This is a genomic window from Methanoculleus taiwanensis (assembly GCF_004102725.1).
Classification (GTDB): Archaea; Halobacteriota; Methanomicrobia; order Methanomicrobiales; family Methanoculleaceae; genus Methanoculleus_A; species Methanoculleus_A taiwanensis.
This window is the reverse complement of the sequence record NZ_LHQS01000002.1, coordinates 763356-876156: the sequence shown is the minus strand read 5'-3', so window position 1 is coordinate 876156 and position 112801 is coordinate 763356. Positions and strand designations below refer to the sequence as shown.

Annotated in this window: 112 protein-coding genes, 2 tRNA genes and 1 pseudogene (1 of these 115 running past the window's edge); 60 read left to right on the top strand and 55 right to left on the bottom strand. The window is 61.5% G+C overall.

Annotation, left to right across the window (positions count from 1 at the left end; all coding sequences use genetic code 11):
• Positions 1-116: 116 nt before the first annotated feature.
• From ABH15_RS09095 to ABH15_RS09065, 7 genes are all read left to right on the top strand, one after another.
• Positions 117-380: a hypothetical protein gene (locus ABH15_RS09095; RefSeq protein WP_128694024.1), complete on the top strand. Its 264-nt coding sequence runs from the start codon at positions 117-119 to the stop codon at positions 378-380.
• Positions 377-4150, top strand: coding sequence for a magnesium chelatase subunit H (gene bchH / locus ABH15_RS09090; RefSeq protein ID WP_128694023.1), 3774 nt, complete (start codon positions 377-379; stop codon positions 4148-4150). The genes ABH15_RS09095 and bchH overlap by 4 nt, the downstream gene beginning before the upstream one ends.
• 139 nt (positions 4151-4289) lie before the next feature.
• Entirely contained in the window at positions 4290-4775 is a 486-nt protein-coding gene (locus ABH15_RS09085; RefSeq protein ID WP_128694022.1) for a hypothetical protein, read from the top strand.
• Complete coding sequence (locus tag ABH15_RS09080) at positions 4772-5977, top strand: ABC transporter substrate-binding protein (protein WP_128694021.1); 1206 nt, start codon at positions 4772-4774, stop codon at positions 5975-5977. Before ABH15_RS09085 ends, ABH15_RS09080 begins: the two co-directional genes overlap by 4 nt.
• A 9-nt stretch (positions 5978-5986) precedes the next feature.
• Positions 5987-7042, top strand: a complete 1056-nt coding sequence (locus tag ABH15_RS09075; protein WP_128694020.1) for a FecCD family ABC transporter permease — start codon at positions 5987-5989, stop codon at positions 7040-7042.
• On the top strand, positions 7039-7821 hold the full coding sequence (locus tag ABH15_RS09070) for an ABC transporter ATP-binding protein (protein WP_241648060.1): 783 nt from the start codon (positions 7039-7041) through the stop codon (positions 7819-7821). Before ABH15_RS09075 ends, ABH15_RS09070 begins: the two co-directional genes overlap by 4 nt.
• Before the next feature lie 70 nt (positions 7822-7891).
• On the top strand, positions 7892-8620 hold the full coding sequence (locus tag ABH15_RS09065) for a class I SAM-dependent methyltransferase (protein ID WP_164913693.1): 729 nt from the start codon (positions 7892-7894) through the stop codon (positions 8618-8620).
• 143 nt (positions 8621-8763) lie between these two features.
• Here ABH15_RS09065 and ABH15_RS09060 read toward each other — a convergent pair whose 3' ends face one another.
• Together ABH15_RS09060 and ABH15_RS09055 are read right to left on the bottom strand one after the other, a co-directional pair.
• Positions 8764-9609: an ABC transporter permease gene (locus ABH15_RS09060; protein ID WP_338323528.1), complete on the bottom strand. Its 846-nt coding sequence runs from the start codon at positions 9607-9609 to the stop codon at positions 8764-8766.
• The gene (locus ABH15_RS09055; protein ID WP_338323533.1) at positions 9606-10592 is read right to left on the bottom strand and encodes an ATP-binding cassette domain-containing protein; all 987 of its coding nucleotides are present in this window, start codon (positions 10590-10592) and stop codon (positions 9606-9608) included. Before ABH15_RS09055 ends, ABH15_RS09060 begins: the two co-directional genes overlap by 4 nt.
• 290 nt (positions 10593-10882) lie before the next feature.
• Between ABH15_RS09055 and ABH15_RS09050 the strand changes: the two genes are divergently transcribed.
• Positions 10883-12922, top strand: a complete 2040-nt coding sequence (locus ABH15_RS09050) for a magnesium chelatase subunit D family protein (RefSeq protein WP_128694017.1) — start codon at positions 10883-10885, stop codon at positions 12920-12922.
• Between the two features lie 120 nt (positions 12923-13042).
• Here the strand turns inward: ABH15_RS09050 and ABH15_RS09045 are convergent, their stop codons facing one another.
• Positions 13043-14002, bottom strand: coding sequence for a nucleoside recognition protein (locus ABH15_RS09045; RefSeq protein WP_128694016.1), 960 nt, complete (start codon positions 14000-14002; stop codon positions 13043-13045).
• A 255-nt stretch (positions 14003-14257) separates the two neighbouring features.
• Here ABH15_RS09045 and ABH15_RS09040 point away from each other — a divergent pair, with 255 nt between their 5' ends.
• The 4 genes from ABH15_RS09040 to ABH15_RS13645 all read left to right on the top strand — a co-directional run bounded on the left by ABH15_RS09040 (position 14258) and on the right by ABH15_RS13645 (position 17551).
• On the top strand, positions 14258-15190 hold the full coding sequence (locus ABH15_RS09040; protein ID WP_206633430.1) for a class I SAM-dependent methyltransferase: 933 nt from the start codon (positions 14258-14260) through the stop codon (positions 15188-15190).
• 102 nt (positions 15191-15292) lie between these two features.
• Positions 15293-16744 (top strand): MFS transporter, encoded by a 1452-nt coding sequence (locus ABH15_RS09035; protein WP_128694015.1) that lies wholly within the window; start codon positions 15293-15295, stop codon positions 16742-16744.
• Positions 16745-17035: 291 nt separating this feature from the next.
• Positions 17036-17173 (top strand): hypothetical protein, encoded by a 138-nt coding sequence (locus tag ABH15_RS13650; protein WP_164913692.1) that lies wholly within the window; start codon positions 17036-17038, stop codon positions 17171-17173.
• Positions 17174-17302: 129 nt separating this feature from the next.
• Positions 17303-17551 carry a hypothetical protein gene (locus tag ABH15_RS13645; protein ID WP_164913691.1) on the top strand — a complete coding sequence of 83 codons (249 nt, stop codon included), beginning with the start codon at positions 17303-17305 and terminating at the stop codon, positions 17549-17551.
• 61 nt (positions 17552-17612) lie between these two features.
• Here the strand turns inward: ABH15_RS13645 and ABH15_RS09025 are convergent, their stop codons facing one another.
• Entirely contained in the window at positions 17613-18599 is a 987-nt protein-coding gene (locus ABH15_RS09025; protein WP_128694014.1) for an alpha/beta hydrolase family protein, read from the bottom strand.
• Positions 18600-18723: 124 nt separating this feature from the next.
• Between ABH15_RS09025 and ABH15_RS14075 the strand changes: the two genes are divergently transcribed.
• Entirely contained in the window at positions 18724-18858 is a 135-nt protein-coding gene (locus ABH15_RS14075) for a hypothetical protein (RefSeq protein WP_277749827.1), read from the top strand.
• Between the two features lie 237 nt (positions 18859-19095).
• Here ABH15_RS14075 and ABH15_RS09020 read toward each other — a convergent pair whose 3' ends face one another.
• Positions 19096-19527: a flavodoxin family protein gene (locus tag ABH15_RS09020; RefSeq protein WP_128694013.1), complete on the bottom strand. Its 432-nt coding sequence runs from the start codon at positions 19525-19527 to the stop codon at positions 19096-19098.
• Between the two features lie 14 nt (positions 19528-19541).
• Here ABH15_RS09020 and ABH15_RS09015 point away from each other — a divergent pair, with 14 nt between their 5' ends.
• Complete coding sequence (locus ABH15_RS09015) at positions 19542-19826, top strand: hypothetical protein (protein WP_128694012.1); 285 nt, start codon at positions 19542-19544, stop codon at positions 19824-19826.
• A 119-nt stretch (positions 19827-19945) separates the two neighbouring features.
• Here ABH15_RS09015 and ABH15_RS09010 read toward each other — a convergent pair whose 3' ends face one another.
• Positions 19946-20830, bottom strand: a complete 885-nt coding sequence (locus ABH15_RS09010) for a bile acid:sodium symporter family protein (protein ID WP_128694011.1) — start codon at positions 20828-20830, stop codon at positions 19946-19948.
• A 360-nt stretch (positions 20831-21190) separates the two neighbouring features.
• Here ABH15_RS09010 and ABH15_RS09005 point away from each other — a divergent pair, with 360 nt between their 5' ends.
• Positions 21191-22732 carry a hypothetical protein gene (locus ABH15_RS09005; protein ID WP_128694010.1) on the top strand — a complete coding sequence of 514 codons (1542 nt, stop codon included), beginning with the start codon at positions 21191-21193 and terminating at the stop codon, positions 22730-22732.
• A 142-nt stretch (positions 22733-22874) separates the two neighbouring features.
• Here the strand turns inward: ABH15_RS09005 and ABH15_RS09000 are convergent, their stop codons facing one another.
• The 3 genes and pseudogenes from ABH15_RS09000 to ABH15_RS08990 form a co-directional block, all read right to left on the bottom strand.
• Positions 22875-23627: a class I SAM-dependent methyltransferase gene (locus ABH15_RS09000; protein WP_128694009.1), complete on the bottom strand. Its 753-nt coding sequence runs from the start codon at positions 23625-23627 to the stop codon at positions 22875-22877.
• A gap of 129 nt (positions 23628-23756) precedes the next feature.
• Positions 23757-24174: pseudogene (locus tag ABH15_RS08995) on the bottom strand (transposase); the annotation flags it as partial.
• Between the two features lie 56 nt (positions 24175-24230).
• A complete protein-coding gene (locus ABH15_RS08990; RefSeq protein WP_128694007.1) occupies positions 24231-24737 on the bottom strand; it encodes a hypothetical protein in 507 nt (168 codons plus the stop codon).
• A gap of 1138 nt (positions 24738-25875) precedes the next feature.
• Here ABH15_RS08990 and ABH15_RS08985 point away from each other — a divergent pair.
• Complete coding sequence (locus tag ABH15_RS08985) at positions 25876-27246, top strand: ATP-binding protein (RefSeq protein WP_128694006.1); 1371 nt, start codon at positions 25876-25878, stop codon at positions 27244-27246.
• A 488-nt stretch (positions 27247-27734) separates the two neighbouring features.
• Here ABH15_RS08985 and ABH15_RS08980 read toward each other — a convergent pair.
• From ABH15_RS08980 to cfbA, 6 genes are all read right to left on the bottom strand, one after another.
• Positions 27735-27807, bottom strand: a tRNA-Glu gene (locus ABH15_RS08980).
• Positions 27808-27880: 73 nt separating this feature from the next.
• On the bottom strand, positions 27881-28747 hold the full coding sequence (ilvE, locus tag ABH15_RS08975) for a branched-chain-amino-acid transaminase (RefSeq protein WP_128694005.1): 867 nt from the start codon (positions 28745-28747) through the stop codon (positions 27881-27883).
• 86 nt (positions 28748-28833) lie between these two features.
• Positions 28834-30207, bottom strand: a complete 1374-nt coding sequence (cfbB, locus tag ABH15_RS08970; RefSeq protein ID WP_128694004.1) for a Ni-sirohydrochlorin a,c-diamide synthase — start codon at positions 30205-30207, stop codon at positions 28834-28836.
• A complete protein-coding gene (gene cfbD, locus ABH15_RS08965; RefSeq protein ID WP_128694003.1) occupies positions 30204-31268 on the bottom strand; it encodes a Ni-sirohydrochlorin a,c-diamide reductive cyclase catalytic subunit in 1065 nt (354 codons plus the stop codon). Before cfbD ends, cfbB begins: the two co-directional genes overlap by 4 nt.
• Before the next feature lie 6 nt (positions 31269-31274).
• Positions 31275-32456, bottom strand: coding sequence for a coenzyme F430 synthase (cfbE, locus tag ABH15_RS08960; RefSeq protein WP_128694002.1), 1182 nt, complete (start codon positions 32454-32456; stop codon positions 31275-31277).
• A gap of 7 nt (positions 32457-32463) precedes the next feature.
• Complete coding sequence (gene cfbA / locus ABH15_RS08955; protein WP_128694001.1) at positions 32464-32865, bottom strand: sirohydrochlorin nickelochelatase; 402 nt, start codon at positions 32863-32865, stop codon at positions 32464-32466.
• Positions 32866-33105: 240 nt separating this feature from the next.
• On the opposite strand from cfbA, the gene ABH15_RS08950 reads away from it, so the two are divergent.
• The 9 genes from ABH15_RS08950 to ABH15_RS08910 all read left to right on the top strand — a co-directional run bounded on the left by ABH15_RS08950 (position 33106) and on the right by ABH15_RS08910 (position 40190).
• The gene (locus tag ABH15_RS08950; protein ID WP_128694000.1) at positions 33106-34242 is read left to right on the top strand and encodes a methanogenesis marker 9 domain-containing protein; all 1137 of its coding nucleotides are present in this window, start codon (positions 33106-33108) and stop codon (positions 34240-34242) included.
• Entirely contained in the window at positions 34214-35035 is an 822-nt protein-coding gene (locus ABH15_RS08945; RefSeq protein ID WP_128693999.1) for a triphosphoribosyl-dephospho-CoA synthase, read from the top strand. The genes ABH15_RS08950 and ABH15_RS08945 overlap by 29 nt, the downstream gene beginning before the upstream one ends.
• On the top strand, positions 35023-35592 hold the full coding sequence (locus ABH15_RS08940; protein ID WP_128693998.1) for a DUF447 domain-containing protein: 570 nt from the start codon (positions 35023-35025) through the stop codon (positions 35590-35592). The genes ABH15_RS08945 and ABH15_RS08940 overlap by 13 nt, the downstream gene beginning before the upstream one ends.
• Positions 35593-35715: 123 nt before the next feature.
• A complete protein-coding gene (locus ABH15_RS08935) occupies positions 35716-36162 on the top strand; it encodes a fasciclin domain-containing protein (protein ID WP_128694342.1) in 447 nt (148 codons plus the stop codon).
• A 179-nt stretch (positions 36163-36341) separates the two neighbouring features.
• On the top strand, positions 36342-36770 hold the full coding sequence (locus tag ABH15_RS08930) for a fasciclin domain-containing protein (RefSeq protein WP_128693997.1): 429 nt from the start codon (positions 36342-36344) through the stop codon (positions 36768-36770).
• Between the two features lie 183 nt (positions 36771-36953).
• On the top strand, positions 36954-37382 hold the full coding sequence (locus tag ABH15_RS08925) for a fasciclin domain-containing protein (protein WP_128693996.1): 429 nt from the start codon (positions 36954-36956) through the stop codon (positions 37380-37382).
• A gap of 241 nt (positions 37383-37623) precedes the next feature.
• A complete protein-coding gene (locus ABH15_RS08920; protein WP_164913690.1) occupies positions 37624-39186 on the top strand; it encodes a PAS domain-containing protein in 1563 nt (520 codons plus the stop codon).
• A 79-nt stretch (positions 39187-39265) separates the two neighbouring features.
• Positions 39266-39697 (top strand): fasciclin domain-containing protein, encoded by a 432-nt coding sequence (locus ABH15_RS08915; RefSeq protein ID WP_128693994.1) that lies wholly within the window; start codon positions 39266-39268, stop codon positions 39695-39697.
• Between the two features lie 67 nt (positions 39698-39764).
• A complete protein-coding gene (locus ABH15_RS08910) occupies positions 39765-40190 on the top strand; it encodes a fasciclin domain-containing protein (RefSeq protein WP_128693993.1) in 426 nt (141 codons plus the stop codon).
• Here ABH15_RS08910 and uvsE read toward each other — a convergent pair whose 3' ends face one another.
• On the bottom strand, positions 40191-41225 hold the full coding sequence (gene uvsE, locus ABH15_RS08905) for a UV DNA damage repair endonuclease UvsE (protein WP_241648058.1): 1035 nt from the start codon (positions 41223-41225) through the stop codon (positions 40191-40193).
• 276 nt (positions 41226-41501) lie between these two features.
• Here uvsE and ABH15_RS08900 point away from each other — a divergent pair, with 276 nt between their 5' ends.
• Genes ABH15_RS08900 through ABH15_RS08890 form a run of 3 tightly spaced genes read left to right on the top strand, consistent with a single transcriptional unit; the run spans position 41502 to position 43887 of the window.
• Positions 41502-42806, top strand: a complete 1305-nt coding sequence (locus tag ABH15_RS08900) for a glycosyltransferase (protein WP_128693992.1) — start codon at positions 41502-41504, stop codon at positions 42804-42806.
• 17 nt (positions 42807-42823) lie between these two features.
• Entirely contained in the window at positions 42824-43003 is a 180-nt protein-coding gene (locus tag ABH15_RS08895; RefSeq protein ID WP_128693991.1) for a hypothetical protein, read from the top strand.
• Positions 43000-43887, top strand: a complete 888-nt coding sequence (locus tag ABH15_RS08890; RefSeq protein ID WP_128693990.1) for an A/G-specific adenine glycosylase — start codon at positions 43000-43002, stop codon at positions 43885-43887. The genes ABH15_RS08895 and ABH15_RS08890 overlap by 4 nt, the downstream gene beginning before the upstream one ends.
• A gap of 6 nt (positions 43888-43893) precedes the next feature.
• Here ABH15_RS08890 and ABH15_RS08885 read toward each other — a convergent pair whose 3' ends face one another.
• From ABH15_RS08885 to ABH15_RS13640, 4 genes are all read right to left on the bottom strand, one after another.
• A complete protein-coding gene (locus ABH15_RS08885; RefSeq protein WP_128693989.1) occupies positions 43894-44583 on the bottom strand; it encodes a flavodoxin family protein in 690 nt (229 codons plus the stop codon).
• A 26-nt stretch (positions 44584-44609) separates the two neighbouring features.
• Complete coding sequence (locus ABH15_RS08880) at positions 44610-45713, bottom strand: geranylgeranyl reductase family protein (RefSeq protein WP_164913689.1); 1104 nt, start codon at positions 45711-45713, stop codon at positions 44610-44612.
• Positions 45714-46225: 512 nt separating this feature from the next.
• Positions 46226-46930 (bottom strand): DUF5591 domain-containing protein, encoded by a 705-nt coding sequence (locus ABH15_RS08875; protein WP_128693987.1) that lies wholly within the window; start codon positions 46928-46930, stop codon positions 46226-46228.
• Between the two features lie 133 nt (positions 46931-47063).
• Entirely contained in the window at positions 47064-47240 is a 177-nt protein-coding gene (locus ABH15_RS13640; RefSeq protein ID WP_164913688.1) for a hypothetical protein, read from the bottom strand.
• Between the two features lie 400 nt (positions 47241-47640).
• Between ABH15_RS13640 and ABH15_RS08870 the strand changes: the two genes are divergently transcribed.
• From ABH15_RS08870 to ABH15_RS08860, 3 genes are all read left to right on the top strand, one after another.
• Positions 47641-48606, top strand: coding sequence for a phosphotransferase family protein (locus ABH15_RS08870; protein WP_164913687.1), 966 nt, complete (start codon positions 47641-47643; stop codon positions 48604-48606).
• Between the two features lie 369 nt (positions 48607-48975).
• Entirely contained in the window at positions 48976-52800 is a 3825-nt protein-coding gene (locus ABH15_RS08865; protein ID WP_128693985.1) for a right-handed parallel beta-helix repeat-containing protein, read from the top strand.
• Positions 52801-52843: 43 nt separating this feature from the next.
• Positions 52844-53977 (top strand): hypothetical protein, encoded by a 1134-nt coding sequence (locus ABH15_RS08860; RefSeq protein ID WP_128693984.1) that lies wholly within the window; start codon positions 52844-52846, stop codon positions 53975-53977.
• A gap of 179 nt (positions 53978-54156) precedes the next feature.
• Here the strand turns inward: ABH15_RS08860 and ABH15_RS08855 are convergent, their stop codons facing one another.
• The 3 genes from ABH15_RS08855 to ABH15_RS08845 all read right to left on the bottom strand — a co-directional run bounded on the left by ABH15_RS08855 (position 54157) and on the right by ABH15_RS08845 (position 56100).
• A complete protein-coding gene (locus ABH15_RS08855) occupies positions 54157-54663 on the bottom strand; it encodes a hypothetical protein (protein WP_128693983.1) in 507 nt (168 codons plus the stop codon).
• Positions 54664-54803: 140 nt separating this feature from the next.
• Positions 54804-55658: a hypothetical protein gene (locus tag ABH15_RS08850; RefSeq protein ID WP_128693982.1), complete on the bottom strand. Its 855-nt coding sequence runs from the start codon at positions 55656-55658 to the stop codon at positions 54804-54806.
• Positions 55659-55815: 157 nt separating this feature from the next.
• Entirely contained in the window at positions 55816-56100 is a 285-nt protein-coding gene (locus ABH15_RS08845; protein ID WP_128693981.1) for a hypothetical protein, read from the bottom strand.
• 20 nt (positions 56101-56120) lie between these two features.
• Between ABH15_RS08845 and hycI the strand changes: the two genes are divergently transcribed.
• Positions 56121-56573, top strand: coding sequence for a hydrogenase maturation peptidase HycI (gene hycI, locus ABH15_RS08840; protein ID WP_128693980.1), 453 nt, complete (start codon positions 56121-56123; stop codon positions 56571-56573).
• On the opposite strand, the gene ABH15_RS08835 is transcribed toward hycI, so the two are convergent.
• From ABH15_RS08835 to ABH15_RS08770, 14 genes are read right to left on the bottom strand one after another with little or no spacing between them, the layout of a single operon-like run.
• Positions 56560-56964, bottom strand: a complete 405-nt coding sequence (locus ABH15_RS08835) for a 4Fe-4S dicluster domain-containing protein (protein ID WP_128693979.1) — start codon at positions 56962-56964, stop codon at positions 56560-56562. The two genes, hycI and ABH15_RS08835, sit on opposite strands and share 14 nt — an antisense overlap.
• A gap of 6 nt (positions 56965-56970) precedes the next feature.
• Positions 56971-57978, bottom strand: a complete 1008-nt coding sequence (locus tag ABH15_RS08830; RefSeq protein ID WP_128693978.1) for a respiratory chain complex I subunit 1 family protein — start codon at positions 57976-57978, stop codon at positions 56971-56973.
• Complete coding sequence (locus ABH15_RS08825; protein WP_128693977.1) at positions 57975-59210, bottom strand: hydrogenase large subunit; 1236 nt, start codon at positions 59208-59210, stop codon at positions 57975-57977. Before ABH15_RS08825 ends, ABH15_RS08830 begins: the two co-directional genes overlap by 4 nt.
• Entirely contained in the window at positions 59203-59832 is a 630-nt protein-coding gene (locus ABH15_RS08820) for an NADH-quinone oxidoreductase subunit C (RefSeq protein ID WP_128693976.1), read from the bottom strand. Before ABH15_RS08820 ends, ABH15_RS08825 begins: the two co-directional genes overlap by 8 nt.
• The gene (locus ABH15_RS08815) at positions 59829-60263 is read right to left on the bottom strand and encodes an NADH-quinone oxidoreductase subunit B family protein (protein WP_174719422.1); all 435 of its coding nucleotides are present in this window, start codon (positions 60261-60263) and stop codon (positions 59829-59831) included. Before ABH15_RS08815 ends, ABH15_RS08820 begins: the two co-directional genes overlap by 4 nt.
• Complete coding sequence (locus ABH15_RS08810) at positions 60263-60610, bottom strand: hydrogenase (protein WP_174719421.1); 348 nt, start codon at positions 60608-60610, stop codon at positions 60263-60265. Before ABH15_RS08810 ends, ABH15_RS08815 begins: the two co-directional genes overlap by 1 nt.
• 1 nt (position 60611) lies before the next feature.
• Entirely contained in the window at positions 60612-62186 is a 1575-nt protein-coding gene (locus tag ABH15_RS08805) for a proton-conducting transporter transmembrane domain-containing protein (protein WP_128693975.1), read from the bottom strand.
• Positions 62183-62527, bottom strand: coding sequence for a sodium:proton antiporter (locus tag ABH15_RS08800; protein ID WP_128693974.1), 345 nt, complete (start codon positions 62525-62527; stop codon positions 62183-62185). Before ABH15_RS08800 ends, ABH15_RS08805 begins: the two co-directional genes overlap by 4 nt.
• Position 62528: 1 nt before the next feature.
• The gene (locus tag ABH15_RS08795) at positions 62529-62987 is read right to left on the bottom strand and encodes an MnhB domain-containing protein (protein ID WP_241648057.1); all 459 of its coding nucleotides are present in this window, start codon (positions 62985-62987) and stop codon (positions 62529-62531) included.
• Entirely contained in the window at positions 62980-63264 is a 285-nt protein-coding gene (mbhE, locus tag ABH15_RS08790; RefSeq protein ID WP_128693972.1) for a hydrogen gas-evolving membrane-bound hydrogenase subunit E, read from the bottom strand. Before mbhE ends, ABH15_RS08795 begins: the two co-directional genes overlap by 8 nt.
• The gene (locus ABH15_RS08785) at positions 63261-63515 is read right to left on the bottom strand and encodes a hydrogenase subunit MbhD domain-containing protein (RefSeq protein WP_128693971.1); all 255 of its coding nucleotides are present in this window, start codon (positions 63513-63515) and stop codon (positions 63261-63263) included. The genes mbhE and ABH15_RS08785 overlap by 4 nt, the downstream gene beginning before the upstream one ends.
• Complete coding sequence (mnhG, locus tag ABH15_RS08780; protein WP_128693970.1) at positions 63512-63868, bottom strand: monovalent cation/H(+) antiporter subunit G; 357 nt, start codon at positions 63866-63868, stop codon at positions 63512-63514. The genes ABH15_RS08785 and mnhG overlap by 4 nt, the downstream gene beginning before the upstream one ends.
• 2 nt (positions 63869-63870) lie before the next feature.
• Positions 63871-64128: a cation:proton antiporter gene (locus ABH15_RS08775; protein WP_128693969.1), complete on the bottom strand. Its 258-nt coding sequence runs from the start codon at positions 64126-64128 to the stop codon at positions 63871-63873.
• Entirely contained in the window at positions 64125-64652 is a 528-nt protein-coding gene (locus ABH15_RS08770) for a Na+/H+ antiporter subunit E (protein ID WP_128693968.1), read from the bottom strand. The genes ABH15_RS08775 and ABH15_RS08770 overlap by 4 nt, the downstream gene beginning before the upstream one ends.
• A 252-nt stretch (positions 64653-64904) precedes the next feature.
• Between ABH15_RS08770 and ABH15_RS08765 the strand changes: the two genes are divergently transcribed.
• Positions 64905-65279: a hypothetical protein gene (locus ABH15_RS08765; protein ID WP_128693967.1), complete on the top strand. Its 375-nt coding sequence runs from the start codon at positions 64905-64907 to the stop codon at positions 65277-65279.
• Between the two features lie 159 nt (positions 65280-65438).
• Here the strand turns inward: ABH15_RS08765 and ABH15_RS08760 are convergent, their stop codons facing one another.
• Positions 65439-65894, bottom strand: coding sequence for an EVE domain-containing protein (locus tag ABH15_RS08760; RefSeq protein ID WP_128693966.1), 456 nt, complete (start codon positions 65892-65894; stop codon positions 65439-65441).
• A 308-nt stretch (positions 65895-66202) separates the two neighbouring features.
• On the opposite strand from ABH15_RS08760, the gene ABH15_RS08755 reads away from it, so the two are divergent.
• From ABH15_RS08755 to ABH15_RS08725, 7 genes are all read left to right on the top strand, one after another.
• The gene (locus tag ABH15_RS08755) at positions 66203-68317 is read left to right on the top strand and encodes a type I restriction-modification system subunit M (RefSeq protein ID WP_128693965.1); all 2115 of its coding nucleotides are present in this window, start codon (positions 66203-66205) and stop codon (positions 68315-68317) included.
• On the top strand, positions 68314-69336 hold the full coding sequence (locus ABH15_RS08750; protein ID WP_128693964.1) for a PDDEXK nuclease domain-containing protein: 1023 nt from the start codon (positions 68314-68316) through the stop codon (positions 69334-69336). Before ABH15_RS08755 ends, ABH15_RS08750 begins: the two co-directional genes overlap by 4 nt.
• A gap of 133 nt (positions 69337-69469) precedes the next feature.
• The gene (locus ABH15_RS08745; RefSeq protein ID WP_128693963.1) at positions 69470-70600 is read left to right on the top strand and encodes a restriction endonuclease subunit S; all 1131 of its coding nucleotides are present in this window, start codon (positions 69470-69472) and stop codon (positions 70598-70600) included.
• Entirely contained in the window at positions 70597-71370 is a 774-nt protein-coding gene (locus ABH15_RS08740; RefSeq protein ID WP_128693962.1) for an HNH endonuclease, read from the top strand. The genes ABH15_RS08745 and ABH15_RS08740 overlap by 4 nt, the downstream gene beginning before the upstream one ends.
• Positions 71367-71594 (top strand): ABC-three component system middle component 6, encoded by a 228-nt coding sequence (locus tag ABH15_RS14105; RefSeq protein WP_128693961.1) that lies wholly within the window; start codon positions 71367-71369, stop codon positions 71592-71594. Before ABH15_RS08740 ends, ABH15_RS14105 begins: the two co-directional genes overlap by 4 nt.
• Entirely contained in the window at positions 71591-73354 is a 1764-nt protein-coding gene (locus tag ABH15_RS08730) for an ABC-three component system protein (RefSeq protein WP_128693960.1), read from the top strand. The genes ABH15_RS14105 and ABH15_RS08730 overlap by 4 nt, the downstream gene beginning before the upstream one ends.
• The gene (locus ABH15_RS08725) at positions 73351-76617 is read left to right on the top strand and encodes a type I restriction endonuclease subunit R (protein ID WP_128693959.1); all 3267 of its coding nucleotides are present in this window, start codon (positions 73351-73353) and stop codon (positions 76615-76617) included. Before ABH15_RS08730 ends, ABH15_RS08725 begins: the two co-directional genes overlap by 4 nt.
• Positions 76618-77181: 564 nt before the next feature.
• Here ABH15_RS08725 and ABH15_RS13635 read toward each other — a convergent pair.
• Together ABH15_RS13635 and ABH15_RS08720 are read right to left on the bottom strand one after the other, a co-directional pair.
• Complete coding sequence (locus ABH15_RS13635; RefSeq protein ID WP_164913686.1) at positions 77182-77355, bottom strand: hypothetical protein; 174 nt, start codon at positions 77353-77355, stop codon at positions 77182-77184.
• A 75-nt stretch (positions 77356-77430) separates the two neighbouring features.
• Complete coding sequence (locus ABH15_RS08720) at positions 77431-80043, bottom strand: DEAD/DEAH box helicase family protein (protein ID WP_128693958.1); 2613 nt, start codon at positions 80041-80043, stop codon at positions 77431-77433.
• Positions 80044-80090: 47 nt separating this feature from the next.
• Here ABH15_RS08720 and ABH15_RS08715 point away from each other — a divergent pair, with 47 nt between their 5' ends.
• On the top strand, positions 80091-80324 hold the full coding sequence (locus ABH15_RS08715; RefSeq protein WP_128693957.1) for a hypothetical protein: 234 nt from the start codon (positions 80091-80093) through the stop codon (positions 80322-80324).
• Between the two features lie 133 nt (positions 80325-80457).
• Here the strand turns inward: ABH15_RS08715 and ABH15_RS08710 are convergent, their stop codons facing one another.
• The 4 genes from ABH15_RS08710 to ABH15_RS08695 all read right to left on the bottom strand — a co-directional run bounded on the left by ABH15_RS08710 (position 80458) and on the right by ABH15_RS08695 (position 84251).
• A complete protein-coding gene (locus ABH15_RS08710) occupies positions 80458-81207 on the bottom strand; it encodes an ABC transporter permease (RefSeq protein WP_128693956.1) in 750 nt (249 codons plus the stop codon).
• A complete protein-coding gene (locus ABH15_RS08705; RefSeq protein WP_128693955.1) occupies positions 81204-82142 on the bottom strand; it encodes an ABC transporter ATP-binding protein in 939 nt (312 codons plus the stop codon). The genes ABH15_RS08710 and ABH15_RS08705 overlap by 4 nt, the downstream gene beginning before the upstream one ends.
• 26 nt (positions 82143-82168) lie before the next feature.
• A complete protein-coding gene (locus ABH15_RS08700) occupies positions 82169-82585 on the bottom strand; it encodes a hypothetical protein (protein ID WP_241648056.1) in 417 nt (138 codons plus the stop codon).
• Positions 82586-82808: 223 nt separating this feature from the next.
• Positions 82809-84251: a PKD domain-containing protein gene (locus ABH15_RS08695; RefSeq protein ID WP_128693953.1), complete on the bottom strand. Its 1443-nt coding sequence runs from the start codon at positions 84249-84251 to the stop codon at positions 82809-82811.
• Positions 84252-84716: 465 nt separating this feature from the next.
• Between ABH15_RS08695 and ABH15_RS08690 the strand changes: the two genes are divergently transcribed.
• Positions 84717-86126, top strand: coding sequence for a phosphoadenosine phosphosulfate reductase domain-containing protein (locus tag ABH15_RS08690; protein ID WP_128693952.1), 1410 nt, complete (start codon positions 84717-84719; stop codon positions 86124-86126).
• A complete protein-coding gene (gene hisH, locus ABH15_RS08685) occupies positions 86104-86709 on the top strand; it encodes an imidazole glycerol phosphate synthase subunit HisH (RefSeq protein ID WP_128693951.1) in 606 nt (201 codons plus the stop codon). Before ABH15_RS08690 ends, hisH begins: the two co-directional genes overlap by 23 nt.
• 32 nt (positions 86710-86741) lie before the next feature.
• Here the strand turns inward: hisH and ABH15_RS08680 are convergent, their stop codons facing one another.
• Entirely contained in the window at positions 86742-88391 is a 1650-nt protein-coding gene (locus tag ABH15_RS08680; protein ID WP_128694338.1) for an acyl-CoA synthetase, read from the bottom strand.
• 439 nt (positions 88392-88830) lie between these two features.
• Between ABH15_RS08680 and ABH15_RS08675 the strand changes: the two genes are divergently transcribed.
• Complete coding sequence (locus ABH15_RS08675) at positions 88831-90135, top strand: PEGA domain-containing protein (RefSeq protein WP_128693950.1); 1305 nt, start codon at positions 88831-88833, stop codon at positions 90133-90135.
• Positions 90136-90436: 301 nt separating this feature from the next.
• On the opposite strand, the gene ABH15_RS08670 is transcribed toward ABH15_RS08675, so the two are convergent.
• From ABH15_RS08670 to ABH15_RS08655, 4 genes are all read right to left on the bottom strand, one after another.
• A complete protein-coding gene (locus ABH15_RS08670; RefSeq protein ID WP_128693949.1) occupies positions 90437-91078 on the bottom strand; it encodes an ArsR/SmtB family transcription factor in 642 nt (213 codons plus the stop codon).
• The gene (gene alaS, locus ABH15_RS08665) at positions 91071-93812 is read right to left on the bottom strand and encodes an alanine--tRNA ligase (RefSeq protein ID WP_128693948.1); all 2742 of its coding nucleotides are present in this window, start codon (positions 93810-93812) and stop codon (positions 91071-91073) included. The genes ABH15_RS08670 and alaS overlap by 8 nt, the downstream gene beginning before the upstream one ends.
• A gap of 62 nt (positions 93813-93874) precedes the next feature.
• The gene (locus ABH15_RS08660) at positions 93875-94192 is read right to left on the bottom strand and encodes an SWIM zinc finger family protein (RefSeq protein ID WP_128694337.1); all 318 of its coding nucleotides are present in this window, start codon (positions 94190-94192) and stop codon (positions 93875-93877) included.
• Positions 94192-94899, bottom strand: coding sequence for a Nif3-like dinuclear metal center hexameric protein (locus ABH15_RS08655; RefSeq protein ID WP_128693947.1), 708 nt, complete (start codon positions 94897-94899; stop codon positions 94192-94194). Before ABH15_RS08655 ends, ABH15_RS08660 begins: the two co-directional genes overlap by 1 nt.
• Positions 94900-94990: 91 nt before the next feature.
• Here ABH15_RS08655 and ABH15_RS08650 point away from each other — a divergent pair, with 91 nt between their 5' ends.
• The 3 genes from ABH15_RS08650 to ABH15_RS08640 are packed head-to-tail and all read left to right on the top strand — an operon-like array spanning position 94991 to position 97607.
• A complete protein-coding gene (locus ABH15_RS08650) occupies positions 94991-96499 on the top strand; it encodes a homocysteine biosynthesis protein (protein WP_128693946.1) in 1509 nt (502 codons plus the stop codon).
• Positions 96496-96894 (top strand): 4Fe-4S dicluster domain-containing protein, encoded by a 399-nt coding sequence (locus ABH15_RS08645; protein ID WP_128693945.1) that lies wholly within the window; start codon positions 96496-96498, stop codon positions 96892-96894. Before ABH15_RS08650 ends, ABH15_RS08645 begins: the two co-directional genes overlap by 4 nt.
• Positions 96891-97607: a UPF0280 family protein gene (locus ABH15_RS08640; RefSeq protein WP_128693944.1), complete on the top strand. Its 717-nt coding sequence runs from the start codon at positions 96891-96893 to the stop codon at positions 97605-97607. The genes ABH15_RS08645 and ABH15_RS08640 overlap by 4 nt, the downstream gene beginning before the upstream one ends.
• A gap of 3 nt (positions 97608-97610) precedes the next feature.
• On the opposite strand, the gene ABH15_RS08635 is transcribed toward ABH15_RS08640, so the two are convergent.
• Entirely contained in the window at positions 97611-98006 is a 396-nt protein-coding gene (locus ABH15_RS08635) for a hypothetical protein (protein WP_128693943.1), read from the bottom strand.
• A gap of 106 nt (positions 98007-98112) precedes the next feature.
• Here ABH15_RS08635 and ABH15_RS08630 point away from each other — a divergent pair, with 106 nt between their 5' ends.
• Genes ABH15_RS08630 through ABH15_RS08610 form a run of 5 tightly spaced genes read left to right on the top strand, consistent with a single transcriptional unit; the run spans position 98113 to position 100985 of the window.
• Positions 98113-98391 carry a MarR family transcriptional regulator gene (locus ABH15_RS08630; RefSeq protein WP_128693942.1) on the top strand — a complete coding sequence of 93 codons (279 nt, stop codon included), beginning with the start codon at positions 98113-98115 and terminating at the stop codon, positions 98389-98391.
• A complete protein-coding gene (locus ABH15_RS08625) occupies positions 98391-98915 on the top strand; it encodes a tRNA (cytidine(56)-2'-O)-methyltransferase (protein ID WP_128693941.1) in 525 nt (174 codons plus the stop codon). Before ABH15_RS08630 ends, ABH15_RS08625 begins: the two co-directional genes overlap by 1 nt.
• Before the next feature lie 4 nt (positions 98916-98919).
• Positions 98920-100005, top strand: coding sequence for an ATP-grasp domain-containing protein (locus ABH15_RS08620; protein WP_338323527.1), 1086 nt, complete (start codon positions 98920-98922; stop codon positions 100003-100005).
• On the top strand, positions 99998-100519 hold the full coding sequence (gene tfe, locus ABH15_RS08615; RefSeq protein WP_128693940.1) for a transcription factor E: 522 nt from the start codon (positions 99998-100000) through the stop codon (positions 100517-100519). The genes ABH15_RS08620 and tfe overlap by 8 nt, the downstream gene beginning before the upstream one ends.
• Positions 100512-100985 carry an HDIG domain-containing metalloprotein gene (locus tag ABH15_RS08610; protein ID WP_128693939.1) on the top strand — a complete coding sequence of 158 codons (474 nt, stop codon included), beginning with the start codon at positions 100512-100514 and terminating at the stop codon, positions 100983-100985. Before tfe ends, ABH15_RS08610 begins: the two co-directional genes overlap by 8 nt.
• Here the strand turns inward: ABH15_RS08610 and ABH15_RS08605 are convergent.
• Positions 100978-101478, bottom strand: coding sequence for a regulator of amino acid metabolism, contains ACT domain protein (locus ABH15_RS08605; protein WP_128693938.1), 501 nt, complete (start codon positions 101476-101478; stop codon positions 100978-100980). The two genes, ABH15_RS08610 and ABH15_RS08605, sit on opposite strands and share 8 nt — an antisense overlap.
• A gap of 217 nt (positions 101479-101695) precedes the next feature.
• Here ABH15_RS08605 and ABH15_RS08600 point away from each other — a divergent pair.
• Positions 101696-101780: transfer RNA gene (locus ABH15_RS08600), tRNA-Leu, on the top strand.
• Positions 101781-101975: 195 nt separating this feature from the next.
• Here the strand turns inward: ABH15_RS08600 and ABH15_RS08595 are convergent.
• Positions 101976-102518 carry a putative zinc-binding protein gene (locus tag ABH15_RS08595; protein WP_128693937.1) on the bottom strand — a complete coding sequence of 181 codons (543 nt, stop codon included), beginning with the start codon at positions 102516-102518 and terminating at the stop codon, positions 101976-101978.
• A 150-nt stretch (positions 102519-102668) separates the two neighbouring features.
• Between ABH15_RS08595 and ABH15_RS08590 the strand changes: the two genes are divergently transcribed.
• On the top strand, positions 102669-103040 hold the full coding sequence (locus ABH15_RS08590) for an ArsR/SmtB family transcription factor (RefSeq protein ID WP_128693936.1): 372 nt from the start codon (positions 102669-102671) through the stop codon (positions 103038-103040).
• 60 nt (positions 103041-103100) lie between these two features.
• On the opposite strand, the gene ABH15_RS08585 is transcribed toward ABH15_RS08590, so the two are convergent.
• Both ABH15_RS08585 and ABH15_RS08580 read right to left on the bottom strand, forming a co-directional pair.
• Positions 103101-107189 (bottom strand): HEAT repeat domain-containing protein, encoded by a 4089-nt coding sequence (locus ABH15_RS08585; protein WP_164913685.1) that lies wholly within the window; start codon positions 107187-107189, stop codon positions 103101-103103.
• 260 nt (positions 107190-107449) lie between these two features.
• Complete coding sequence (locus ABH15_RS08580; protein ID WP_128693934.1) at positions 107450-108061, bottom strand: helix-turn-helix domain-containing protein; 612 nt, start codon at positions 108059-108061, stop codon at positions 107450-107452.
• A gap of 334 nt (positions 108062-108395) precedes the next feature.
• On the opposite strand from ABH15_RS08580, the gene ABH15_RS08575 reads away from it, so the two are divergent.
• From ABH15_RS08575 to ABH15_RS08555, 6 genes are all read left to right on the top strand, one after another.
• Positions 108396-108899, top strand: a complete 504-nt coding sequence (locus tag ABH15_RS08575; RefSeq protein WP_128693933.1) for a hypothetical protein — start codon at positions 108396-108398, stop codon at positions 108897-108899.
• The gene (locus ABH15_RS08570; RefSeq protein ID WP_128693932.1) at positions 108896-109906 is read left to right on the top strand and encodes a hypothetical protein; all 1011 of its coding nucleotides are present in this window, start codon (positions 108896-108898) and stop codon (positions 109904-109906) included. Before ABH15_RS08575 ends, ABH15_RS08570 begins: the two co-directional genes overlap by 4 nt.
• Before the next feature lie 17 nt (positions 109907-109923).
• Positions 109924-110604 carry an HAD family hydrolase gene (locus ABH15_RS08565; RefSeq protein ID WP_241648054.1) on the top strand — a complete coding sequence of 227 codons (681 nt, stop codon included), beginning with the start codon at positions 109924-109926 and terminating at the stop codon, positions 110602-110604.
• A 93-nt stretch (positions 110605-110697) separates the two neighbouring features.
• Positions 110698-110856, top strand: a complete 159-nt coding sequence (locus tag ABH15_RS13630) for a hypothetical protein (protein ID WP_164913684.1) — start codon at positions 110698-110700, stop codon at positions 110854-110856.
• Between the two features lie 7 nt (positions 110857-110863).
• On the top strand, positions 110864-111622 hold the full coding sequence (locus tag ABH15_RS08560) for a heparan-alpha-glucosaminide N-acetyltransferase (protein WP_128693930.1): 759 nt from the start codon (positions 110864-110866) through the stop codon (positions 111620-111622).
• A gap of 54 nt (positions 111623-111676) precedes the next feature.
• Positions 111677-112555 (top strand): EamA family transporter, encoded by an 879-nt coding sequence (locus tag ABH15_RS08555; RefSeq protein WP_128693929.1) that lies wholly within the window; start codon positions 111677-111679, stop codon positions 112553-112555.
• On the opposite strand, the gene ABH15_RS08550 is transcribed toward ABH15_RS08555, so the two are convergent.
• Positions 112552-112801 carry the 3' end of an RNA-guided endonuclease InsQ/TnpB family protein gene (locus tag ABH15_RS08550; protein ID WP_128693928.1) on the bottom strand. Its footprint extends 944 nt past the window's final position, so the window shows 250 of its 1194 coding nt (coding positions 945-1194); the start codon falls outside the window, past its right edge — the gene reads right to left on this strand; it ends in the stop codon at positions 112552-112554. The genes ABH15_RS08555 and ABH15_RS08550 overlap by 4 nt on opposite strands.

Below are 112801 nucleotides of genomic sequence, written 5' to 3'. Positions count from 1 at the left end.
GGCAAAGAAACGAAAACCGAGCAGAAGGTAAAAAACATTTTTTCAGGCACCGGTTCCGTGAAACGGCAGCCGGTTGCGACCTGTTCAATGATTTCCAGAAGGAGTGAGATTGCAAAATGAGGGATCTTTCATTTTCCAGCCTGAAAGACGTCTTTTCAGAGAAGGAGAGGTGTTTTGAATTCGAAACAGTCCTGATAGAACCAGAGAGCGCCACAACCGCGATATACCGGGCAACGATTACAGCCGAATCCCGTTTCCGGGAATATACGGGAGGCAAATCTGATACTCTCCGGATCTTTCCGTGTACTACGGGGATGGACGACATGATAAGAGCGTACCTCAAGCTCGAAGGGGATATCAAAGAGGGATTGCGACCATGAAACTCGCCTGCATCTCCACCGTTCCATCCCCGGCGGTCGTCGAGGCGATTGACTGCCTGAACCGGGACTTCGATCTCGGTATCGTGATGACCATGGTCTACCCCCACCAGATCGAAAAAGAGGAGGTCGATGAGGAGGCCCTCACGGAGGCTCTCCGGGCTGCGGAGATCGTCCTGATCGATATCCGGGGTGCGGGGAGGGCGAGCGAACTCGCCTACGCCGCCCTGCGGGACGGCGCCAATATCGTCCTCAGCATGATGGGGCCGTTCCACCGGCTCTTCGAGGTGACCCGGCTCGGGAGCTTCGCCGGGAAAGGAAGAGAGGCGGCGGAAGGATGGCCGCGAAGAGCAGACGGCGATGCCGGTGCTCCGAAAGACCGGATCGAGGTCGCCCGCGATGCAATCGCAGCCTCCGGGACGGATGCACGGGAGCGGCTCCACGAGGATACGGAGAACTATCTCAAGACAATCCGCTACTGGCGCTACGGAGGGCGCGACAACTACTATAACCTCATCCTCTTCCTCCTCAAGCGCTACCTCGGCTACACCGCCCTGCCCGATGCGGCGGAACCGGTCGAATGCCCGGAGTACGGGATCGTCCACCCCGATCTCGGGCATTTTGCGGATCTCGACGAGTACTTCGCCGCCGCAGGCTGCAGAGACGGGCGGCCCGGCATCGGTGTTATGATCAACAGCGGTATGCACCTCGACCAGAACATCCCGCAGATTCGGGCGTTCTTCGAGGCGTTCCCGGAGATGAACGTGATCCCGGTGCATTCGGCTCCGGAACATAACCTCCGCGCCATCGAAGAGTTCTTCTTCCGGGACGGAGCGCCGTGCGTGGATGCGGTCATCAACCTCAAGTGGTTCAGGCTCAACGGCGGACCCCTGGGCGGCGACCCGGCCCAGACGACCAGGCTGCTCAGGAGGCTGAACGTGCCGGTCTTTGCACCGGTCTCCCTGTTCTCCCAGGACGTGGAGGACTGGGAGCGGGAGACCGCCGGAATATCGCCGGTGATGACGATCATGGCGGTGATCTGGCCGGAACTCGACGGATGCATCGAGCCCATTCCCTGCTGCGGGCTGCAGACGGTGACCGTAAACGGCGTCGAGGCGAAGGAGGTGCTGCCGATCCCGGACCGGCTCGACCGGATCTGCGCCAGGGTCGGGAACTGGATCCGGCTCAAGCACCTTGCCAATGCCGAGAAAAAGGTCGCCGTGATGATCTACGGCTACCCGCCCGGCGAGGGGAACCTCGGCCGCGCCTCGTACCTCGACGTCTTCGTGAGCGTGCGCAGGATGCTCGAGGCATTTGCCGGACAGGGCTACACCGTCGAGCTGCCGGACCGGCCGCTCCACGAGATCTTCGAGGAGAAGGAGATCGTCAACTCGGGAACGTGGTTCTCGCCGGAACATACCCTGGACGCCTGCTCCTCGCTCGATGCCGCGGAGTACGGGGCGCACTTCAGATCGCTCGACCCTGACGTGCAGCAGGACGTGATCGAGTGCTGGGGGCCGCCGCCCGGCGAAGTGATGACCCTCGGGCATCGCTTCCTGGTACCCGGAGTAAACTTCGGGAATATCTTCGTTGGGATACAACCGGCGCGACCGCCGCTCGACGAGAGCGACGTTGCAAAGGCTGCCCACGACAAGACGAAACCGCCGCACCACCAGTATATCGCCTACTACTACTGGCTCGAGCACGTCTTCGGCGCCCACGTCGTCTACCATGTCGGCACGCACGGTCTTGCGGAGTTCACGAAGGGCAAAGAGATCGGGATGAGCAGAAAGTGCTTCCCGGACATCCTCATCGGGAATATGCCTCATCTCTACATCTACTCGGTCGTGAACACCTCCGAGTCGACGATCGCCAAACGCCGCCTCTACGGCACGATAATCAGTTACAACTCGCCCCCCTTCTCGACCTCGGATCTCTACGAGCGCTACGTCGACCTGGAGACGCTCATCGACGAACACGAGGAGGCGGTGAGCAAGGCTCAGGATCTGCGGGCGGAGCGCGTCCGGGAGAAGATCTTCGGGCTCGCCCGCGAGCTGCACTTCTCGGGCGGCAGCATTCATGAGATCCACGAAGAGGTCTACGAGATGAAGCGGAGCATCATCCCGATGGGGCTGCATACTCTCGGCGAGGTCTACTCAAACGAGGCCGTCAAGCGCTACGTGGAGTTCATCCTCCGCTACGACCGCGACGGCAGCTCCTCGATCAACCGGATCCTTGCGGAGGCCGAAGGCCTGGACTACGACGCCGCGATCAGAGATAAGGGGGCGTATGCACGGGTTCTCGACGGGATCGACCAAAAGTGCCACGCGATCGTCGGCGCCCTCATCGACCGGTCGGACGAGGCCGCCCTTCTGGAGAGCGGCCTTTGTGGGCATGCGGCCGACCGGCTCCGTGCGACGCTCGCCTTCGGGCTCGAACTTGCACGGGATTACGCGGATAACGGGCTCGAGCTCGAAAACTGCCTGCGGGGGATGAAGACCGAGTTCATCGAACCGCGGCTCGGCGGCGACGTCATCAGAAAGCCCGAGGTGCTCCCGACCGGCCTCAACATCAACCAGTTCGACCCGACGAAGATCCCGACACAGGTCGCGTGCGAACGGGGTGCGGAGATCGCGGAGAACACCCTGGCAAAGTTCCGGGAGCAGGGCGAAGCATACCCCGAGAGCATCGGGATCGTCCTCTGGGGATTCGAAACGACGAACTCCGGCGGCGAGACGATCGGGCAGATTCTCCGCTACCTCGGGGTCAGGGTCGTCCGCAGGCAGGGATCCTGGAGCCCGGAGCTTGAGGTGATCCCGCTCGAAGACCTCGGGCGTCCCCGCATCGACTGCCATCTCTCCATCTGCGGGTTCTTCCGGGATATGTTCCCGAACATCACGCAGCTGTTGAACCAGGCGTTCGCGCTCGTCTCCGAACTTCCGGAGCCGCCGGAGATGAACTCCGTCCGCAAGCACTCGCTCGAGAATCTTGAGGCGCTCAGGCAGGAGATCGTCGAGGGGCTGACGGACGAGAAACACGCAAAGAAACTTGCGTACGGGAGGATCTACGGGCCGCGGGCAGGGGAATACGGTACGCGAACGCTCGCACTGCTCGAGGACGCGGTATGGAAGGAGGAGAAGGACCTTGCCGAGGTCTACATGGAGTCGATGAGCCACCTCTACACCGACAACGTTCACGGCGTGAAGACGAAAGGCATGTACCAGAAGAGCATCGGGCGGGTGGAGCTCGTCTCGCAGGTGCGCGACCGGCACGACCGGGAGATCGTCGACCTCGACCACTATTTCGAATATTTCGGCGGGCTTTCGAAGGCGGTCGAAACCGTCACCGGGAAGAAACCGGCGATGATGATCTCCGACACCACCAAAGAGGTGATCAAGACCGAGGATGTCGCCGACGTCATCGCCCGCGGCACCAGGACGCGCCTCCTCAACCCGAAGTGGATCGACGCCATGCTCGAGCACGACTACCACGGCGCCCAGCAGATCGAGGAGCGGGTCTACAACACCCTCGGGCTCGCGGCGACGACGAACGCCGTCGACAACTGGATCTGGTCCTCGATCGCCGAGCGGTTCGTCTTCGACGAGGAGCTGCTCGAACGGCTCAAGGAGAACAATAAATACGCCACTGCAGGCGTCATGGAGCGGCTCTTTGAGGCCGAGAGCAGGGGCTACTGGGACGCGACCGAGGAAGAGATGGAAAAGCTCCGATGTGCGTATCTGGAACTCGAAGGGGATATCGAAGAAGGGCTGTGACCGGTGCAGCCGTTCTCCCGGGAGATGCTGATTACGTGTGAGGAGTATTTTCACACCAAGTAAAATAACTAATTCTTTTTTCTAGTTTTGATATTACAAAAAGGAAGATTTTTATTATCAAATCATACATTTTCATACCATGAACATACCTGCAGCCCTTATTGCACTGGCTGTCTGCTGCATGCTCGCTGTTCCTGCGCTCGGTGCGCAAGGAGACGTGGTGCGCAGCGTCTCGACCGAAACGCCCTCCGTAGGGGACACCGTCGAGGTGACAATCACCGTTCCTCCGGGATCGATCATGGGGATCGTAGAGACGATCCCGGGCGGGTTTGCCTTCGCCGGGACAACCCTGCCGGAAGGACGATACCGGGTATCAGGCCAGCAGATCATCCTTTCCGCTATCGACGACACGGAGATTGTCTACACGCTCAGTGCCGGTCAGAACGGAAACTGCGTGATTTCCGGAGTCTGGGAGGATTTTGGCACAGGGGAAACGGGTGAGATAGCAGAGACGTCCCTCACCGCTACGGGCACCGGCTCTGCAGCCGCGCACGAAGCACCCGGATTCGGCATCGCAGTTGCGGCAGGTGCACTGCTGCTCGCCGGCAGGAGGTGTCTGCGATGAAAGCCACCGGATACGCCGCCGCCCTCGCGATCCTCCTGGCCCTTCTGATCGCGCCGGCCGCCGCTACGGCGGTTCCCACGACGCCACAGGAGATCCATGACGTCGCCGGGGACGTCCTCGCGGAGGAGATCATCTCCTTTATGGATGCGGAGTACTGCGGCGGCCGGGGCGACCACTTCAGCCGCGCTGATCTTGCAGACGCGAGCCACAACTTCCCCGAGTATCCCCGCCGGATCACGGATACCACCGGGAAGGAGATCACCATCGTCAGGCCGCTGAACCGGATCGTCGCCTACAACAGCCACTGGGTAACCCCGCTCCATCAGGAAGACAAGGTGATCGGGGTCGCCAACTCGGGTGTCAGAGCGGCGGTGATCAACCCCTACGCCCTCGAGAAGATCGACATCGGGGGCGGCGGCCCGAATTTCCCCGACATTGAAAAGATCTACGAATGCAATCCCGACGCTATCATCACCTACGTCACCCTCGGCCCGGGTGACGACTTCTTCGTCGATAAGATGCCTTCCTCGGTCACGGTCGTCAGGATGGACTACCTCGAGCCCTCCTACCTTCGGGACGAGATCCTGAAGATCGGGTATCTCCTCGACTGCCAGGAGCAGGCTGCCGAGTACGTCGCCTGGCACGACCGCTACGTCGACGATATCAAGCAGCGGGCGGCGGCGATCCCCGAAGACGAGCGGCTGAAGGTCTTCATCGATGTCGGTGCTTCCGGCGGGGCGGACCGGCGGACCGCCTCGGAAGGGCAGTACATGCATGCCCACTGCACCGACGCCGGCGGGGTCAATGTAGCCGCCGATACCGTCGCGGCAAAGACCGGCGTCGTCAACACCGAGTGGATAGCGCAGCAGAACCCGGACGCGATCCTCGGACTGTGCTATGCAGGCGGTTACGAAACCGACGACCCGACAGCGCTTGCCGATCACCATAGCGACATCACCGGTCAGCAGATCCTCACCTTCACCCCGGCGGCGAAGAACAACCAGGTGTATATTGTCTCATACCGCTACGCCTACGGTCTCCAGTACCCGGCGGCTCTTGCGACGATCGCGAAGTGGTTCTATCCTGACCGGTTCGCAGACCTCGATCCGGAGGCGATCAACCAGGAGTATATCGACCGGTTCCACGGCGTCGACTACGACGTCGCCGAGCATGGCGTCTTCACATATCCGGACACGAGGTGACGTTCGACAATGCATGAGACCGAACTTGCACGGCTTCGGACGCACTACACCGGATACATCAGGAGGAAATGGATCCTTGTCGGCTCCTGCCTCATTCTCCTCCTCGCTCTTGCAGGCATAGCAGCAAATATCGGCTCGTACGATCTCTCGGTGGTCGAAGTCTACTCGATCATCGCGAGAGGTCTTTTTTCAGAGCCCACCACGGCAGAAGAGTGCGCTATCATGGTCAACCGCCTCCCGCGAATTGTCTTTGCCATGATTGCCGGGTTCGGTCTCGCGGTCGCCGGAACCGTCATGCAGGCGATTCTCCGCAATCCCCTGGCAAGCCCCTTCACCCTGGGGATCGCCTCCGCTGCCGGATTCGGCGCTTCACTCGCGATCATTCTCGGGGCAGGGATCGGGGCGGGCATATACCTGGTCATCGGGAACGCCTTCCTCTTTACGCTCCTTGCTTCGGCTGCCGTCTTCGGGCTCGCCTCAATACGGGGGCTGTCGCCCGGTTCGGTGATTATGGCCGGGATCGCGATCAGCTATCTCTTCTCGGCGGTGACCTCCTTCATCCAGTACTTCAGCGATGCCGACAATCTCCAACAGGTGGTATTCTGGATGCTCGGCAGTCTCGATAAGGCGAACTGGGACATTATCACCGCGACGAGCGTCATCCTGCTGATCACACTGCCCTACCTGTTCTGGAAAGCGATCGACATGAACGTCATGGGTGCGGGGGACGAGAGCGCCAAAAGCATGGGAGTGAATGTAAAACGCGTCAGGCTCACGAGCCTCGGCCTGACCTCGCTCATCACTGCCGGGATCATCTGTTTCACCGGAACGATCGGGTTCATCGGGCTCGTCGCACCCCACATAACCCGGATGCTGGTGGGCGGGGATCACCGCTTCCTCCTACCGGCATCGGGCCTGCTCGGTGCACTCCTGCTCCTGGCGGCGGATACGGCTGCGAGAACCGTACTGCCGGGACAGGTCCTGCCCGTCGGGGTGATGACCGCATTCTTCGGAGTGCCGTTCTTCCTCTACCTCTTCGTCCGCAGGGGGAGTGGCGATTGGTGAAGATTTCCATACGGGATATGAGCTTCTCGTACCGGAGTACCTCCGTCCTGCAGAATCTCTCCCTTGAGGTAGGTGAGGGGTCGATCCTCGGCCTGGTCGGTCCGAACGGTTCGGGGAAGACCACACTCATCAAGTGCATCGATCAGATCCTCAGACCCAGGGGAAGCATCCTCATCGGCGATCACGAGGTTTCACGCATGGAGGCCGGGGAGATTGCACGGGTCATCGGCTATGTCCCGCAGAGCTCGCCTCCGATGCCCTCGTTCACGGTCTTTGACATGGTGCTGATGGGGCGGCGGTCGCGTATGGGCTGGCGCGTGGGAGATGAGGATATCGACCGCGTGGCTGCCGTGATGGAGCAGCTGAAGATCGACGGGCTTGCGATGCGGAACTTCAACGAGCTCTCGGGCGGGCAGAAGCAGAAGATCCTGATCGCACGGGCGCTTGCACAGGATCCAAATGTGCTTCTCCTGGACGAACCGACGAGCAGCCTCGACCTCCGGCACCAGCTCGAGGCGATGGAGTGCATCCGGTCGCTCGTGGACACGACCGGGATCACCGTCGTGATCTCGATCCACGACCTGAATCTCGCCGCCCGGTACTGCGACACCCTGGCCATGCTGAAAGGAGGGATCGTCTCTGCCGCAGGTCCCCCCGGACACCTGATCACCCCGGAAAATATCCGGGCGGTCTACGGCGTCGAGGCTCGCATCATCGACAACGACGGTACCGGCCCGATCGTCGTCCCCATCCGGGCTGCAGATGCCGGAGAACCGTGAACGAAGGGCCGAAAATCCCCAAAACAGTATGGTGATACGATTGTCCGATACACAACCTCATAGACGCGGAATGCACAGGTACCGGAACGGTTCGACGCTGAAAGAAGAACTTGCCCGGGCCATGAAACGGCTGGAGAGCACGGGTGTCGTCTACCCGGAGGGGTATTGCGAAGCGATCCTCGAGAAGTATACGCCCGAGCGTGTTCCGTACCCGTATATCGTCCTGCACGTCGGAGACCCCCGGATTGTCAGGCACTTTTACTACCCCGAGGCGATGAAACAGACCGGCCGTCTCCTCGACTACGGATGCGGCACGGGAGATGCCGTCAGGCAGCTTCTGCGGGCCGGGTATCCGCGGGAGAAGGTAACGGGATTTGACGTCGACGGCAAAAGCATCGACCTCGGCATGGACCTCTACGCCGACCGAAACGAGAGCGCCGATCTCTTCCGGGTATCACCCACGTTCCCGTTCGAACCCGGCTCGTTCGACATCATCTACTCGGGAAGCGTCTTTCACGTGATCGACGACGAGAGCGAGTTCCGGGAATACCTGCAGAACGCCTTCGACGGCCTGCGGGCCGGGGGGACATTCTTCGGCTCGACGCTGGGTCTCCGGGATTCGGCGTCCGCACGGCCCGCCGAAGGACCTCCGCGGCTGATGAAACGGCACGAACTGATAGACTCGATGACGGAGATCGGGTTTTCGGAGCTGACGGTGCGTGAAGGCGACCGGTCCCGCATGCACGGTGCGGCGCCCGGCTTTTGCATCTTCGAATTTTTGGCGAAGAAGAACGGATGACTTCAGGATAACCAAAGTATTGGATCAAACCTCTCTTTTTTCTTCAGTTTCCGAGATTGCGATAGTGGACATCGCTCCTTTCATGCGGTCGGTTTCCACCTGGAAAAGGAAAAAAACTGCTTTAGTATACCCTGGAACACGCCTCACGTCAGCGACACACGCTTTACCGAGTGCCAGGCGAGCGCAAAGGTGACGAGGGTGAAGAGGCAGAGGGCGCCGAACGCGAAGAGGATGTCCGCCTGCGTGTAGCAGTACTCCCGTCCGAACGCGTAGAACTCGTTACCGATGGCGAACGAGCGTATGCCGGTGACCAGGTAGGTGAGCGGATTGACCACGGCGATGGCCTTGAGGACGAGCGGGAAGTTATCCACCGGGTAGAGGGCGTTCGAGGTGAAGAAGAGCGGCATCGAGAGCATCGTGATGATGCCCTGCATCCCCTCGTGGCTCTCCTGTTTGAGGGCGATCGCCGAGGAGAGAAAGAGAAATCCGAGGGAGAAGACACCAACGAAGATGAGGATGCCCGCAACCGATACCGCGATGCCGACGAGGGTCTTTCCCGGGAAGAAACCGACGCCGATGGCGAGGCCGAAGACCATGATTATCACGGACTGGATGCAGGCCTTGACAACCCCGGAGAGGCCGATCCCTGCGAGCAGGTGGCTTCTCGGCATCGGACTTGCGAGCATCTCCCGCATCAGCCCGAAGGTCTTGTCAAAGAGCAGGCTCATCCCGCCGGAGAGGCTCGTGAACATCGAGGTCATTGCAATCACCCCCGCCGCCATGAACGTGAGGTAGCCGATCGCCGTCACCCCGTCGGGGGCGGGAGCGAACGAGCCGAACCGGTTGAAGTTGCTCGACATGGCAATCCCGAAGAACGCCATCCAGATCGCCGGCTGGAGGAGCGACGAGAAGAGGAGCGTCCTGAAGCGGCCGAACCGGATCATGTCGCGCCAGAAGACCGTCGCAAACTCCCACGAGATAGCGTTCATCGTCTCCTCCTCTGGTGCGGATGAACCTTATCGGTGCTCTCTTCCCGGATCGCCCGCCCGGTGTAGTGGATGAAAACATCGTCCATGGTGGGTTTTTTGAGATTAATCCCGGCAAGAGAGATCCCGTTTCGCGAGATGAGATCGATAACGTTCGGGAGACACCGGGTTCCATCCTCGTTCGTGACGGCGGTAACCCCTTCTCCTGCAGCCCGTATGGAATGGACGCTCCCGATCGTGCCGAGGAGAGCAGCGGTTTGATCGTTATCGTCGGTATCCAGCCAGACAATATCGTTCCCGAGTGACTTCTTCAGTTCTTCGGGTGTTCCCTCGACGACAATCCTGCCGTGATCGATGATACCGATGCGGTCGCTGAGGTGGTCTGCTTCATCCATGTAGTGCGTGGTCAGAAAGATCGTCGTCCCCTCCTCGTTCACCCGCCGGATGTAATCCCAGATCCGCCTTCGGGTCTGCGGGTCGAGACCGATAGTGGGTTCATCGAGAAACAGAACCCTGGGGCGTGTCATGAGCCCCCTGGCGATCTCGAGCCTCCGGCGCATTCCCCCGGAGAGGTACTTCGTCCGGATGTCGCTCTTCTCGGTCAGTTCGACCACTGCCATCAGTTCCTCAATGCGTGCCGCACGCTCATTCCGGGGGATGGAATAGAGGCGTCCGTGAAATTCAAGCGATTCCCATACGGTCAGGTCCCGGTCAAGCACCTCATTCTGAAAGACGATGCCTATCGAACGCCTGACGGCCGGCTGATCGCGGGAGACATCGTAACCCGCAACCCTGACTGCTCCCTTCTGAAGGGGGAGCAGGGTGGTGAGCACGTTGATTGTGGTGCTTTTCCCTGCGCCATTCGGCCCGAGAAGGGAGAAGATCTCACCATCCCGGACAGAGAAGGTTATGGTATCAACTGCTGTCAGGCTGCCGAAACGATGAGAGAATCCTCCTACTTCGATGATATCAGGAATATCGACCACCAACGTAATACTAATTCTTAAAATTGTCAATTATATGATTATTTCCATTTAATTTTCTGCTCAATACGTAACACGGAGTCGGAATACAAGTGGCACAAAAATAGGGATAAAACGTCAATTGCATACCAAAATATAGTTATTATCCAGGCAGGCCTTCCAGATTACAGTACCATTGAGCGAAAAAACGACCTGGATAAATTCCATACCTAATGCTAATTTGAAATATTAAAATCATTATTTGTAACACTAAATATGAAATGTTTATTACTATGAAAAAAGAGTGTTGTAGAATGAGTTCCCAGGTACAACGCATAACGCTCCCATTCACATCAATCATCGGACAGGACGAGATGAAAAAAGCCCTCCTTCTCAACGCCATCAACCCGAGGATCGGCGGCGTGCTCATCCGTGGCGAAAAGGGAACCGCCAAATCGACCGGCGTTCGGGCGCTTGCGGAACTGCTCCCCGAGATCGATATGGTCAAAGGATGCCCGTTCAACTGCAACCCGTTCAACATTCGCGAAGTGTGCGACCTCTGCGCCGAAGCCGCGGCACGCGGCGAAGGGTTCGAAGTCGTCCGGCGGCGCGTCCGGGTCGTCGACCTCCCGCTCGGCGTTACCGAGGACCGGGTGGTAGGTACCATCGACATAGAGCGGGCGATCAAAGAAGGGATCAAGGCGATAGAACCGGGCATCCTGGCACAGGTAAACCGGAGCATCCTGTACATCGACGAGATTAACCTTCTGGACGATCACGTCGCCGACGTCCTCCTCGATGCTGCTGCAATGGGCGTCAACGTCGTGGAGCGGGAAGGCATCTCACTATCCCATCCGTCGCGCTTCATCCTCATCGGCACCATGAACCCGGAGGAAGGGGAGATCCGACCCCAGCTCCTCGACCGCTTCGGGCTGCAGGTGCATGTGGAAGGGATCGAGGATATCGAGCAGCGGCTGGCTATCGTAAAGGCGGCAGAGGCGTTCGAGGCGGATCCCGAAGGTTTCCGGGCCTCGTGCGAGGCCGACCTGGCCGCACTGCGCGGGCGGATCCTCGAGGCAAAGGCCATCCTGCCGAGGGTTACCATCAGCGACGACCTCATTCGCCTGATCGCCGACACCTGCATCCAGATGGGCGTCCGAACCCACCGGGCAGAGATCACCATCGTCAGGACGGCAAAGACCATCGCCGCGTTCCAGAACCGAACCGAAGTGACGATGGACGATATCCGCGAAGCGATGGAACTTGCACTCCCGCACAGGATGCGAAGAAAACCCTTCGAAGAGCCCAAAATTGATCGGGATCAGCTGAACAACGCCCTGGAGAACGCGGAGTCAAAAAAAAACGATCAGAGTGAGAACAGCAGGGAGCCACGAGAACAGCCCGCTTCCAGACCGGAGATAGGAGAGGAGCAGGATGACCGGCAGGGCGAGCCCCCGCCACCGGCGGGCGGTTCTCCACCGGAATCTTTGTACGGCGTCGGTGACCCGATCGACGCCAACCGCATCGATCGCTCCAGAAGGCGGGATACGGTACGCCGCCGATCGATCTCGGGCAGACGGGTCGAGACCCTGTCGGCCAGAAATGCAGGTACGTATATATCCTCGCGATTTCCGACGGGAAATGGGGATATCGCGCTCGACGCGACGCTCCGGGCGGCCGCTCCGCACCAGCGGACGCGGGATCGGCAGGGGAAAGCGATTGCTGTCCATGACCAGGACATCCGGGAACGCGTCCGGATAGGGAAGGTCTCGACCGCATGCGTCTTCGTCGTCGATGCCAGCGGCTCAATGGGAGCGATGAAGCGGATGGAATCAGCGAAAGGAGCCGTGCTGTCGCTGCTGCTCGATTCGTACCAGAAGCGGGATAGGATCGGCCTCGTGGCGTTCCGCGGCACCGAAGCGAGCGTGCTCCTCCCGCTCTGTTCGAGCGTGGATCTGGCGCTCAGCCACCTCGAGGAGATGCCGACCGGCGGGAAGACGCCGCTCTCCCTGGGTCTTGCGAAGGGACTGGAAACACTCCTCCACGAGCGGCGGAAGAACGGCGAGGTCGTCCCGATGCTGGTGATCATCTCGGACGGCAGAGCGAACGTCTCGGCAAACGGGAGTGTTCGGGACGAGATTATCGGGATAGCAGAGGAGATCCGGACACAGGGCATCCATACCATTGTCATTGATACGGAGGATGTGAAGCGTTCCGCCGTACGGATGCACCTCGGCTACTGCAGGGAGATTGCAGAGCATTCGGCCGGGAGGTACTACCCGATACGGGATCTCTCGCCGGAGACCCTCTCGGAGATTGCACGGAGTGAGCGGGATTCGCTCCCGGTCTTCTGATCTACGGGCGTTGTCGCGTGACCGTGCGATATTTTTCGATGTCTTGGTGAGGAAATATCACTTTTCCACCCTAAAAGGCCATTTACAGGGGTTGTTTGACCGGAGCAGCAGAGAAGGCGCTCAACCCCAGCCAAGGCCGTACGCCAGCACGACGACCAACACCACCATAATGCCGTTCCGAAGCGCCGTCGAGATCAGCATGATCGCCGTGCCGGTTCGCATCCCGAAGATCGCCGCATAGGATGACCCGAACCAGCGGATGCTCCGGGTCACGCTGGTGAGAATGTTGCCGACGAGCAGGGTCAGCACAATCTGCTGCCAGGTCATGTCCCCTGCAGCGAGCAGGGCGGACGCGACGCTCGCACCCGCAACGAAACTCCCGAACTGAGCGGCGATGATGGCGAAACCTTCCGGAGGAACCGGGAAGAACCCGCCTGCACCCTCCAGCATCTCGGCGAGCCGGTCGAATGTTCCTGCGTTGATGAGGAACGCGACGATGACGATGGTGGGAACGGTGACTTTGAGCAGGCGTGTCAGGGTTTTCCAGGAAGAAGCACCTGCCTCACGCAGCGCGTCACGGAGCGTACCAGCGGCCGGCGCCTCCATGGAACGGAGCGGAGCAGGGGGAGGAGGTGTGAGAATGACCCGGCCGGCAACCATGACGACCACCGTCTTTGCAAGCCCCACCAGCATCAGCAGGCCGAAATAGATGAGGCCCGGGATCCCGAGGAGCGGGATGTAGACCGGGAGGAGGTAGCGCCAGTGCATGACGACCGTCGGAAACGAGTTCATGATGGCCGCAATGACCAGCTCGCGCCGGGTGATGATCTCCTTCGCATGGTAGTCCACCAGCATGGCGTTGGCGGCAGGAGGCGAGACGAAGGCCATGAGGAAACTGGTGCCGCACTCCTCACGGAGGCAGGCGAATGCGGTGAGCGGGCGGGAGATGGCTGCAATCCTCCCGGCGACCTTCAGGGCGACGAGCAGTTCGGCGAGAAAGACGCCGATGACCATCATCGGAACCATCTCGCCGAGCAGGCCGGCCGCAAGCGTCACCGTCTGAACGATACTGTCGTACATGACCCCTCAAAACCCTGCCGTGCGGCGATATGATAAGCATGAACCTGACAGTTATTCAATACTTTGTTTTGACAACATTGATCATATTAAGTGTGACATATACCATAGTATTGTAACACTCTGCTGCCGGGACGCGGTGCGTTCCGTGCCTGCCCGGCCTCTCTGCGGGGCCGGCGGCAACGACGGCATTTACTGCACCTATCCCGTCGATGCAGGCGGGTTCGCATCCTACTCCGGGATGTTCGTCAGGAGATCATGACATCGCGGATCGGCCGGGGCACAAAGATGCAGGTGACAATGCACGCAGAGCAGGTTCATGAAAAAGGGAAGATATCCATGGAAGCTCACGCAATTGACTGGAACGACGTATGGAAAGAACAGCGGAGACGGCACCACGAGGCGAACAGGAACTCCACGGACGCACATTTCTGGGACACGAAAGATGCGGCACGCAGATTCTACAGAATGGCGCAGGAGAACAACGGAGAGCGGATCCAAAAAACGCTCCACGATCTCCCCTTAACGCCCTCGTCGCGTGTGCTCGATGTCGGGGCGGGGCCGGGGGCTCTTGCCATTCCCATCGCCAGGCAGGTCAGCCACGTCACGGCCGTCGAACCCTCGGAAGGGATGTGGTCGGTGCTCGAGGAGAAGATCGAAGAGGAGCGGATCGACAACATCAACGTTGTCCGGAAACGGTGGGAAGACGTCAGCGTGGCGGAGGATCTCAGTCCGCCGTACGATATCGTCTTTGCGTCGTACTCCCTGGATCTGCCCGATATCAGGACCGCCGTCAGAAACCTCGACGAGGCATCCTCCCGGTACGTATACATCTACTGGTTTGCCGGGGAGACGTCGTGGGACGCGATGTCACGCGAACTCTGGCCTCTCCTCCACGGCTCGTCGTTCGTTCCCTCCCCGAAATGCGACATCCTCTACAACGTACTGTACTCGATGGGCATCCATCCGAACATGGAGGTCTTCCCCTTCCGGCACATCAACCGGTTCGCAGACCTTGCCGAGGCGGTCGATCACTTCGCCCCGCGGTACTTTGCCGAGACGGCCGGGCAGAAAGAGATACTCCGGGAGTACCTGAGCCGCTATGCCGAACCTGACGGGGATACCACCATCGTACCCGGCCACTCGACCCGGGTGAAGGTGTGGTGGGAAAAAGCGGATTCACCCGCATAACCCACTTCTATTCGCCGGGTGATTTCAGCCGCCCGAGCGATCCGACGATCCGGTTTACCTCCTCCGATACATACATATCCAGCGTCAGATTCATTCTGACCTATGGAACAGCGCCGCTCGTTTCATTGGGACGTCCTCCTCATCGTCGGCCTGGTTGTATTCATCCTGGTCATCGACACCACCACCATAGAAGTCTCCATCAGCGCCCTTGTGAATGACCTGAACACCGACGCTTCAGGCATCCAGACCATCATCACCATCTATACCCTGGTGAAGGCTGCCTTCATGTTGATCGGGGCAAAGCTCCAGGACTTCATCGGGAGGAAGAGGACGTTCATGGCAGGTGCAGCGATGTATGGCGTCGGGGCTTTCACGGCTGCAATCAGCCAGAACGCAGCCATGTTCCTCGCAGGCTGGTCGATACTTGAAGGGATCGGTACGGTGCTGATGCTCCCGGCGACGGTAACGTTCATTACCGGGACCTACGAGGGGAAAGAACGGGCATTTGCCTTCGGTGTCTGGGGCGGGATCGCCGCGGTGGGCAGTATGGTCGGCCTTATTTTCGGCGGATATCTGACCACCTTCTACACCTGGCGGTGGGTTTTTGTCCTCGAGCTTGGAGTCCTGCTCATCATCTTTGCTCTCCATCGTATGCTGAAGGAGACCCGCCCGACAGCATCCTGGAAGAGCTTTGATCTTGGTGGAGCGCTCCTCTCGGTTCTCGGCCTCATTGCCCTGGTTTTTGGGCTCCTCATGATCAAAGAGCCGGCAGAATGGGCGATCGTTCCCTTCTTCATCACCGGAGGGATTATCCTTCTTTTCGGGTTTTACTTCTGGGAAAGGCGGCAGATCAGGAAGGCAAAAGGTATCCTGGTAGATGTGACTATCGTTCCTGAACGTTCCTTTTTGGCCGGGAATGTTGTCGCCATAGGCCAGAAACTGATTACTGCCGGTTTTCTCTTCATCTTACCCTTGTTCTACGAGATGGTCACGGGTGCAAGCGCGTACGAAACCGGCGTCGCCATTCTGCCTATGTCTCTTGCGATCTTCGTGTTCTCCATCCTCGGCGCCCGGTTCGCATCGTGGTTCGAACCAAAATACGTTCTCCTCGGTGGAATTGCCCTCACCGGAGCAGGACTGGCAGGTCTCAGGGATGTCTTTTCCCTCACCACCACCGCCCATGACATCATCCCCGGAAGTCTTCTGTTTGGGATTGGGCTTGGCATCGTCCTTTCCCAGGTGACCAACCTCACCCTCTCCTCGATCCGGAGCGAGCGCCAGACCGATGCGTCAGGTATCTATAACACCACCAGGCAGCTGGGCAGCTCCCTAGGGACGGCAATTATCGGGATCGTCCTCATCCTTGGTTTCGCCCAGGGGCTGCTTGCCGGTCGATCATCGCCCCTCCCTCCCGACCGGGCTCAGTGGTCAAGCCTGATCAACGATGCAGCGGTCAACCAGGGGATGGAATGGGCGTTCGTGGCGATGATCCTGGTAGTCATCGGCATGTTTATTGCAGCCCTGTTCATCCGGAAGACGGGGAAGATTGTTTGAAACATTCGGAAGCGATGCATTTGAGAGCAACGATAGTATGGAGACCTTCGTTGCCGAGGTCGCCGCCGGGATGAAGTTTCCGCACGATGCACCCCGGAGGGCACTCGGATTTCAGGTCATCGGAACGGGCAACCACATCGCACCTGCCCGCAGCCAAATTGTAAAACAGCAGTTGCATAGGTCGGTTTTTCGTGTATTCAAAGATTTTTCAGGCTGGTACGACGATACAAGGACATTTATAAGAAGAAAAAAGATAGATAGAACCAGCCAAAGGCGGAGCGAGGTACCTGTATGCCAACGAGTAAGAAACAATTGGAGAAGCTGAATAAAGTGAAGAAGGCCAAGGCAGAAGAACTCTCGCAGCAGGCGGCCGCGGGTAGCCAGGCCGCCAAGAAGAAGCTCAAGAAGCTCGAGAAAAAGATCAAGTGAACCGCCTGGAATTTCCAACTATTTTTATCTCGCCTTCGCTTTGCGGCCGTTCTCCTCCCACTGCAGGTACGCCGCCCAGTCCTCGAGCACCCCGGGAACGCGCTCCGGCGCCGGCGGGACGGCGACTGCGTGCTCGATATACGCATCCCGCCCGATGAAGGGCTGGATCCGGCGGATGCACCCCGGCTCCCGGCGAGCAGGATCCGGTGCCGGATTCCTGCAAGCGGTGTCTCTTCGCACCAGGTGCACGGCCTGCTTCAAGCACGTGCAGACGACCCGGACAAACAGACCGGGATCTGCGAAGAGGCCGTCGCGAACCTCGCGTGGGAGGGAAGCCTGATGAGGAAAGAGCAGCGTTCCGGTGCGCGACAGCGGTGAGAGCGGGTCGGAAGCTTCCGGTCCCGGCCGACGGCACCGTTCGAAAAGCCGGATCTGCAGCTCACTGCCGGGCCTGTCCGGTAAGCCAGTCCACGATCACGCCGAAAGCCTCCGGGTCAAGCCTGCGCCCTTCGCTGTTGTAGCGTGCTCCGACGTCGGCGGCGACGAGCGCATCCCGCGGTTTCTCCTCATGCTTCAGCACATGGTCCGCATCGGACGGGTATGCAAACGTGACGTTGCCGCCCCGGGCAGCCGCATGCTCCAGTGCGCCGCCGTCTGCCTGCCAGTCGGCCTGGATATCCTTCTTCCCGATAACGACGAGGACGGGTTCCACCACCTTCGCGAGGAGGGCGGCCGGGTCGCTCGACCAGAGCTCCCGCGAGAACGGCAGGTTGACGGGACTCGTCAGACTGAGCAGGAGAACCCTCATCCCTTCCGGGAGAGACGGATCGGGTGTCACCGGCTCGCCGGCCATGAAAGCGGCGATGGCGGCATCATACTCGTTCATCAGGAGATCGCCGCCTTCCAGGTTCGCTGTCTGGGCAAGGAGCTGGCTGCGGGCAACCTGCCCGATGGAACGGCCGGGGGCGCCGGTGAGCACGAGGCCTGCGAATCGCCGGTCCGTCGCCTGCAGCTGGTAGTGCAGGGCGTGGATGGCTCCTTCGCTGCTGGTCAGCACGAACAGCCGGGCGGGATCCAGATCGCCGTCGGAGCAGAGGATGTCGACGGCACCTCTCAGTTCGTCGAGATGGCTCTGCATGCTGATCCTGCCCACGAGCCGGGGGACGTTCTCCTGTGCATGCGGTCCGGCTGCCCGCTTGTCGTAGCGTAGCGTCATGAACCCTTCCCGGGTGAGCCCCTCGGCCAGCAGGCGGCCGCTGCAGTTGGTGCCGGACAGCAGGGGGGAGCACCAGTCCCGGTCGGTCGGTCCGCTCCCGGCGACGAAGACGATTCCCGGGTGAGGACCCGTGCCCAGAGGCCGGGTCAGGGTGCCCCGGACAGCGATCCCGTCCACGTCCCACGCGACCTCCTCGGATGTGAGCGTCATGATGCACTCCTGGTGCAGGAAGGGTATTAAAAGCTACGAGCGAGGAGCAGGACATTACAGAGATACGTTCTCCGGCCTGCATGGAGAGAGAAAGGTACCTCCATGCAACAACAGTGCGACGCCGATGACCACCGTCATCGGCACCATCTCACCGGGCAGACCGGCCGGGTTCGGGGCAGCGCTGCTCCTTGCCATGGCGGTCGGAGAGATCCTGCTGCTCGCGCTTTCGTTCCAGAGCGGGTTTATCGGCGGCCGATGAACGGGCGAATACTGCCACCCGACATGTGCGGGCACGAGGGATGGGATACCTCTCCGTCATTCTCGCCCGGGACCCGGCGGGCTCTCTGCCGGTTCGAGTTTGAGGGGTTTCACCGTCTCGGAGTCAGGCACGTGCCGGCCAGGTCCCGCCGAAAGCCTCGTGGCCTCGAAAAGGCTCCCGGGTGGGAGCTCCGGCTCGGGAACCAGACGGCAGGGAACGGTTCTGCCCGGTATCGGATCACACGACGGTGACGCTCTCCAGACCGGCCATCTCCCTGGCGAACGTCCTGGCGGCGTCGATGTCGGCAGGATTCGGGTGGCCGCGGCTGAAGAACAGGGCCATCTGCCCTTTGCAGAAATACCTCCCGATGACCTCGGCACCTTTTCCCTTCACGGCCGCCTCCATGCCTTTTACCTCGTTGCCCGCGCCGCCCCCGGACGTCCCGAAGAGGGCGACCCGTCGGCCTCGCAGGTCGTTGGCCTCGATGAACTTTACCATAGCTTCGCCGGGTTTTCCGCCGTAACAGCCCGAGCCGAGGAACAGGACGCCGTCGCCCGGGCCGAGGGAAGCGGCCTTAACGTCCACCGCCGTTACGCCGAGCTCCCCCGCGATCGCATCCGCCACTTTTTTGGTGTTGCCACCTCTCGAGTCGTAGAGTACCTGGTGCATGGTGTATCCCCATAATGGTTAACGGTAAAAATCCTTGCCATCCTGAATATGTCGGATATGGAATGGAAGAAGATGGGTTTTTCGAAAGGGATGCACAATTCCATGAAGCAGGAGACGGAACCGGCGAGGCCATGCATTTGCCCTTGCATTGGGGAGCGGATACCGTTGGAAATGGAACTCACATAGTGTCCCATTATGGCATCGTTTTAAAGTGGCATCACAAGCGGCATAGGGGGCCATTTTCTGAGATAGTTATAACCCTGAAAAGCTGTGCGGGGGGCACATTCGAACCACCGTGACCATGTCAACGACCATAGGCGGGGGTGTTTTTGGAGATATACCCCGCATAGCTTCTCAATGAACCCGCCACGTCTCTTTCGAACGACCGGATAACCATCGAAACGAGGGCAGATATCCCTCATGTCGCTGACTTCACGCTCTTCTCAGCTCCTGGTGCACTGCGCCTGCCAAATTCCCCGGCAATGAACAACAAGATGATAAATCCTATCACTGCCACGTCCATAACCTCTATCAAGACTTCTGGATTGGTGGCAAAATTGCTGGAGGCAACCGCAAACGCGGCGGCTAAATTGCGTTGACCCGTTCCGAGTGCAAGAACCTTTTTATTGCCCTTATCTGTCCCGCCCAGTAGATATCCTATGATAGCGGCGCCAACAATCAGGAGGACGGCCACCAGAATTCCACCGGTTCCAAGAACTCCATAGGTTACATCGGAATAACCCACAAAATATCCGATGAACATTGCCACCAGAGACAGGTTGGCAGCCATGGTCATCAGATGGATGAGGCCCTTGGCCACTTCTTCATACCTGGCTCGAATGAAAAGGGCAATCGCGAGCGGAATGAGCATCAATACGATAAGGCTCCTGGCGGTCTCCCAGGGATTAACCTGCACGCCAGTCAATACAAATGGCAGAACTATGGGCAGATAGGCGATAGTTACCACCATCAAGAGGACCATCAGCCCGGCGGTGAACGCCATGTCGCCTTTGGCCACCTGTACCAGTTTAGGCAGGAACGGCGCCCCTGCAGCGAAACCCGCCAGAATCAGGCCGATCTTCAGTCCCTCAGAGAGCGGGATGAACTCCACGATCACTAATGCCAGGATAGGCACGAGAACGAAGTTTGCTACAAGGGACATGATGATCAGCTTTCTGTTCTTCAGCGGGGTCACGATCTGGGGAATGGTCAGGCTAAAACCCATGCCAAGCATGCTGGTAATGACAAATATCAACACGCCCAGCGTGCCTATGGCAATAAACAAAGGATCAAATTGCGTCATACATGCTCAGCTCTTGCCCGGGAACACCTCATTGAGCCTGTATGCATACTCATGATCGATCTGCCCCTCTTGGAAAACCATGCTCTCTGCATCATCAGTTTCAACCTCTGCTCGACTGAGGATACCCCCTGGTGTGATGTGATATTCCTATTGCTATTTGAACGTTTCACGTCAGGCGGTACCATGGCCGGGAGAAGTACGAGGGGGCCGGCATACGAACATGACGGCCGCCTTCGGCGCTGCCTGGCCGGAGGACACCCTCGTGAACGATGCATCCGGCCGGAAAGGCGTATTCTCCATGCCCGGGATCCTTTCTCAAAACCGGGGTGCTCAAATACCGGAACAGGGCAATGCCCTTGTATGACTCTGAAAACCGCCGCGGCGCTCGTCATCGCACTCCTGCTGGCCGTCCCGCTCGCGTCGGCCGGGAACCTCACCATCACCCAGCCATCGGCGAACGAGACCGTCTTCGCCGAGATGCGGGACTTCTACGTCTACGGCGTCTTTCCAGCACCGCTCGAGCGGCCCGGAAACATCCGCATCACCGTCCTGGACGCCGACGGCATCGCCGTCCGCACGGTTGCAAGCACCGTTAACGAGAGCGGCATAACGCCGGCAGCATCGGTCGATATGACGCTCGTCCCGTCAAAGTGGGGAGCAATTCTTGCCCCCGACGCGATCACCGAGCCGGGAGGGATCGGGAACGGCAGCAACAAACTGCTGGTGACCGGCACCTACTACCTTGCCCTGGTGCAGGGCGGCGCGACGAAGGATATGGGGAGTTACACCGACTTGAGCGGCGGAGCGCTCTCTCCGATCACCCGGGACCTGACCGCCGGCACCTACACCGTTGTCGTCGAAGGGCTGGACGGCGACCTTGCCGGGGAGCGGGTGGAGAAGCAGGTTACGTTCGGGAGGACGCATGCGTCGCTCGGCCTCTTCAGGCCGGAGGCGAACAGGCAGAACGTGATTGCCTGGGCGCTTTGCAAGAACCCGTCGCTGCGCACCTACCTCGACTGGTTCCCGGGATACTTCCGGGAGGGGGAGGCAGGCTACGAGATCCCGGAGCGGTGGCAGACGAACAACGCCATCGAGGTCGCAAACGATCTTCCCGGGGCGCTGATCGATACGCTTCCCGCCGCAGAGAACGACTATCTCGTCTACAACGTGGGCAACACCAGCACGACCCGGCAGGTCGAGCTCGCCGCGATCCTCCGGTGCGGCCTCGTCGACGTCGACGGCACGACGTTCACGCACTACGACGTCGGCGAACCGTCGCTGGCCTGGACAGACCGGGTGACCGGCGAAGCGATCTCGGTGAACGGCAGCCTCACGCCGTATCCCGCCGATACCCGGATCGTCTTTACCCGTGCGGAGATCACACGCGAACCGGTCTGCGACAACTACTACAGTACGGTCGCCGCCGACAGCCGAAAGACCGTCGATACGACGCCGCTCTGCGTCACGATCACGCAGGGCGACAACCTGACGTTCTACGGGGTGACGCGGCCGATCGCAACCACGCTGACAGGCGCCGGCAGCGCCTACCGCTATTCGCCCGACGATCAGATCCTCACCTATGCGTACGAGAACGAAACCCTCGGGAGATTCACCTTCACCGGCTGCCTCGTCCGGGAGTTTGCGGACGGCTACCTCGGGTATGCCAACTACGAGTTCGGGCACGCATTTGCAGACACCGCGGCGATGCCGGCGGGGACGTGGCTGCTCTCCGTGAGCGGATACACCACGGCCGGGGCGCTCGTGGAGGAGACGAACACGACGATCGAGCTCGAGGTCGTGCCTGTGCCGGCAGCGGCCGCGGCAGCGAGGGAGGCGCCCGGGCTCTGGATTCTCGCAGTGGTGGCGGTGCTTGGGGTGGGGGCGGCCCTTCGCCGGGGATGATCCGGTGCGCCGCCGGGAGAGCCCTTCCCGCACGCTGATCGGCGCACTCATCGGGAAAAGGCCTGATTTGGAAGAATTGGAAATAGAGACGTATTTTGTGGTTATTAAATGTGAAAAAATGAGACGTGATGTAATGTAATCTTCACAATGGTTTTCTCATTACAAGATATGTATTCCCAAACTCATCCGAGTGTTTCTCAAAGATTTTGGTCTGCCTTTTCAACCCCTCAATTACCATCAGAGCGCCCTCATCATCTGCATATTCCTCTTCGAGCCCTCCAAACTTCTCCCTCAATGTACCGTAGAAACTTTCTTCCCATACTCGTGACGGGAGCCTGAAGGATCCAACCAGCTCAAGCCCGGCATTCCGGACGATCTCAAATCCTTTATCTTCGATCATCATTGCGGGATGGAATTCGGCGAAGAACTCCCGCGCCTCATCGGAGGGGGTCTTTGTAAACCAGAATATATCCGAGATCATCATGTATCCGCCCTGTTTCAGGAGTTTTTTCCAGTACCTGACAGCATTGTCGATGCCTATGATCGATGAACATCCTTCAGCCCATATAATGTCGAAAGACTCCTCTTCAAAGGGAAGATCGTCCATAGATGCACAGACCGTTTTGATTCTCCCGGAAAAACCTTCGGCTGCAATTTTTTCATCCACCGCATCGAGGTAAGGCTGGTGTATATCTGTCGCTATTATCCTGCAGGACGGGCACAGGCGGGCAAGGGCCATCGTCTGTACACCCTTCCCGCAACCAACATCAAGGATCTCACCACCTCCGTGTAGTGGTTCTGCGATCATTGAAAATGCCTTTTCCGTGTGCTCATCATCCCCCGCCCCCTGCCTGGGAAACGATTCAAAAATCTTAAAAACTGGATTTTTTTCCATGTATCATTTTAATTGTAGGATTGCATGTAGTTTGTGGTCGTCCCGGCACAGCTACGCTTGTTCTCCTGGTACCGGTCTGTTTTGAGGCATTCTGATCTTCGTGAGGACTGGCTAAAAATGCGAGAAGTACTGGATCCGGCGGTGAAGGGCTTCGGAGTCATAGCCCTTATCCATAACGTAGCACGCGGTTCTGCAGGTCTGTCCGATCAGTGCCTTCACAGGGATGATGTCATGCACCGGTTTTTGTGAGATCTTTCCGACCAGGATCCCCTGTTTGCGGGTATCCACGGCAATCGAGGTCTTCAGGAAGGTCTTGCACATCTTTCCCGTCCTCCAGGAGCAGTACTGACTGGCGTACGTGCTGGTGAATCCCGAGGAGTCGATGGCGCCCCGGGAATGAAACAGGGTAAGGGTTTTGCCTCAGGATTCTCGTGAAAATCAGGGAGGATGGGCGTGCCATGAATGTGTGGGGCGTGGAGTAGTGCGGAACCTGATCCAGACGAAGCAGTGCTTTGATCCGATCCATCAGATCGAGGAGGGCAACGATTGTATCGATCTTGCCCCTGCGGGCGGGAACAACCGACGCAAGGGTTTCAACAGAGCCTATATTTTTCGAGCATCGTAGGCCCAATGTAACAGTGTTTGTCTTGCTTTTCTAGCACAGGATACATCTCCTTTTTTGCAAGATTTTTTTACTATTCCAATAAACCGTTTTATTTTTTTCCACCTCTTAATTTGCCTCTCGTCCTCGGCTCCCAGCCTCCTACCCATATAATACCTGGCGTACCATTGAAACCATCCCCGCGGATCATCTTCATAAATCCATCCTCGTTCCTGCCAGACTTTTAGAGGCAAACTTGCTTTAACTTTAAAATAATTCAATTCGCAATTCGGCTTCTCGGGAGACAATTTAGCATGAGTGAACCAATCAGCAGGAAATTCACCCCTCGTGTCGGTCATATATTTTCCACAAAATACTCCAAGTTCAAGCATTTGTTTTGGCGTTAATTCCGGCTTAAAGTCAGGATGAAAGTTTTCACCCATAGGTTCCGTTATAACATACCTGAAATTATTTTGCATTTTATCATTAACAATAACTTCTTTTTTCATAATTCTGCTCTTTTAATGGCTTTACCATTTATAGACTCCGTTGAAACCATCTGGTAGACCGCTCCTGCCCCGAAGGGGAAAGATCGATACAATCGTTGCTCCCTGTGTTCCCCGGGAGGATGGCGGAGCGAGTGGCGGTTGGCTTTCCGGGTGGCGACGGGGCAGATCGGAGACTGAAAAATCGTGCAAAGGCCGAGACCGTACGGGGACAGCAGTGCCCCATGGTTCCAAGAAGAACGGTGCCCGAGGGACGAATGCATACCCTAGGTGCATTTCGGACTGCGATGGGATGTCTTTGTCATGCATAAGCCTTTTACCGGCTCGACGTATGCATTCACCCCATCACGGCGATGCACCTTCAGGTGTGATCCCTCCCTCAGGCAAACACCCCCATAGTCTCTATAGTATATAATGATTTTTCAACAATTGCAGCAACAATGACAATCAGGCGCACATGGCCGCGCTCGCCGGCCGATTGCGGCAATTGAACGATGAAGAGTGCGGCTTTTGAAGATCCACACGAGACTACCATCGGGGTGGTGGATCGTGGAGAAAATAGCCGTGCACATTGCAACAGGACGCCAGGACAGCGTGCTCCCCGATCCGTCACCATGAAAAAATCGTGCGGGTACCAGGTATCTCGAAAGATGACCCCCCTCTGGCGGCTATGATAGCATCCGTTGACATCAGAGTCTCAGCTGCTTTCCGTGGCTTTTTGAAGCGTGAACCGAAACGCCGCCCTCTCCGCTGGATGACCCGGCACCCGGTCGCTCAGAGGAAGGGGTGGCCTTCGGGTTCTGCCGGCCGGAGAGAAAATGGCTGCCGAGTCTCTTCTCAGCCCGGGAGTATAGCAATACTGCTCTCTGCGGTGGGACGCCGTGCAGAGGGGCGGCTCCGTGAGTTTTTCAGTATGTATCACCCGGGGTATGCCCCGCCGGACCTCGCTCACGATTCAGCATATGGCATGCCGGTGTACAGATCTCGTGGGGGTACTATCCCGGATATCGTTTCAGGTATTTCGGGTGAACATTTTCGCAACCAGTTCGGTTATGAAGGCATGTCCTTGACCCCCACGACGTGCTCCCCGGGCGGTGCTCGGGAGCGAAGCCCTTAATACTAATCTGGATTAGTACTAATCATGATTAGGGAGTTCGTCGACCGCGAGACCGAGCGTGCCCTCCTCGAGGAGGAGTGGGAGAAGGACGGCGGGCGGCTGATCATCCTCTACGGGCGGCGCCGGATCGGCAAGACCCGGCTCGTCACCGAGTTCATCCGCGGAAAAGAGGGCATCCTCCACTTCGCCGAGGACACCGCGCCGCAGATTCAGATCCGGCGGCTGCAGGAGGCGGTAGCGCGGTTCTTCGCCGACCCGCTCCTCGCTTCGCTCGAGCTGGCGACCTGGGATCAGCTCTTCACCTACCTTGCGGGAAAAAACCTTCCTGAGCGGCGCTACCTCGTCATCGACGAGTTCACCTACCTGATCAAGAACGACCCGACCATCCTCTCCGCTCTCCAGAAGGCATGGGACACCGCTCTTGCAGAATCCAACTGGTGCATCCTCCTCTCGGGGTCGATGCTCGGGCTGATGACCGACGCTGCCCTCTCCTACACCTCCCCCCTCTACGGCCGGCGGACCCGGGACATGCTCCTCGGAGCGCTCCGGTTTGCGGATGCCCGAAAACTGCTCCCCGCCTTCTCCTTCCAGGACGCCCTCAAGGTGCACCTGACCATCGGCGGCATCCCCGAGTACCTCCTCAAGGCCGGGGACTATGCCGACTACGCCGGCTTCGTTGAGCGGGAGTTCTGGAGTAGGTACGGCTACTTCTACCGGGAGCCCTCCTTCCTCCTCGCGCAGGAGTTTCGGGAGCTGAAGACCTACCAGGCGATCCTGAACGCCGTCGCCGTCGGCAACACCGCACCCGGCGCCATCGCCCAGTTCTGCGGCATGGACGCCCGCCACCTCTACCCCTACCTCGAGGCGATGACCCGGCTCGGGATCATCGAAAAGGAATTGCCCCTCCTCGGCAGTAAACGGCAGGGGCTGTACCGGATCAGGGACTCGCTCTTCGACTTCTGGTACAACTTCGTCTTTTCACGCCGGCAGGCGATCGAGACGGAGAACCATCCGGCGGATGCCGTCGATCTGAACCCCTACTTTGGGAAACAGTTCGAGGTTTTCGTGCGGAGCGAGTTCGCCCGGAGCTTCCTGCCGGGGTATACCGTCGGGCGGTGGTGGTACCGCGGCGAGGAGATCGATCTCGTCGCCGTCCGGGAGGAGGGCGGCAATATCGTCTTTGGGGAGTGCAAGTGGGGGAACCTGACCGAGCAGAAGACCCGCGGCGTGCTCACGCGGCTCGTAAAAAAGGCGGAGCAGGTCCGGCACGAGCGGTACCCCCACGAGCGCTTCTGCCTCGTTGCCGGCGGTATCGAGGGGAAAGACCGGCTCCGCGAAGACGGCTTCCTCGTCTACGATATCGAGGATATCGAAGCGGCGTGTACCGCCGAGTAGTTCCTACCGTCCAGCGTCGCCTTTGAAGAGCACAATGTGCAGCGGGCAGGCTCTCGGTCATCAGGTAGCCTTCCATCTCGAGCGTATGCCGGGCGGTGTAGACGGCGTCGTAGAGCGAGACCCGGTTATCTTCGTTGGCGTCCCCGTTCTTCACGACCGTAAGCGGGATCGTGACAGTGGTGTTGCTGATGCCGTTCGTGCTCGTCGCGTTCACGGGCAGGTGCACCGGCCGGTAGGCATTTCCCGTGAACGGCGGCACCCGCCGTACTCACCGTCCAGGTGCCGTTCCCGGCGTCGGCCATCGGCAGAGCCGTCATCTTCATTCTTGTGGCCGGATGAACGGACATAGTTAACATCCGACTTTCTCGCCCCGGAGCAGAGGGATCGCGTAATCGAAAGGCAGTGAACACTCCCCGCCGCAAAGGCACGAAAACGCAACTAGAAAAGCGGCTCACCAACGTAAAAACCCGGAATAAACGCCTGAAAAGTGCTGCTAAGGGGATTTGAACCCCTGTCGTCGGCGTGAAAGGCCGACATGATTGGCCCCTACACTATAGCAGCGCACACAGTTGTGCCATACTACTTCGTCGGATGCAGATAAAAAAGTTTTGTTGCAGGTTTTCCGCAGGAGCGATCACTCTATCGGCGTGCCTTCCGTCTCGGTCACGTGCTTGAAGGCCGCCATCATCTGCCGGGTGATGGGGCCTGGCTTGCCGGTACCGATGACACGGCCGTCGATATCGCGAATCGGGGCGACTTCAGCCGCCGTTCCCGTCACGAAGACCTCGTCGGCGGAGTAGAGATCGTAGTAGCCGAGGTTCTGCTCCCGGACCGTGATCCCGAGCGAGCGGGCGATCTCGAGGACGACCAGCCGGGTGATCCCGCGCAGGTTGTTCAGGGTCGGCGGCGTGATGATCTCGCCGTTCTTGACGACGAAGATATTGTCGCCCGAGCCCTCCGAGACGTAGCCGTTCGTGTCGAAGAAGATCGCTTCGTCGCCGCCCTTGTAGTTCGCCTCGATCTTGGCGAGGATATTGTTCAGGTAGTTTAAGCTCTTGACGTTCGGGGGCATCGACTCCGCCGGCGTCCGCCGCACCGAGACCGTGACCGCCTTGAGGCCTTTCTCGTAGAGATCGCCGTACATCGCGCCCCACGAGACCGCAATGACGATTACGGTCGGCTTCGGGCACTTGCGGGGGTCGAGGCCGAGGTCGCCCTTGCCGCGGGTGACGACCGGGCGGATGTAGGCGTCGCGGAGATTGTTCTTCCGGAGCGTCTCTTTGATGACCTCGGTCATCTCCTCACGGGAGATCGGGACCTGCATGTCGAGCGTTTTGGCCGAGTCGTAGAGCCGCTCGAGGTGCGCCTCCAGCCGGAAGATCTTCCCGTTATAGGCGCGGATGCCCTCAAAAACACCGTCCCCGTAGAGCAGGCCGTGGTCGAAGACCGAGATCTTCGCCTCCGCCTCGGGAACATAGCTGCCGTCAAGATAGATGATCATATACAGCATTTAGCACCTGCTCTTTACATTAGTTCCGCTTCATCTCCGATACCGGAATCGCAGGAAAAAACGTATGATCGGAGGGGTCAGTTCCGGGTGCGGCACTGATCCGCGAAATGCGAAAACATTCCCCGGCTCGTCACCGGGTGGAGATGGGTATAGCTCCCGAGCGTCCGGTCGACGACAGCCCCGTCAAGGCCGCCCTCGATCCCGCCGCCCCGGGAGAGGCGGTAGGCGTAGCGCACCCCGTCCCCAAGCCGGACGTCGCTGTAGTGGAACTCGTGCCCCTTGAAGGCCGCCGCCCCGAGGGGGCTTGCCGCATCGCTCGTCCCGACAACGTAGCCGAGCATCCGCCGGGAGGGCATCCGGGTCTCGCCCGGAAAGACGCCGGCCATATCGTAGACCTGCTGCTGCTCCGAGCCCTGGAACCCGGGTTTGAGGACGAGCCGTTCCGTGAGGTAGATAAGCCCGCCGCACTCGGCGTAGATCGGCGTGCCCCGCCGGGACTCCTCGCGGAGCGCCTCGCTGAGGGATGTGTTCGCCTCGAGTTCGGGGCCGAAGAGCTCCGGGTAGCCCCCGCCGAGGATGTAGCCGTCCGCCTCGGGCAAGGAATCGTGGATCGGTGAGAAGGGGACGACCTTTGCCCCGACGGCGGCGAGGACGTCGAAGAGGTCCGAGTAGTAGAAGTTGAACGCCTCGTCGAGGGCGACGCCGATCCGGATGTCGGGCTCGGGCGCCGCGAAGAAGGCCTCCGGCTCGCCCGGCGGCGCACGGTCCTCGGCGAGCTCTTCGAGAAGGCCGAGGTCGACGTGTTCGCCGATCTTCTCCGTGATCAGGTCGATCCGCCGGTGGAATGCATCGTGTTCCGTCCCCTCGCGGTAGGGGACGAGCCCGAGGTGGCGCATCGCGAGCTCCATCTCCTCGGTGCGGGGGATGGTGCCGACGACCGGGATACCGCAGTAGTGCTCGACCGCGGCGACCGCTTTCTCGCGGTGGCGGCTCCCGGTGATGTTGTTTAGGATGACGCCCTTGATCCGGACGTTTGGATCGAAGGCCATAAAGCCTTTCACGATCGCGGCCGCGCTCCGGGTGATGCTCCGGGCGTTGATGACGAGAATGACGGGAAGATCGAGCTGTTTTGCGATCCCCGCCGTGCTCCCGAGATCGGTGAGCGCTTCTGCGCCCTCGAAGAGTCCCCGGACGCCTTCGACGACGGCCGTGTCCGCACCCCGGCAGCCGTGATCGAAGACCATGCGGCTCTCTTCCGGGGTCATCACGTAGCCGTCCAGGTTCCGGCACGGCCGGCCGGTGACGCCGGTGAGGTAGGAGGGATCGATATAGTCCATCCCGACCTTAAAGGTCTGCACCTCCCGCTCCCGCGCAAGGAGGGCTGAAAGGGCGAGCGTGATGCTCGTCTTCCCGCTCCCCGACCGGTCTCCGGCGACCAGGAACGTCTTCATACGAGGCTCCGCAGCACGGCGCCGAACTCACTCTCGACGATCTCGCGGACGCCGAGGGTCTTCGGGTGGAGGTCGACCTCGACCACCACGTGGGCGTGGCCGATATCGCGGAGCGGCTCGACCTGCCGGGGGCCGTTCGTGATCGAGATGACCTCGATCCCTTCGGTATACTCCGGCGGAACGGCGTGCGGCACCCCGACGATGAGGGCGTAGTCCGGGGAGAGGGCGCGGAGCCGCTCGCCGATAGCGGTGCCGTTCGCCCCGTACTCGTCGAGCGCCCCGAGGAGCTCGGGGTCGACGCCGCGGCCCTGCATCCCGGCGAGGATCCGGGCGCCGTCCTCCCGCACCTTCGGAAGGCCCCTATCCTCGAGGTTCGCGATGTAGGTGACGTCCGCCTCCGGGCAGGCGTCGTGGAGCGCGACGAGCTCGTCGGCGAACATGTAGGCGGTCTCTTTCTTGGCGTTCATGATCGCGACGCCCCGGGCGCCGGAACGGGCGAGTTCGAGGAGCCTCCCGGCCGCGACGTGCTTGAGATCGCCCCGGGAGGGTTCGATGTACGTCTTGCAGGCCGCTCCGCGGAGCCGCTCGACCTCGTTCGCCTTCGCAAGGAGGTGGCGCTGCCGGGCGAGTTCGTCCTCGCTGATCCAGCCTGCCGCAGCCGCCGGTTCGAGGGTCGCGATGACCCCTTCGATATTCTCGCGGTAGCCAGCGTGGATATCGATCGCTATCGCCGGCGTCGTGATCCCGGAGTCGCGGATAGCCGACGGGAGATCCTCGCCGATGATCATCGCGACGCAGGTGCCGACGACCGCGATGCGGTGGGGCGAGAAGTTCTCTTCGGCGTAGCGGAGCACCCGCTCGAGCGCCTCCTGGCCGCCGAAGATGAACTCGTTGTCGGCGAGCGAAGTGGTCAGGACACGCATCCCGTCCTCCTCGAGGAGCCGGGCGTGTTTAAACGAGCAGCCCGACGGCCCGTGCAGGACGGCGACGTCGACCCCGAGGTCGCGTGCGGTGTAGAGCGCCGCCACGATCGAGCTCGGCCTTGGTTGAATGTAGTGCATAGATCTCTATCTCCATGTCTTGACGGCGAGCACGATGCTCCCGCGTCGGGTCAGGGAACGGGCTACCCGGAGCCCTTCGGTCAGATCGGCCGCCGTATGCGGTTTGTTGCTCGCGAGCCACTCCTCTCCGGCATAGACGACGTGCTCGGGCCGGACGAGCCCGACGGCACGCCCGATCTCCTCTGCCGGGAACCCCTCGCAGACAGTCTGTGCGAGCACCCCGATGACCAGGGTGACCGGATCGTTCCCCGAGAGGCGGCGGGCGTACCGGGCGGCTTCGACGGTCGTCGCGACGTTGGTGCCGCTGTTCGCGTTGTCGACGATGAGAATGCCGTCCTCGATCCGCGTCGCCATCCTGCCGGGAAGGGCGGCGAACCCGGCGAGCGGGGCGGGGTCAATCCCGAGGACGCAGGCGGTCGTCGCCGCGAGCGCGAGCGGGAGCGCGTAGCCGGCGAGGCTGCAGAGCGGGTTTGTAAACGCGCCGGTGATGCCGCTGTAGTCGTAGCGGAGGGTCGTGCCCGAGCAGGACATCGCCTCGTCCGTCGAAACGACGGTCGGGCCCGGTATAGCGACGCCGGGCGGCGCCACCACGGTCTTCGCCCGGCGAAGCGAGCGGCATTTCTCGGCGAGCGCCTGTTTCTTCCCGGCGGCGACGGGATAGTCGTCGGCGCTCGTCAGCACCGCGACGTCCCCTGCCCCGGTCACCCCGAGCGACTCCTCCGCGATCAGCCAGCCGTCGCACTCCCTCGCGGCATCCGCGGCGGCGATGACCGATGCCGGCGTGATACTCTTCTGCCAGAGGATCCGGTTCTCGGGATACTGCCGGGTGCCGGAAGAGGTGTGGAGAATCCCCGACCCGGCCATCAGGTGCGCGAGAGCGTGCGCCGTCGTGGTCTTCCCGCGGGAGCCGGTGATCTCGATCATGGGGCGGGGCAGCCTGCCCTCGAGGAGCAGCCGCACCGCCTCGTGGTGCGAGAGAGCGGCCCCGTGGTGCCGGAGAAGGGGATGATCGGGGTCGAGGTGCACCGGGGCGGTCACGAGGTCGTACCTCCGGCGAAGGGCTTCCGCGACCGGGATCCCCGCCTCACCCCGGTAGACGTCCACCTCGTCCACCTGGTGTCCGGCGGCCCGGGCCGCCCGGGCGATCTCGGCGCCGCCGTGGATGGTGTCGAGCACCAGGACTCTCATACGGGTGTTATACCAGGCGTGCAGCGTCTTCTGCGTTTTTCAGCATCAGTTCGGCGAGCAGAGGGTCGCTGCCGATGGGGTCAGCGTAGACGAGCGGGATGGACGTGCCGTTCTTCTGGAAGGTGCCCTTCCGGGTGCCCGGTGCAAGGCCGATGATCTCGGGGATATCCTGGTTGATGTGGACGCCTTTTGCGAGGAAGAGCGGCACCACGACGAGCATCTCGATATCTTCGCTCCGGAACGCCTCGAGCTGATCCGCGACGCTCGGCGTGTTGAGGCTCATGAAACCGGGCTTGACGATGTACTCGTCGGACCGCTCGGCGATGAGCTGTGCCGTCGTCTCGATCAGTTCCTTGTTGTGGGGGAGCTTGCTTCCGTGGCCGACCAGTAACATTCCTTTCTTACTCATATAACAAAAGGTACAACGACACCCCGTTAAAATAATTACCGATTGGTCTTCCGGAGAAGGGGAAAAGCATGCCCGGGCGGCTTGAGTCTCGCGTGGAGGACTCCCGCAGGGATGGGGGCCTGCGTCGGGATCGGCGACGTTAAAAGAGCGAAACGCACTCTCCCGCGTATCCGGTGCCCCCGTCAGTTGGAGTCCGGATACAAAATCATTTCTCCCTGGAGCACAAAACCATATGGAATCATGATGGAAGCGTATGATCGTTTTGAGCTCGTCATAAACGATCGAATTGTTAAAACGCCGATTGCGATTGCGTCCATGGCGGGGATCGTGGATGCGGCCTATGTGCTCGAACGCGCAGACCACATAGGAGCGGCGTTCATCGGAGGCTACTCCATCGATCGCCGGACACTCGACGCAAGCGAGGAACTGGCTCGTCAGGGGCGACGGGAATTTCTCTACGACGACCCGGTGGAGGAGCTCGGGCGTCAGATCAAACTTCTGGAGAAGAGCGACGTCGTGCCCGGCATCAACCTCCGCGGCAGCACGCCCGCGGCATACCGGGAGATCGCAGAGGCGTTCGAGGAGAGCGTCGTCTACGAGATCGACGCGCACTGCAGGCAGCCTGCCATGGTCGAGGCGGGGTGCGGGGAGTACCTGCTGCACCACCCGCAAGCCCTCACCGAGACGATCCGCGCACTCAAGGCGGCCGGGGTGACCGTCTCGGTGAAGATCCGCGCCGGCGTCGCCGCCGACGACCGCGCCCTCGCCCGCACCTGCTGGAAGGCGGGCGCCGATATCCTGCACGTCGACCTGATGGACTTCGGGCACCAGAAACTCCGCCAGATCCGGAACGCCTGCCCGCTGACCCTCATCGCCAACAACGGTATCACCACCTTCGATAAAGCAATGGATCTCTTCGCCCGCGGCGCAGACCTCGTCTCCCTGGCGCGGGGTTCCGATACGTGGACGCTCTCCGGTCTCGATGCGGCGATAACCCGGTCCGCCGACGAAAACGGCTGGTACAACGCCCCGAAACAGCTCTGCCGCGGCGGAGACATCAGGTCGCTGACGTTCTGCTGCATGCCGGTCAAGAACTGTCCGCTCATTCCGATGCTCGAGAAGATCGGCCTCACCCGCGACGACTACGTGAAGTTCAAGCAGGAGGCGGTGAAGGGCACGCCGCTCGCCGAAGGGAACAGCACCTGTTTCGGCAGCCTCGCGTGGTGCTGCAAGGCGAGTTCGCCCTGCATGTTCCGGAATATGACGCTCCAGAAGATGGGCATCTCGATTCAGGACTATATGCGCTACAAACACCGGCTTTCCGATAAGATAATGCACAGGTTGTTCGATGACGGATCTGCCGCTGACACGGTCTGAACGCGCCCAGCTCGCGATGATGCTGGAGGTCTCTGCCTACCCGAAACCCGGGAACGTCGACCGCTGCCACGACTACGCCGATACCCGGCTCGAACACTTCCTCGCCTCCACGATCTTCGTCCGGCCCGCCTTCGAGCGGGCGGAGCACGGGGACGGGCGGATCGGCTCCCTGATCAGGGAGGCCGTCCGACTCACGAGCGGTCATGCCGGCGGCAACACGCATTTCGGCGCCTATATCCTGCTCGTCCCCCTGCTCCTCGGCGACGGGCTGGAGGGCGCCCTTGCGGCGATCCGGGAGACGGATGTCGAGGATGCGATCGACTTTTACGCCGCCTTCGCTCTTACGGCAGTCCGGATGGGCAGCGACGACGAACTCGACGTGAACGACCCCGAGTCGATCCGGGCGATCCGCGAGCGGGGGATGACCCTGCTCGACATCATGGAGTACTCGAGCCGCAGCGATATGGTCGCCCGGGAGTGGACGAACGGCTACCGCCTGACCCGCCGCGGCGCCGATCTCCTGCACGAGCACGGGTGCGGGCGGCAGGCGATCGTGCAGGCGTTCATGCACCTCCTCGCAGCAGAGCCCGACACCTTCATCGCAAAGAAGCACGGCTACGAAGTCGCCGTCCGGACGATGGAACATGCACGGGAGGTCGTTCGGGGGGAGCGGGACATCGCGGCTCTCGACGCCGAGTGCATCGTCGCCGGTATCAATCCGGGTTCCATCGCCGATATCACCATCGCGGCGATCTACGTCGCCCTCGGGGAGGGATGGCAGTGGGACTGCTGACTGAAGGGATCAACGAGGTTATCGCGACCACCCGCGGCAACGCAGCGCCGATGGGTATCATCTGCAGGGGAGCGAGCCCCCACATGGTGCTCTTCCGCGGCAGCCACACCGCCGAGAACGTCGTGCGGGACGGATGGATCGTGGCGAACTTCGTCTACGACCCGGTGCTCTACGTCAGAACGGCCTTTGACGATCTCCCGAAAGAGGCTTTTCTCGAAGAGGAGGTCTGCGGGCGGATGATGCAGCGCCTCGCCGACGCCGAGGCCTGGATCGCGTTCGACGCGGCGGTCGAGCGGTCGAGCAGCGAGGCTCACGTCGTCCGCCTCACACCGCTCCGCGAGGAGGTCGTATCGCTCCGCCTGCACCCGGTGAACCGGGGGTTCAACAGCATCGTGGACGCCACGGTGCACGCCACCCGCTACGTCAGGACGGGCGATCCGTGGCTTGGCGATCTCATCGGGCACCATGCAGGCCTCGTCAGGAAGTGCGGCGGCGCCCGTGAGCTGGAGGCGCTCGACCTGCTGCAGCAGTACATAGAGAGACAGGCGCCCCGCTAGATCCGGCGCCCCGCCCGGGGGAATACTATTGCTCGCCCGCGTTGACGGATACAGCCGGGAGTATAATAATCCATATATATAATGACGTACCAGGAAAGCCCGGCACTCACAGGAGGACCTGGTATGGCGAATATCTTTGAGATTTTACAGGATGACGGACGGTTCGGGAGATTCCTCGAGATCGTCGCGTTTATCGACAAAGAGGAGACGCTCCGGAGCGAAGGCCCGATGACGCTCTTCGCGCCGGTCGATTCCGCGTTCGATGAGATCCCTGAACCGAACCGCTCGATGATCTTAAACGACAAACAGATGCTCTGGCACCTCTTCGACTTCATGCAGATCGGGGAGCACAAGTACGAGATAGCCGACCTTGCGGACAGGAAGATCTTACAGACCGTCGAAGGGAACACGATCGAGGTGCAGAAGACCAGCGAAGGGTATATGGTGGAGACCGCAAAGGTCATCGAGGAGAACAAAGAGGCCGACAACGGCATCATCCACGTCGTCGACAAGGTTCCGTTCGCCACGCTCTCGCAGGCGTACGAGGCCTACGCCAAGACCGGAGAGTAAGACCGCCGGCAGGCATCGCCTCATCACGGGGGTTCTCCCCCGACACCCAGTATTCCGAAAGACCTCATAAGAGCCGCGTACCCAATTCTACCGCAGCCGGGTGACCGTTCTGAAATCCAGGCAAGGTATTAAATATCCCGACTGTGCAGGAACCACCCGACCCGAGGGGGGTTACCACCATGAAGAACATTATTGAAACGGCAAAAGACGACGGGCGGTTCAACACGCTCCTGAAAGCAATCGATGCGGCGGGCCTGACCGAGACTCTGAGCAACCAGGGGCCGTTCACGGTCTTCGCACCGACGAACGGGGCATTCAACCAGATCCCGAAAGACCAGCTGAACAGTATCCTGAGCGACAAAGAGCAGCTCTCTGCGATTCTGAAGTACCACGTCGTCTCCGGGAAGATGATGGCATCGGACGTCACCCAGCAGAACTCGATCCAGACGCTTGAGGGGGACAGTCTCACGATCGACACCTCGCAGGGAACGGTCCGGGTGAACAACGCACGGATCACCGAGACCGATATCGAATGCACAAACGGTGTCTGCCACGTCATCGATTCGGTTCTCGTCCCGAAGAAAGCCGAAGTTCCGGCACAGCGGTAAGGAAGCATCCCGGGGGAGACTTACCTTCCGGGACCTTTTTTGGTACAGGTCGGTCGCCTGTGGAGCCGGAACCCAGGACCGCCCTTCGCGGAGGGGCGTGCAGATCACCCGTCCGGCACGCATCAGAAGCCATTATATAGTATATGGCAAGAGAGAGGCAGTCCCGTCCCTGGAGGAATGAAGATGAAGAATATTATCGAGACTGCACAGGAGGACGCGAGGCTCACCACCCTCGTGCGTGCGATTGCGGCGGCCGGTATGGATACGACCCTCGCCGGTGAGGGGCGGTATACCCTCTTTGCTCCGGCGGACGAAGCGTTCTCGAAGATGCCGGAGGGGCTGCTCGACGAACTCCTCGCGAATCGCCGGAGGCTGATTGCTATCCTCTCCTACCATGTCGTCTCCGGCAAACTGACGAGCCAGGAACTGCAGACGATGGAGTCGATCAAGACGCTCCTGGGCGATCACGTCGATATCGAAGCCTCTGAAGGAGTTCTCAGGGTGAACAACGCACGGATAATCGAGAGCGATATCGAGGGCAGCAACGGTATCTGCCACATCATCGATACGGTGCTGATCCCGTGTGTGGCGGAAGCCCGGATTGTACGATAGGTCTGAACCGACCGCCCGGCCTGAGCGATTACCCTCCTTTTTACGAGCACCGGAAGAGCCGTCGGGAACCATCACCTGCACACCCGATGGAAATCATTATCGTCCGCATCTGCCGAACATACTGTAGTGGCATCGGGTTGCAGGATGAGACGAGGCAGATCTGATCGAAAGGCGCACACCCGGGGTTCTGCCTGCCGGGATGCCGATCTCCCGGCGGCGCAGGGGATCACGAGGAATACCGATGAGTGAATCAGTGGAGAACTATCCGGCCGGAGAGATGCACGCGTCCCTGCAGGAACTCCGGAGGAAGGTCGGCACGGCCGATCGCCGCCTCATCGATCTGCTCACCGCCGATCTCGAAGCCCTCGAAGCACGCGCCCGGAACGCCGAAGAGGAATGCGACCGGCTCCGTGCCGGGCAGGAGAGCGAAGCGTGCTTCCGGAGCATCTTTGAGGAGGCGGGTATCGGGATCGTCCTTACAGACCGGGACTGGAGAGTCGTCCGGTCGAACCCGGCGTTCCGGCGGATGCTCGGCTACTCCGCAGAAGAACTCCGGGGCATGCGGATCGCCGATTTTACCCACCCGGCCGATATCGATGAGAACAGCGCGCTCTTTGCCGAGGCCGTCGCAGGGAAGAAGAACGGCTACCGGATGGAGAAACGGTATCTCACGAAAGCGGGGGAGATCGTTCTGGTGTGCCTGACCGCGACGGTGATCAGGGACGACGCCGGAAAGATGCAGTATCTCATCGGCATGCAGGAGGATATCACCGCGCAGAAGCAGGCGGAGGAGGCGCTGCGGGAGAGCGAGGAGCGCTACCGGATGACCTTCACCGAGAGCCGGGCGATCATGCTGGTCGTCGACCCGGAGACCGGAGCGATCGTCGATGCAAATCCCGCGGCCTGCTCCTTCTACGGGTACCCGTACGACCGGATCACCGAAATGACGGTCGGCGATCTGAATATGCTTCCCGCAGAAGAGGTCCCTCGCGAGATGCAGCGGGCGCAGCGTGGGGAGAGAGAGCAGTTCGTCTTTCACCACCGGCTCGCGAACGGTGAGAACCGTGCCGTGGAGGTCTTTTCAGCCCCTGTCGCCGTCGGCGGACGCACCCTGCTCTATAGCATCGTGCACGACATCACCCGGCAGAAAACACTCGAAGCGGAACTCCGGAGAACCGGGGAGCGATTCAAGCGGATCTTCAACGAATCCCCGGTCGGCATCCAGTACTTCAACACCGCCGGCAGGCTGCTCCATACCAACCGGGCGTGCCTTGCTATCCTCGGCGTGCCGAGGAGGAACGGCATGCACGGCTACAATATCTTCAAAGATCCGTTCATCCCCGAACTGCTGAAAAACCGGCTCCGGCGCGGCGAAGGGGGGCATACCACCGTCACCATCGACCTCGGCCTCGCGCGGGAGCAGGGGCTTTACGCGACGACGAAGTCCGGGACGCGCTCCGCCGAGATCTATACAAGTCCGGTGATCGACCGCGAGACCGACGCGATCACGGGGTTTTTAGTCCAGATCCTCGATGTGACCGACCGGACGGTCATGGAAGCGATCCGGCAGCGGGCTTTCGATCAGATCGAGCGGAACATGGAGCAGTTCGCCATCCTCGGCGACCATATCCGCCATCCGCTTCAGGTAATCCAGGCACATGCCGACCTGCTCGAGAATGAAGAGACCGCCGAACGGTTCCGCGAACAGGTCAGACGGGTCAACAGGTACATCACCGAACTCGATGCCGGATGGGTCGAGAGCCGGAAGATCCGGGAGTTCCTGCAGCGGAACGAACTCTTGTGAGCGGCTCGCCTGACGGCACCGGCAAAGTATATACGGGTGCGGGGATCTGAAAGCCACTCCCGGAAGGGGGGGTTTTAGCATGGCAACCATTCTTGAAACACTGCGGCAGTCGGAAGACCTGAACACCTTCGTCAACCTGGTGGAGATAGCCGATCTGAAGGGAATGCTGAACGATCGCGGCCCGTTCACCGTCTTTGCCCCGACGGACGGCGCTTTTGAAAGCCTCTCGGGGGAGGCGCTGCACGACCTGAAACAGAATAAGAACCGGCTTGCCGACGTTCTCATGTGGCATATCGTCGTCGGGGTGCTGCGGCTCGAGGAGGTTCCCGGCATGCGCAATCCGACGATCAAGACGCTGCAGGGCAGCGAGCTCAACGTCTCGATCATCGACGAGGAGTTCCGCGTGAACGACGCACGCATCGTCACGGGGAATATCGGCTGCGACAACGGGGTGATCCATATCATCGACGGCGTGCTCATGCAGGCGATGGCCGAGATCGTCGCACGGTGAACGCCGGGGAGGCGGGGAATTAGATTTATATACCCTCCTCACGGTAGGGGCATGGGGGATATGCGGCATGAAGAGCATTCTCGAAACACTGGAAGATTCGGGGGATTTTTCCACATTTGTACAGCTGGTAAAAGAAGCGGGGATGGAGAACCGGCTTACGAACCAGGGGCCGTATACGGTCTTTGTCCCCACCGACAGCGCATTTGCACGGGTTTCGGAGGAGAGGATGAAGGAGATCACGGCGGATACCGATACGATCACCATTATCCTTGCCTACCACGTCGTCCCGGGGACGCTGACCTCCGAGACCCTCCGCACCGTCGAAACGGTGCGGTCGCTGCTCGGAACCGAGCTTGTGATCCGCTCGTCCAATAAGGGAATCACCGTCAACGGCGTGCCCATCGTCGAGGCGGACGCGTTCTGCGATAACGGGATCTGCCATGCCATCGACGCGGCGCTGATGCCGCCGGCTCTGGAAGTGACGATACTCTAATCAGAACGGCGGGCGGACGAACCGGCCGTCTCCGGCCGCGAGGGATGCGGCGAGGAGGGCACTCTGCTCTTTGTCCTTTATCTCGAGCATGATATCGCAGTCGTGCGGTGCCGATTCGGCGAGGAAGAGCGCGAAGTGATCGGAATCGAGGGTCGCGGCATGGGTGCCCCGGCGCCCGCCCGGCTGCTGCGAGCTGTAGTCCACCATCAGGATGCCGTCGGACTCCGTCCAGGTCTTCGCAGCGAGCCCGACGGCATCGCGGACGGTCTCGCCCGAGGAGTTGACCTCATGGTGGAACCGGTCGAAGAGCACCGGTATGCCGACCGCCTCGTGCACCCGGAGGCAGTCGCGCACGGTGTAGCGGCCGTCGTCGTTCTCGATGACGAGGCGCCGGGCGATACGCTCGTCGAGCCGTTCGTACTCCCGGATGAACCGCTGCAGGCTCCGCTCCTTATCTCCGTAGACTCCGCCGATATGGATCTGGACTTTCGCAGAGGTATCGAGCCCCGCCGCGTCCAGGAGCGCGGTGTGGTAGGCGAGCTCCCGGACGCTCCGCTCTACGATCCCCGGGTCTTTCGCGTTGATGACGACGAACTGGTCGGGGTGCATCGAGATCCGGAGCCGGTTCTCCCGGATGTAGTCGCCGAGCTGCAGCAGCTCGTCCGCGAAGATCGTCTGCCAGTCGACCGAGCAGACCGGATGGGAGGCGAACGGAACGAGATCCGAGGTCATCCGAAAGAAGAGAAGATTGTGGCGGACGTTGTAGGAGAGTGTCTCTGCGAGGCAGGCGAGGTTCTCCCGCACCGTCGCGATCAGTCGCTCCTCCGAGTACGACCCGAGGCGGAACGTCCGGTTGCCCCGGCACCCGATACTCCGGTTGATACAGGGATACCCGATCTTCACGGGAGATGTTCCTGCCCGGGACACAATAAAGGTATGGCGGAGGGATGCGGCACGGCTCATGAAGAGCCCGATCCCCGGCCGTCGCCGGGGGGCAAGGTTTATCACCACCACCTGCAATACGGCCTCTCGCATGCGGCACCATCACACCCCCCGCCCTTCGCGCTCACCCTTCCCCGGTTGCGGGATCTCGGCGGGGGCGGGCCGGATTATCTTCCCCGGCAGGAATGACCTGTTCATCAAAAGGGGCATTCCGGGCGGGATAATCGACCTAATTGGCGATATTTTCGCACAAATGCCGCAATTGGATTTTATCCAACAGGAGATATATTTATATTCTCATAGTGACTTATAGTGGTCTGCAGAGGGGCGGAGTTAAATACCTGCCGATCTGCACCGGGAGGGAGAGAAATGGCATTCCTGCAAGGCATCACCTGCATATGCGACAACGGGCGGACGCTGGAAGACCACCGGCCAATCGTTGGAGACGACGTTATTTCGGAGATATACCGGAAGGCCGCCGTCTTACAGGGCAAGAGAGTACTGCACGTCAACTCCACCTATCAGAGCGGAGGGGTTGCCGAGATGATCCTCTCGCTCGTGCCGCTGATGAACGACGTCGGGATCGAGACCGAGTGGAAGATCATCACAGGCCACTCCGACTTCTTCACGATCACCAAGAACTTCCACAACGCGCTGCAGGGGCAGCGGATAGCGTTCTCGGACCGTGAAAAGTCGGTGTACGTCACCACGAACCAGGAGTTCTCGACCGTGCTCAAGATCGACCACGACCTCGTCGTCATCCACGACCCCCAGCCGCTGCCGCTGATCAACTTCTACGAAAAGAAGCAGCCCTGGATCTGGCGCTGCCACATCGACCTTTCGAGGCCCGACCACGACCTCTGGAAGTTCCTCCAGGACTACGTCGAGCTCTACGACGGCATGATCATCTCGCACGAGGACTACCGGCGGGCGAGCCTGGCGAAAGAGCAGCGGATCATCCGCCCCGCGATAGACCCGCTCTCGGAGAAGAACCGCGATCTCTCGGAGGAGGAGATAGACGGGCTCCTCGAGCGCTACGGCGTTCCGATCGACAAGCCCCTCATCACCCAGATCTCCCGGTTCGACAAGTGGAAGGACCCCGTCGGCGTTCTCGAGGTCTTCAAGATCGTCCGCGAGAAAGTCGACTGCCGTCTCGTGCTCTGCGGCAGCATGGCTCCCGACGACCCCGAGGGCTGGATGATCTACCGGCAGGTCGAGGAAGCAGCAGGCGACCTGATCGAGAGCGGCGATCTGATCCTGCTCACCGCCGAGGATCACCTCCTCGTCAACGCCTTACAAAGGGTATCGGTCGTGGTTCTGCAGAAGTCGCTCAAGGAAGGCTTCGGGCTGACCGTCACCGAGGCGCTCTGGAAAGGCCGGCCGGTCATCGCCGGACGGGTGGGCGGCATCCCGCTCCAGATCCAGGACGGCGAGACGGGCTACCTGGTCGACCCGACCGATATCCACGAGTGCGCCGACCGCGTCCTCCGGATCCTCGAGGACCCCAAGCTCGGAGAGCGGATGGGCGCTGCCGGAAAGGAGTACGTCCGGCAGAACTTCCTCATCACCCGGCTCCTCACCAACTACCTGGATATGCTCACCTCCGAACTCGGCTGCACCGCAGCGGAGGCCCTGGGGGAAGAGATTCGGGTCGATGAAGAGACCCCCCTATAACCGATACACTCTTTTTCGTGCGGCCGCCGGACTCGCTCGTCGGCGCCGCCCTCGAATTCGTCCCGAATCTCTCCTTTCTCTTCCTGATCCTCCCGTTTCCTGAGCCTTCGGCGCGCTGCGTGGTTACCGGAACCGTGCGTCCCGCCCGGGGTGAGGACGAAGGTATTTGCACCTGCCGGGACGATACCTACGGGTGAACCGCACCCTCGATACCGGCCAGAACGACCTCGAAAACCGGCTGCTTGCGACGGTTCGGCAGGAAGGGATCACTCCGGAAGCGATCGCGCTCTTCCGGGAGCTGATCTGCCTGCACTACCGGGAGTACGGGCGCGACCTCCCCTGGCGCCGGACGACCGACCCGTACCGGATCCTCGTCTCGGAGCTGATGCTCCAGCAGACGCAGGTCGACCGGGTCGTCCCGAAGTACGAGGCCTTCATCGGGCGGTTCCCGGATTTTGCGAGCCTTGCCCGGGCTCCCTTGAGCGACGTCCTTGCGGCCTGGCAGGGCCTCGGCTACAACCGGCGGGCGATAGCCCTCCAGAAGACGGCAGAGCGGGTCGTTCACGAGTTCGAAGGCGCTCTTCCGGCCGATGTCGAGACGCTGACGACGTTTCCGGGGATCGGGCCGGCGACCGCAGCGGCGATCGCCGCCTACGCGTTCAACCTGCCGGTGGTCTACATCGAGACGAATATCCGGCGGATCTTCATCCACTTCTTCTTCGAAGACCGGGAGGGCGTCCGGGACGAGGAACTTTTGCCGATCATCGACCAGGCGCTTCTCCGCGATGACCCGCGGACGTGGTACTCGGCGCTGATGGACTACGGGACGGTGCTTTCAAAGCGGACGGTGAACCCGAACCGGCGGAGTGCGGCGTATACCGTCCAGAGCCGGTTCGAGGGGTCGGACCGGCAGCTCCGGGGCAGGGTGCTCGCGCTGCTCCTGAAGGAGGGAGCCCTCGCCGAAGAGGAGATCGTCCGGCATCTCGGGGAAGACCCGGGCCGGGTGAGCCGGATCCTCGGACGCCTCGAGGCGGAAGGGTTCCTCGCTCGGGACGGCGGCCGGATAACCCTCTGCCGGTAGAATCCCTCACTCCCCGTCCCGGATCCAGCCTTCCCGCACCCACCGCTCGTACTCGAGGGGGCGCACGTCCCGGTTCTCCCGCACGATCGCCGCGAAGCATTCCCGGTTCCCGGCCATCTCCGCCTCCTGATCCGGGTAGTGCGGCCGCGTCCGGACGGCCTCGGCGAGCCTTCGCCCGAGATCGCGTGCCGCCGGTTCCGCAGCACCGATCGCCCCCGGGTCGTCGCCGAGCGGGACGCTCATGCCGCCGATCGCAGAGACGCCGAGGTAGTTTAAGACATGGTTCTGGTACGCGACCACCTCCGCACCCCCCGACTCCCAGGTAGTGGCGAGGCTGCAGCCGTACTTTCCGGCGAGGGTCTGGTAGTGGATGGCGTCCGCGAGCCGGTCGATGAGGATCTTCAGCTGCGCCGAGACGTTGTCGACGTAGACCGGGGATGCGAGAACCAGGCCGTCGGCATCCAGCATCCGTTCGTAGAGCGGGTAAAAGTCGTCGGTGTAGATGCACGTCCCGTCAAGGCTGCAGCTCTCGCAGGCGATGCAGGGCGTGATCCGCAGATCGGCGAGATCGACAAGATCGATCTCTGCCCCGGCCTCTTCCGCGCCCGCGAGCAGAAAGCCGGCAAGTTTTCTCGTCCTGCTCCGCATCCCCCGCGGACTTCCCGTGATCGCACAGATCGTTACAGCGGTCTGCATCCCTAACGATCAGACCGGATACGAGATTATAGTTCCAGATGCGCCTGCCCGGGTCTTCCGGCACCGTTATACACCATCAGCCGCTCGATCCCGGCGACACCGAGCCGTTTCATCATCTGGTCGAGGAGGAAGTCGGATACGAGGAAGCGGTCGGCCCGCTGTTTCATCCTGGCGGCGGCTAGAAGCTCCCCCCCTACCGCGGCGCGCCAGTCCCGCTCGTACGCCGCCAGGGGTTCGCCTTCACGGAGGTGCCGGGCCGCCGCGAGCCCGGCGATTCTGCCGCAGATCATCGCTATCGAGATCCCGCCGCCGTTCGACGCGACGACATGTCCGGCGGCATCCCCGACGGCGAGGACGTTTCCCTGAACGGTCTTTTCGATCGGCCCCGAGACCGGGATGAAACAGGCCTGCATCGCGCCGGCCGCATACCCCTGCGCCGCGAGGAAGGCCTCGAGGAGTTTACGCACGGGAGCGCCGGAACGCTGCACCCCGAGCCCGGCGTTGGCGCACCCCTGTTTCGGGAAGATCCAGGCGTAGCCTCCCGGCGCGATGCGGCTACCGAAGAAGATCCGCAATGCGTCGTCAAACTCGCCGTCCACGCGGCAGGTGACGGCGGGCGAGAGGATACTGCTCCGCTCGAGGCCCGCCGAGCGGCAGACCGTAGAGACGGGGCCGTCGGCGGCGATCACGACACCCGCCTCGACGGTGCCGCGGGTCGTCGCGACACGGTGGCCGTCGATGCTGAGGAACTTCGTATCGGTGACGACGGTAGCACCCGCGCCTGCCGCCAGATCCGCCAGGTGTTGGTCGAAGGCGTCGCGGCGGACGGTGCAGCCTTCGAGGGGGAAGTGGTACTCCCTGCCCTTCGGCGATCTGACGACGACCTCCCCGATATCCCGCTCAACGAGATTCCGGTCGATGGAGAAGAGTTCTTCGACGCCCGGTGCGGCCGGAAAGGCGGCGGCGGTCACCGCCCCGGAGGGGATGAACTCCCCGCAGCAGACAGGGACGCCTATCGTCTTCTTCTTGTCGAGCAGGAGGACTTCGAGCCCCTCCGCTGCTGCGTAGCGTGCGGCGGTGCTGCCGGCCGGGCCCGCACCGACCACGACGAGATCGTACCGGTTCTGCATCGACTGGGCATGGGCGCAGGATGAGATAATACCAGCGGGCTTACCGGCGGTGCCGGCCATGCGGTGCTCCGGCGGCCCTTTTGGAGGAGAGAGTCGTCATGGTGCTGCATACGCTCCTGCAATAGCCATTCTCCGGTAAATCTATAAACAATGAAGTGTACCCACCCCCTGTCTATCCCTACGGGGCAGCCCATGCCAGGAATGAGCGTACTCCAGGCGGGGCTTCTCCGGGCAACCACATCTGCACGTCCCTGATCGGGGATCGAGGCGGGCTCCGGGGTTTTTCCCAGGAGTTCCCGCTCCTGCTGCAGGGTTGCCGCCGCCCCTCCTCTTCTCATACCCCCGTGACGGCAGGCCCGATGTACCTGGAAACCGGACGTCTTCAGCACTTCGACCGACAGGAGAGAACAGGTTTTACTGACGAGCATGCTCCAGAGCGCCCGGATCTTCCGGCGCCAAGGCATACGCAAACGAGAACCATTCCACCAGAAAAGAGCGCCGGGGAAGAGGAACTATACGGAGATCCGGCGCTCCCCCTCAACCGGGACGGAAGATCTGCCGGAGATCCGTGCAAGTCCCGCGATCCCCGCCCGGAACTCGTCGATGTACGCCTGCATCGAGAGGCTCCCCTCCGGGAACGGGCAGTCGATATCGTACATCCGCTCGATCATCGGGTCGGAGGGCAGCAGGTCGACGGGGATCCCGGTCGCCGCCGAGGCCTCGACCATCGCTTTCCGGAACGGGCCGATGCAGTAGGCGAGCCTTTTTTCGTAGGTATACCGGGTCTTTTCGAGGTAGCCGCTGAGCCGGTAGACCTCGATCCGGTGGAAGTCGCGCCGGAGTTTCTCGTCGGTGGCCTTGCCGAGCATGTAGTGGTAGTGCCGGAACGGGTACATCAGTTCGAGCTCCGCTGGAACGGTGCCGCACGTCCCGAAGATGACGATGTGGTACTCCTCGGGAGCGAGGACGCCGTCGATGATCTTCCGGAAGAGTTTGTGGCTCGGGCTCTGGCTGTAGGGTTTCCGGACGGCGCAGGGGAGGAAGAGTGCTATCTCCCGCGGCTCGACCCGGTACTCGTCGATGATATAGCGGTACGCGGCCTCGAACTCCTCGCGGTAGAACGGCGGGTCGAATATCTCGATCTCGTTGCCGTGCCGGTCGGTGACGGTATCGGTGACCCGCACCGGCGCTCTCCGGTTCGCACCTGCTGCGCTCATCTGTGTTTAGTATATCTGGGGCGAACCGTGAAAAAGATACTTTGCAGTGGGGAAAATCAGAGCGTCCGGCGGGTGCTCCGGCAGCGGGATGGGGATAGGGATATATACCGGGACGAGGGGCACGCGGGTGCCGTCATGTCGCCCGGGGATGGGCGGCACTCGCCGAGCTCTGCCGACACCGGAGGGCGAGGGCGAGGAGAACGGCCGAAATAAGGCTGAAATCGGAGGACTGGTGCAGCGGCCTGAAGACGGCGAGCAGCAGGAGGAGGGCTGCGAGAGGTACCGCCGTCCTCCCGCACGACCAGGGCAAAGAGCAACGCTCCGGCAAGGGAGATGATGCAGAAGAGGAGGAGCACCGGTGCGTAATAGGCAACCGCGGGCAGGCCGATGAAGTACGCCGCGATGAGAGCGAGCGAGAGCGGGGTTCTGTTTCGGGTCATTTGTTTCCATCACCCAAGAACCGTGACCGGCAATCCATACAGGAGATCTCGGCATTCTGCTATAAACGATTTCTCTGCCAATCGCCTCTGCTTCGGGGTGTTTCGATCCGTTTTGATCCCGGTTCCTTTATTGTTTCAGGCCACCGCTCGCTCTCCCCCCGGCGAAGGATGACAGCCGAAACGCTGCCTCCAAAGGGCTCACGCCTTTATGCACCGTCGCGGACCATGATACTGCAGAGACTGCCACGACACCCGGCTACGGAGAGAACCATGGAATCATTTGAAAAAATACGGAAAGAAGTCCGTGAGATCACCGGATTTTTGCACGCGGAGGAGATCAGGGAAGGCTATTCCGACGAGCGAAAGTACGTTCTCAGCCTGCAGGGTGGTGAAAACCTTCTTCTGCGGATCACCGAACCGGCCGATGAAGCGATCATCCGTAGAAAACAGGCAGAGTTCAACGTTATCCGGGATCTCGGGCGCTATTCGGATAAAGTACCGGAGGCAAAATATTTCGGCGTTTCAAAAGACAATCATCTCTGTTTCATAGTTTTACGCTTCATCGAGGGCACGGCTGCGGAACAATGTCTGCCGGATCTTCCTGACGACGTCCAGTATGCGATCGGCGTCGCTGCCGGAGAAGAACTGAAAAGAATGCATGCCATGAAGGCGCCTGCGTGGTATCCGGGGTGGTACGAGACGAAGACACGGAAACATGCGTACTATCTCCGGTCGCTCGCTGAATGCAGCGCGAAACCGGAAGGCGTTGACCTCGATGCAATCCAGGCATACGTCGAATCGGGCATGGATCTCATGAAAAACGTCGAATCGTCGTTTCAGCACGACGATTATCATCCCGCCAACATCATTGTTCGTGGAGGAGCTTTCGGCGGCGTGATCGATTTCAACCGCTACGACTGGGGCGATCCCATTCACGACTTTTATAAAATAGCGCACTTTTCGCGGAATATCAGTGTTCCTTTTTCCGTCGGGCAGATCGACGGATATACCGGGGGAAAGATCCCGAACAATTTCTGGAAGAGATACGCATTATACGTCGCGATGAGTGTCGTTCCGGACATTGTCTGGTCGCATCGCTACTCTATCCGCACCGGCACCACCGATCAGATCGAACGATCGCAGAAGACGATCCAGACGATCTGGTGTGATCATGACAGGTTCGAAGCGGACGTGCCCCTCTGGTATCATGAATTCAGAGAAAGCCGGGAGATGTAATCCGGGCGTTCCCATCCACCGCCGGCAGCACCGCCGGGGGTGACGGGCTCTACTGTGCAGGCAGCACCGGAGCCCCGCCGCCACGGCACGGAGATAGGCCGCTACCGGAGATCGGCAAAAAGGTCCGGCCAGCGGCGGAGCGCTACCGGGACAGCAGGTAGGGAAAAACCCGTCCCGGCATATCTCCGCCGCTCAGAGCCGGCCACTCATCAGTGGCGGGAAAACTGCCAAAAGCACGAATTTTTCCAATCCTACCATGTATTGTCACTTATTTTTCCAATACTTGGGTATGTATCGTGGGTTCGTTTCGATCGGCTTAAATCCGATCTTCATGCATATTTCGTCTATACGACACCTTTTGTGATTGCTATGGATAGCATGCAGAACAGGGGAAAAATCCTCAAAAACATCCTCTTCCGGTCAGTTATCATTCTGATCTTCGTCGGACTGCTGGCTGTGCCGGCGGCGGCGGAAGAGGTAGCGCCCACCGCAGTCAGAGTGAATGCAACGTACGACGAAACGACACCCGACTACGGCGTCCTGAACTTCTCGAGCATTCAGACGGCGCTCGACAATGTTGCCGCCGGCGGCATCGTCGCCGTCGACGAAGGGACGTACAACGAGAACCTGACGGTACATCAAACCGTGTTCCTCGGAACCGAAGCAGGCGCCGTCATCGACGCCATGGGATCCGGTACCGGCATTCTCATCGAGGCGGACGGCGTCTTCGTCGCCGGGTTCACCGTGACCAACGCCACGACCTACGGGATCGCCGGTGACCGGGTCAACAGCCTGACAATCCGGAACGCCACCGTCGCCGTCGCTTCAGACGAGACCACACTCGAGATTCCTGCCGGGATCTCCCTGAAAGAGGGCACCGGCCATCTCATCGCCGACAACACGGTCACAGTAACGTCCGACCTGCCCAAAGCGGCAGGCATCATCGCCTCGTATGTGGAGAGCAGCGAAATCTCGGACAACACGATCAGCGTCGAAGGCGCGAGGAGCGCGGATGCACCCCAGAATGCCGGGGCACTGCACGATCCTGCGGCCGCCCCGTGGGACCAGGCCATCGGGCATGAGACCATAAACGCTCTTTTGACGGACGCCATGTACTGCGAGCTCTACGGCATTGTCGCGACGGGAACCGACCTTGCGATCGATGGGAACTCGATCGGGGTCGCTGCGACGTGCCTTGGCGGGTCCGTTAGCAAGTCCGACGAGAAGATCTTCTGCCAGGCATTCCCTCGGGGAGTCCAGGCTGACGGCGAATCCATTGAGATAACGGACAACATCATTGAAATCACGAGCAACGCCACCGACGACGCCCTCGGCGAGGGAATCATGGCGATGGGTGAGCTGTCGCTCATCGAAGGCAACTGCATCATCCTGGAGACCACCGGACGTGCTGCGAATCCGTGGGGCATCGGGCTGTACAGTGTCCCGAAAGGCCGGGTTCTTGGAAACGAGATCACCATCCTCGTCCACGCCGACGATATCGGTCAGGTGCACGCCACTACCTGCGGCATCGGTGCGCACTACTCCGAGAAGGCGCAGGTGCTGGAGAACACCGTCACCTATACGGCGTACATCGGCAGCGGGGATGCCAGCAGCCTTGATGCCAGTATCGAGGGCATCTTCGTCGATAACTGCTACCAGTCGGCGGTCGCCGAAAACGACGTCTGCGTCGACATAACCATGCTGGCCGGGATGAGCCCGATCATCTTCGGATCGGAAGGTTCCGGACTCTCTCCGACCGCCGCAGCGGTCTACGCCGATCTCACCGGCCAGAGCATCGAAGGCTGGACGGGATCGATCGGTCTCCACGTCGACGGGAGCGACGAGACCTGGGTTACTGAGAACGAGATCGAGACCGTGGCCAGGTTCCTCTCGCTGAACCTCGCCAGCAACGTGAGCGAGGTCAACGGCGGGATCATGGCGGCCGGCCTGCTGATCCGGAATACCGCGGACGCCGTCGCATCCGGCAACACGATCGAGGCCGGATTCGGGACAGGAAGTTGGACTCTCGCCATCGGTGACAACAGCAGCGTCGCCTGCACGAACCTCATCAGTCAGGTCTTCGGTCTGCTGCTCAGCGAAACAGATGATGCGGAGGTCTCCGATAACGCCATCGCAGTCGAGAGCACGCAAACCTCGATGGCGATCTCCCTGGCAACCGGTGCGGAGAGCGGGGGCCTGATGGAGATCCTCGACGACGAGATGGCCGAGGACGAGACGGAGATGAACGCGTTTGCGGTATCCCTGGATGAGGAGGGCGCCTATTCGGAGAGTCTCTGGACCAACCTGAACGAGACCGCGCTCGCCCGTACGCAGCTGACCGCACTCTCGGCCGGTATTTACGCCAACACGGGTGCCGATACCGGGATCTTCGATAACACCGTCGACGTGGGGATCGTATCGAGCGTCATGGACCGCACGATCCGCGAGGTCGTCGCTGAAGATGCCCTGACAGATGTCCGCGGTACCGTAGCGGGGTTCGGGATCATCGGCCCCGCCGGCAGCGACGCACGGATCAGCGGGAATACGGTCACAGTGGAATCGGCCGGTCATATTATGGCAATCTCCGGTGAGGGAGAGGTAAACGCCGAAAGTGTGCGGAGCCAGTCGCAGATGCACACCACCGCACACGGTATCGTCGGACTCGCGCCCGAGAACGAGATCAGCGACAACGTTGTAACCGTCGCCGCTCTGGGTGAGGGCGAAACCGTTGCTGCCTTTGAGGCGGGTCAGGATGAGATGGAGATTGCCCGCTCCCGGATGACCACCCGAGCGGTCGGGATCACGATCCGCGGTGTGGATCAGGACTCGGTGAACGAGGTCTCCGGCAACACCGTGAACGTCCTCTCTATCCTGGCACCGACCGCAGCAGCGGAGGGAACTGCCGGCGACATCGGGGCACTCATAGAGGGCAGGGCTACCGGCGTCGGTATCCGGGCTCCCCTGGCAGAGATCTCCGGTAACACCGTCGGCGTCCTCTCCCGTGTAGAGAACGCCACTGCAGTAGCGGAGGAGATAGCCGCCCAGGAAGCGAGAAGCGAAACCTATGCACTGGCAATCGCCCGGGGCATCGTCACCAGGAAAGCCACGGTTACGGATAACATCGTTGCCGCGGAGGGTATCGCGACCGGAACGGTCGTCGCCGGGACCGAGGAGCTCCTCGAGAATGCCCGTGGCGACATCTTTGTCGGCGGCATCGGCATCGGCATCCACGACCGCGCCCTCTCCACGATGACGCAGAACAACCTCTCCGGAATCGGCGAGGCCTCCAGCTACAGTTCCATCAACGGCTACCGCCCCGAAGGGTTCGGCATTGGTTTCGCCGAGGGGCTCGGTATCATGACCAGGGGCGGAACCGCTTCCTACAACAATATCGACGGCGCCGTGCTGGGCGAGTATACGAAAGACACCCCGACCAGAGCGGCCTACAACTGGTGGGGCGATGCAAGCGGTCCGTCCGGCTACGGCCCGGGAACGGGAAGTGGGATTTACGGCGTCATCTACTACGACGATCCCATGACCTGGGAGCCCTGGCTGACCCGCCCCTACGAGACCGTCCTCGAAACCGATACAGCGTACCTCGGCGTCGAGCTCCGGTCGGACGACGGCCTTACCGAGGGCTGGAACACCTTCTCGGTTCCGATCGATCTTGAGGACACCACCTGGGCTGCCATCAGCAGCACAGGCGAGGGGCTGAACTACAGCATCGCCTACACCTGGGACGCTGCCGGTCAGCGGTGGCTGCAGGTGCTCCCCTCGACCCGGCTCAATCCGCTCGACGCCGTCTACGTCAGGATGAACGAAGACGCCCGCCTGCCGGTCGCCGTCAGCCCGGAGATCACGAGCCCGCCGGTGAAATACCTCAAGTCCGGCTGGAACCTCATCGGGCCTGCGTACGCCTTCGATGCGGCTACCCCTGCGTGGGATACGATGAAGGTCGACAAGGCGCTGACCTCAATCGAAGAGACGCCGGCAGGCCTCACCGGCTACACCCTCGTCCTCTCCCCGTCGATCAACCCCGAAGCCTGGGTGTACACCGCCGGCGCAAACAAGCCGCCGACGATGGCGACCGGCTACGGCTACTGGGTCTACATGGAGAAACCCGACATCCTTGCGGGTTTCTCCTCGACCCCGCTCCCCCTGCCGGACGTGAACCCTCTTGCGATCCTCGTGTAGGTGCGAGCAGACCGGCACTCCAATTCTTTTCAGGTGACATACTATGAAAACAGCAAGCATTGCAGTGGTCGCGCTTCTGGTATTCGCGATGCTGGCACTCCCGGTCACGGCAGAAGAGACACTGCCGCTGATCCCGCAGGACTTCTACGGAACGGTCACGGATGCGGATGGCTCCGCCGCACCCGCAGGAACGATCATCGTCGCGTCCTCAAAGGGCGTCCCGCTCGGCACCATCAAGACGACGGTACCGGGCGAGTACGGCGGGAGCGGGACGGAGCAGCGACTGATCGTCCAGGGCACCACCCTCGTAAGCAACGCTCCGATCGCCTTCTACATCGACGGCGTGAAGGCACGAGAGACGGCATCCTTCCAGAGCGGCTGTCTCACCCGGCTCAACCTCTCGGCCTCGTCCGCACTCCCGAAAGAGCGGCCGGGCGAGAGCACGACCGAACCTCTCTCGCCGAAGGCGGGACAGAACACGACCGTGACCGGGAATGGAACCGGCACCTCGGTCACCCTCACGACGACGGTCGATCTCGCGGACGAGACGATAGCCTTCACGGCCTTCGACACGCCGCCGGACAACCAGGCCGTCCCCTCGACCCTGGCACCCGTCGGGCGGTACGCCGAGATCACGAGCACCATCGCGAACAATCAGATCGCGAGCGTCACGATCCGGATCACCTACACCGACGCCGAGATCGCCGCAGCGGGGATCGACGAGGCGGGCATCCGGGTCTACTGGTGGAACCCGGCCACAGCGCTCTGGGAGCAGCTCCCCGGCGGCGTCGACACCGTCCAGAACTATGCCTGGGGCACGACGAGCCACTTCTCGACCTTCGCCCTCCTCTCGGTGAAAGCGGTCACCCCGACGCCGGGCGGCGGCGGTGGAGGAGGAGGAGGCGGTGCTGCGGCAGGCCCGTCCGTCTACCCGAGCGATACCTTCGGGACGCCGACGGTGACCCCGACCGGGACGGCAACACCCCCGACGGTCGCGCCGACGGCTGCCGCTCCTGGTGAGACGGCGGTCCCGGGCGGAGAAGCGGGGCACGAGGGCGGCGAGCCCGGAGCAAGCGGCGGGCAGGCCCCCGAAGAGCTCCCGATGGCCATCATCGCCATCGCGGTTCTCGCCATCGCCGGAGTCGCTGCTGCCTTCTTCTTCCTGAAGAAGCAGTAACCCGAAAACACCTCTTTTTCATCAGCTCTTGCCGGCAGCCATCGGCGTTTCCGGTACCTTCAAAGACGCACCAGACCAATGCGCAGGATATTTTGGAAAGCCTTTCTTCTCAGCGAGATATCGCGGCATAGCCCGGCTGAAAATAGACCTGTTGCGTTGAAATTGCTTAATAACAATGATTACGAGAAGAAAAAGGTAAAAACAGATTCCAGCACCTTTGCGTACCAGGGTTTCTCCGGTGGGCGACAGAAAAAGTAGTATTCAGTCAAGTCGGTGGTGTCGTTGCTGTTATGGTGGACGTACCCGGATACGATGACTCTTAGCCCCAGGAGATGACTATTGTCGGTGACATTCACCACGACACTCGTTTCCTGAAGATCTCCGCCACTTATATTTTCGTAGAAGTATTCGGTCTCACCGTCAACGAGGTCTATCCCCTTGGGAATGATGTAGCGGACGGTCACGTTTTGACAGGGGTATTTCGGAGAGAGCGCAAGCGTCAGCCGGACGACTTCACCGGGTTCCAGCGGACCGGAGGTGGTTGTAACCCCGTTAAACGTGAGGTCGGTTATGGGCGGGCTGGAATACCCCTGCATTCCCAGGTTCATCGTCCCGGGGATACCGGCGCTCGCCGGAACGAGAAGAAAGAGAAGAGCAAGGGTGCCGATGACGACGCGAACGATCATGGTATTCCTGAAAAGATATAACTGCGGCCATCCCTTTAAGCCATTCTCTGCGGCAGTGGGCGCCGCACCGCAGTTCCTCCCCCGGAGCGGACACCGGCAGTCCGCCCCCGGGCGTGGAACTATCCTGACCGCCGTTCCCGCTACGCCTCCCCCATCTCCCGGATAATGATCAGCCGCCACTCGGTGCCGTGCAGCCCGACCGTCGTCCAGAAGGCCTCTTTCTGCACGACGCGGTTAAAGCCGGTGTCGTAGAAGGAGTAGGTCGCGTTCCCCGATTGATTCTGCGCATACTCCCGGGCGAACGCGATGACCTCCGGGAACTCCGCGTAGAGCGACTCGTTGAAGGTCTCCTTCGTAATCTCGGCCGGGTCGGCGTCGTAGAGGATGGTGCCGTCGGTCTCCGCAACCATCGCCGTATAGGGCGTGCCGTTCAGCACCGGTTCGATCTCGGCCTTCAGCAGCAGGTAGGGATCGAAGGTGATGCTCGTCGCCCCGATGAGGCTGCCGTCCGCCGCGAAGACGGGGTGCTGGAGGATCACGGCGTAGCCGCCTTCCGCGAGGGGGGCACGGTCGGTCATCACCGGCGCCTGCCGCTCGAACGTCTCCCGAACGACCTCCTGGTGGCTGAGGTTCTCGCCGACGAGCTCAGCCGCGAGGCTCTCCGGAACCGCCGCGGCGACGGTGCCGTTCCGGTCGATCGTGATGGCGGTGGCGATGAGCGGGTCGGCCGCGAGGTTCTCTGCGAGCAGTGCCCGTGCCTCGTCGCCGGCAAGCCCGGTCGCGGTCAGGTTCTCCGCCGTGCCTGCGACCCGGGCGTCGAGCCCTGCAAGGGCGGCCTCGATCCCGCCCTGCATCTCGTCGAGCAGGCGGAGCATATCACAATCCGTCCCGTTGTCCGGGACGACAGAAACGGACTCCTGCTGCCCGAGGCAGCCGGCTGCCGTGCATATGAGAAGAATACAGATCCCGAGGACGGTATATCCCTGGCGTGTCACGAAAAATGGTATACCGGTACCTGGTTATGAAACCTTTGGACAGAGCCACCAGGCGTGCGGGGGCATGTGCCACCCCCGGGAAGACATCGGATGGCCGGGGGTGGATGCATTGACGGTAAGAAATGGGAGATTCAGGGTGTTGTATACCAGGGGAGCCTTATTTCCTCTTTCCCTTCTCCTGCTTCTCCGAGTTCTTTACCGGTGCCTGAGCCTGTCCTTTCTTGTCCTTTCCTGCCATGGGCGTTACACCTCCCTCCCGAGGTGGGATATATCTACCAATGATCAATTCGGATATAAATTTTCTCCCCACTCCGTCCAGGTATCCAAAAATAACGGAAAATACTGGCTTTTTTTGCGGAGATTTCAGGCGTGTCGGCACCCCTCGCACCGGCAGATGCAAACCGGTCTCAAAAAAGGGCGGATCGCCACTCTTTTCCCTCATGCCGCCCAAGATACCGCCATATGAAGATGCTGCTCGGGATAGGAAACACCCTCCGCCGGGACGACGGTGCCGGGAACTATATCGCCCATCGGATGAAGGAAACCGACTGGACTGCCGTCGACTGCGGGACAGTGCCGGAGAACTTCACCTCGGTCGTCCGGCGGAACCACCCGGCGCTCCTCGTCTTCGTGGATGCGAGCCGGATGGGGCTCTCGCCCGGCGAGTTCCGGCGTGTCGGAAAAGAAGAGATAGAGGACGTCAGCATCGGCACCCATTCCCTCCCCCTCTCGCACCTCATCGATTTTCTCGCGGATGCGGCGGAGGAGATCCTCTTTATCGGGATCGAACCGGAGATCGTCGCCGATGGCGAAGGGCTCTCGGAATCGGTCGTCGAGGGTGCGGAGCGATTGATCGAGATGCTGAAAAAAGAGCGGGTATTCGATATCGAGCAGCTCTCGCTCACTCGACGATGAGATTATCGGCGTAGCGGTTCTCGTCGGCGAGCAGGAACACATCGCTCATCGCGAGCGATCCCTTCGGGCAGATATCGGTGCACTGCGAGCAGAAGATGCACTGCGAGACGTAGATCCGGATCCTCTTTTCCTCCTTCAGCACCTCGATGGCGTTGGCGGGGCAGACCTTCGCACAGAGGCTGCAGCCCGTGCACCCGGTCGGGTCGTAGGTGATCTTGCCCCGGAAGTCCTTCGGCACCGCCACCGGCGGGTGGATCGCAGCTTCGCCCCTGCCGACCTTCGCGAGGAATCCCGTCACCGAAGGGGGGAGGTACTTTGCCGGGAAGGCGTTCGTCGCCGGCGTCCTGAAGAGCTGCCGAAGAAGTTCCGGTATCATGGGTAATGTTGCCATACGGTATCACACTCCTGCAAGCAGGGCATCTATCGCTATCAGTCCAAGGCCGAGGAAGCCCACAAGCCCGAGCCAGATCCAGTATATCGAGACGACCTGCGTTATCCGGAACCGGGCCATCGAGACCCGGATCAGGGAGATCGAGAAGAAGACCACGAGCAGCACTTTCACGAGGAAGAACGCGAAGTCCGCGACGAGTGCGACCGCCGGTGCCATCGCGATGAAACTCGAGAGGTTCCACGGCAGGAAGAGGGCGACCGCGAGCGCAGCCATCACGATCGTCTTCACGCCCTGGGCGATGTAGAAGAGACCGAAGTTCTTCCCCGAGTACTCGACGAGCAGCCCGCCCGCAAGCTCCGTCTCCGCTTCCTGCGCATCGAACGGAATCCTCGAGAGCTCCGCCGGGGTCACCCACGCGAGGATCCCAAGAAGGATAAGACACCCGAGGATGCCGAGCGGCCCGACGACGCCCCAGATGGGGTTTGCCGCTATCGTGACGAGCGAGAAGGGGTCGGCTATCCCGGCCATCGAGAGCCGCCAGGCGATCGCGACGATCGCGATCGCGAGGGGGAGCTCGTAGGCCATCAGGATCACCATCTCACGCTGGGCGCCGACCGTCGCGTAGGGCGAGCCCGAGGCGAACCCGCCGACGACCATCGCGAGGGCCGGAACCGTGAGGAGGTACATGACCAGGATGACGTCACCGGCGTTCCCGAATATGGGCATGATGCTGCCGAACGGGAGGTAGAGCAGGATCGTGATCGCCGAGGCGAGCGCAAGGATCGGTGCGCCGTTGAAGAGCCAGGGGATCGCGTTCTCGGGGATGATGTTCTCTTTCCTGAGGAGCTTTGCCGTGTCGATGAACGGCTGGCGGAGCGGCGGCCCTATCCGTGCCTGCATCAGGGCGGCGAACTTCCGGTCGACGCCGAGGAAGAAGAGCCCGGCGACGATGCCGAAGATCGCCATCGCGACGGTGCCGACGATGACGGTAAGCCCGGTCTCAAGGAGGGTCATGCCATCAGCCTCCGGGTCTTTGCGACCGAGAGGCGGTGGAGGTCCTCCTTGGTCATGACGCCCCGGTCACCGTTCCGGACGACCGCCACACGGTCGGTGCAGGAGAGGCAGGGGTCGACCGACGCGACGATGATCGGGATGTCGGCGATCTGCTCGCCCTCGAGCATCGGGATCCAGCTCATCAGGTTGCTGTACGAGGAGGCCTTCACCTTCCAGGCGGTCGGGTGTTCTTTGCCGTCCATCCGGACGTAGTGGAGAACCTCGCCGCGGGGAGCCTCGTGCCTGCCGAGCGCCTCGCCGTGCGCCTTCTTGAACTGGTTTAAGATCTTCGCGACCTTCGCCTCCCAGACGATCTCGCCTGCGGGCATCCGGTCGAGACACTGCCGGACGATATCGATCGACTGCTCCACCTCGAGGAGACGGACGACGATCCGATCGAAGACATCGCCGCGGGTCTCCCCCATATGCGCATCAGGGAGGATCGGCTCGATCGCAAGGTCGCCGTAGGCCGCGAAGGGGTAGTCGACCCGGACGTCCATGTTGACGCCCGACGCACGGGCGGTGGGGCCGACGGTGCAGAGCTTCAGCGCGTCCTCGTACGTGAGGACGCCGCAGTCGCGGCAGCGCATATGGATCGTCTTATCCTCGAGGAAGACTTTCAGGAGCGTGCTTTTGAGGTCGCTGTAGTACTGGAGGCACTCCTCGATCGCGGGGTACAGGTCGGGCGTGAAGTCCCGCCGGACGCCGCCGACCTGGATGATGCCGTAGTTGACCCGGTTGCCGGTCAGGAGTTCGATGGTGTCCATCGCCCGCTCGCGGACGCGCCAGGTGAGGTGGAGGAGTGTATCGAACCCGAGCTCGTGGGCTGCGACGCCCGCCCAGAGGAGGTGGGACTGGATACGCTCGAACTCGGCGATGATGGCGCGGATGTAGTCCGCCCGCTCCGGCACCTCGATCTCCATGATCTGCTCCACTGCCCGGGCGAACGCCAGGGAGTGCGAGACGCCGCAGATACCGCAGATACGGTCCGTCAGGTGCACGATCTGGACGGGGTTTCTGCGCATGCCCATCCACTCGATCCCGCGGTGCGTCTGGCCGGGCGCGAAGTCCGCTTTGAGGATCTGCTCGCCGTTCATCTCGAAGGTGAACATCACCGGCTCTTTCAGCGCCGGATGGGTCGGGCCTATCGGGATGGTATAGGGTGTCATCTTCTTCTTTGCGTCGTCACTCATGTCGCTCCTCCTCCGCGGGTGCCGCTTCTGCAGCCTGCTCCTCCGGGACTGCCTTCGGGGGCACGGGGCGGTTTTCCGGCCTTCCGACCGCCCAGAGATCCTTGACCATGGAGGCCGGGATCCCGGTCTCGTCCTTCCGCCAGGGGTAGACGCCCTCGGGGAACTCCTCCGGGAGGAAGAGGCGGCGGCCGTCCGGGATGCCGACGACCTCGATGCCGAGCATCTCCTGCTTCTCGCGCTCGGAGAAGACGGCGCCGGGGATGAGGTCGGCGATCGTCGGCACCGTAAGGTCGCCTTTCGGCAGGGCGACGGTCAGGGTCACCATATACTCGCCGTGTTTCGTCCCGTAGTAGATCGAGAAGTGGTAGTTCAGTTCGACCGCGTCGCCGATATCGGTGCCGGAGATGACACCGAGGTGCGGGAAGTGGAGCCGCATCAGCTCTTCGACCGCGGCGTGAAGCAGGCTTTTGTCGATGTCGAGCCAGATGTCGTAGCTCGGGCGCTTCCCCACACCTTCGCGCCGCTCGGTGATCCGGCTCTCCCGGACGCCTTTCCCGAACTTCCGGGCAAAGACGGCGACGACCTCGTCGGGGCTCAGTAGTTTGTCAGGGGTTGTCTTCATGCCTTCTCACCCTCCAGCCGTTCGAGTTTCTGCTGGGCCACCACCACGCCGTGGATGATCGCCTCGGGCCGGGGCGGGCATCCCGGAACATACACGTCGACCGGGATGATATCGTCGATGGGCCCGTCGAGGTTGTAGGAGTCGTAGAAGGGGCCGCCTGAGGTTCCGCAGGCGCCGATGCACATCACGACCTTCGGGTCGGCCATCTGCTGGTAGACCCGCTCCAGCCGGTCGCGCATCTTTCTGACGACCGGGCCGGTGACGAGGAGGACGTCGGCGTGCCGCGGGCTGCCGACGAGCTTGATCCCGAACCGTTCCGGGTCGTAGCGCGGGGTTATCGCCGCGACTATCTCGATCTCGCAGCCGTTGCAGGAGCCCGAGTTGAAGTGGAACGCCCAGAGCGAGCGGTTGAATGATTTTGTGAGTTTCATCAGATCAGACCTACGATGATAATGAGAGCCGCTGCAATTCCGAAGAACCACAGGAGGTAGTCGGTCAGCACGCCGGTATGAAGCGGGACGATACGGTCGTAGTAGCCGCTGAGCGCTTCGGTGAACCCCCAGTAGAGGTGTCCGCCGCCGAGGTGGACGTCGCGCTTGGCTGCCGGTTCCCGGTTTCCGGAGAGATAGGGTTTGGTCTGCTCGGTGCCGGGCTTGTAGCTGCTCTCGCCGTATACCCAGATGATGTAGGCGATGACGAGCGCGACCACGAGCACGGCGAGCCAGATGAGCGGGTTCCAGAACCCGAACCCGGTCGTGAGTGTTGCTGCGATATCCATGTTAGGCACCTCCGAGCACCGAGGCGATGTATCCGCCCTGATCGACGAGTGCGAGCGCGGCCGGCGTGACGATCGTGTCGACCACGAGCTCGGGCGCGATGCCGAACGCGATCGTGATCGCGGCGAGGATGCCCATGCCGACGAGCATCGGGAGGGGCGCTTCCTTCACGCCGGCAAACTCGGGGAGCGCCGGTCCCATGAAGATCGAGTGGAAGACCTTCACAAAGGACGCGAGCGTTAAGATACTGACCACCATCGCTATGATGGAGAGCACGGGGCTGAAGAGGAATACCGACTCGTAGATGAGCAGTTTAGACGCAAACCCGCTGAAAGGCGGTATTCCGGCGATCGCGAGAGCGCCGATTATGAAAAAGATCATCGTCCATTTCATCGAGTGGCCGAGTCCACCCAGTTTATTTAAACTTCGTATTCCGGTACGATAAATGATGGCCCCGGCCGTCAGGAAGAGGAGTCCCTTATACATCGCGTGGTTGATGATATGGAAGATTCCGCCCTCCATCGCGACGATTCCGTAGGTGTCGAGCGCCGCCTGCTGCCCGAGGACGGCAAGACCGACGCCGAGACCGAGAAGCATGTAACCGGTCTGCGAGACGGCGTGGTAGGCCATCAGCCTCTTGACATCCTTCTGGACGAGCGCCATCGTGACGCCGACGAACATGGAGAGGATGCCGAGGATGATGATGATCCACCCGATGGTGACGTAGTCAAGGACGACGTTGTAGAGGGTGAAGACGACACGGAAGACGCCGTAGAGCGACGCCTGGCTCGCCACCACCAGGAGCGCGGTGATCGATCCGGGCGCCATCGAGTAGGCGTCGGGCGTCCAGAAGTGCATCGGCACCGCACCGGCCTTCATGGCGAGGGCGGCGAGCAGGAGGACGAGCGCGATCTTGTCGAGCGCCGTATACTGGATGCTGCTTGCGAGCATCGCGATGTTCAGGGCGTTGTACTGCCCGTAGAGGAGCGCGATCGAGAAGAGGACGAAGAGTCCGCCGATCGTGCTGATCACCGCATACTTCAGCCCCGCCTCGACCGCGACGCCTTTATCGACACGGTAGGCGACGAGCGCGGCGCCTGCAAGGGAGTTGATCTCGAGGAAGACGAAGAAGTTGAAGAGATCGCCCGTGCAGACCATGCCCATGATGCCGACGATCAGGAGCAGGAAGAGGGCGTAGAACCCGTCCTTCCCGCTCGACTTCGACTCGCTCGCCATGGTGTAGAGCATGACCGCGAATCCGGAGATCGCGGCGATGATCACCATGAACGCGCTCATAGCGTCGACGGTGAAGATGATCCGTATCGGGATGCCGCCTGAGTCGAGCGGAAGAGCGCTCGCCGGGTCGAGGGCGCCGAAGGTGTAGATGACCGTCCCTGCGGTGAAGACGTCGTAGGCGAGGATAAAGCCGATGGCGGCCGTCAGGGTCATCGCGGCGATCACCCAGATGTTCCGGGCGACGGCGCTGTACCTGCCGATGAAGGGCGTCGCGAAGGCGGCGAGCATCGGCACGGCGAGGAGGAGCGCCGGGGCGTTCTGGAGAATAACGTCGCCGGTCATCCTCTCAGCTTCCTCACGGTGGTTGTAGTCGCCGAGCCGTACTTCTTGTAGATGATCATCGTGAACGAGAGCAGCATCGCCGTGGTCGCAATCCCGATGACGATGTTCGTCAGGGTCATCGCCTGCACCGTCGGCAGCACCATGTCTGTGGAGGGAGCGTTCGTAAAGATCGGGGCTATCGCATCGATACGGTACCCGAGCGCCACCAGGAAGAGGTTGACGCCAGCTTCGACGAGCGAGAGGCCCATGATCACCTTGACGAGATTATGCCGGAAGAGCATCGCCGCGATGCCGATGACGGCGATGACTGCTGCAATGATGAACGGTAGATTGTAGTACATGTTACGCTCCCTCCTCGGTTCCTGACAGCATGTAGAGGACGATCAGGCTGAGTGCGCCGAGCACCTCGATCCCGACCGCGATGTTCATGAGCGGGATGACGCCGCCGGTGTTCAGGTCGCCGGGGTTCGGGCCGAATGCTACGGCCGTCCCGAAGATCGATCCCGCGCCGGCGAGCCAGTTGTAGAAGAACGCCGCGCCGATGAAGAGGGCGACGAAGGCCGTGCCGATGAAGATGAGCAGGCCGAGCGTCTCGCTGCTTCGAAGCGACTCCTTGGTGAACCGGGCGGCGATCGCCTTGTAGCCGTAGGCCGCGATAAGGAGGACGATCCCGGTCGCGATCACCGCACCGCCCTGGAATCCGCCGCCGGGTGTCAGGTGGCCGTGCGCCACGATGTAGAACCCGAAGGTGAGGATGAAGACGACGAGGATATCGGCCGCCGTCTTTACGATCTTACTCATACTCATGCTCTTCACCTCCGAAGAGTCTCCGGAAGACGAGCCCGACCGCGAGCACCGCCGTCAGAAGCACCGTCGCTTCGCCGAGGGTATCGAACCCTCTGTAGTCCATCAGGACGTCCGCGACGATGTTGTTGCCGCCGGTCTGCTCCTGGCCGTAGCGGAGGAAGTAGTCGTCCATCTCCGTAGCGGCGGGGTCGCCGAACTCGAGCGTCATGACCGGCACTAAAAAGGCTGCCAGCAGGACGAGCAGAACCGCGATCTTAACGTACTGCTTCATTCCTCCACCTCCTCCATCCGCTTCGTTCCCCTGATGGCCACGATGTAGATGGCCGTCGTCAGTCCCGCACCGATGCCTGCCTCGGCGATAGCGACGTCGGGCGCCTGCAGGATGTAGAACTCGAGGGCGAGCAGGAAACTGAAAGCCCCGAAGGCGATCGCCGCCGAGAGCAGGTCGCGGAAATAGAAGACCAGCACGGCGGTGATGACGAGGCCCGCGAGCACCAGCATGTGCGCAATCAGCTCGATCATTGTTTCGCCTCCTTCATTCTGTCGACGACCGCCTGCGCCGGTTTGTAGCCGCTCCGGTAGGCTGCCCGGGCGATGGCGTGTGCCCCGGTCGCGTTCGTGAACGCGAGCGCGATCACGGCGATGATCGTGTGCAGCAAGAGGGTGAGGTACTGCCCCTCGCCGGTTCCAAGGAGGGCGGAGAGGGCGGAGATCACGACCGCGAGGCCGATGAAGATCGTCCCGAAGGTCGTCGTCTTCGTCTCGGCATGCAGCCGCGTGTAGACGTCGGGGAACCGCAGGATGCCGATGACGCCGAGGGCGTTGAAGATGAGGCCGATGGCGAGGCAGATGACAATTATCGTATCGACTATCATGGTTACATCTCACCTCCGAGGTATTTCGCGATGTAGAGCGTTCCGACAAACGAGAGGAGCGCGTAGACAATGGCGACGTCGATGAAGATTATCTCCCGGTAGACTGCCCCGAGAAGGAGCATCGCGGCGATCGTCAGGGTGTTGATCGCATCGAGGGCAACGACCCGGTCGGGGGCGGTGGGGCCGAGGAAGAGCCGGATCATCGTGACGACGATCAGCACGGCGATCACCAGGACTGAGATGAGCATCGCGTCGGTCATTCCGCAATTCTCCTGATCCATGTGGGGAAGTCAAACCAGGCCGTGATCTCCGTTGCCTCAAGGGTCGGTTTTCTTTCGGTTCCCGGTTTGACGTTGATCAGATGCACGAAGAGGTCGTTCGTCTCCTCGTCGATGCCGACAGTGAGCGTGCCCGGCGTCAGTGTGATGGAGTTCGCGAGCAGCAGGACGCCGAGATCGGTCTTCAGACCCGGCTGGATCCGAACAATTCCGGGGCGGATCCGCCCGGTGATCACCCGGTACGCGACGTCGATGTTCGCCTTTGCCATCTCAAGAAAGAACGGCACAACTGCATAGACCGCAAGAACGACCCACCGGAGAGGGTTCGCCATCCGGACATTGTGGTTTTTGCAGAAGAAGTTCCTCGAGATCGCGGCGACGATCAGGGCGAGGAACGCACCCATCACGAGTTCTGCCGGCGACCAGACACCCAGGCTGCCGCTCCCCGCTGTCAGGAGCAGATATATAATAAGTGCGAAGACAGCGGTGAGCAGAAATGGAATCACGATATCACCCGATACATACTGTTCATCTCTTTTGATCTATAGTCATGGAGAATGTTCCGGAAGCGGCACATGGGGATGTGACCTGATCCGGGTATTTTACATGATTTATGATGACAATAGCGTTTCGTGCGAGGAATATTTAAATATAGCCAAAGGGGCGTGCATTCGGCCGGAAATGCCGGGAGATGCTAGGCCGTCTCAGAGCCCTGACGAGGGAGAGGCGCTCCGGCACACGGCGACGACATGTACACAATGGCAGCAGATGGTGCACCTAACCGACTACGCCCCGCTGCCGACGGCGAAGGATGGGCTCTGCCGCGTCTGCGGGAGCCGGCCGAGATCGTCAGTGATGCGCGGTGGGAGCGGAGGATGGCCGAACCGCTGCCCGGGCTGCCCGACCACTGGACGTTCGGGCGGGTGGAGCCCGGGCGGTGCGAGTTCTGCGATAGAGAGAGGATGGTCTACCGCTCGCGCGAGGCACGGGCGAACGCCTGTCAGGGGCGGCAGGCCGGCGAGACCCGGAGGACGTTCATTTTACAATACCTGGCCCCGGGGATCTGCAGACGGGGTTTCCCGGCGTCAGCGGCTTTTCGGCTCCCGATCTCCGGGCATGACGTCGCTTTTTGAGGCATACGCCGGTTGTGAAGAGCCCGCACCACTGGTGCGAGAGATCAGCTGGCGTCCCGATCCGGTTGTTCCTGAGCGATACCCGGTTCCGGAGGAGAGTGCGTTCTTCCTTCGCACGACCTCCTGCATCTTCGGCCGCGCCATCAGGACAGTCCCTTTTCACCGGCCTTCCCGCCGCCCTGCGTCCACGATCCGCCGGTAGTCCTCCTCCGGGATCTCCCGCATGGCCTGGCCGCGGATGTGGCCGGACCACATCGTCTTGTTGGTGATGAACGCGAGATCCGGGATGAGCGGTTTGAACGCGACCGGCGGGTCGAAGACGGTGAGGGGCTTGAGCCTGATCCGGAGCGGGAAGATCTCGTCGCCGAGTTTTGCCGGTGGGGTGAAGATCCAGGATGCGTCTTCGTACACTCCCGAGGTGACCGCAAAAGCTCCGGTGACGGCGGGCGGGAGCACCTCTTTATCGACGACCTTCTGCCCGACGTAGACGAGGACGGTATCGCCGGGCCTGACCCGGCTGATGGCGTTGATGCTCCGCTTCGGGACGCCCCAGACGTTTCTTTCGAGCACGACGTCCGAGTTCTCCCGGTTGGATATGGCGAGCCAGCGTGTCATGATCGCTCCTACGCGAGAGTACTACAAAAAGATGGAGGGACGACGCTCATCATCGTTGTTGAGGGTGTGGACTCTCTCCCATCTTCTGCGTGGAGAGTCGGAGGGAAGGTTGCTCGGGTGGTATGAAATCTACAGGGAAATGTCTCTATTCCTTCAATGAACTGCAAAAGAATAGAACAGTAGATAGTAAGGTTTATGCCGGCATGCATGAACTTCTTGGTATTGTAAGAAATCCGGACAGGAAAGCAGAACTGTACACTCCATGCGCATCGATCGCTTTCTGCCCTCTGGAACAGAAGGTATATGGAATGGCTCAACTGGAACATATCGAAGCAATCGAAAAGCGGCTCTGGACTGCAGCGGACACATTGCGGGCGAACTCGAACTACGCAAGTAACGAATATTTCCTGCCCGTCATGGGTCTGATCTTTCTGCGGCACGCATACAGCCGGTTCCTGGGGGTCAAGGATGCCATTGAAGCAAAACTCCCCGAACGCGGCGGCAAGAGACGGGCACTGACCAAAGAAGACTTCTCCCGGAAGAGCGCCATCTTCCTGCAGCCGAAGGCACAGTTCGATTATCTGGTCTCCCTCACGGACAGCGACGATCGCGCTGAGGCCATTATCAAGGCGATGGAGTCTATCGAGGGCGACTACGACAACCTTCGGGGTGTTCTGCCGAAGAGCGAATATCAGGAGCTGGATAATAATGTGCTCGGGCAGCTCCTCCGCACACTCAACCCCGATGAGCTCAAGCATGTCTCCGGCGATGTGTTTGGCCGGATCTACGAGTATTTTCTTACCCAGTTCGCCGACCAGAAAGCCCACGACGCCGGCGAATTTTTCACGCCGGTCTCGCTGGTCTCACTCATCGCCAACGTCCTTGAACCCGAAGGCGGCACCGTCCTGGACCCGGCCTGCGGTTCGGGCGGCATGTTCGTCCAGAGTGCCCGGTTCGTCGAGCACCAACACGAGAACCCGGTCGATAAACTCACTTTTTATGGGCTGGAAAAGAATGCTACCACCATCCGCCTGGCGAAGATGAACCTGGCTGTCCATGGCCTCGAGGGTGACATCCAGAAGGCCATCACCTACTACGAAGACCCCCACGAGCTGCTGGGCAAGGCCGATTTTGTGATGGCCAATCCCCCGTTCAACGTCGATGAGATCGATGCGGATAAGGTCAAGCGAGACCCCCGCCTTCCTTTCGGCCTGCCGGGAACCAACAAGAATGGCAAGGTTTCCAACGGGAATTACGTCTGGATCAGTTATTTTTACAGTTACCTCAGCGAGCACGGCAGGGCGGGTTTCGTCATGTCCTCCCAGGCCTCCAGTGCCGGGCATACCGAAGCTAAGGTGCGACAGAAGCTCGTCGAGACGGGTGATGTGGATGTCATGGTCGCCATCCGCTCCAACTTCTTCTATACCCGCAGCGTGCCCTGTGAACTCTGGTTTCTCAACCGTCACAAGCCCGAGGAGCACCGGGACAAGGTGCTGATGCTCGACGCCCGGAACATCTATCGCAAGGTCACCCGCAAGATCTACGACTTTTCGCCCGAGCAGGAGCGGAACATCCTCGCTATCGTCTGGCTGTATCGCGGGCAGACCGGGAAGTATCTCGATCTGGTGGCCGGTTACTGCCGGCGCATGCTGGATGAAGGCGAGGGCTGTTTCACCGCCGGGGACGACGACGGCGGGACGATCGAGCCGCTGTCATCGTTCGTCGCCTCGTTATCAGCATTGCACGAGGCTCTGCGGCCGTTTCTGGTGACCCTGCCTGCCGATGCCGCCCACGCTGAGTCGCTCCGGGAACTCGACGACACGATGCCCTTGTTCAAAGCCGATGTGGAGGGCTTCCGGAAAGCGGTATCTGAGCAGCAGGCCGCGTGGCAGAATCAGAAGACCACCAACGGCGAGCTCAAGAAGGCGGTCGACCGTCTCGCCGCGCTCGCTGAGTCCAGCCGCGACATGATCAAGCAGAGCGACCTGCTCTACAAACTCGCCTGCCGCCTTATCGGGACCTGCGAGAACGAATGCAACAGCCGGGACAGCAACGTCTGGTCAGGCCGCGACATCACCCGCGCCCGGAAGGCCGCCGACGAGACCCGCCAGCTCGCCGTCGAGCAGCTCAAGCAGGTGCGCTACTTCTGGCGGCAGGCACACTGGCTGACCGAACGCTTCCCCGAGGCGAAGCTCTGCGATGTGGAAGGCCTCGTTAAGCTCGTGGAAAAATCTGAAATCGAGGCCAACGACTGGTCGCTGACCCCCGGCCGCTACGTCGGCGTCGCGCCCGAGGAGGTGGACGAGGAGTTCGATTTCGAGGAGGCTCTCAGGGATATTCACGTCGAACTGGAGAGCCTTAACGCCGAGGCGGTGCACCTGGCGGCGACGATCAAGAAGAACTTCGAGGAGCTCGGGATATGACGCTCCCCGACCTGCCGGAGGAGTACGGCTCGCTGCTCATCGAGGTCCGGGAGCGGATACGCGCCGCCCAGTACCGGGCGCTCAGGGCGGTCAATAAGGAACTGGTCGGGCTGTACTGGGATATCGGGAGGCTGATCGTGGGGCGGCAGGCCGGCGATACCTGGGGCAAATCAATTATCCAACAACTGGCTGGAGATCTGCAGAAGGAGTTTCCCGGCATCAAAGGTTTTTCAGTCCAGAATCTGTGGTATATGCGGCAGTTCTACATGGAGTACCACGGCAGCGAAAAACTCCAACCACTGGTTGGAGAAATCAGCTGGAGCCACAATCTCGTCATCATGTCGCGTTGCAAGAACCTGCTGGAACGCGAGTTCTACCTTCGCATGACCCGCAAATTCGGGTGGTCAAAGAACGTGCTGATCCATCAGATCGAGAACCAGAGCTACGAAAAGACACTCCTCGGCCAGACCAACTTCGACCGGGCGCTCACGCCGGAGCTGCGGGCGCAGGCAAAACTCGCCGTCAGGGACGAGTACACCTTCGATTTCCTGGAACTCAGCGAGGCGCACTCCGAGCGGGAGCTCGAGCGTGCCCTGATCGGCCGGGTCGAGGAGTTTCTGCGGGCGATGGGCGGTATCTTCGCCTTCGTCGGCAGCCAGTTCCGGCTGGAGGTTGAGGAGAAGGAGTACTTCATCGACCTGCTGCTGTTTCACCGGCGGCTCCGCTGCCTGGTGGCCGTCGAGCTGAAGATAGGCGAGTTCCAGCCTGAGTTCGTCGGCAAGATGCAGTTTTACCTCACTGCTCTGGACCGGCAGGAGCGTCAGGAGGGTGAACATGCTCCCATCGGCATTATTCTCTGCAAGGAGAAGAACCGCACCGTCGTCGAGTACGCCCTGCAGTCCTCCACCTCACCTATCGGCGTCGCCACCTACCGGACAGTCAGCGAACTGCCCCGGGAACTCCGGGATCAGCTCCCCGACCCGGAGGAGATCGCACGGCTTCTGGAGGACGGGGAATGAGGTGTGCTTGCAGCCGGAAGGATGCGCCGGGTCTTCCTGCGGCGCAGCCCTGCCGGGAGTTTGTGCAACGGTGCGTTGCACGATTTCTGGGGAGCGGCGGCGGCCGGTATGGGGGGCTTTCTGGAGGTGGGGTGTGAGCTGGGATACGATCCAACTTGGGGAGTTCTTAACACTGAAGAGAGGGTATGATTTACCGTCATCTCAGAGAGAAGATGGAAACGTCCCAGTTGTGTCCTCTTCGGGGATTACGGGTTATCACAATGCAGCGAAGGTCAAGGGTCCAGGAGTGGTGACTGGACGATATGGCACGCTTGGTGAAGTGTTCTTCCTTCGCGAGGACTTCTGGCCATTGAATACCGCCCTTTACGTCCAAGATTTTAAAGGGAATGATCCTCGATTCTCAGCTTACTTTCTCAAAACCGTCCTTAATGGTACATCCAGCGATAAAGCCGCGGTTCCCGGTGTGAACCGGAATGATCTTCACGCTCGCAAGGTAACGGTCACTCAAGATCCCATTCAACAAAAGCGCATCGCCTCCATCCTCTCCGCCTACGACGACCTGATCGAGAACAACCGGCGGCGGATTGCGCTGCTCGAACAGGCGGCGCGGCTGCTCTACCGGGAATGGTTCGTCCACCTCCGCTTCCCCGGTCATGAACATGTTGCGATCAAAGACGGCGTGCCGGACGGGTGGGAGCGTGGAACGATTACAGATATTGGGTTGGTTGTGACGGGAAAGACTCCCAGCAAAAAAAAGGACTCCTATTACGGCGACGATGTTCCGTTCATAAAAACCCCAGATATGCACGGCAACACGCTGGTCATCAAAACAGAAGAGTCGCTCTCTAATGAAGGAGCAAACACACAATCGAACAAGACTCTCTCGCCCAGATCAATTCTTGTGTCTTGTATTGGGACAGTCGGGGTTGTTTCATTCAATTGTTCGGAAGCCCAAACCAATCAGCAGATCAACGCCATCGTCCCAGCAGACGAATCTCTCCGTTATTGGACGTTTTTTATGGCGCGGGATTTGAAACCATTGCTTGAGGGGATGGGTGGTGGAGCAACAATGGCCAATGTGAATAAATCTAAGTTTTCAAGCATTAAAGTGACCATTCCGTCATCACTGATACTCGATCAGTTTAATTCGCATGTTCTCAGGAGTATAGATCAAATAGAGGTGTTGGCCAAGGCAAATTTGCGACTTGCACAAGCCCGTGACCTCCTCCTCCCCCGCCTGATGAACGGAGAGGTGACAGTATGAGCGCATCTTATCCGACTAAGCTGCTGTTGGCCTATAGAAGTGGCGACATCTGTGCACTGCCTGGTTGCGGCCGTAGGCTCACGCCCGATAGTAAATCTGGTGTTCCTATCAACGTCGGTGAAGCTGCCCATATCGCCGGAGAGCATGATGGCAATGGTAAAAGCAAGATATCCGCGCGCTATGACCCCACTATGACCGATGATGAACGCAACCACTACAACAATCTGATCTACCTTTGCACTAACTGTCACACCATCATCGATGCCATCCCTCAAGGTGAGATTGACTATCCGGTCGAACTTCTGTATGCAATCAAGGCGGAGCACGAGACGAAGGTGCGTCAAGCCATGCTCGATGCCTTTGCAGATGTTGGATTCCCGGAGCTGCAGGAGGCAACGCAGTGGGCCACCGCAATCTTGCCATCTGCTGTTACCAGAGATTACTCATTGCTCAAGCTCGATGACAAAATCAAGAAGAACGATCTCGACGCTGGTGCACGCGGCATCATCGCGATGGGACTGGGCGTCGCAAGTGACGTCTCTCGGTACATCGAGAGCGTGGCTCAGACAGACGTTGAATTCCCCGAACGCCTAAAGGCTGGTTTCCTTGAGGAATACTGGCGTCTTAAGAAGGAAGGTGTCAGCGGTGGTGACCTTTTCGAGTTAATGTGCCGGTTTGCCCAGCAGGGTTTCCACCGCCAGGCCGAGCGTTCAGCCGGGTTGGCTGTGTTAGTCTATTTGTTTGAAATGTGCGAGGTGTTCGAGAAATGATCTTGCCATCGAAGCACATCTCTGAGGATCAGGCCCTGCTCGGCGTCGGCGCCGTCTTGCTGCGTAACTTGGAACAGCCACAGACCGTCACTAGCCTCTGGAGTAAGGTGCGAGATAACCGGTCTGTCGGCACCTACGAACGCTTTGTGTTGGCATTGGATCTGCTACACATCACGGGAATCATCAACCTCTCCCAAGGCATGCTCCAACTGGAGGCGCCATGATTCACAGTGTATCCGCCAATCAGCCATCCTTTCATACCGTTACCTTCACCACTGGTCTCAATGTCATCCTTGCAGAGCGTTCCGAGACTTCGACCGAGAAGGATACGCGCAATGGCCTTGGCAAATCGACGCTGATCGAGATCATAGATTTCTGTCTGGGTAGCCGTGTGACCAAGGGCAGAGGGTTATCGATCGAACCGCTAAAGCAGTGGGCCTTCACTCTTGAAATCACCCTCGGCGGCAACCGGATCAAAGTGACGCGGGCGGTGGCAGACCATAACCGCATTGTCATTGATGGCCCCACTAATGGTTGGATTGAGCAACCGGATTGCGACGCCAGATCAGGTGAACTGATTTTCAAGGTAGAACGGTGGCGACAATTTCTCGGCTGGGCGCTTTTTAGTCTCCCTAGATCTGCCGATCAATTGCCATATAAACCCAGTTTCCGCAGCCTTGTTTCTTACATGGTTCGTCGTGGGCCTGACGCCTACATCAGCCCATTTCAGCATAACACCAAGCAACAGACCTGGGATAGTCAACTGCATATTGCCTACCTCTTGGGAATGAATTGGGAGTTTCCAGCCCGTTTGAGGGGTCTAAATGAGCGCGAGGACGGCGTTAAAGCCATCGAAAAGGCCATCAAGACGGGCGCAATGGAAGGTGCCATTGGCACTGTTGGCGAACTGGAAACCCAGCGCATTCAGTTGGAGCAACAGAGTGCTGTTGCCAAGCAAGCGCTGGACACCTTTAAGGTCCATCCGCAGTATGAATCGGTGCAGCAGGACGCAGACAGGTTAACCAAGGAAATCCATGATCTGGTCAATCGCAATGTCACTGACAGGCGACACTTGAGCCGCTACCAAGAATCGATCAAAGAAGAGAAGCCGCCTGTGGAGATGTCACTTGAGCGTCTATATGAGGAATGCGGGTTGGTGTTTCCCGATGCGATCAAGCGGTCATTGAATGAGGCGCGAACTTTTCATCACCAGATCATATCCAATCGATGTGACTTCCTAGAAACCGAGATTAGACGCACTCAGCAGGCCATCGATGAGCGCAAATCGCAAATTAGAGATTTAACCAATCAACGTGCTGGGATGATGGAAGTTCTCCAGACGCATGGCGCGCTGCAAGAAATGACCAAACTCCAAGAGGGTTATGTGGCATTGCAGGGCTCGCTTGATCACGTACAGACTCGCTTGAGGGAGATGAGGAACCTTAACGTCGCCAAGCGAGAAGTCAAAGCACAAAAGACGGAATTGGTTCAGACTGCGGAGCAGGACCATGAGCAACGCCAGGATGTGTGGTCAGAGGCCGTGCGCTTGTTCAACGAGCACTCCCAGGCGCTCTATAAGTCCCCTGGAAGGCTGGTCATCGATGTCGGTGAAAAGGGCTACAAGTACCACGTTGAAATCGAGCGTAGCGGTAGCGAGGGCATCGAGAAGATGAAGATCTTCTGCTTTGACCTTGCCGTGCTCCAACTGCAGATGCAAACCCGTCATGGCATCGACTTCCTGATTCATGATACTCTGATGTACGACTCCGTGGACGCCCGGCAGCGAGCACTGGCATTCGAGCGCGCTCATGAAGTAACAACCTTGCTTGGCGGGCAGTACATCTGCACCATCAATTCGGATATGGTGCCGAGTAAAGACTTCAGCGAAGGCTTTGATTTCCAGGAGCACGTCCGGCTAACGCTTTCGGATGCGACACCATCCGGAAGCCTGCTCGGGATTCGCTTCGAGAGGGGCGGCAAATGACCCGCTACACCGAGGACACCCTCGTCCAGCAGACCACGGCGGAGTACCTGGAGCAGCAGCTCGGGTGGGACTCGGTGTATGCCTACAACAACGAAGACTTCGGCCCCGAAAGCCTCCTCGGCAGGGCGTCCGACCGCGAGGTCGTCCTGACGCGCTACCTCCGGAGCAGACTGGCCGAACTGAACCCGGGGCTCCCCGAAGAGGCTTACGACGACGCCGTGCGGCAGATCGTCGCGACGACGGCGATGCAGTCGACGGTCGCCACGAACCGCGAGAAGTACGACCTCGTCCGCGACGGCGTGCAGGTCACCTTCCACGACGAGAAGGGCGAGCGGGTGCGGCGACGGCTGCGGGTCTTCGACTTCGCCGAGCCGACCAAGAACCACTTCCTCTGCGTGCGGGAACTCTGGATACGGGGCGACCTCTACCGGCGGCGGGCCGACATCGTGGGGTTCGTCAACGGCCTGCCGCTGCTCTTCATGGAACTGAAAAACGTCGGCAAGGACATCCGCGCTGCCTACGAGCGGAACTACATGGACTACAAGGACACCGTCCCGCACCTCTTCCACCACAACGCCTTCATCGTGCTCGGGAACGGCGTGGATGCTAAAGTTGGCTCGCTGACCAGCCGTTTCGAGCACTTCCAGGAGTGGAAGCGCCTCTCCGAGGACGAACCGGGCGTGGTGGATATGGAGACGCTTCTCAAAGGCATCTGCGAGAAGAGAAATTTCATGGACCTCTTCGAGAACTTCATCCTCTTCGACGACAAAATCGGCGAACCGAAGAAGATTCTCGCCCGCAACCACCAGTTCCTCGGCGTCAACCGCGCCGTCGAGGCGGTCAGGGATCGCAGGAACCGCCAGGGTAAACTCGGCGTATTCTGGCACACGCAGGGGGCGGGCAAGAGCTACTCGATGGTTATGTTCACGCGGAAGGTTCACCGCAAACTCGGCGGAAACTTCACCTTCCTCGTCCTGACCGACCGCGACGACCTCGATACGCAGATCTACAAGACGTTTGCCCGGTGCGGCGTGGTGGACAACGACCGCGACCCCTGCCGGGCGTCCAGCGGGGACCACCTCAGCCGCCTCCTCGGTGAGCATAAGTCGTACGTCTTCTCGCTGATTCAGAAGTTCAACCTGGATGTGGATCCCGACAAAGGATACACGCAGCGCGACGATATCATCGTCATCACCGACGAAGCGCATCGCACCCAGTATGGAACCCTGGCGCTGAACATGCGCAACGCACTGCCGAACGCCGGTTTCATCGGGTTTACGGGCACGCCGCTTATGAAGCACGGCGAGGAGAAGACGCGTGAGGTCTTCGGAGACTACGTCTCGACGTATGACTTCCAGCGGGCGGTCGAAGACAAGGCCACCGTTCCGCTCTACTACGACGCCCGGGGCGAGAAACTCGGTGTTGCCGTCGGCGACCTGAACGAGCGGATCGCCGAGAAGCTCGAAGACCTGGTGACGGACGACATCGACGTCGTGCAACGGCTTGAACGGGAACTCAGACGGGACTACCACATCATCACCGCCGGCAAGCGGCTCGAGCAGGTGGCCCGCGATTTCGTGAAACACTACTCGACGGCCTGGGAGACCGGCAAGGCGATGCTGGTCTGCATCGACAAGGTGACCTGTGTGCGGATGCACGGCCTGATCAGCACCTCCTGGGACGAGCGCATCGCCGGGTTGGAAACCGAGATAGACCGGGCAGCCGACGAACAGGAGGCGACCGCTCTGCAGCGGCAGCTCGAATGGATGCGTGAGACCCGTATGGCCGTCGTGGTGAGCGAAGAGCAGGGTGAGGTAGAAAAGTTCCGCACGTGGGACCTGGACATTACCCCGCATCGCCGCCTGATCAAAGAGGGTATCGATCTGCCGGAGTCCATGCGAGAGCAGCCTCAGTTCCGCAACATGCAGAGGATGGCGCTCGACGACGCTTTCAAGGAGGAGAAACACCCATTCCGAATCGCAATCGTCTGTGCCATGTGGCTGACCGGGTTTGACGTTCCGAGCCTGTCAACGCTGTATCTGGATAAGCCGCTCAAGGCACACACACTGATGCAGGCCATTGCCCGTGCCAACCGCATAAACGAAGGCAAGAACAACGGCATGATCGTGGACTACTGCGGCATCCTCAAAAACTTGCGCAAAGCGCTGGCGACGTTTGCAGGAACCGGGGATGGCGGCCGGGGCAGGGCAGGTGGCGAAATCGAACCCGCGAAGCCCGACGAAGAATTACTCGCCGACCTGGCCGAAGCAATCACGCTCATCCGGACGTTCCTGATAGAACGCGGCGCATCACTCGACGACATCATCTCGAAGACGGGATTCGCACGGAACGCGGCTATCCTTGCCGCCAAGGAGGCAGCCAACGAGAACGACGAGACGCGGAAACGGTTTGAGGTGATGTGCCGGACGGTTTTCACGAAGTTCAAGGCGTGCATCAACGTCAAGGGCATCAACGCGTATCGAAGTGACTATGGTGCGATCAACGTCGTCTACAGGAGTCTGCAACAGGATCGCGACGAGGCGGATATCACCGAGATCATTCGTCAGCTCCACCAGGTGGTCGATGAGGCAATTGCGACCAGGTCGGATCATGTCGCTGATAAGACCGTACCCTATGATATCAGCAGAATCGATTTTGATCGGCTCCGGCAGGAGTTCGAGCGAAGCCCGGCGAAACGAACAACCGTACAGAGTCTCAAACAGGCCATCGAGAAGCGACTCCAGCGGCTCCTGCAACAGAACCCGCTACGCACGGACTTCCAACGGCACTATGAAGATATCATAGCCGATTATAATCGCGAGAAGGATCGAGTAACCATTGAAAATACGTTCGAGGCCTTGCTGCGATTCATGAATGCGATTGAAGGGGAAGAAAGCCGGGCTATACGTGAAGGGCTTGATGAGGAATCGCTGGCTGTTTTCGATCTTCTGAAGAGGCCTGATCTCTCGCCCGGCGAAGTCCGGCGCATCAAGAAAGTGGCCGTCGAACTCCTTGAAACCCTCAAGGCGGAGAGACTTCGCATCGATCACTGGCGTGACAAGGAAGCCACCCGCGATGCAGTCCGACTTACTATCCGCGATTTCCTCTGGAGCGAATCAACCGGCCTACCGGTGGATCACTATACTGAAGACGACGTGCAGTCCAGAGCAGATGATGTGTATCGTCACGTATATCGCGTTTATCCCATGCTCCCGTCGCCGTTCTACGAAACGAAGGCAGTGGCACGAACCGGGCAGGCATAGCGCTGTAGCGTACGCAGACGCGCCGTGCCGATCTCCGGTGACTTTCTTTGTGCGACACAAAACGCGTTTCATGTCGCACAAAATCTGTTGTAGGTCACAGATGTCGCACAACCGCTTCCCGGCATATAGAGTTTGTGTATATTCTGGTACACACAAGGTGCGTTGCGTACAGCGGATCGGGGTTTCGATATACACAAAGCCGGTCTGCCGGCATCGGACTCCCTACACCGATCCCCACCGGTGATGGCAGGCAGCCGCGGAAAGGTATGGCTAGCTCCCCTTCTGTATAGACCGGGGCGTTTCCTTCCTCATCTTCTCGATAACCGGCGCGAAAACCCTCGACGCCGCCGGTGAAAGGCTCGAGCGACTGGAGGAGATGCTCTCCCGGATAGGCTAGCCGGATCGAACTACTAACGAACTACTAATATCTACTAAATTAGTAGTTGGCGGCCGGGCACCGGAGAGAGAAGCGTTTTTGCCCGCCGGCGATCATACGAGGAGGGTGACCCCCCTCTCCCCCGCCCTGATCGCCCCCTGCAGCATGAACTGCGGGCTCTGCATCGGCTACCTGCGGGAGAAGAACCGATGTCCGGGCTGCGGAAGGAGGATGCCGCCGGGTAAGCTGCTCTCGTCGAAACCCTGCAGGAGGTTGCCGGCAACCGGCCCGGCATACGCGAGGACGGCCAGCCGTTCCTTACCGGAGACCGCGAGAGCAGGTATCGGAGAGAGATGCACCACGCCTGGCCGGGTCGCTCCGGCGTGCAGCCCGAAGAGGCACGCACCGCAAGACGCCTGGAAAAAGTTCTTCGCACCTCACCTGCCCTTCATCGCGTCGAGCGCCTTTCGGGCGGCCTTCCGCACGGCAGGTTCGCGGTCTTTCAGAGCCCGCATCAGGGAGAGCCGGGCACGCGGATCGCCGAGCCGTCCGAGCGCGAGAGCTGCCCCGGCACGGATATCCGGGCGTCTGTCGGCGAGACTGCAGAGCAGCGGATCGACCGCACGCGAATCGCCGATCGCTCCCAGCACCCCGACGGCACGGGCGGCCGTCGCATCCCGGGGCGATCTGAGCAGAGGGAGCAGCAGGGGGACGGCCGGTGCACCGATCTCCGTGAGCCGGCGGCGGGCAGCCCACTCCTGCTCCGGATTCGCCGCCCGTTCCAGCGCCCGGACAGCATCCTCCACAGGCCGCAACCCGCCGTCTCTCCGGGCGGGAGGAGCCGGGAGTTCGGCCGGAACCGGTCTTTGAGGAGCAGCAGGGTCGAGGCCCGTCAGGAGTAACTCGCGGAGCGCCCGCGGTTCGCGCCCGGCAAGGATGAGGAGCCAGTGCATGCCGGAGAGACCCGGGACCTCGCCGGCGCGGCAGGCGCTCTTCGCCATCGCCAGCCAGGCTTCGTCGGTGAGGTCTCCCGGGCACGATGCGAGCGAACCGGCGAGCTCCCGCCGGAGACGCTCCGGGATCGCATCGAGGATAGCATCGACCCGCACCGTGCCGAAATCGTCCGTCGCAACATACCGCCGGTTTTTGAGGTAGTCACGGACGGTTGCTTCGCTTCTCCGGCAGAAGTCGGTGATGCCCTCCTCCACCGACGGCGCCTGCAGCACCGGGACATCCAGCAGGAGAGCGGTATCCCGGATCCAGGCGAGATCGCTCTGGTAGGCGAACGCGTCTTCCGCGTCGACGTAGGCCTGCGGCAGGGCGACGAAATGGTGAAATATCGGTTCTTTTCCCGGCCGTTTCCGGAGGATTCTGCCCATGCGCTGCACGAGCTGCAGCCGGGTCTTTGAGGATGCGACGTTGATCCCGATCTCCGCATCCGGAACGTCGATACCCTCGTCAAGCATCTTCGGCGCGATCAGGATGCCGGTCTGCGCCGACCGGAACCGGTCGAGAGAGCGCTGCACCTCGTTTCGCGGCATCCCGGAGTGGACACGGTAGGCATCCACCGTATCTTTGAGAGCGGTGTAGATGGCGTCGCAGGTCGCGATATCCATCGAAAAGACGATACACTTCTTCGCCGCCCCGAGGCGGCGGGCGAGGGCGATCGCCCGGCTCGTCTTCGGAGCCGACCGGTGGACGATCATGCGCCGCCGGTAGACGAGGCCGACGAGCCGGTACCACGCCTCCGGCACCTCGGCGGTCCGATAGCGGAGCTGCCGCATCAGGCCGACGAAGTCTGCGAGACTCTCGAACCGGTCGAACCGGCCGTTCGAGAGCCGCCGGACGATCTCGCGGTGGCGGCCGTTGATGACGGCAAGGCCCTGGACGATCTGTTCGGAGATCTCGCGGAACTCCTCGTCCTCCCGGACGTCCAGGTAGGTTGTATGGAGGTGGAGCGAAAACGACGGAATAACCGCACGGTCGCGGGCGTCTTTGAGGGTGAAGGTATAGACGGTCGGGCCGAGAGCCCGGTCGAGCGGCTGGCGGCGTTCCGCCCCCTCGACCGTTGCCGAGAGACCCATCTTCCACCTCACGGGGACGGAGAGCGCTTTTCGGAACGAAAGTCCTGCACCGTGGTGCACCTCGTCGACGATCAGGAGATCGGCCGGGTAGCGGTGCGGGGCGCGGTAGACCTTCTGGAGCGTCTCGAACCGGATCGTGAACCGATCGGCGTAGGAGAGCGGCACCGTATAGTCGGCGCCGGCACTCTCCGATAACCCGAGTTTCAGGACGGCTTCCCGCCGCCACTGGTTCAGCAGAGCGCGGGAATGGGCGAGCACCAGCACCTCGAGGCGCCCGTGCACCTCGTAGAGTTTCAGGGCGGCGGCGAGGCCGACGAGCGTCTTCCCGGTCGCCGTCGCCATCTCGAGGATGCCCCTGCCGCCGGCACGGAGCCAGGCCTCGAGCGCCTGCTGCTGGTGCGGCCAGAGGGGGTAGAGGAGCGTCGGCCGTGCGGCGAGGTCGGCAAGGAGCTCGATCTCCCCGAGCCGTGCGGCGAACGCATCGGCACTCCCCGCATCCCGGAGCCGGGTATAGAGTTCCATCGCAAAGAGGCCGCTTCCGACCGCAAAGAGCGTCGCCGTCTCGTCCACGAGCTCCGGCGGGCACCCGGTCCCGAGGCAGATCTTCTTGAGGATGGCGATCTTCTGGCTCTCCGTGAACGGGTGGAGCGCCCGGTAGCACTGGTGGCGGAACCGGGTAAAAGCAGAGAGATCTTCGTCGGCGTCCCGGCCGGAGAAGAGCAGGTGGGCGGTCTTGGCGACGTACCGCTCGAGGCGCTCGTAGTGATCGCCGTTCGGGTCGAGCCTGAGCAGAAAACGGCCGTCCCGCCGGAGGGCGTTTTCGTAGTAGTTCAGCAGTTCTTCGTCCGCTATGCCGAGCGCGGCGGCGGCGGGGAGCGGGTCGAGGACGCGGGCGCGGAAGAACGCAAAGGTGAATTGATCCGGATTCGACAGGTACTCAATCTCGTGCGGCTGGAGTCGTCGCATGGCTCTCTCCGGTAGTAGCTATCAGTCGTGTCGGCAGCGCGGTCACCATGCACGGCGAAAGAGAGGCTACGAAGGAACAGGTTTTTCGGGACGTCACGGCCACCTGCATCCGGGATCTCCGGCAGGCCGATGCCGCTGCACTATTCATGGTATCAATCCCGCTCGTGTTAAATCTTACCCGGCGGCCGGCCGGACACCGTCAGGGAAACGGAACGGACGGCATGAACGGCCGGTATTCTGCCGGGAGCGACGGCAATACGCTCCCGGAAAAAGGGAGGTGACGGGACGTGCATCTTCCGGGTCACTGGAGGGTGGCGGCAACCGGAGCCACACATACAGTAAAACTCCAACACATATAACAATTACTAAGTGCTACTGATTTCTTCAGGCGTAGCACCATCTGGCGGCGAGCCGTCAGAGCCTCTTTGGAAGCGTCCGTCCGTGCAGGAACATCGCCGCCCCGAGGAAGAGGAGGGAGAAACCGGCGAGGACGACAAGATCGAGGGCGATCGGGTAGAAGTTCACCTCCCCCATCGCGAAGCGGGCGATGTCGGTGAAGTAGGTCAGCGGCGAGACCGCGGCGAGCACCCGCCCCCAGACCGGCAGGGACTCGACCGGGATGAAGATACCGGAGATGAAGATCAGGGGGAACTTGATGAGCGACGAGAGCATCATGATGTTCTGCGGCGCTCGTGCAGGCGGGACGGCAAGGAGGACGCCGAGCGAGGCGAAGCAGACTGCGCCGAGCAGGATGCCGGCGAGCAGCACCGCCGGAGAGGTGATCGTTACGCCGAGCGCCACCCCGATGCCGACCGGGACGAGGGCTATCAGCGCCCCGAAGAGGAACGACGCCAGCATATCCCCGAAGACCAGCGCCGGAACCGTGATCGGGGCAGCGGCGAGCCGTTCGAGCGTCCGCGCCTGGGTCTCCCAGGGAAATATCACCGGCGAGACCGCCGTTGCGGTGAAGAAGACGGTCATCGCGAGCAGCCCGGAGATGAGGAATGGGATCGATGCGAACCGGTTGCCAAGCGAGAAGGCCAGGAAGAGGAAGAGCGGTATCAGGAGGCCGAAGATGACGACCGGCCCCTTGATGTAGTAGATCCTGATATCCTTCCGGGCGACGGCGAGCGATCGCCGCAGCTGCTCGCCGGGTAGGGTCATTCGTCTCCTCCGGTGAGCCTGAGGTAGACCTCGTCGAGCGTCGGCGAGAGCGTCGAGAGCGACAGGATCCGGGCGCCCGACGACCGGGCGGCCGCAACCACCGAGGCGATCGCGGCATCGGTATCCGCGGTCTCGAGGCGCCAGGTATCGCCGTGCTGCGAAACGCCGTCGATCCCGGGAAGCCCAACGAGGACGGGCGCCTCCACCGGGCGGTCGAACCCGACCTCGATCGCGTGCATCCGGTTGATCGTCTGCTTCAGCCGTTTCGGCGAATCGATCGCCGCAATCCGCCCCGCTCTGATGATCCCCACCCGGTCGCAGAGCCGGTTGGCCTCATCCATATTGTGGGTGGTCAGAAAGATCGTCGTGCCCGCCCGGTTCCTCTCGCTGAGGATCGCGAGCATCAGGTGCGTGCTCTGGACGTCAAGGCCGCTCGTCGGTTCGTCGAGGAAGAGTAGCGGCGGGTCGTGCAGGAGCGCCATCGCGAGGATCAGCCGCTGCCGCATGCCCTTGGAGAACCCCGCGACTTTCTGATCCCGCCGGTCGAAGAGCCCGAGCTCTTCCAGGAGATCGGTCGCGGGTCGCCGGGCGGCGGAGCGCCAAAGGCCGTAGAGATCCGCCATCAGCATCAGGTTCTGCCACGCCGTCAGATCGTCGTAGGCGTTAGCCGTCTCCGGGACGACGCCGATCACCTGTTTGCTCCGCACCGGTTCCCTGACGACATCGTGACCCAGAATCGTTGCACTCCCTCCGTCGGGGACGATGATACCCGTGAGCATCCGGACGGTAGTGGTCTTGCCTGCGCCGTTCGGCCCCAAAAATCCGAAGACCTCGCCGGTATGAACGTCGAACGATATCCCGTCGACGGCGATGCGGCCGTTGTAGACCTTGCGGAGGTCACGCACTTCGATGGCTTTCGACAGATTGGGATTCATGGCAGACGGCAACGGTACACCGTACTCTATCCGGCCATATACGGGTTTCTATCCCTGCAACCCTTCTGCACCGCCCGCACCGCGGCAATCTCCGGGGTATCCTGCCCGCCGAGCAGCCCGATAATGGCTCCTACGTACGGTTCCTGGCGCGTGAGGCTCGGAGATACGAACGGATCGTGCCGCTGCTCTTTTCTGCCCATCCTCGCATGCCCGGTGGCTATGAAGTGCAGGAAATCCTCTTTCGTGAGGTTCCACCGGACGTTGACCTGCAGGCGGACGAAGTCTGCCTTGCCTGGGTTCGGGAAGAGTACCGCACGTGTCCCGGGCAGCGGCACAGGGAGGCCGCCCGCCGATCCCGCCAGGTCGACGACGCGCTGCCACAGCCGATCGCAGGCGATCGCCGCATGGGGGCATGACCTGCAGTAGCGGTTCGACGGCGGCATACCGTCTCCACGGTAGTGGCGACAGAAGCCCGGATCCATACACAGGTTTCAGAGGGCAAAGGTCTTGAACCAGTCGATGCACAGCCGTCCCGGCCGCCGATCCCTATCAGCCGGAGAGGAGAGAAACTGACCCCGATCGGAGAAACAGCGCACCCGGAACCGGGGGTGCGACGCAGGAGGAAACCGGTTTCAGAAAAAGGGTGCGGGTGGCCGCAGGCCCGTATCAGTGGAGCGTCCCGTACCCAAGTATCCCGAGGAGGTGCTTTGCGAGGTACATTGCGTCAGGCAGCGAGAGTGCTTCGCCGCCCGAGACCATCCCGACGCTCCCGGTCATCGGGTACCCTTCCATCTCGAGCGTGTGCCGGGCAATGTAGACGGCGTCGTAGAGCGTGACCCGGTTATCCTGGTTCGCATCCCCGTTCCGCACGACCATGAGCGGGATCGAGACCGAGGTGTTGCTGATGCCGTTTTGGTCGGTCGCGTTCATGGGGAGGAGCACCGGCTGATAGGCGCCATCCACAAACGGTGACGGCACCGTTGCTGCAGTGCTCATCGTCCAGGTGCCGTTTCCGGCGTCGATCATTGGTGCTACGGACGACCCGCCGATCGCCGAGAGGTTCACCGTCACCGAGGCGATGCCTGCGCCGGTCACCGCCACGGAGAGCATAGTTCTCTCACCCGTGCCGGGGATGCCGTCGGTGTCGGTCGGGATAATGGCAGGCGCCGCCGCGGGATCGGTAACGAGCGGTGCGGCAGCATAGACGGTGATATAGCCCGCCTTCGTCACAGCGTTGCTCTCGAGGGCAGCGGTCACCGTCAGGTTCACCGTGTAGGTGCCCGCTGCCGTATAGGTGTGCACCGGGTGCTGCTCGGCCGAGGTGGCACCGTCGCCGAACGACCAGTTCCACACCGTCGGGTCGCCGATAGAGGTGTCGGTGAACTGCACGGCAAGCGGTACGGGGCCGGCGGTGGCGTTCGCGGTGAAATTCGATTCGACGAACTCAACAGAGAGATCCAGCTCCCGAACGTCTCCTTCGATATAGGTGCTTCTTTCATCTGCTTCAATGCCGTCCACCCGGAATGTTATCGTCTGCCCTACATCAGTTCCGGGACCCTGGACGAGCAGCTTCGGGTCAGGCCCCTCGCTCCCGCCGTATATCCCGGATTCGGTCGTGGTCAGGGATCCCCGCTCACTGCCGTTGATCCACGCGGTGATGACGGTTCCCGGAGCGGCCGGGTCGCCGTTCACCGTAACCCTGCCGAAGAAACTGCAGGGAAGGATGGGAAGGGGGGGCAGAGGAGCCGCAAGAGAGACCGGGTCGGAGTCGAGGGGCACCTGAACGTCAACATAGATGTCCGGTTTGACCGGGCCGGTTGCATTCCATACGTAGTAGGCGCCGGTGACGCTGCCGACATCCGCCGCAAGGAGATCAAAATCGGAGGGAGTCGCCACATCGATGCTGTTATCGACAGCACCCGCCGCAAAGTCGCTGTAGTGTACAAGCTGGACAATCATCGGGTCGAGCCCGGTCAGGTCGAGGTTCTCTTCGCCGACGTAGACGGTGCCGCCAGAGGCAACGGTCTGCGCTGCAGAGGGAGCGCAGAGAAGACCCATCACTACCAGGATACTACAGCCGATGATAATTGAGGTTCGGTACGAATTCATGAATAATCCACCAGTCCAGAGCGGATACTACCGGGGAGAGGCGGGAGAGAAAGAACTGAAGGCCGTGGTAAGAACAGTGAAACCATTCCCGCTGAGGTCGGATCGCCCACACACCGTCCCGAAGAGGGTCTGCCCTCGATCGTTTCCGGGAGATCGCGATGCACTCGTCCGACAACCTGTTGTTAGAGAAGGGGGTATTAATCCCTTCCGAAGTTTTATACGTCGTGAAGAACGGTTACGGAGCATTCGCACCGGGAAAAATACGGATCCGTGCTTTCGGTGCGGAAGCGTGGATGCACTCTTTCCCGCACCGCCGGAGATCGGGTGCTCCCGGTAGGAGACAGGGGAGGGCATCCCGGCGATCGGGGCGGAGAGGACATTCGCCTGCCGACCCCGGCACCGGTCTGCAGGAATACACGCAGCCACCAATACTTATCTTCGCCGAAACCAAAGATCAGAGGATATATGCCCCGCATTTATTTAGGAAAGATCCTGCTCCGCTGGTGCGACGCCTGCCACGCACCGGTGATGGCGGAGACCTGCGCCTGCGGCGCCGCGACACGGCCGGTCTCCGTAACGCCGCCCGGGGATGCACGCCCGGCCTTCCCGGACGATATCGACCGGATCAACCGGATCTACCAGGAGTACTTCGGCGCCCCCCTCATCCCCGACGGCCACCTGGCGCTGCTGAACAAGGTGCCCTCGGACGACCGGATGGACGAGATCGTCATGGGCGGTGCGGTCGTCGGCGCCGTGCGCTATCTCCCGGCCGAGGACCGCTGGGAACCGCTGCCCCGGCCGCATGCCGCCGCCTACATGACGCCGGCGAAACGCTACGTCGTCGTCGACGACGGCGCCGTCCCCTCGATCCGTGACGAAGGAGCAAGCCTCCTCGCCCCCGGTCTCGTCGCCATCGACCCGGCGGTCGCGGTCGGCGACGAGGTCTTCATCCTCACGCGGGGCGGCGAGTGCATCGGTGTCGGGCGGGCGAAGGCGAGCGCTGCCGATACCGAAGGAATGGAGCGCGGAACGGTCATCCGGACACGCAAGAACTTCCCGGCGACCTGTGTCCCGGGAGAGGCAACCTGGGATACGGCCGTCGCCGCCAACGCCGATATCCTCGAGAAGTTCGAGCGATCGGCCGTCGAGTTCGTGCGGGACGTCATCGATAAGAATCCCGCCATCCAGCCGACCGTCTCGTATTCGGGCGGGAAAGACAGTCTCGCAACGCTGCTCGTCGTCCTCGAGGCGATCGGGAAGGTGCCCCTTATCTTCGCCGACACGGGGCTCGAGTTCCCCGAGACCTACGAGAACATCGACGACGTCGCGGAGTGCTACGACCTCCCGGTCATCCGGATCAACGAGTCCGCAAACTTCTGGAAGACCTTCGACGAGCAGGGGCCGCCTGCCGTCGACTTCCGGTGGTGCTGCAAGGTCTGCAAACTCCACCCCGTCGCCCACCTCATCGACGAGCACTGGGGCGAATGCCTCTCGTTCATCGGCCAGCGGAAGTACGAGTCGGTCAAGAGGATGCAGAGCCGGCGGGTCTGGAGGAACAGCCACGTCAGGAACCAGCTCTCCGCAGCGCCGATCCAGACGTGGACAGCGATGCACGTCTGGCTCTACATCTTCCAGAAACAGGCGCCCTACAACCGGCTCTATGAGCAGGGGCTTGACAGAATCGGCTGCTTTATGTGCCCCTCGAGCGACATGGCAACACTGCAGATGATCGAGGAGACCTGCCCGGATCTCTGGGCGGACTGGACGGAACGCCTGCGAGGATGGCAGGAACGCCAGGAACTCCCCTCTGCATGGGTGGACGACGGGCTCTGGCGCAGGAGAGGCGGTCAGGATGAAGAAGATAGCTATAATTGATTACGGTGTCGGGAACCTCCGGAGCGTTTACCGGGGGCTTGAGCGGGCAGGAGCGGACGCGACGATCACCGCCGATCCGGAGGTCATAGCATCCGCGGACGGCATCGTCCTCCCCGGTGTCGGCGCCTTCCGCGAAGGCATGGAGATGCTCGGCGACCTCAAAGCCACGGTGCTCGCCTCGAGCAGAGAGGTGCCGCTGCTCGGGATCTGCCTCGGGATGCAGATGCTCATGGACTCGAGCGAGGAGCACGGGAACCACCGGGGCCTGGCGCTGGTGCCGGGCGAAGTGAAACGGTTTCCGGCCGTCCCCGGCATGAAAGTGCCGCACATGGGCTGGAACACCATCCGGATCGAAGCGGCCGATCCGCTCTTCGACGGGTTCCCGCCCGAGAGTTACGTCTACTTCGTCCACTCCTTCTACGCCTCGACCACGCCCGAACATACGCTGACGTCGACCGAGTACATCTGCCCGTTCGCCTCGTCCATCCGGAACGCCACCACCTACGGCGTGCAGTTCCACCCTGAAAAGAGCGGGGCCGTGGGGCTTCGGCTTCTTGAAAACTTTATCGATCTCATCTGCTGAAGAGCAGCAGATCCATTCTTTTCGGAAAAAAGTTATTCCTGGTTATTCGCGCTGCGCTTCAGTTCCTGCTCCCGGAGAATGTTCCGCTGGATCTTGCCGGAGAGGGTTTTCGGGAGTTCCTTCACGAACTCGATCGACCGGGGGTACTTGTAGGGGGCGGTCGTGCGGCGCACGTATCCCTGCAGATCCCTCACCAGCGACTCGGAGGGCTCGAACCCCGGGTTCAAGACGACGAACGCCTTGACGATCATCCCGCGGAGGAGATCGGGCGACCCGACGACGGCGGACTCCTGCACCGCCGGGTGCTCGAGGAGCGCGCTCTCGACCTCGAAGGGGCCGATACGATACCCGGAGCTCTTGATGACGTCGTCGTCGCGGCCGACGAACCAGAAGTAGCCGTCCTCGTCCATGTAGGCTTTATCGCCGGTGTAGTAGTAGCCGTTCACGAACGACTCCCGGTTCGCGTCCGGGTTGTCGAGGTACTCGACGAAGAGCCCCGGCGGCCGGGGGTCGAGCTTGATCGCGATCCTTCCTTCCTTGCGCACGCCGACCGGAGTGCCGTCGTCGTCGTGGAGTTCGATATGCCATCCCGGGGACGGTTTTCCCATCGAGCCCGGTTTATTCTTCATGCACGGGAACGTCGCGATACAGCAGGCCGTCTCGGTCTGGCCATAGCCCTCGTAGATGGTAAGCCCGGTCCCTTCCTTCCAGACCCGGATAACCTCGGGGTTGAGCGGCTCGCCCGCACTGCAGCAGTGGCGCAGGTCGCGGAAATCGAACTTGTCGAGGTCGGCGAGGATCAGCATCCGGTAGACCGTCGGGGGGCAGCAGAGGGTGGTGACCTCGTACTTCTCGATGAGGGGGAGGAGTTCCGTCGCCTCGAACCGGCCTTTGATATCGTAGATGAAGAGGCAGGCACCCTGGATCCACTGCCCGAAGATCTTGCCCCAGGCGCACTTCGCCCACCCGGTATCCGAGAAGGTGAAGTGGAGGTCGTGTTCGTTGACGTCCTGCCAGAGCCCGGCGGTCACGATATGGCCGAGCGGGTAGCTCTGATCGTGCAGCACCATCTTCGCCTGCCCGGTCGTCCCCGAGGTGAAGTAGATCAGCATCGGATCGGTGGCCTTGGTCTTCCTCTCGACGGGCATACTCACCGAGTGGTGCGATACCCGTGCGGGATAGTCGATCTCGTGCGGGTAGCTCGCCCACCCCGGCCGTTCGCCGTCCACCAGGAACCGCTTCGTCAGGGTCGGGCACTCGTCGCAGATCGCGTCGACCTTCTCCGCGTTCTCGCTGTTCGTGATGACCATCTTGAACTTCCCGGCATTGACCCGGTACTTGATGTCTTTCGGCGTCAGCATCGTCGGGCAGGGGCAGAAGACCGCACCGAGCTTCGTGAGGGCGAGGACGAAGATCCACCACTCCGGCACCCGGGGGAGCATGAGCATGACGCGGTCGCCCTTCATGATCCCGTACTTCAGCAGAATGTTCGCCGCCCCGTTCGAGAGGTTCTTCAAGTCCCGGAAGGAGTACTTCTTCTCCTCCCCTTCCTGGTTCACCCAGATCATCGCGAGCTTGTTCCGGTCGGTCTCCGCCCACCGGTCGATGACGTCGTAGCCGAAGTTGAAGTACTTCGGAACGTGGATCGAGAAGTCCGCGCACGTCTCGTCATAATCGTCCATAGCATGCTTCTTCCCGGAGACCGCACCCCCGTTGCCGGGCGAGGCCGCGATCGCTCTCTGGTCGCCGAAGGTGGGTGCACCGTCGAGGAAGGATCTGCAGACCTCGTTGATCCATTCCGAGCGGGAGAGACCGCGGGTTTCACGCGCCTCGTCGATCCTCCCGGCAAGGGCATCGTGCATAGTGACCGAATATCGCACCATGCAGAACAGGTCGGTGGTGCAGATAATTACTGTTTTCATTTGTTCCTGCACCACATGCCCCCCGGGCAGATGCATACCAGCAGGTAGGGCCCTTCTGCGTCTCCGGGGAGGCGCGTCCCGGATAAGGGATTAAATCACCCGATATCCCGTATAACGAATAGATTTTCAAGAAAAGTTATAGAAAGGAATAATAGAGCAAAAACAATACCTCATAATTGTATTTTTCGGAGAGAGAAGAATGATAACAAACCGAACAGCAATTATCGGACTGGCCCTGCTCGTCCTCTGTGCCGGTGCCTCCACAGCTTCGGCAGCGAGCATCGGGGGGAGCGAAGGCTGGTACACCTTCCACTGCAACGTCAACGGTGCATCAGTCTATATCGACGGCGGATACAAGGGCGAGATCGCCCAGGGTGTCCTCTCGGTACCGGTCTACACGACAGGAACTCCGTACCAGGCCTACCGGCTCGAGATGCCGGGCTACCAGTCGGCGGCCGGAGGCCTTCCGGGCGAACCTGCCGCAGGAGAGACCGTCGACGTCTACGTCACGCTGAACCCTCTGGCAACGAGCGGTTCGATCTATGCGACCTCGACCCCCTCGGGAGCTGCCATCTACTTAAACGGCAACTACCGCGGCGTCACCCCGCTGACGATCAGCAGCGTCACCCCGGGCAGCTACCAGATTGAAGCGGACATGAGCGGCTACCAGCCCTACCCGACGACCGTCTCGGTGAGTGCAGGCCAGACGACGAACGTCCTCTTCCCGCTGCAGGCCATCGCGCAGCCGGGATCGATCGTCATCTCCTCGAACCCGTCGGGCGCCTACGTCTACATGGACGCCTCCTACAAGGGCAAGACGCCCCTGACCCTCTCGAGCGTCTCTGCAAAGAGCCACGTCATCGAGCTCGACATGAACGGCTTTTACGACTGGAAGACGACCGTGACGGTCTCCCCCGGCGTCACCTCGTACGTGAACGCTCAGATGAACCCGATCCCGGCGCAGAACCCCGGATACATCTCCGTCAGCTCGTCGCCCACCGGTGCAAGCGTCTCCGTTGACGGTGTCTACCAGGGACAGACCTCCGCCACCCAGGCGCTCGTCGTCAGCGGCGTCACCGCGGGAAGCCACACGGTGACCCTGTCGCTCTCCGGCTACCAGGAGTACTCGACCTCCGTGACCGTCCAGTCCGGCACGACCACACCCATCAACGCTGCGATGACCCCGCTCCCGCCGGGCCCGGCCGGTTCGATCTCAGTCTCGTCCTCGCCTGCAGGTGCGAACGTCTACCTCGACAACGCCTATAAGGGCGTCTCCCCCCTGACCCTGACGGGCGTCTCCACAGGGTCGCACGTCGTGAAGGTGCAGGTCTCCGGCTACCAGGACTGGTCCGACAGCGTGCAGGTGAACGCCGACAGCACGAGCTACGTCTCGGCATCCTTAAACCCGGTCACAACCCCGACCCAGTCCGGTGCACTGCCCTTCGCGGCGCTCGGCGCTCTTGCAGTCCTCGGCATGATCTTCGTCGTCCGGAAACGGATGTAAAAAACACTCTCTTTTTTCACGTCATGCCGGAAGCGGCAGACGGCCTTTCACCCGGTGTTCATGAAGCCCTGTGCCCCCTCCTCGCTGGTGGGCAGCGCAGAAACAGTGATCCGGTAGCCCGAGGTTTGGCCATGCTCAGGCGGATGTATCCCGGAACACGCCGGCAGGACTGGGGCTGCTCACCCGCCCGGTGCGATAGCCCTGATCCGTGCAGTGCAGCAGATCTCTCCGCGGATGGTTCCTACCATATGGGGAGGATGAACCGCACCTCCGGAAACGAACAGAGGGGCAAAAAAGAGTATCAGTTATTCTTTCTTCGGGCGGCATAGCCGGGCGACGACCGCCACCAGTAGTGGATCTCGTAGATCATCAGCGCAAAGACCACGAGGCATCCGCCGAAGAAGAACGCCATCACGAGATCGTGGATGGAGATGGAAGCGAAGGGAACGTTAGCAACTCTCGACTCGGTGATCCCGAACTGATCGGCCGCCTTTTCCCCGGCCCCCATAAGCGGTGCCGCCGTCGGCGCCGGCATGGCACCGTCGCTCCCGGGGAGGAGCACCGGCAGGATACCGAGGAGGGCGAGGCTCGCGAGTGCGACGATCGCAAAGAGCGCCGTATACTTCTGTAAGACCGACCGGAGATCGCTCACCGGCGGCGCGATGATCAGCACCTGGTTCGTGAGACCGTAGACCTTGACCTCGCGCCCTTTCTTGCTCCAGCGGGTATCGGTCACCTCGAGGATCCCGGCGTCGAGCAGGTTCTCGATATGGTAGGTCGCCGTCGTCACCGGGATCTTGAGGTGCCCGGCAACCTCCGTCGAGGACATCGACCGTGCGCCGAACGCCTGGATCATATCGTTGGCGGTCTGGCTCGCCATGGCTTTGGCGATCCTCTGCGCCCGCTCGTCGCCGGATTGAAGTACAACAACGTCTTCAGCCATGGAGTGCTTCGATGATCTGCTGTCGCCCTGTCTCGAGCGCCTGCTCGACCCGGGACGTATCGGGCCCGGCGCCCTGGGCGAGGTTCGGTTTCCCGCCGCCACGGCCGCCGAGGATGCCGGTGACTTCCTTCACGATATCCGCCGCATTGACGGCCGGATTACCGCTCGTCGCAACGACGGTCGCTTTCTCGTTTACGCCGACGAGGAGGGCGACACCGCCCGCCTCCGCGATGCTGCCCGCAAGGGCGACGAGCTCTTTTGCGGCCGCATCGATCCTTTTTACGACGACCTGCACGCCGCCGACGACCTCTCCTTCGAGGTCCTTCTTCTCGAGCTCGACGACCTTCTGCGCCAGCCGCTCGATCTCCTTCTTCTGCTCCTTCCACTCCGAGAAGAACCGGGTCACCGTTGCCGGGAGGTACTCGGGCTGGACGCTCACCACGTCGGCGGCACTATTCAGGAGATCGCCGACGTGCTGCATGTAGTGGACCGCCGCCACACCCGCGGCAAAGACGATCCGCTCGACGCCGTCCTGGATATGCTCGACGGTGACGATCGCGATCGGCCCTATCTCGCCGGTCGTGCGGCAGTGCGTTCCCGCACACGCCTGGACGTCGCCGCCGACCTGCACCGTCCGGATATCCCGTCCGGGAGGCACGCCTCCCTGGTAGAGGGTGAACCCGTACTTCTGCTCGGCTTTGGTGCGCTCCTCGATCCGGATGGCGATCGGAAGATCGGCCATCACCATCCGGTTCGCGGCCACCTCGATCCGTTTCAGTTCATCGGGCGTGATGTGGCGGTAGTGCCTGATATCGAGCCGCGAGGTCTCGCTTCCCTTCTGGGCGCCGGCCTGGTGGATGTGCGCTCCGAGCACCTCCTTTGCGGCGTGAAGCAGGACGTGCGTCGCCGTGTGGTGCCGCATCAGCGACCGGCGCCGCTCCTCGTCGACCATGCCCTTGACCCGCTCGCCCCGTTTCAGGCTCCCGCCCCTGGTGTGGTGCAGGATGACCTCGCCGAGCTTGACGGCTTCGTCGACCCTGACCATGCTGTCCGAGGTGACGAGGGTTCCGGTATCGGACGGCTGGCCGCCGCCTTCCGGATAGAAGAGCGTCTGGTCGAGGACGACATAGCCGTCGAACTGGTCGAGCACCATCGCCTCGAACTCGATCTCCGCTGTCTGCTCGTAGTAGAGCTTCTTCGTCGGCGGGAGCGCGTCCGCCCGCTCGCGGTATGCGGCAAGCGGGTCGGTTCCCTCATCCTTCTGCGACTCGGAGTGGAGATCGGCGATCAGGGAGTAGAAGTTGTCGGGCACCTCGACGGTGGCTCCCTCGGCTCCGGCAACCTCTCTGACCAGTTCGGGCGGAATGCCGTGCGAGTCGTAGAGCGTGATCACCTCGGCGAGGGGGATGGGCTCCTGCTTCTGCGTGTAGGTCTTCGCGAGCTTCTGGACGGTGCGGGTTCCGCGCTCGAGCGTGGTCGCGTACTTGCCGACCTCGTTTCCGACGATCTCCCGGACGACGTCGAGATCCTGGTCGAAGGAGTCCAGGCCCACGATCCGCATCTGCTGCTCGATCAGGTCGGCGATATCCTCGTCCATCGCAAGATCGTTCATCATCCGGAGCGTCCGGCGGAGCACCAGGCGGGCGAGGTATCCCTCGCGGACGTTCGACGGGACGATGCAGTCGCCGAGCATGTAGGCGAGGCACCGGGTATGGTCGGCGACGGCGTAGACCTTCTCGATGGGGCCGATCATCCGCTCGAGCTTCTCGATCGGGACGTCGATCGCCTCCGCCACCCTCCTCCGGAGGTTGATGAGGTTCGTTCCCGAGATATCCATGACGCCGGCAAACCGGGCGTTCATCCCGAGGATCGTCGTGAACTCGTCGTTGTCGAGGAGATACTCGAGGTTTGCCGAGTGCATCAGGCGGCTCACCATCTCGGGGAAGACCGCATCGTATATCGTCGGCGAACCCCGGGACGCCCAGACGAACCGTTCAAGGCCGTACCCGGTATCGACGATCCGGAGATCCATCGGGTAGTAGGGAGTACCTTCGAGTTCGATAGGCGGGCGGGCAGTCTTCTGCCGCCCGAGGTTCATGAAGACGAGCGTCGCGACCTCGAGTCCGCCGATCAGCACCTCAACGGAAGGCCCGGCATTGCCGCCGCCGATCCACGGGTGTTCCTTATAGGTGACGGCATCGAGATTGCCCCCGATAGAGGCGATGAACTCCTCGCAGAGAGCGACCGTCTCGTCCTTCCAGTAGATATCCTCGTGCGGGGTGTTGAAGGCGTGGTGCGCCATCATCTCAAACTGCGTCAGGTGGCGGCCTGACCGGCCAACCGAATCGAGATCATTAAGCCGGATGCAGGGCTGGGATATGGTCAGCGGGTTTGCCGGGGGCGGCACGACGCCGCTCGTCACATAGGGCTGGAAGTCTGCGATGGATGCGATCGTCAGATAGATATCGTCTCTCCACCGGGCGGCCACCGGATAGCGTTCGAGCCGTGTATGCCCGTGGCGTTCAAAGAAGGAGAGAAATGCTTCGCGCATCTCATCGACGGTGTGGGGGGTGAAGACCGGATTACCGATGAAGTCGTAGTGCACGCAGGGAGCGTCTCCGCAGAACTCCCGTTCCGGATCCCGTGTCCAGAATGCCGCCCCGCACTTTTTGCATACCTTCCGCTCAAGGCCCTGGGATTTAAAATAGTCAAGCGTATATTCTTCTTCGAGCATTGAGAATCACGTATTAATAATCTATTCTTCTGCGAACGATAAATGTGTTTGGACTCGACCGATTACGGCTTCCAGGTGTCCTGATACCAGATATCGAACGGCTCAAAAAGCCCCGTCTCCTCCGCTATCCGGACGGCGAGAATGTGCCAGCACTCGCAGCCGCGAAAGACGAAATCGCTGCAGGTGCAGAAGTCCGCTTCCACGACGTACTCGTCGCTCCGCCCGACGACGACGAAGAAGTCGAGGTAGCGTTTCACCCGTCCCTCTTCCACCGCCCGGAGGGCTTTGCGCCCCCGCTCTCTGTGCGCCCGGACGATACGGTCGCGGTACTCCGCATCGAGAATGCACTCCCGGTCGGCACCCGGCCACAGTTCGTTCATCACAGCAGTACCACGTATGGTGGATCGGGGATAAAATGCCAGCTCATGCGGGCCGCAAGTGCTTCCATCGCCGGTGCCTCGAGAGCGTAGTGCGTCGCCTCGATGCAGGGAATGGGAGCTGCCCGCCCGACGCTGTGTTTCAGCTCGGCGGAGAGGAATGCATCCGCTCCGAGGACTGCCGCTTCACCGATGATCGCCGGGTCAAACCCGCTCCCGCCGACGACGGCGAGCCGGTGAAGGGTATCGATCTCGCCGAAGATGCGTAGCCCCCCCGGCGGGAGGAGCCCTCGGATCTCCTCAAGGGAGAGGCGGCAGTCCCCCACGACGCCAAGCGAGAGGGGGGCGGTATTCGTAAGGCCGAGGATCGAGGCGAGGGTGTCGTTGACCCCGCCCGGGGCACGGTCGAAGTTCGTGTGCATGACGTAGAGGTTCAGCTCCGCACCGAGGATCCGGCGGAGGAGGTGCATCGTTCCGCCCCGGACAGCGCTGACCGGCTGCCAGAGCGGCGTGTGGTGCACGACCAGCATATCCGCCCTGAGAGCGATGGCTCTGTCGACGACGGCCGGTGTGGCGTCGAGAGCGGCAGCGACCGTCCCGATCTCCGTCCTCCCCTCGACGATAAGCCCGATACGCCCGGTATCGAACTCTTCAGCGAGGCACGGGGGAGCAACCCGTTCCATCTCCTGGATAAACCTGCCAATATCCATACGTATTCCTGTGCAACCATCGGATAAAATACGTCATATTACTCAAAGTAATAGCCAACACCTATAAATATTCTCATGAGGACATATACTCATGGAAAAATCCCTCGCGATCATTAATTCCCGAATCCGCGATGGCAGCGCACGGGTCGTCACGGCCGAAGAGATGCCCGCCATCGTCGACGAACTCGGGGAGGAGGGAGCGCTTAACGAGGTCGATGTCGTCACGACAGGAACATTCGGGGCAATGTGCTCGTCGGGTGCGTTCTTCAACTTCGGACATGCCGATCCCCCGATACGGATGCAGCGGGTCTGGCTCAACGACGTGGAGGCCTACGGCGGGATCGCCGCGGTCGACGCGTACCTCGGCGCAACGCAGGGTTCGGCGAGCCTCGGCGATGCGTACGGCGGCGCCCACGTCCTCGAGGATCTGGTCGCCGGAAACACCGTCGAGCTCAAGGCGACGTCTCACGGAACCGACTGCTACCCGCGGCGTACGATCACGACGGAGCTCCTTCTCGAAGAGCTGAACCAGGCGATCATGGTCAACCCCAGGAACTCCTACCAGCGCTACAACGCCGCTATAAACTCAACCGACCGGACGCTCTCGACCTACATGGGAACGCTGCTCCCGAAGTGCGGCAATATCACCTACTCGGGCGCAGGAGCCCTCTCCCCACTCCCGAACGACCCGGCGTTCCGCCTCATCGGCAGCGGCGTGCCGATCTTCCTCGGCGGGGCGCAGGGGATGGTCATCGGCGAAGGCACGCAGCACTCTGCGGGAAGCGGGTTTGGAACCCTGATGGTGACGGGCGATATGAAACAGATGCGCCAGGAGTTCCTCCGCGGTGCGGTGATGACCGGCTACGGCGTGACCCTCTATATCGGCGTCGGCGTTCCAATTCCGGTCATCGACATCGAAACCGTCAGGAGCACGGCGGTCCGGGACGAGGATATCCTGACCGACGTCATCGACTACGGCGTGCCGCGGCGCGACCGCCCGTCCGTAAAGAAGGTCAGCTACGCGGATCTGAAGAGCGGCAGCGTCGAGATAGGAGGCGAGACGGTGCAGACCTCGTCCCTCTCGAGCTACCGGAAGGCCAGGGAGGTCGCGGCCGAACTAAAACGCTGGATCGAGGCGGGAAGCATGGAACTCGCACTCCCCACGCGGCGGATCAGCCCGACCAGAAAAGCCAACCCGATGCGGGAGACCGCACGGGCACCCCGCGTCCGGGAGATCATGAACAAGAAGGTCGTCAGCATCACCGAGGACGAGGAGATACGGACGGCCGCGAAGAAACTGCTCAAAGGCGAGACGAATCATCTGCCGGTTCTCGACAAAAACGGCGTGCTGGTCGGGATCGTGACGACCTACGACATCTCAAAAGCCGTCGTCGGCGACGGGAAGCACCGCCTGGTGCGGGAGATCATGACGAAGAGGGTCTTCAAGGCAACCCCCGAGGAGCCCGTCGATATCGCAGCACAGAAACTCGAGAGGAATAATATCAGCGCACTTCCGGTTGTGGATACGGAGAACCGGGTCGTCGGCATCCTCTCGGCGATCGATCTCGGGAAGCTCTTCGGCGGGAGGTGGCAGCGATGAAACTCCTGCTGACGTTTTCGCGGAAGAGCGAGAAAGACCCCGGCCGGCAGCCGGTGATCGCGAGGCTCGTCAAGGAGACCGGCGTTCTGATCAACGTCGAGAAGGCGAACATCAACTCGACGGCAGGCGAGGTCTTGATCGACGTGCCGGACGCCGACGCAGACCTCATCCGGCGGCGCATGGAAGAGATGGGAATCACCGTCCGCCTGCTTGAGGACGCCATCGTCAGGGACGAGACGGAGTGCATCGACTGCGGCGTCTGTATCGGCGTCTGCCCCCAGAAGGTCTTCTACTTCGATGAGGACTGGAAGATACACCTCCGGGAAGGGCTCTGCGTCCTCTGCGGAAAGTGCATCCGGGCATGCCCCCACCAGGCGCTCTCCCAGCAGCAATGATCCGTGAACATTTCCAGTTCCGGGAGACGATAGCGACCATCCTCGCAAAAGAGCCGTCTCACATCGAGGCCGCACAGGAGGGAATGCTCGCCGCACGGCAGGAGCTCGAGCGGCATATCGCCTCCGATCCTTTTTTTGCCGCCACTTTCGAGCCGTACCTGCCGTCCTCCGATTCCCGGGTCGTTACCCGGATGGCACGTGCCGGGTATGCCGCCGGCGTCGGCCCGATGGCCGCGGTCGCCGGGACGATAGCGTGGGCGGGTGTTGAAGCCATGCAGAAGGCGGGGGCGGCGTTCGGCGTCGTCGATAACGGCGGCGATATCGCGCTCATGGCCGACCGCCCGGTGCGGGTCGGGATCTACGCCGGGGATTCGCCGCTCTCGAGCCGTTTCGCCTTCGTCGTCCCGCCCCCGGACGGGATCCTCGGGATCTGCACCTCGTCCGCGACCGTCGGGCCGTCCGTCAGTTTCGGGGTCGCCGACGCCGTCATCGTCTTCTCACCCGACGTCTCGGCGGCGGACGCCTGGGCGACCGGGCTCTGCAACCGGCTGGGTGCCGACGACGACCGGCCCTTCGACGCGCTCGCCGGGTCGGCAGTAACCGGTGTGCTCGCGATCCTCGGCGAGCAGGTCCTGCGGTGGGGCGCCCTCCCCGGGATCGTCCGGGCGGACGTCAGCGAACGCCTGATCACCGCGGGGCAGGGGGTTCTGTAGCCGTCACGCCTCCGTGCCCAGATACGCCATCACGTCGCGGTATGCGGAGCGGCCGGAGAACCGTGCCGTCTCCTCGTCGCCGTCGGTGACGACGATCACCGGCCGGTCGTCCTCCACGGCGAGGATGACCTCGTAGATATCGTACTCCTCGATGAGGAGGCCGCGCCGGAGGTCGGACGCGGCGTGCAGCAGCAGCCGGTCCTGCACGAGCTCGTCCGGCGTCTCGCGGAAGTAGTAGTAAAAGACCTGGTACGCGTTCAGGAGGTCGGAGGAGAGCAGTTCCCGGCGCACGCCGGCGTCGAGCTCGTCGAGCAGTCCGGCCAGTTTCTCTTCGTCGTCGTCGCTGACTGCGAAGAGATTGTCGGCAAGAGCCGCAAGGTCATAGTAATCCGTCGTCATCTCAATCCCCGGTGCATACTCTTTCTCATACGAACTCCGGCCGGAAAAAGCCTTCCGGAGACCCCTATGAACAAACTATATCGCACTCGTAAAAGAAAGACTATATGTGCGCGAAGAAGACCTGGACTGGTTACTCTATCACCGGATCGCCGGGCAGGACGGCATCACCGTCGACGACCTTGCCGCCGGCACCGGGTATGACCCCTCAATCGTTTCATCCTCGGTCGAGCGGCTCGAACGGTATCATCTCATCGGGAAGAGCGGGGAACTCCTGCGGGTGCTCTCCATTCAGGACTCCCTGATGTCGTGCAAGCTGAAGCATGCCATGGAAGACCTGCCGTTCGTCATCGAGAACGGGGTTATCAAAGCCAGGAACGATCGATAATGCCGGATGTTGCTATTCTCCGCGTCGGCCACCGCCCGGAACGCGACCAGCGCGTCACGACCCATGTCGGACTTGCGGCCCGTGCCCTCGGGGCACGCGGGATGTACCTTGCGGCGAACGATTCCGGCGTCGTCAAGAGCATTCGCGACGTCGCCGACCGCTGGGGCGGGGACTTTTTTGCGGAAGACAAAGTCGCGTGGCGGCGGTGCATCGAGGACTGGAAGGCGGGCGGCGGCATCGTCGTGCACCTCACCATGTACGGCCTCCGGATGACCGACGTGATCGGCGAGGTCCGGAAAGCCGAGAAAGTGCTCGTCGTCGTCGGGGCCGAGAAAGTCCCGGGCGACATCTACGGGATGGCCGACTACAACGTCTCGGTCACCACGCAACCGCACTCGGAGATCTCAAGCCTCGCCCTCTTCCTCGACCACCTCTTCGAGGGATCGGAGCTGAACCGCGAGTACCCCGATGCCGCCATCAGGATCGAACCGTCCGGGCTCGGGAAGAAGACGGTCGAGAAGTGAGTGGGTGGCCGTGAAGGAACGGGTGCTCGTTGCCGGGTTTGCCACGCGCCACGTGGCACAGTCCGCATACCGTGCCGGATACGAGGTCTGTGCGGTCGATCACTTCTGCGACCAGGATCTCCGGGGGTATACGAAGGACTGCTGCACATTCGACGAGCTCGCCGAGCTCTACGACCGGGTGATCGAGATGGCCCGCCGCCACTCGATAGATATGCTGGTAGTGACGAGCGGCGCCGAGGCGATCGGCACGACGATCCCCCTCTGCGGCACGCCGCCGGCGAAGGTCGAGCGCTACCTCGATAAGATGGAGATCCAGCGGTTTTTCGAGGGGCTGGGTGTCCCGGTGCCGCCGCTTGCCGCCGAGGGCGCGTATCCCGCCATGCTCAAACCCCGCCGCGGCTCGGGAGGCTGGCGGAACGCCGTCGTCCGCTCCGACGAAGAACGCCGAAACTGGGAGGAGATCTTCCCGGATACACCCTATATAACCCAGCAGCTCGTCGACGGCATGCCGGCGAGCGTCTCCTGCATCGCCGACGGGACGAGGGCTCTCGCGGTCGCGACGAACGAGCAGCTCCTCCGCGGCACAAACGCATCCGCGCACGGTTTTGCGGGTTCGATCACGCCGGCCGGCCACCCGTTCGCAGCCAGGATGGCGAGCATTGCCGAAGCGATCGTCGGTGCGAGCGGCTGCGTCGGATCGGTCGGCGTCGACTTCATGCTCGGGAGCGACGCGTGGGCGATCGAGATCAATCCCCGGTTCCAGGCGACGCTCGACACCGTCGAGATGGCGACCGGCAGAAGCGTCTTTCAGCTGCACGTCGACGCCTGCCGCGGACGGCTTCCCGAACGGCTGCCGGAGCAAAAATGCGTCGCTGTCCGGCGCATCCTCTTCGCCGAACGTGACTGCGTGATCCGCGCCGATCTTGCGAGCCTCGCCCCCGCCGTCGCCGATATCCCCTGGCCGGGGACGGAGGTGGAGGAAGGGCAGGCGATCGTGAGCGTCTACGGATGGGGGAGCAGCCGCGAGGAGGCTCTTCGGATGCTAGATACACATATTACAACCGTCCGCAGATATATGGAGCATGGCTAGCGTTGCTGATCTGCTGAGCGAACCCGCCGTCACTGCATATATTCACCGCATGATCGGTGACGACGGGATAGAACTCATCAAGCGTTTTCCGGAAGAGGGAGAGTACAGCGACGAGGATCTCGCCGAGAAGACCGGCATCAACCTCAACACTGTCCGACACACACTGTATACGCTTTACGAAAAGCGCCTCGCCGAGTACCGCAGGCTGAAGAACAACGAGACGGGCTGGCTGACCTACCTCTGGCACCTCCGGATCGACCGCGTCCACGACGTCATCGAGGAGGATATCAGAAACGTCATCGAGCACCTGGACGCCCGGCTCAGCTTCGAGGAGCGCAACGACTTTTACATGTGCAAGGACTGCGGCGTCATCTATACTTTCACCGACGCCGCGAACTGGAACTTCGAATGCCCGAACTGCGAGACGATGCTCGACCACTTCGACAACGAGCTCCTCGTCAGCGCACTGAACAAGCGCGTCCAGAAGATCAAAGAGAGTCTCGGCAGTGATTGAAGAGTACCTGAAGCGCGCAGGGTGCAGCAAAGGCGTCATCGCGCACTCGCGGGCGGTGCGCGACCTTGCGCTGACATTCGCCGCCGATCCGGTGGTGCGGGCAGACCTCGTGGCGGCGGGCGCACTCCTCCACGATATCGGACGGGGACGGACGCACGGGCTCGATCACGCGGAGGCCGGAGGGGAGTGCTGCCGTTCGTTCGGTCTTCCTGCGCCGGTCACCGCGATCGTCGAGCGGCATATCGGCGCCGGGCTGACGGCGGACGAGGCGTCCCTGCTCGGGCTTCTGCCCCGCGATGCGCTGCCGCGCACCATCGAAGAGAAGATCGTCGCCCACGCAGATAATCTGGTGAAGGGGACGCGGGTGATCACGATCGAAGAGCGTCTCCTCCGCTCGATCGATCTCCCGAGAAAGATGAGAAAACGGATGTACCGGCTGCATCTCGAGATGGAACTCTTCAGATAATCAGCTGTTTTACCTGGGGAAGCGCACGGAGCTCCTCGAAGACCACGGGCGGCACTTTTTCGTCGAGGATCATGACGAGCTTCGGCTCTTCCGCATAGTACGGGTCGGTCACGAAGATCTGCCTGATCGCGAGCTCGCGGTTCACGAGCACCGCGACCGCCGCGCCGACGATCCCTTTCTGCTGTGCGTCCTTCGGGATGAGCGTGATCACCGAAAGATCGAGCGCCCCGGCGACCTGGGAGAGATCCGGAGACGCCCGCATATGCGTGAAGACCTTCCGGAGAGCGGGGACGGCGAGGATGCGGCGGGCGGTGGCGTCCACGACGCGCCGGTCGGTCTCGATCGCTTTTCCGATATGCGTCGCCGGAATCTCAACATCGTTGCATACGATTCTGCCGTCTTCGTTGACGCCGAAACCGTTCTCCAGCAGAAAACGCACCACTCTGCACTGGGACGGCGAGTCGGAGAACTCCCGCAGGATTTCAGCCCACATGGCCCAGAGGTTTGAGAGATGCAGATAAATATACACCGATGCCGGCTCATGGCCGTTCGTGCTCCGGGGGTTACACCCGGGCACCGCAGTACTCCATGCGGAAGGCGGGATGCATACCGGCGAAGAACGGGAGGATTATGCACTCCCGGAAGGCCGTCAGCGGAGAACAAAGGGCAATCTATTTTAGGGGGTACAGCATTCTATATAGAGGACAAGTGCGAGGGTTGCCGAGCCAGGTCAAAGGCGCTAGGTTGAGGGCCTAGTCTCGTAGGGGTCCGAGCGTTCAAATCGCTCCCCTCGCATTCACAGTTCTGTTCCGATTTTTGTATTGTTACGCCTATCGAGCGTATGCGACATGATAGTGCCGCGTCCTCCCGTTTTATCCCCGAAAAATGCGCATCCCGGTCGGATGAGGAGAGATACTCTCACGGCCATCGCGCCGTCCGGTTCTGGCGAGCGGTGCCGGGAGAAAGAAGAGAGGGGATACGGGCAGGGCACTACGGCTCCTCTACCGGAGAGGGAGCATCCGCGTTGCAGCACGCCGGGGGAGGGGTGCATGTCCCGGCTGCCGGAGCATCGCGCACGTGGTCACGGATCACCCGCTCCGCGACCGTATATGCGTACACGGTGAACATCTCGTCCGCAACCTCGTCGATCCCGAACGGAAGGTCGAGGCCGTGGATCAGATCCGCCCGCACGATCTCCGGCTCAAGGCCGGGGACGACCCCCGCCATCATCCGTGATGCACAGTTGATGAAACAGCCCTCGATCGCAATTACCTTCTCCGCCCGCCGCACCAGGTTCCGCTGACCGGTATCTTTCGTGAACGCGCCGCCGAGACATATGCGCACCGTTTCGTCCCGGGCAAGCCGGTGGGCGACCATGTTTGCCGCACGGCGGGCTACCTCGCCCCGGGCACACGCTCCCTCGCAGGCCATCACCGCTACCTTCGGCGGGTTGGTCGAATTCTTCAGGGCGTACTCTTCGCAGGCCTGGCATTTTCCGGCCACTTTTGCTATCGTCGCAGTTTCGTACTCCATGTTTTGCACCATCTGCACGTTGCGTGAGGCGGGAGGGGATATATATCCCGGAACCGGATTTCAAATTATTTCGAATCCGGAAGATACGATTTTATATTCCCCGGCGCCTGCAGGCGAGAGCATTTTCGGTTCGCCCGTCAACCTTGTACCATGGCGACCGCCCGCTGCTGTCCTGCCGATTGTGCCCTGCGGAGCGACTGGGAGGACGAACTCCGCAAGGAGAGAGAAAAGCTCTCGGAAGAGCCGGTGACGGAGTTATCCCGGCTGATAAAACTGCTCGACCACCCGCTCCGCCTGAAGATAATCCTGATGCTGCTGAAACGGGATCACTGCGTCTGCGAATTCTGGTACGTCCTTGAAAAGCCGCAGAACCTTATATCCTATAACGTAAAGAAACTCAGAGACGGCGGGCTCATCGAGTCCTACTACCGTTCGAACCACAAGATCTATAAAATAAACGAGAGCGCCGCTCCGAAGATCCGCCTGATCGCATCTGCAGTGCCGGGCTGCTCTATGAAATAGACGCGATGCGAAAGAGCCGCCCGGTCTCCACCCTGCGAAGAGGCAAGAGAGGAGGCAGTATCAGCGGGACGTTCCGCGCCGCTGCCGGATCTTGAAGAGCGCATCGCGGGCGGCCTGCTGGACATGCCAGCTCGCATCGCCAAGCGCCTGACGGAGAGGCTCCACCGCTTCCACGCCCCCGATATCCCCAAGCGCGGCGGCAGCCCGCCGCCTGACATCCTCATCGCCGTTCGCAAGGGCGCGGACGAGCGGGGCGACCGACGGAGCTCCTATCTTGACGAGCGCGGCGGCAGCCTCCCTGCGGATGCTGTGGAAGTCGTCGGCAAGCAGGCGGACGAGCGGCTCTGCGGCGCGGCCGTCCCGCATCTCACCGAGGATGCCGGCAGCCCGCCTTCTAACGCTGTCGTCGCCGTCGCCGAGCACCCCGATGAGCGGTTCAACGGCGGCTTTCCCAAGGTGGACGAGGTCGACCCACTGCTCTTTTGCTATCAGGTAGTCTGCACGGGCGGACGGACCGTCCGGCGTCCGGTGCAGGCGGTCAAGCGCCTCCGCAGCCCCGGCCCTGACCCGGAAGTGGCCGTCCGTCAGCATGGCGCAGAGGTGCGGAACTGCCGGCGCACCGATCATCACGATCGCAGCCACGGCACCCTCCCAGGCCGTCTCGCTCCCGTCTTTGAGCACCCGTTTCAGCGGCTCGATCGCAGGCTCGCCGAGCATCCCGAGGGCATGGACCGCGAGCCTGCCGATATGCCAGTCTTCCTGCAGGAGCACCAGCACCAGGGAGTCGACGGCTCGCGGATCGCCTATCTTGCCGAGCGCGGCGGCGGCACCCATCGTGATCGAGTGCGATCCCATGTGCAGCGCCTGGATCAGCGGGTCGACCGCAGGGGCTCCTATCCTGACGAGCGCCCGCGCAGCACCGAGACGGATCTGCCGATCCTCGTCCAGGAACGCCTGGATCAGCGCGTGTACCGCCGGCTCCCCGATCTTGCGGAGCGCTTCGATCGCCTTTTCGCTCTCGGCCGCATCTTCGTCGCGGAGTGCAAGGATGAGAGGCGATACGGCCGGTTCACCGATCATGCCGAGCGCCGAGGCCGCACCCATCTGGATATCCCCGTCGGGATCGCCGAGAGCGAGGATGAGCGGAGCCACCGCCGGAGCGCCGAGGCGCGCAAGTTCCGTCCACTGCTCCTTCGCGAGCAGGTAGCGGATCAGCTCCGCCTCGCTCTCCGGCCGCCACCCGATCCGCCCGAGCACCTCCGCCGCACCGAGGCGCGTCCGGAAGGTATCGGCCCCAAGGGCGTCGACGAGATCGCCCGCCGCGGCCGTTCCCGCACGGGTGAGCACCGCCGCAACCGATAGCCGGATCTCCTCATCGGGATCGGAGAGCGCACGGATGAGCGGAGCGTAGGCATCGCTCCCGATCGCGAGCAGAATATCGGCCGCCTCACGTCGGAGGGATTCATCGCGGAGCGCAGCGATGAGCGATCCGACGCCGTCCGTTCCAAGAGCGATCAGAGCACGCCGCGCCTCGGCCGGGCTGTCCGGCGCTGCAAGGAGGGGCACCAGTGCCCGGCCGGCCGGCTCGCCCATCCGCACGAGAATATCCGCCGCCATCCTGCCGGCCTCCTCATCGCCGAGGAGCCGGATGAGCGGATCGATCGCGGGCGTGCCGATCCGTTCGAGCAGCGCCGCCGCCGCAGCGCCGGATGCATCGTCACCGAGGAGGGCGATGAGCGACGGAGCCGCATCCCCCCCGATCCGGACGAGCGCTTCCCCGGCACCTGCCCGGGCTGCCCCGTCCAAATCGCAGAACGCATCGATGAGCGGCGCTACCGCAGGTTCGCCAAGGGCTGCAGCGTCCACCCACCGCTCCCGTGCGACCAGGTAGCGTGCCCGGTCACCGTCGTCTCCGGGCGACCATCCGAGCCGCTCCAGCGTCTCCGCAGCCCCTGCCCGAATGCGGGGGTTTTTAGCAGAGAGAGCCAGCCGGAGCGGGTCGATACTGCCGGCCCCGATCCGGGCGAGTGCGAGAATCCCGCTCATCTGCAGATCGTCGGCGTCGCCGAGCATCTCGATGAGCGGAGCCACCGCCGGAGCGCCGATCGCCGCAAGGGAATCGATGACCACCCTTCTCAGGCGGTCGTCGCCGGCATACAGAGCCTGAACAAGGGGCTCGGTCACCTCTGCAGAACCGATACGCCCGAGGATCCCGGCTGCAAGCCGCTTCGCTTCGCCGTCGCCCTGCTCGAGCACCTGCAGGAGGGGGGCGACGGCGGGTGTGCCGATCCCGGCGAGCGCCTCCGCCGCCTCGATACGGATAGGCTCGTCGGCGAGGGCACGAACCAGGGGGAGAACGGCTTCCGCATCCCCGAGCTGGCCGAGGATATCCGCCGCCTCACGCCGGATGGCAGGATCGGTGCTCGCGAGCGCCCTGATGAGCGGAGCGAGCGCGGCCTGGCCAAGCAGGGCAAGATCGGCCCACTGCTCCTTTGCAAGCAGATAGTGAGCCCGCTCGTGCTCGTTCCACGGCTCCCAGCCCATCCTCTCGAGAACCGGTACCGCGACCCGCCCCTCATCCGTGCCGCCCGTCATCAGCACCTGGATGAGTGCGGTCTCCGCAGCCTCGCCGATCCCCGCAAGGGTGCTCTCGAGGAACTCCGCAGACTCTTCCTGCAGCGCCGAGAGCAGAGGCTGCACCGCGGGCTCGCCGATCCGGGTGAGCGCCATGGCGGCCGTGGTGCGGGTCTCCTCGTTCCGGAGCAGCCCGACGAGCGGCCCGACCGCGGGTGTGCCGATATCCGCGAGAGCGAGCGCAGCCATCTTCCGTCTCTCGGAACCGCCGTCCCTGAAGACCGCGACCAACCGATCTACGGCAATCTCCCCCATCGCACCGAGCGTCCGCGCCGCGCTCCGCCGGGTCTGCGGGTCGGGAGATTCCAGCAGCTCGATAAGCGGTTCGACCGCCGGTTCACCGAGTTCGGCGATATCGATCCACTCTTCCCGGGCGATCAGGTAGCCAATCCGCCCGGCGGCGTTCTCCGGCTCCCACCCGAGTTCTCCGAGGAGTTCGGCAACCTTCCGGGAAAGCCCCCCCTCGGGGCGCGTGAGCGCGGGGACGAGGTAGGGGATCGCCGCATCGCCGATCTCTTCGAGGGCGTACACGGCTCCGATCAGGATGTCCCGGTCCCCGTCGGTGAGCGCGTCGATCAGGTGCGGCACCGCGGGTTCGCCTATCTTCACGAGCGCCGTCGCGGCGCCGAGCTGCAGGGCGGGATCTTTGAGAGAGTGGATCAGGGGCGGAATAGCCGGAGCCCCGATGAGGCGGAGAGCATCCGCCGCGGCCCACCGCGCCTGATCGCCCGCATCACCGAGCATACCGATGAGCGGCTCGACCGCAGCAGCACCGGTCGCCCCGAGCGCCTGCACCGCATGCCGCCGCTCGTCCGGATCGTCGCTCCGGAGGTTGACGAGGAGTTCCTCCTGCGAAAGGCGTACCGGCTCGCCGCCGTCCGGTTCGGACTCTTCAAGCGGCTCATCGATCGTGAGGTCCGATAGCTCCTGCTCGCTCTCCGGCAGGTCGAGCTCGTCGAGCCCGGAGAGAGCGTCCTCCATCAGCGTGCAGGTCGGATCGTCCAAAGCCGGAAGGGGTACGGTATCGCCACTGGCGACCTCCTCTTCTTCGGCGTAGTGCAGCTCCGGGACACTCCCGATGAGAACGTCGTCTTCCAGAAAAGAGAGGTCCGAGTCGCTCATGCGGCTTCGGAACGCATCGTCGTCGAGCGAGGCGAACGCCGAATACCGTTCCACGATCGTCGGGATGGCGTCGATCCGTTCGAGGAGCGCACTTGAATCGCCCGGTTCATCGTCACCTGAAGCGGCGGGCGGCCGGGCGGGGAGTTCGAGGCCGGTCTGCTCCCCGAGAGTGCGGAGCGGATGCGCTGCATCGTCTGCAGGATCGGCCTGCGTCTCCACAGACTCCGGCTCTCCGGTGCGCCGCAGCCTCTGGAACAGACTACGGCTCTTCCCGCCGAAGAGTCCGGCAACTGCCCCGAGCGGGATATCGGAGGGAACCTGAACGGTATCGAAGAAGAGCGGCGATCCGGCAGGGGGTGCAAGGGTGCAGAGCAGAGCGACGAGCGCGAGCATGCCCACACACCCGGCGCAGTATGGCAGGTACCCTCTCACGGAGCGGACAGATTTGCCCGTCACCCCGTCGGAAAAGCCGGTAGCCGATGTACCGGGGCATATCCGGCAAAAGGGCATGCCACACGTTCGCATGCACTAATATCTACATTAACACGTATAAAAAGTATATACGTTTCCTCATACGGCGAATCCGAGATCGCAAACTAAAAATAGAAGATCGATTCGAAGACAGAATGTTTCCCCCGGGAGCGGATCGCCTCTCAGAACCCGTCGGTGATGATGCGTTCGATATCCGACCGCCTGACACGCCACGACCCTCCGCACTTGACGGCGGGGATCCTCTCGTCCCTGATAAACGTCCGGATACGCCGGGGGGAGAACTTCAGCATGCGCGCAACCTCCTCGACGGTCAGGAGCGGGTGTCCGGCAGGGATAGCTGAAGGCGGCACGCTCCCGCCGATCTCTTCCCAGTTCTCCTCGGGGGTCATGATCGTGATGACCGGTTCGCCCTCGTCCCCCGCCGAGACCGTCGCTTTGAACGTCAGCGTCGGGACGAGGCCGTTCTGGTAGAGGCTCACCGAGAAGAGCAGTTCGGGCGCGGCGGTACTGAGCGCTTTTTCCCTGAATGCGTGGAGAGTATCCCAGAGGTTCTCGGTGACCGTATCCTGGGGGATGTTCGGAAACGGCACCAGACGCTCTGCCGCCCGTGCCGATACAGCAAGGGGGTAACGTATACCGATGTCTTTGCCCATCCGGGTTATCTCGATCAGCTCGCCGTCCTCGATCGCATCCCGGCGCATCTTTTTCGTTCGGTCGGGGTCGACGAGACCCCAGATCTCTTCAGACGTTCCTGGTTCTGCATCTCTTGTCATCGTTCGTTCCCTTCGCGGATCTCTGCACCGTAGCGCTCAAGTACCCCATTGGGGAGACCATTCATAAAACACTTACCAAATTTTATTCTTTTTTTAAAAACTCTGTTTCACAGATAAGCCACGCTATAGCCATTGATTCAGAATCAGAAACAGGATACCCAGATCTACCGGAAGAGCGGCGACAGAAAACCCCCGCCGTAAGCGGATCGAAAGAAACCGCAGAGTCGGTTTTCATGCCGGAAAACAGCCCCGCGAAGGACGGCGATCCCGCCGGAAAAAAACTATATAGGTAGGCGAGAGAGTTTTGAAGGCGGAAAACCAGAATCTCCGGGAGATGCCGATGCCACAGGATGCGTATATAACCCCCCTCGGACGATCGACGTGGGCTCTTGTCAATACCTACTACGCCGTCCTCCGGGAGCGGGGCCTTCGCCCGGAACGGGTCTATATCATTGTGGAACGGCCGTATGCGAAGAACGCCGGGACGGCAAAAGAAGCGATCTCGATCATCTCCGAGGCCTTCGGATCGGCTCCTGAGATCTTCCTCGAGCTCGTGGAGGAGGCGGACTTCGTCGGCGCCGGGCGGACGGTCGGCTCTCTTGTCGAGCGGCTTGCCGGCGAAGGGTTCTCCATAGCGCTTGATATCACCTCGGGGAGAAAAGCCACGATTGCAGGGGCACTCGCGGCCGTCGCCGCGGGCGGAACGGAGATCCGGCACATCTACTATCTGGCGATGAAGAGCGTCGAGGATATTGCAAAACCGTACATGATGATCCCGCTCCGCCTCCAGGAGATCCGGGACTTTACACAAGACGCCCGCCGGGGGGACTCTCCATGAACGATATCACCGTCGTCGCCGGCGAGCTGCAGATACTCCTCAACCTGATGGGCGGGGAGGTCGGGATCTCCTACCCCCTCTACGACCACGACCTCCTGACGGCACGGACGAGCGGCACCGGCTACGAACTCACGCTCCATGCCGACAGCGATGCCATCAGGGCTTCGCAGGAGCGGTTCGGCTCCGCCGCGAAGGAGCTGCCCTCCTACTCGGATCTCCTCGAGTCCGCGCTTGCGAGCGGTATCATCAGGTACGACAACCAGGAGACCTTCGACGGGACGCTCGCCGCCTACCGTCGGCTGAAGAAGGACGTCTTCTTCGGGCTCGACACCAATCTCTTCTACCAGCGTTTCGCGTCCGTCACTCCCGCCATCGCTCCTGGCGAGTACCTCATCGTCGATACGGTCAGGGACGAGATCACGTTCGCGATCAATCATAAGTACAGTGCCGAGCGGATAGCCGAGCTCACCGGGTACGCACCAAAGCACGCATCCCTCGTCGCCGAACTCGAGAACAAACGGACGAAGAAGTCCCGGAAAGCCGCGTACCTGGCGCTCAGGGAGTACCGGAGCATTCGCGACCGGGCGACCGAGATAGCCTCGCCCGGACAGCATTCGCACCGGAACAGCGAGAACGATCGGAACATCGCCCAGGCGATGCGGCAGTTCGAGGAGGAGCGGTACGCTCTTCCCGTTCTGCTGACGGCGGATATCTATATGGCGGATATCTGCGATGCGGAGGGGATCGAGTACTTCTTCTTCGAGCGGCCGTACCGGGTCAGGGCGGCAGCCTGCACCGCAGGAGCGTTTCTCGAGTTCCTCTTCACGCTCGCCGCTTCCTTCGGGTTCATCGACTTGAGCGGCGTCATCGTCTTCGGGGAGTACGGGGGAAAAGGAAACGCGCTCGACGAGGTGAAGCTCCGCTTCTCGGACGACGCACTCTACCAGGATTTTCGGAGGGAATTATCAGTATGCAGAAGGCTTGCCGCGCTCGGGATCGAGAGATAACCACCGTTTTATTCGATATGGACAACACGCTCTTCGACTTCGTGTCGGCAAAGCGCGAGGCCTGCCGGTGTATCGTCGAGCAGGTCGGGGCGGGGAACGAAGACGAACTCTTCGGCTACTTCCTTCGGGGAGTCCACGGGTTTGAAGACCACGGGAATATCCGCGACTACCTCGCTACCCTCGATCTGGTCTGTCCGGAGACGTTCGCTACCTGCTGCCGCATCTACGAAGAGGTGAAACTTGCGTGCATCACGCCGTATCCCGGGGTGGAGACGACGCTCTGCCGCCTGCGGGATGCCGATCTCACGCTTGCCGTCGTCACGGACGCGGAGTCCGGCCAGGCGACGCGGCGGCTCACCCGGACGGGGCTGCTCGATCACTTCGAGATCGTCGTCACCCCCGATATCTCGGGGAAGCGAAAACCGGCACCCGACTCGTTCCGGTGCGCCCTCGCCCGGTGCGGGGCGGAGCCGCACCAGGCGATGATGGTCGGGGACAGTCCGAACCGCGACATCGCCCCGGGGAGGGAGCTCGGGATGCTGACCGCCTTTGCACGTTACGGCGACTGGCGCTCAGGGGAGAAGACCGAGCCCGAGGCGGACTTTGTGCTCACCGGCTTTTCGGCGCTCCTCGACCACCTCGGTCTCGGCCCGGATCGTACCGGCGGGCAGACGCACCGGGACGTGCTGCGCCCGTGAACGCACGACTATGCTTTATGACCCCCGGGCACCTACCGGAATAGGTCAGCCGGAACGCTCGAAAAAGCGTTCGCGGCGAGGAAGTGTCGGAACATGGGCAGAATATGCAGCCTCTTTATCGTTCTCGAGTGCAGCGAGTCCTGCGGGTTTTCCCGGATCTACAACCAGCCTACTGAAGAGCAGATGCGGGAGATCGACGAGCTCCAATCGTGCCCCCGCTGCGGTGCCGCTATCCGGCGGGTCGCGTTCTGACGTGACCATGGCCGGGACAGCAGGCTCCGGACGCTACTGGGAGATAGACGCAGCACGCGGCATCGCCGTCATCGCGATGATTCTCTTTCACGCGGTCTTCGACGTAAACTACTTCGGCGTCGCACCGGTGAACGTCTCGAGCGGGTTCTGGCGGATGGTCGCCTACCTCACGGCGTCGACATTCATCTTCCTCGTCGGCGTCTCCCTCACCATCAGCCACGCCCGGGCGAGCAGGCGGCTCGACGAACCTGCGCTCACCCGGAAATACCTCAGGCGGGGGGCGACTATCTTCGGCTACGGCCTCGTCATCACCGCGATAACCTGGCTCTTCCTCCCGTCGGGGTACATCGTCTTTGGGATCCTCCACTTCATCGGCATCGCCGTCATGCTCGCCCCCTTCTTCCTACGCTTCGAAACGGCGAACCTCATCCTCGGCGTCGCCACCCTTCTCGCGGGATACGTCACGAACAGCATAACCGGTCCCTGGCCGCTCCTCTGGCTCGGCATCCACCCTGCGTCATTCACCAGCCTCGATTACGTTCCGCTCCTCCCCTGGTTCGGCCTCGTCCTCTTCGGCCTCTATTTCGGGCGGAAGTTCTACCCGGGCGGCGTCCGGGGATTCCGCGGATGGTCGGCGGAGCCGTACGGCGCCCGCCCGCTCGCATACCTCGGCCGCCACTCGCTCGTCATCTACTTCCTCCACCAGCCGATAATCCTCCTCGCCATCTTTCTGATCGCCCCGGGCGCAATCGGGCTCCAGCTATGAAGCACCCCTGCCGGTGAAGAAGTATAATATGGATCCCCGCTCAGGGCGGCGGCGATGCTCTGGATCATCTTTGCCGGCGCCGCCGCCCTGCTCGATGCGGCGTACTACCTGCTCGTGAAGCGGTACGTCGGGGATACCGATGCCGGCGGTCTCGCGGCGGGGACATTTCTGACAGCGGGACTGCTGCTCCTGGCGATAGCGGCGGTGCGGGGAATACCGCCGGTCGGGGAGGGTTTTCTCCCGGCCGTCGCCCTCTCCGCCGGCGTCAACACCGTCGCGGCGGCACTCTATCTCCGGGCGTTCCGGACGACGGATATCTCCCTTGCGGTGCCGATGCTCGCCTTCACCCCGCTCTTCCTCGTCGTCACCTCGTCGCTCATGCTCCGGGAAGGCCCGACCGCCGCCGGACTCGCCGGGATAGCCTGCATCGCATTCGGCGTCTACGTGCTGAACCTCTCCGGAGAGGGAACCGGCATCCTCGATCCGTTCCGGAAGATCCGGAGCGATCCCGGTATCGTGGCGATGCTCGGCGTCGCGTTTCTCTTCAGCATCGGTGCGAACGCCGACAAACTCGCACTGCAGAACTCCGACCCCGTCCTCGGTACGGGCTGCATCCTCCTTGCGATGGGAGTTCTGTTTGCGGGCATGACCCGGATCCGAAATGCCCGCACGGGCAGAGCCGCTCCCCTGCCGCTCGGCGCATCCCTCCTGACGGGCTCCGTCCTCGCCGCAAGCGCCGTCGCCGTCAACCTCGCCCTCGCCGTCCAGATCGTACCGTACGTGATCGCGATGAAACGGCTGAGCATTCTTATTACGGTGATCTACGCAGGACGCCTCCTCGGCGAGGGAGACCCCGCCGCCCGGATAAGCGGAGCCGTCCTGATGGCTACCGGAGCGGCGATAATCGCCCTGTTGTCAACTACCCCCGACTAAAATCGCGGGCATGGTGCCTTAATTGGTTTCATGCTCTTTACAGGCTTGCGATTCAACCTCTCCCCCGGAAGGGAGCAGACCGCAATAGGCTCGTTGACGAGAGCCCTTGCCGCGATGTTCTTCGCGGCATTGAGATCGGCGTTCCCGGCGTGTCTGCACTGCAGACACACGAACGTGGCCTGATCCGGCCGGTTGCCCGAGTCAGTATACCCGCAGACACTGCACTGCTGGCTGGTATACGCCCCG

What these genes read in the sequence shown, in the direction of transcription:
- ABH15_RS08700 (WP_241648056.1), bottom strand. Translation starts at nt 82,585, where the DNA reads ATGCCGCCGTCGAACCGCTACTGCAGGTCATGCCCCCATGCGGCGATC.
- ABH15_RS09085 (WP_128694022.1), top strand. Translation starts at nt 4,290, where the DNA reads ATGAACATACCTGCAGCCCTTATTGCACTGGCTGTCTGCTGCATGCTC.
- ABH15_RS08985 (WP_128694006.1), top strand. Translation starts at nt 25,876, where the DNA reads ATGATTAGGGAGTTCGTCGACCGCGAGACCGAGCGTGCCCTCCTCGAG.
- ABH15_RS09015 (WP_128694012.1), top strand. Translation starts at nt 19,542, where the DNA reads ATGGTTAACGGTAAAAATCCTTGCCATCCTGAATATGTCGGATATGGA.
- ABH15_RS09025 (WP_128694014.1), bottom strand. Translation starts at nt 18,599, where the DNA reads ATGACGCTCACATCCGAGGAGGTCGCGTGGGACGTGGACGGGATCGCT.
- ABH15_RS08570 (WP_128693932.1), top strand. Translation starts at nt 108,896, where the DNA reads ATGAACGATATCACCGTCGTCGCCGGCGAGCTGCAGATACTCCTCAAC.
- ABH15_RS09075 (WP_128694020.1), top strand. Translation starts at nt 5,987, where the DNA reads ATGCATGAGACCGAACTTGCACGGCTTCGGACGCACTACACCGGATAC.
- alaS (WP_128693948.1), bottom strand. Translation starts at nt 93,812, where the DNA reads ATGCTCGAAGAAGAATATACGCTTGACTATTTTAAATCCCAGGGCCTT.
- ABH15_RS08625 (WP_128693941.1), top strand. Translation starts at nt 98,391, where the DNA reads ATGCCGGATGTTGCTATTCTCCGCGTCGGCCACCGCCCGGAACGCGAC.
- ABH15_RS08585 (WP_164913685.1), bottom strand. Translation starts at nt 107,189, where the DNA reads ATGCTCGCGCTCGTCGCTCTGCTCTGCACCCTTGCACCCCCTGCCGGA.
- ABH15_RS08990 (WP_128694007.1), bottom strand. Translation starts at nt 24,737, where the DNA reads ATGAAAAAAGAAGTTATTGTTAATGATAAAATGCAAAATAATTTCAGG.
- ABH15_RS08690 (WP_128693952.1), top strand. Translation starts at nt 84,717, where the DNA reads ATGCCCCGCATTTATTTAGGAAAGATCCTGCTCCGCTGGTGCGACGCC.
- cfbD (WP_128694003.1), bottom strand. Translation starts at nt 31,268, where the DNA reads ATGCACTACATTCAACCAAGGCCGAGCTCGATCGTGGCGGCGCTCTAC.
- hisH (WP_128693951.1), top strand. Translation starts at nt 86,104, where the DNA reads ATGAAGAAGATAGCTATAATTGATTACGGTGTCGGGAACCTCCGGAGC.
- ABH15_RS08695 (WP_128693953.1), bottom strand. Translation starts at nt 84,251, where the DNA reads ATGAATTCGTACCGAACCTCAATTATCATCGGCTGTAGTATCCTGGTA.
- ABH15_RS08670 (WP_128693949.1), bottom strand. Translation starts at nt 91,078, where the DNA reads ATGGCTGAAGACGTTGTTGTACTTCAATCCGGCGACGAGCGGGCGCAG.
- ABH15_RS08715 (WP_128693957.1), top strand. Translation starts at nt 80,091, where the DNA reads ATGCACGGCGAAAGAGAGGCTACGAAGGAACAGGTTTTTCGGGACGTC.
- ABH15_RS08655 (WP_128693947.1), bottom strand. Translation starts at nt 94,899, where the DNA reads ATGGATATTGGCAGGTTTATCCAGGAGATGGAACGGGTTGCTCCCCCG.
- tfe (WP_128693940.1), top strand. Translation starts at nt 99,998, where the DNA reads ATGGCTAGCGTTGCTGATCTGCTGAGCGAACCCGCCGTCACTGCATAT.
- ABH15_RS08730 (WP_128693960.1), top strand. Translation starts at nt 71,591, where the DNA reads ATGATTCACAGTGTATCCGCCAATCAGCCATCCTTTCATACCGTTACC.
- ABH15_RS09045 (WP_128694016.1), bottom strand. Translation starts at nt 14,002, where the DNA reads ATGTACGACAGTATCGTTCAGACGGTGACGCTTGCGGCCGGCCTGCTC.
- ABH15_RS08875 (WP_128693987.1), bottom strand. Translation starts at nt 46,930, where the DNA reads ATGAGCGCAGCAGGTGCGAACCGGAGAGCGCCGGTGCGGGTCACCGAT.
- ABH15_RS08675 (WP_128693950.1), top strand. Translation starts at nt 88,831, where the DNA reads ATGATAACAAACCGAACAGCAATTATCGGACTGGCCCTGCTCGTCCTC.
- ABH15_RS08815 (WP_174719422.1), bottom strand. Translation starts at nt 60,263, where the DNA reads ATGAAACTCACAAAATCATTCAACCGCTCGCTCTGGGCGTTCCACTTC.
- ABH15_RS13630 (WP_164913684.1), top strand. Translation starts at nt 110,698, where the DNA reads ATGGGCAGAATATGCAGCCTCTTTATCGTTCTCGAGTGCAGCGAGTCC.
- ABH15_RS08915 (WP_128693994.1), top strand. Translation starts at nt 39,266, where the DNA reads ATGGCAACCATTCTTGAAACACTGCGGCAGTCGGAAGACCTGAACACC.
- cfbA (WP_128694001.1), bottom strand. Translation starts at nt 32,865, where the DNA reads ATGAGTAAGAAAGGAATGTTACTGGTCGGCCACGGAAGCAAGCTCCCC.
- ABH15_RS08645 (WP_128693945.1), top strand. Translation starts at nt 96,496, where the DNA reads ATGAAACTCCTGCTGACGTTTTCGCGGAAGAGCGAGAAAGACCCCGGC.
- uvsE (WP_241648058.1), bottom strand. Translation starts at nt 41,225, where the DNA reads ATGCGAGAGGCCGTATTGCAGGTGGTGGTGATAAACCTTGCCCCCCGG.
- ABH15_RS08810 (WP_174719421.1), bottom strand. Translation starts at nt 60,610, where the DNA reads ATGGATATCGCAGCAACACTCACGACCGGGTTCGGGTTCTGGAACCCG.
- ABH15_RS08560 (WP_128693930.1), top strand. Translation starts at nt 110,864, where the DNA reads ATGGCCGGGACAGCAGGCTCCGGACGCTACTGGGAGATAGACGCAGCA.
- ABH15_RS09065 (WP_164913693.1), top strand. Translation starts at nt 7,892, where the DNA reads ATGCACAGGTACCGGAACGGTTCGACGCTGAAAGAAGAACTTGCCCGG.
- ABH15_RS09020 (WP_128694013.1), bottom strand. Translation starts at nt 19,527, where the DNA reads ATGCACCAGGTACTCTACGACTCGAGAGGTGGCAACACCAAAAAAGTG.
- ABH15_RS08920 (WP_164913690.1), top strand. Translation starts at nt 37,624, where the DNA reads ATGAGTGAATCAGTGGAGAACTATCCGGCCGGAGAGATGCACGCGTCC.
- ABH15_RS09060 (WP_338323528.1), bottom strand. Translation starts at nt 9,609, where the DNA reads ATGAACGCTATCTCGTGGGAGTTTGCGACGGTCTTCTGGCGCGACATG.
- cfbB (WP_128694004.1), bottom strand. Translation starts at nt 30,207, where the DNA reads ATGAAGACGTTCCTGGTCGCCGGAGACCGGTCGGGGAGCGGGAAGACG.
- ABH15_RS08750 (WP_128693964.1), top strand. Translation starts at nt 68,314, where the DNA reads ATGACGCTCCCCGACCTGCCGGAGGAGTACGGCTCGCTGCTCATCGAG.
- hycI (WP_128693980.1), top strand. Translation starts at nt 56,121, where the DNA reads ATGAAGATGCTGCTCGGGATAGGAAACACCCTCCGCCGGGACGACGGT.
- ABH15_RS08805 (WP_128693975.1), bottom strand. Translation starts at nt 62,186, where the DNA reads ATGACCGGCGACGTTATTCTCCAGAACGCCCCGGCGCTCCTCCTCGCC.
- ABH15_RS08710 (WP_128693956.1), bottom strand. Translation starts at nt 81,207, where the DNA reads ATGACCCTACCCGGCGAGCAGCTGCGGCGATCGCTCGCCGTCGCCCGG.
- bchH (WP_128694023.1), top strand. Translation starts at nt 377, where the DNA reads ATGAAACTCGCCTGCATCTCCACCGTTCCATCCCCGGCGGTCGTCGAG.
- ABH15_RS09095 (WP_128694024.1), top strand. Translation starts at nt 117, where the DNA reads ATGAGGGATCTTTCATTTTCCAGCCTGAAAGACGTCTTTTCAGAGAAG.
- ABH15_RS08900 (WP_128693992.1), top strand. Translation starts at nt 41,502, where the DNA reads ATGGCATTCCTGCAAGGCATCACCTGCATATGCGACAACGGGCGGACG.
- ABH15_RS08660 (WP_128694337.1), bottom strand. Translation starts at nt 94,192, where the DNA reads ATGAACGAACTGTGGCCGGGTGCCGACCGGGAGTGCATTCTCGATGCG.
- ABH15_RS08740 (WP_128693962.1), top strand. Translation starts at nt 70,597, where the DNA reads ATGAGCGCATCTTATCCGACTAAGCTGCTGTTGGCCTATAGAAGTGGC.
- ABH15_RS08555 (WP_128693929.1), top strand. Translation starts at nt 111,677, where the DNA reads ATGCTCTGGATCATCTTTGCCGGCGCCGCCGCCCTGCTCGATGCGGCG.
- ABH15_RS08760 (WP_128693966.1), bottom strand. Translation starts at nt 65,894, where the DNA reads ATGACACGCTGGCTCGCCATATCCAACCGGGAGAACTCGGACGTCGTG.
- ABH15_RS08755 (WP_128693965.1), top strand. Translation starts at nt 66,203, where the DNA reads ATGGCTCAACTGGAACATATCGAAGCAATCGAAAAGCGGCTCTGGACT.
- ABH15_RS08800 (WP_128693974.1), bottom strand. Translation starts at nt 62,527, where the DNA reads ATGTACTACAATCTACCGTTCATCATTGCAGCAGTCATCGCCGTCATC.
- ABH15_RS09000 (WP_128694009.1), bottom strand. Translation starts at nt 23,627, where the DNA reads ATGGAAAAAAATCCAGTTTTTAAGATTTTTGAATCGTTTCCCAGGCAG.
- ABH15_RS08935 (WP_128694342.1), top strand. Translation starts at nt 35,716, where the DNA reads ATGGCGAATATCTTTGAGATTTTACAGGATGACGGACGGTTCGGGAGA.
- ABH15_RS08930 (WP_128693997.1), top strand. Translation starts at nt 36,342, where the DNA reads ATGAAGAACATTATTGAAACGGCAAAAGACGACGGGCGGTTCAACACG.
- ABH15_RS08820 (WP_128693976.1), bottom strand. Translation starts at nt 59,832, where the DNA reads ATGAAGACAACCCCTGACAAACTACTGAGCCCCGACGAGGTCGTCGCC.
- ABH15_RS08865 (WP_128693985.1), top strand. Translation starts at nt 48,976, where the DNA reads ATGGATAGCATGCAGAACAGGGGAAAAATCCTCAAAAACATCCTCTTC.
- ABH15_RS08705 (WP_128693955.1), bottom strand. Translation starts at nt 82,142, where the DNA reads ATGAATCCCAATCTGTCGAAAGCCATCGAAGTGCGTGACCTCCGCAAG.
- ABH15_RS08640 (WP_128693944.1), top strand. Translation starts at nt 96,891, where the DNA reads ATGATCCGTGAACATTTCCAGTTCCGGGAGACGATAGCGACCATCCTC.
- ABH15_RS08575 (WP_128693933.1), top strand. Translation starts at nt 108,396, where the DNA reads ATGCCGATGCCACAGGATGCGTATATAACCCCCCTCGGACGATCGACG.
- ABH15_RS08765 (WP_128693967.1), top strand. Translation starts at nt 64,905, where the DNA reads ATGGCAGCAGATGGTGCACCTAACCGACTACGCCCCGCTGCCGACGGC.
- ABH15_RS08635 (WP_128693943.1), bottom strand. Translation starts at nt 98,006, where the DNA reads ATGACGACGGATTACTATGACCTTGCGGCTCTTGCCGACAATCTCTTC.
- ABH15_RS08595 (WP_128693937.1), bottom strand. Translation starts at nt 102,518, where the DNA reads ATGGAGTACGAAACTGCGACGATAGCAAAAGTGGCCGGAAAATGCCAG.
- ABH15_RS08720 (WP_128693958.1), bottom strand. Translation starts at nt 80,043, where the DNA reads ATGCGACGACTCCAGCCGCACGAGATTGAGTACCTGTCGAATCCGGAT.
- ABH15_RS08565 (WP_241648054.1), top strand. Translation starts at nt 109,924, where the DNA reads ATGGACAACACGCTCTTCGACTTCGTGTCGGCAAAGCGCGAGGCCTGC.
- ABH15_RS09010 (WP_128694011.1), bottom strand. Translation starts at nt 20,830, where the DNA reads ATGACGCAATTTGATCCTTTGTTTATTGCCATAGGCACGCTGGGCGTG.
- ABH15_RS08830 (WP_128693978.1), bottom strand. Translation starts at nt 57,978, where the DNA reads ATGACCCTCCTTGAGACCGGGCTTACCGTCATCGTCGGCACCGTCGCG.
- ABH15_RS08945 (WP_128693999.1), top strand. Translation starts at nt 34,214, where the DNA reads ATGACGGATCTGCCGCTGACACGGTCTGAACGCGCCCAGCTCGCGATG.
- ABH15_RS13650 (WP_164913692.1), top strand. Translation starts at nt 17,036, where the DNA reads ATGCCAACGAGTAAGAAACAATTGGAGAAGCTGAATAAAGTGAAGAAG.
- cfbE (WP_128694002.1), bottom strand. Translation starts at nt 32,456, where the DNA reads ATGAGAGTCCTGGTGCTCGACACCATCCACGGCGGCGCCGAGATCGCC.
- ABH15_RS08950 (WP_128694000.1), top strand. Translation starts at nt 33,106, where the DNA reads ATGATGGAAGCGTATGATCGTTTTGAGCTCGTCATAAACGATCGAATT.
- ABH15_RS09040 (WP_206633430.1), top strand. Translation starts at nt 14,258, where the DNA reads ATGACATCGCGGATCGGCCGGGGCACAAAGATGCAGGTGACAATGCAC.
- ABH15_RS08925 (WP_128693996.1), top strand. Translation starts at nt 36,954, where the DNA reads ATGAAGAATATTATCGAGACTGCACAGGAGGACGCGAGGCTCACCACC.
- ABH15_RS09080 (WP_128694021.1), top strand. Translation starts at nt 4,772, where the DNA reads ATGAAAGCCACCGGATACGCCGCCGCCCTCGCGATCCTCCTGGCCCTT.
- ABH15_RS08580 (WP_128693934.1), bottom strand. Translation starts at nt 108,061, where the DNA reads ATGACAAGAGATGCAGAACCAGGAACGTCTGAAGAGATCTGGGGTCTC.
- ABH15_RS08825 (WP_128693977.1), bottom strand. Translation starts at nt 59,210, where the DNA reads ATGAGTGACGACGCAAAGAAGAAGATGACACCCTATACCATCCCGATA.
- ABH15_RS08725 (WP_128693959.1), top strand. Translation starts at nt 73,351, where the DNA reads ATGACCCGCTACACCGAGGACACCCTCGTCCAGCAGACCACGGCGGAG.
- ABH15_RS08910 (WP_128693993.1), top strand. Translation starts at nt 39,765, where the DNA reads ATGAAGAGCATTCTCGAAACACTGGAAGATTCGGGGGATTTTTCCACA.
- ABH15_RS08785 (WP_128693971.1), bottom strand. Translation starts at nt 63,515, where the DNA reads ATGATCGAGCTGATTGCGCACATGCTGGTGCTCGCGGGCCTCGTCATC.
- ABH15_RS08860 (WP_128693984.1), top strand. Translation starts at nt 52,844, where the DNA reads ATGAAAACAGCAAGCATTGCAGTGGTCGCGCTTCTGGTATTCGCGATG.
- ABH15_RS08870 (WP_164913687.1), top strand. Translation starts at nt 47,641, where the DNA reads ATGGAATCATTTGAAAAAATACGGAAAGAAGTCCGTGAGATCACCGGA.
- ABH15_RS08855 (WP_128693983.1), bottom strand. Translation starts at nt 54,663, where the DNA reads ATGATCGTTCGCGTCGTCATCGGCACCCTTGCTCTTCTCTTTCTTCTC.
- ABH15_RS08775 (WP_128693969.1), bottom strand. Translation starts at nt 64,128, where the DNA reads ATGACCGACGCGATGCTCATCTCAGTCCTGGTGATCGCCGTGCTGATC.
- ABH15_RS09035 (WP_128694015.1), top strand. Translation starts at nt 15,293, where the DNA reads ATGGAACAGCGCCGCTCGTTTCATTGGGACGTCCTCCTCATCGTCGGC.
- ABH15_RS09005 (WP_128694010.1), top strand. Translation starts at nt 21,191, where the DNA reads ATGACTCTGAAAACCGCCGCGGCGCTCGTCATCGCACTCCTGCTGGCC.
- ABH15_RS08880 (WP_164913689.1), bottom strand. Translation starts at nt 45,713, where the DNA reads ATGCAGAACCGGTACGATCTCGTCGTGGTCGGTGCGGGCCCGGCCGGC.
- ABH15_RS14075 (WP_277749827.1), top strand. Translation starts at nt 18,724, where the DNA reads ATGACCACCGTCATCGGCACCATCTCACCGGGCAGACCGGCCGGGTTC.
- ABH15_RS08885 (WP_128693989.1), bottom strand. Translation starts at nt 44,583, where the DNA reads ATGCAGACCGCTGTAACGATCTGTGCGATCACGGGAAGTCCGCGGGGG.
- mbhE (WP_128693972.1), bottom strand. Translation starts at nt 63,264, where the DNA reads ATGAAGCAGTACGTTAAGATCGCGGTTCTGCTCGTCCTGCTGGCAGCC.
- ABH15_RS14105 (WP_128693961.1), top strand. Translation starts at nt 71,367, where the DNA reads ATGATCTTGCCATCGAAGCACATCTCTGAGGATCAGGCCCTGCTCGGC.
- ABH15_RS08605 (WP_128693938.1), bottom strand. Translation starts at nt 101,478, where the DNA reads ATGTGGGCTGAAATCCTGCGGGAGTTCTCCGACTCGCCGTCCCAGTGC.
- ABH15_RS08650 (WP_128693946.1), top strand. Translation starts at nt 94,991, where the DNA reads ATGGAAAAATCCCTCGCGATCATTAATTCCCGAATCCGCGATGGCAGC.
- ABH15_RS08590 (WP_128693936.1), top strand. Translation starts at nt 102,669, where the DNA reads ATGGCGACCGCCCGCTGCTGTCCTGCCGATTGTGCCCTGCGGAGCGAC.
- ABH15_RS08845 (WP_128693981.1), bottom strand. Translation starts at nt 56,100, where the DNA reads ATGAGGGAAAAGAGTGGCGATCCGCCCTTTTTTGAGACCGGTTTGCAT.
- ilvE (WP_128694005.1), bottom strand. Translation starts at nt 28,747, where the DNA reads ATGATCATCTATCTTGACGGCAGCTATGTTCCCGAGGCGGAGGCGAAG.
- mnhG (WP_128693970.1), bottom strand. Translation starts at nt 63,868, where the DNA reads ATGATAGTCGATACGATAATTGTCATCTGCCTCGCCATCGGCCTCATC.
- ABH15_RS08835 (WP_128693979.1), bottom strand. Translation starts at nt 56,964, where the DNA reads ATGGCAACATTACCCATGATACCGGAACTTCTTCGGCAGCTCTTCAGG.
- ABH15_RS09050 (WP_128694017.1), top strand. Translation starts at nt 10,883, where the DNA reads ATGAGTTCCCAGGTACAACGCATAACGCTCCCATTCACATCAATCATC.
- ABH15_RS08680 (WP_128694338.1), bottom strand. Translation starts at nt 88,391, where the DNA reads ATGGACGATTATGACGAGACGTGCGCGGACTTCTCGATCCACGTTCCG.
- ABH15_RS08795 (WP_241648057.1), bottom strand. Translation starts at nt 62,987, where the DNA reads ATGAGTAAGATCGTAAAGACGGCGGCCGATATCCTCGTCGTCTTCATC.